Origin of the sequence: Tenacibaculum jejuense, assembly GCF_900198195.1 — a bacterium.
Classification (GTDB): Bacteria; Bacteroidota; Bacteroidia; order Flavobacteriales; family Flavobacteriaceae; genus Polaribacter; species Polaribacter jejuensis.
In genome coordinates this window covers 2,053,358-2,168,700 of record NZ_LT899436.1, presented here as the reverse complement: position 1 = coordinate 2,168,700, position 115,343 = coordinate 2,053,358, and the positions used below count along the sequence as shown (strand labels likewise).

General features: G+C 29.2%; 122 protein-coding genes and 1 other RNA gene (2 of these 123 running past the window's edge). 70 read left to right on the top strand and 53 right to left on the bottom strand.

Translation table 11 applies throughout. The features are described 5' to 3' along the window. From tatC to AQ1685_RS09685, 4 genes are all read left to right on the top strand, one after another. Positions 1-735: the 3' portion of a twin-arginine translocase subunit TatC gene (gene tatC, locus AQ1685_RS09700; RefSeq protein ID WP_095071670.1), read on the top strand. Its footprint begins 93 nt before the window's first position; 735 of the gene's 828 nt are visible here — the last part of the coding sequence; its start codon lies off the left edge, out of view; the stop codon is at positions 733-735. After that, on the top strand, positions 707-1,060 hold the full coding sequence (locus AQ1685_RS09695) for a carboxymuconolactone decarboxylase family protein (protein WP_095071668.1): 354 nt from the start codon (positions 707-709) through the stop codon (positions 1,058-1,060). The genes tatC and AQ1685_RS09695 overlap by 29 nt, the downstream gene beginning before the upstream one ends. Before the next feature lie 64 nt (positions 1,061-1,124). After that, a complete protein-coding gene (gene lptB, locus AQ1685_RS09690; protein ID WP_095071666.1) occupies positions 1,125-1,859 on the top strand; it encodes an LPS export ABC transporter ATP-binding protein in 735 nt (244 codons plus the stop codon). Then, on the top strand, positions 1,860-2,351 hold the full coding sequence (locus tag AQ1685_RS09685) for a hypothetical protein (RefSeq protein ID WP_095071665.1): 492 nt from the start codon (positions 1,860-1,862) through the stop codon (positions 2,349-2,351). Here the strand turns inward: AQ1685_RS09685 and AQ1685_RS09680 are convergent. Beyond that, positions 2,334-2,693, bottom strand: coding sequence for a winged helix-turn-helix transcriptional regulator (locus AQ1685_RS09680; protein ID WP_095071663.1), 360 nt, complete (start codon positions 2,691-2,693; stop codon positions 2,334-2,336). The two genes, AQ1685_RS09685 and AQ1685_RS09680, sit on opposite strands and share 18 nt — an antisense overlap. 105 nt (positions 2,694-2,798) lie before the next feature. Here AQ1685_RS09680 and AQ1685_RS09675 point away from each other — a divergent pair, with 105 nt between their 5' ends. Continuing rightward, positions 2,799-3,311, top strand: a complete 513-nt coding sequence (locus AQ1685_RS09675) for an NAD(P)H-dependent oxidoreductase (protein ID WP_095071661.1) — start codon at positions 2,799-2,801, stop codon at positions 3,309-3,311. A gap of 65 nt (positions 3,312-3,376) precedes the next feature. Here the strand turns inward: AQ1685_RS09675 and AQ1685_RS09670 are convergent, their stop codons facing one another. The 4 genes from AQ1685_RS09670 to AQ1685_RS09655 all read right to left on the bottom strand — a co-directional run bounded on the left by AQ1685_RS09670 (position 3,377) and on the right by AQ1685_RS09655 (position 7,882). Beyond that, on the bottom strand, positions 3,377-5,758 hold the full coding sequence (locus AQ1685_RS09670; RefSeq protein ID WP_095071659.1) for a toxin-antitoxin system YwqK family antitoxin: 2,382 nt from the start codon (positions 5,756-5,758) through the stop codon (positions 3,377-3,379). Positions 5,759-5,786: 28 nt separating this feature from the next. Then, positions 5,787-6,461 carry a hypothetical protein gene (locus AQ1685_RS09665; RefSeq protein ID WP_095071657.1) on the bottom strand — a complete coding sequence of 225 codons (675 nt, stop codon included), beginning with the start codon at positions 6,459-6,461 and terminating at the stop codon, positions 5,787-5,789. Positions 6,462-6,466: 5 nt separating this feature from the next. Continuing rightward, a complete protein-coding gene (locus AQ1685_RS09660; RefSeq protein WP_095071655.1) occupies positions 6,467-6,997 on the bottom strand; it encodes a hypothetical protein in 531 nt (176 codons plus the stop codon). Positions 6,998-7,117: 120 nt separating this feature from the next. After that, positions 7,118-7,882, bottom strand: a complete 765-nt coding sequence (locus tag AQ1685_RS09655) for a CDP-alcohol phosphatidyltransferase family protein (protein ID WP_173862353.1) — start codon at positions 7,880-7,882, stop codon at positions 7,118-7,120. A gap of 78 nt (positions 7,883-7,960) precedes the next feature. Here AQ1685_RS09655 and AQ1685_RS09650 point away from each other — a divergent pair, with 78 nt between their 5' ends. The 3 genes from AQ1685_RS09650 (at position 7,961) to AQ1685_RS09640 (ending at position 11,257) form a co-directional block, all read left to right on the top strand. Further along, a complete protein-coding gene (locus AQ1685_RS09650; protein ID WP_095071653.1) occupies positions 7,961-8,938 on the top strand; it encodes a YheT family hydrolase in 978 nt (325 codons plus the stop codon). Positions 8,939-9,010: 72 nt separating this feature from the next. Beyond that, the gene (locus tag AQ1685_RS09645; RefSeq protein ID WP_231970350.1) at positions 9,011-10,075 is read left to right on the top strand and encodes a putative type IX sorting system protein PorV2; all 1,065 of its coding nucleotides are present in this window, start codon (positions 9,011-9,013) and stop codon (positions 10,073-10,075) included. 6 nt (positions 10,076-10,081) lie between these two features. Further along, a complete protein-coding gene (locus AQ1685_RS09640; RefSeq protein WP_095075046.1) occupies positions 10,082-11,257 on the top strand; it encodes a lipoprotein N-acyltransferase Lnb domain-containing protein in 1,176 nt (391 codons plus the stop codon). A 42-nt stretch (positions 11,258-11,299) separates the two neighbouring features. Here the strand turns inward: AQ1685_RS09640 and AQ1685_RS09635 are convergent, their stop codons facing one another. From AQ1685_RS09635 to AQ1685_RS09610, 6 genes are all read right to left on the bottom strand, one after another. Further along, entirely contained in the window at positions 11,300-12,451 is a 1,152-nt protein-coding gene (locus tag AQ1685_RS09635) for an esterase-like activity of phytase family protein (RefSeq protein WP_095071649.1), read from the bottom strand. A 107-nt stretch (positions 12,452-12,558) separates the two neighbouring features. After that, the gene (gene aroQ, locus AQ1685_RS09630) at positions 12,559-12,972 is read right to left on the bottom strand and encodes a type II 3-dehydroquinate dehydratase (RefSeq protein ID WP_095071647.1); all 414 of its coding nucleotides are present in this window, start codon (positions 12,970-12,972) and stop codon (positions 12,559-12,561) included. Positions 12,973-12,981: 9 nt separating this feature from the next. Continuing rightward, the gene (locus AQ1685_RS09625; protein ID WP_095071645.1) at positions 12,982-13,497 is read right to left on the bottom strand and encodes a hypothetical protein; all 516 of its coding nucleotides are present in this window, start codon (positions 13,495-13,497) and stop codon (positions 12,982-12,984) included. Positions 13,498-13,550: 53 nt separating this feature from the next. Then, complete coding sequence (locus AQ1685_RS09620; protein WP_157730172.1) at positions 13,551-14,078, bottom strand: porin family protein; 528 nt, start codon at positions 14,076-14,078, stop codon at positions 13,551-13,553. Positions 14,079-14,155: 77 nt separating this feature from the next. Continuing rightward, complete coding sequence (locus AQ1685_RS09615; protein WP_095071641.1) at positions 14,156-14,647, bottom strand: outer membrane beta-barrel protein; 492 nt, start codon at positions 14,645-14,647, stop codon at positions 14,156-14,158. A gap of 35 nt (positions 14,648-14,682) precedes the next feature. Then, positions 14,683-15,168, bottom strand: coding sequence for an outer membrane beta-barrel protein (locus tag AQ1685_RS09610; RefSeq protein WP_095071639.1), 486 nt, complete (start codon positions 15,166-15,168; stop codon positions 14,683-14,685). A gap of 93 nt (positions 15,169-15,261) precedes the next feature. Here AQ1685_RS09610 and xerA point away from each other — a divergent pair, with 93 nt between their 5' ends. Next, the gene (xerA, locus tag AQ1685_RS09605) at positions 15,262-16,161 is read left to right on the top strand and encodes a site-specific tyrosine recombinase/integron integrase (protein ID WP_095071637.1); all 900 of its coding nucleotides are present in this window, start codon (positions 15,262-15,264) and stop codon (positions 16,159-16,161) included. 6 nt (positions 16,162-16,167) lie between these two features. On the opposite strand, the gene ffs is transcribed toward xerA, so the two are convergent. Then, an RNA gene (gene ffs / locus AQ1685_RS09600) (signal recognition particle sRNA small type) lies at positions 16,168-16,266 on the bottom strand. Positions 16,267-16,404: 138 nt separating this feature from the next. Between ffs and AQ1685_RS09595 the strand changes: the two genes are divergently transcribed. From AQ1685_RS09595 to AQ1685_RS09580, 4 genes are read left to right on the top strand one after another with little or no spacing between them, the layout of a single operon-like run. After that, complete coding sequence (locus AQ1685_RS09595) at positions 16,405-16,926, top strand: DUF4199 domain-containing protein (protein ID WP_095071636.1); 522 nt, start codon at positions 16,405-16,407, stop codon at positions 16,924-16,926. Positions 16,927-16,978: 52 nt separating this feature from the next. Further along, entirely contained in the window at positions 16,979-17,935 is a 957-nt protein-coding gene (locus AQ1685_RS09590) for a glycosyltransferase family 2 protein (protein WP_095071635.1), read from the top strand. A gap of 20 nt (positions 17,936-17,955) precedes the next feature. Next, positions 17,956-19,665 (top strand): phospho-sugar mutase, encoded by a 1,710-nt coding sequence (locus AQ1685_RS09585; RefSeq protein ID WP_095071633.1) that lies wholly within the window; start codon positions 17,956-17,958, stop codon positions 19,663-19,665. After that, positions 19,665-21,503, top strand: a complete 1,839-nt coding sequence (locus AQ1685_RS09580; RefSeq protein ID WP_095071631.1) for an ABC transporter ATP-binding protein — start codon at positions 19,665-19,667, stop codon at positions 21,501-21,503. Before AQ1685_RS09585 ends, AQ1685_RS09580 begins: the two co-directional genes overlap by 1 nt. Here the strand turns inward: AQ1685_RS09580 and AQ1685_RS09575 are convergent. The 3 genes from AQ1685_RS09575 to AQ1685_RS09565 are packed head-to-tail and all read right to left on the bottom strand — an operon-like array spanning position 21,495 to position 24,528. After that, positions 21,495-22,538, bottom strand: a complete 1,044-nt coding sequence (locus tag AQ1685_RS09575; protein WP_095071629.1) for a glycosyltransferase — start codon at positions 22,536-22,538, stop codon at positions 21,495-21,497. The genes AQ1685_RS09580 and AQ1685_RS09575 overlap by 9 nt on opposite strands. A 2-nt stretch (positions 22,539-22,540) precedes the next feature. Continuing rightward, positions 22,541-23,971: a CCA tRNA nucleotidyltransferase gene (locus AQ1685_RS09570; RefSeq protein ID WP_095071628.1), complete on the bottom strand. Its 1,431-nt coding sequence runs from the start codon at positions 23,969-23,971 to the stop codon at positions 22,541-22,543. Positions 23,972-23,976: 5 nt separating this feature from the next. Beyond that, on the bottom strand, positions 23,977-24,528 hold the full coding sequence (locus AQ1685_RS09565; protein ID WP_095071626.1) for an L-threonylcarbamoyladenylate synthase: 552 nt from the start codon (positions 24,526-24,528) through the stop codon (positions 23,977-23,979). A 129-nt stretch (positions 24,529-24,657) separates the two neighbouring features. Here AQ1685_RS09565 and AQ1685_RS09560 point away from each other — a divergent pair, with 129 nt between their 5' ends. Beyond that, positions 24,658-25,419 (top strand): glycosyltransferase family 2 protein, encoded by a 762-nt coding sequence (locus tag AQ1685_RS09560; RefSeq protein ID WP_095071624.1) that lies wholly within the window; start codon positions 24,658-24,660, stop codon positions 25,417-25,419. Between the two features lie 56 nt (positions 25,420-25,475). On the opposite strand, the gene AQ1685_RS09555 is transcribed toward AQ1685_RS09560, so the two are convergent. The 6 genes from AQ1685_RS09555 to AQ1685_RS09530 form a co-directional block, all read right to left on the bottom strand. After that, positions 25,476-26,132 carry a class I SAM-dependent methyltransferase gene (locus AQ1685_RS09555; protein WP_095071622.1) on the bottom strand — a complete coding sequence of 219 codons (657 nt, stop codon included), beginning with the start codon at positions 26,130-26,132 and terminating at the stop codon, positions 25,476-25,478. 29 nt (positions 26,133-26,161) lie between these two features. After that, positions 26,162-27,247 carry a glycosyltransferase gene (locus AQ1685_RS09550; protein ID WP_095071621.1) on the bottom strand — a complete coding sequence of 362 codons (1,086 nt, stop codon included), beginning with the start codon at positions 27,245-27,247 and terminating at the stop codon, positions 26,162-26,164. A 1-nt stretch (position 27,248) separates the two neighbouring features. Beyond that, positions 27,249-28,358: a glycosyltransferase family 4 protein gene (locus AQ1685_RS09545; RefSeq protein ID WP_095071620.1), complete on the bottom strand. Its 1,110-nt coding sequence runs from the start codon at positions 28,356-28,358 to the stop codon at positions 27,249-27,251. Next, the gene (locus tag AQ1685_RS09540; protein WP_157730171.1) at positions 28,359-29,159 is read right to left on the bottom strand and encodes a glycosyltransferase; all 801 of its coding nucleotides are present in this window, start codon (positions 29,157-29,159) and stop codon (positions 28,359-28,361) included. Continuing rightward, positions 29,159-29,908: a glycosyltransferase domain-containing protein gene (locus AQ1685_RS09535; protein WP_095071617.1), complete on the bottom strand. Its 750-nt coding sequence runs from the start codon at positions 29,906-29,908 to the stop codon at positions 29,159-29,161. Before AQ1685_RS09535 ends, AQ1685_RS09540 begins: the two co-directional genes overlap by 1 nt. 65 nt (positions 29,909-29,973) lie before the next feature. Next, positions 29,974-30,789, bottom strand: a complete 816-nt coding sequence (locus AQ1685_RS09530) for a 2,3,4,5-tetrahydropyridine-2,6-dicarboxylate N-succinyltransferase (protein WP_095071615.1) — start codon at positions 30,787-30,789, stop codon at positions 29,974-29,976. A gap of 129 nt (positions 30,790-30,918) precedes the next feature. On the opposite strand from AQ1685_RS09530, the gene ruvX reads away from it, so the two are divergent. The 8 genes from ruvX (at position 30,919) to AQ1685_RS09490 (ending at position 36,304) form a co-directional block, all read left to right on the top strand. Further along, the gene (ruvX, locus tag AQ1685_RS09525) at positions 30,919-31,329 is read left to right on the top strand and encodes a Holliday junction resolvase RuvX (protein WP_095071613.1); all 411 of its coding nucleotides are present in this window, start codon (positions 30,919-30,921) and stop codon (positions 31,327-31,329) included. 58 nt (positions 31,330-31,387) lie between these two features. Continuing rightward, positions 31,388-31,972, top strand: coding sequence for a peptide deformylase (gene def / locus AQ1685_RS09520; protein ID WP_095071611.1), 585 nt, complete (start codon positions 31,388-31,390; stop codon positions 31,970-31,972). 8 nt (positions 31,973-31,980) lie between these two features. Further along, on the top strand, positions 31,981-32,403 hold the full coding sequence (locus AQ1685_RS09515; RefSeq protein WP_095071609.1) for a DUF5606 family protein: 423 nt from the start codon (positions 31,981-31,983) through the stop codon (positions 32,401-32,403). 3 nt (positions 32,404-32,406) lie between these two features. Next, the gene (gene mazG / locus AQ1685_RS09510; RefSeq protein WP_095071607.1) at positions 32,407-33,186 is read left to right on the top strand and encodes a nucleoside triphosphate pyrophosphohydrolase; all 780 of its coding nucleotides are present in this window, start codon (positions 32,407-32,409) and stop codon (positions 33,184-33,186) included. Positions 33,187-33,210: 24 nt separating this feature from the next. Further along, positions 33,211-34,302, top strand: a complete 1,092-nt coding sequence (locus tag AQ1685_RS09505; RefSeq protein ID WP_095071605.1) for a glycosyltransferase family 4 protein — start codon at positions 33,211-33,213, stop codon at positions 34,300-34,302. Then, entirely contained in the window at positions 34,295-35,023 is a 729-nt protein-coding gene (locus AQ1685_RS09500; RefSeq protein WP_095071603.1) for an SDR family NAD(P)-dependent oxidoreductase, read from the top strand. The genes AQ1685_RS09505 and AQ1685_RS09500 overlap by 8 nt, the downstream gene beginning before the upstream one ends. Before the next feature lie 13 nt (positions 35,024-35,036). Then, entirely contained in the window at positions 35,037-35,591 is a 555-nt protein-coding gene (locus AQ1685_RS09495; RefSeq protein WP_095071601.1) for a thioredoxin family protein, read from the top strand. 182 nt (positions 35,592-35,773) lie between these two features. After that, positions 35,774-36,304: a hypothetical protein gene (locus tag AQ1685_RS09490; RefSeq protein WP_095071599.1), complete on the top strand. Its 531-nt coding sequence runs from the start codon at positions 35,774-35,776 to the stop codon at positions 36,302-36,304. Positions 36,305-36,362: 58 nt separating this feature from the next. On the opposite strand, the gene lon is transcribed toward AQ1685_RS09490, so the two are convergent. Then, positions 36,363-38,819 (bottom strand): endopeptidase La, encoded by a 2,457-nt coding sequence (gene lon / locus AQ1685_RS09485; RefSeq protein ID WP_095071597.1) that lies wholly within the window; start codon positions 38,817-38,819, stop codon positions 36,363-36,365. Between the two features lie 216 nt (positions 38,820-39,035). Here lon and AQ1685_RS09480 point away from each other — a divergent pair, with 216 nt between their 5' ends. Genes AQ1685_RS09480 through AQ1685_RS09470 form a run of 3 tightly spaced genes read left to right on the top strand, consistent with a single transcriptional unit; the run spans position 39,036 to position 40,665 of the window. Further along, positions 39,036-39,713: a tetratricopeptide repeat protein gene (locus tag AQ1685_RS09480; RefSeq protein ID WP_095071595.1), complete on the top strand. Its 678-nt coding sequence runs from the start codon at positions 39,036-39,038 to the stop codon at positions 39,711-39,713. Between the two features lie 4 nt (positions 39,714-39,717). Further along, entirely contained in the window at positions 39,718-40,248 is a 531-nt protein-coding gene (locus AQ1685_RS09475; RefSeq protein ID WP_231970348.1) for a YfiT family bacillithiol transferase, read from the top strand. Between the two features lie 6 nt (positions 40,249-40,254). Continuing rightward, positions 40,255-40,665 (top strand): SMI1/KNR4 family protein, encoded by a 411-nt coding sequence (locus tag AQ1685_RS09470; RefSeq protein WP_095071591.1) that lies wholly within the window; start codon positions 40,255-40,257, stop codon positions 40,663-40,665. A 12-nt stretch (positions 40,666-40,677) separates the two neighbouring features. On the opposite strand, the gene AQ1685_RS09465 is transcribed toward AQ1685_RS09470, so the two are convergent. Next, the gene (locus tag AQ1685_RS09465) at positions 40,678-41,295 is read right to left on the bottom strand and encodes a LysE family translocator (RefSeq protein ID WP_095071589.1); all 618 of its coding nucleotides are present in this window, start codon (positions 41,293-41,295) and stop codon (positions 40,678-40,680) included. A gap of 153 nt (positions 41,296-41,448) precedes the next feature. Here AQ1685_RS09465 and AQ1685_RS09460 point away from each other — a divergent pair, with 153 nt between their 5' ends. Further along, a complete protein-coding gene (locus AQ1685_RS09460) occupies positions 41,449-41,781 on the top strand; it encodes a hypothetical protein (protein WP_095071587.1) in 333 nt (110 codons plus the stop codon). A gap of 50 nt (positions 41,782-41,831) precedes the next feature. Here AQ1685_RS09460 and AQ1685_RS09455 read toward each other — a convergent pair whose 3' ends face one another. Genes AQ1685_RS09455 through pheT form a run of 3 tightly spaced genes read right to left on the bottom strand, consistent with a single transcriptional unit; the run spans position 41,832 to position 46,472 of the window. Continuing rightward, on the bottom strand, positions 41,832-42,866 hold the full coding sequence (locus AQ1685_RS09455; RefSeq protein ID WP_095071586.1) for a quinone-dependent dihydroorotate dehydrogenase: 1,035 nt from the start codon (positions 42,864-42,866) through the stop codon (positions 41,832-41,834). 1 nt (position 42,867) lies between these two features. After that, complete coding sequence (locus AQ1685_RS09450) at positions 42,868-44,001, bottom strand: tetratricopeptide repeat protein (protein ID WP_157730170.1); 1,134 nt, start codon at positions 43,999-44,001, stop codon at positions 42,868-42,870. A gap of 44 nt (positions 44,002-44,045) precedes the next feature. Next, complete coding sequence (pheT, locus tag AQ1685_RS09445; RefSeq protein ID WP_095071583.1) at positions 44,046-46,472, bottom strand: phenylalanine--tRNA ligase subunit beta; 2,427 nt, start codon at positions 46,470-46,472, stop codon at positions 44,046-44,048. Positions 46,473-46,643: 171 nt separating this feature from the next. On the opposite strand from pheT, the gene AQ1685_RS20500 reads away from it, so the two are divergent. Continuing rightward, positions 46,644-49,226: an endonuclease gene (locus AQ1685_RS20500; protein ID WP_231970346.1), complete on the top strand. Its 2,583-nt coding sequence runs from the start codon at positions 46,644-46,646 to the stop codon at positions 49,224-49,226. Positions 49,227-49,303: 77 nt separating this feature from the next. Here the strand turns inward: AQ1685_RS20500 and AQ1685_RS09430 are convergent, their stop codons facing one another. The 5 genes from AQ1685_RS09430 to AQ1685_RS09410 are packed head-to-tail and all read right to left on the bottom strand — an operon-like array spanning position 49,304 to position 54,358. After that, positions 49,304-50,257 (bottom strand): AAA family ATPase, encoded by a 954-nt coding sequence (locus tag AQ1685_RS09430; protein WP_095071582.1) that lies wholly within the window; start codon positions 50,255-50,257, stop codon positions 49,304-49,306. Then, a complete protein-coding gene (locus AQ1685_RS09425; protein ID WP_231970299.1) occupies positions 50,257-51,636 on the bottom strand; it encodes a peptidylprolyl isomerase in 1,380 nt (459 codons plus the stop codon). Before AQ1685_RS09425 ends, AQ1685_RS09430 begins: the two co-directional genes overlap by 1 nt. Next, a complete protein-coding gene (locus AQ1685_RS09420) occupies positions 51,599-52,471 on the bottom strand; it encodes a hypothetical protein (protein ID WP_095071579.1) in 873 nt (290 codons plus the stop codon). Before AQ1685_RS09420 ends, AQ1685_RS09425 begins: the two co-directional genes overlap by 38 nt. Further along, on the bottom strand, positions 52,471-54,069 hold the full coding sequence (locus tag AQ1685_RS09415) for a peptidylprolyl isomerase (protein ID WP_095071577.1): 1,599 nt from the start codon (positions 54,067-54,069) through the stop codon (positions 52,471-52,473). The genes AQ1685_RS09420 and AQ1685_RS09415 overlap by 1 nt, the downstream gene beginning before the upstream one ends. 7 nt (positions 54,070-54,076) lie before the next feature. Next, positions 54,077-54,358, bottom strand: a complete 282-nt coding sequence (locus AQ1685_RS09410; protein WP_095071575.1) for a DUF493 family protein — start codon at positions 54,356-54,358, stop codon at positions 54,077-54,079. Between the two features lie 115 nt (positions 54,359-54,473). Here AQ1685_RS09410 and AQ1685_RS09405 point away from each other — a divergent pair, with 115 nt between their 5' ends. The 5 genes from AQ1685_RS09405 to AQ1685_RS09385 all read left to right on the top strand — a co-directional run bounded on the left by AQ1685_RS09405 (position 54,474) and on the right by AQ1685_RS09385 (position 59,174). Then, positions 54,474-55,004, top strand: coding sequence for an AAA family ATPase (locus tag AQ1685_RS09405; RefSeq protein ID WP_095071573.1), 531 nt, complete (start codon positions 54,474-54,476; stop codon positions 55,002-55,004). 4 nt (positions 55,005-55,008) lie between these two features. Continuing rightward, the gene (locus tag AQ1685_RS09400) at positions 55,009-56,892 is read left to right on the top strand and encodes a RecQ family ATP-dependent DNA helicase (protein ID WP_231970294.1); all 1,884 of its coding nucleotides are present in this window, start codon (positions 55,009-55,011) and stop codon (positions 56,890-56,892) included. Then, positions 56,893-57,837 (top strand): methionyl-tRNA formyltransferase, encoded by a 945-nt coding sequence (fmt, locus tag AQ1685_RS09395; RefSeq protein ID WP_173862352.1) that lies wholly within the window; start codon positions 56,893-56,895, stop codon positions 57,835-57,837. It begins immediately after the preceding gene. Between the two features lie 185 nt (positions 57,838-58,022). After that, positions 58,023-58,295 carry an HU family DNA-binding protein gene (locus AQ1685_RS09390; protein ID WP_095071568.1) on the top strand — a complete coding sequence of 91 codons (273 nt, stop codon included), beginning with the start codon at positions 58,023-58,025 and terminating at the stop codon, positions 58,293-58,295. A 111-nt stretch (positions 58,296-58,406) separates the two neighbouring features. Then, a complete protein-coding gene (locus AQ1685_RS09385; RefSeq protein WP_095071565.1) occupies positions 58,407-59,174 on the top strand; it encodes a pentapeptide repeat-containing protein in 768 nt (255 codons plus the stop codon). 30 nt (positions 59,175-59,204) lie between these two features. Here AQ1685_RS09385 and AQ1685_RS09380 read toward each other — a convergent pair whose 3' ends face one another. After that, positions 59,205-60,371, bottom strand: coding sequence for a THUMP domain-containing class I SAM-dependent RNA methyltransferase (locus AQ1685_RS09380; protein ID WP_095071563.1), 1,167 nt, complete (start codon positions 60,369-60,371; stop codon positions 59,205-59,207). A gap of 106 nt (positions 60,372-60,477) precedes the next feature. On the opposite strand from AQ1685_RS09380, the gene AQ1685_RS09375 reads away from it, so the two are divergent. The 13 genes from AQ1685_RS09375 (at position 60,478) to AQ1685_RS09315 (ending at position 71,030) form a co-directional block, all read left to right on the top strand. After that, positions 60,478-61,203, top strand: coding sequence for a class I SAM-dependent methyltransferase (locus tag AQ1685_RS09375; RefSeq protein ID WP_095071561.1), 726 nt, complete (start codon positions 60,478-60,480; stop codon positions 61,201-61,203). Beyond that, entirely contained in the window at positions 61,200-61,889 is a 690-nt protein-coding gene (locus AQ1685_RS09370) for a ZIP family metal transporter (protein WP_095071559.1), read from the top strand. The genes AQ1685_RS09375 and AQ1685_RS09370 overlap by 4 nt, the downstream gene beginning before the upstream one ends. 35 nt (positions 61,890-61,924) lie before the next feature. Further along, positions 61,925-62,083, top strand: a complete 159-nt coding sequence (locus tag AQ1685_RS09365; RefSeq protein WP_157730169.1) for a hypothetical protein — start codon at positions 61,925-61,927, stop codon at positions 62,081-62,083. Between the two features lie 104 nt (positions 62,084-62,187). Next, a complete protein-coding gene (locus AQ1685_RS09360) occupies positions 62,188-63,258 on the top strand; it encodes a papain-like cysteine protease family protein (protein WP_095071557.1) in 1,071 nt (356 codons plus the stop codon). Between the two features lie 17 nt (positions 63,259-63,275). Further along, a complete protein-coding gene (locus AQ1685_RS09355) occupies positions 63,276-63,863 on the top strand; it encodes a hypothetical protein (protein ID WP_095071555.1) in 588 nt (195 codons plus the stop codon). A gap of 3 nt (positions 63,864-63,866) precedes the next feature. After that, complete coding sequence (locus tag AQ1685_RS09350) at positions 63,867-65,714, top strand: sensor histidine kinase (RefSeq protein WP_095071553.1); 1,848 nt, start codon at positions 63,867-63,869, stop codon at positions 65,712-65,714. 68 nt (positions 65,715-65,782) lie between these two features. Continuing rightward, positions 65,783-66,424, top strand: a complete 642-nt coding sequence (locus tag AQ1685_RS09345) for a response regulator (protein ID WP_173862351.1) — start codon at positions 65,783-65,785, stop codon at positions 66,422-66,424. Positions 66,425-66,527: 103 nt separating this feature from the next. After that, entirely contained in the window at positions 66,528-68,324 is a 1,797-nt protein-coding gene (locus AQ1685_RS09340) for a sensor histidine kinase (protein WP_157730168.1), read from the top strand. Further along, positions 68,317-69,057 carry a LytR/AlgR family response regulator transcription factor gene (locus AQ1685_RS09335; RefSeq protein WP_095071550.1) on the top strand — a complete coding sequence of 247 codons (741 nt, stop codon included), beginning with the start codon at positions 68,317-68,319 and terminating at the stop codon, positions 69,055-69,057. The genes AQ1685_RS09340 and AQ1685_RS09335 overlap by 8 nt, the downstream gene beginning before the upstream one ends. Positions 69,058-69,180: 123 nt before the next feature. Continuing rightward, on the top strand, positions 69,181-69,984 hold the full coding sequence (locus AQ1685_RS09330) for a hypothetical protein (RefSeq protein WP_095071548.1): 804 nt from the start codon (positions 69,181-69,183) through the stop codon (positions 69,982-69,984). Between the two features lie 159 nt (positions 69,985-70,143). Continuing rightward, positions 70,144-70,323 carry a hypothetical protein gene (locus AQ1685_RS09325; protein ID WP_095071546.1) on the top strand — a complete coding sequence of 60 codons (180 nt, stop codon included), beginning with the start codon at positions 70,144-70,146 and terminating at the stop codon, positions 70,321-70,323. Positions 70,324-70,344: 21 nt separating this feature from the next. Further along, entirely contained in the window at positions 70,345-70,542 is a 198-nt protein-coding gene (locus AQ1685_RS09320) for a hypothetical protein (RefSeq protein WP_095071544.1), read from the top strand. Between the two features lie 272 nt (positions 70,543-70,814). Further along, the gene (locus tag AQ1685_RS09315) at positions 70,815-71,030 is read left to right on the top strand and encodes a hypothetical protein (RefSeq protein ID WP_095071542.1); all 216 of its coding nucleotides are present in this window, start codon (positions 70,815-70,817) and stop codon (positions 71,028-71,030) included. A gap of 40 nt (positions 71,031-71,070) precedes the next feature. Here AQ1685_RS09315 and AQ1685_RS09310 read toward each other — a convergent pair whose 3' ends face one another. Continuing rightward, a complete protein-coding gene (locus tag AQ1685_RS09310; RefSeq protein ID WP_095071540.1) occupies positions 71,071-71,439 on the bottom strand; it encodes a cupin domain-containing protein in 369 nt (122 codons plus the stop codon). Between the two features lie 172 nt (positions 71,440-71,611). Between AQ1685_RS09310 and yidC the strand changes: the two genes are divergently transcribed. Continuing rightward, on the top strand, positions 71,612-73,510 hold the full coding sequence (yidC, locus tag AQ1685_RS09305; RefSeq protein ID WP_095071538.1) for a membrane protein insertase YidC: 1,899 nt from the start codon (positions 71,612-71,614) through the stop codon (positions 73,508-73,510). A gap of 72 nt (positions 73,511-73,582) precedes the next feature. On the opposite strand, the gene trhO is transcribed toward yidC, so the two are convergent. Further along, entirely contained in the window at positions 73,583-74,623 is a 1,041-nt protein-coding gene (gene trhO, locus AQ1685_RS09300; RefSeq protein WP_095071536.1) for an oxygen-dependent tRNA uridine(34) hydroxylase TrhO, read from the bottom strand. 194 nt (positions 74,624-74,817) lie between these two features. Between trhO and AQ1685_RS09295 the strand changes: the two genes are divergently transcribed. Both AQ1685_RS09295 and AQ1685_RS09290 read left to right on the top strand, forming a co-directional pair. Then, complete coding sequence (locus AQ1685_RS09295) at positions 74,818-75,825, top strand: aspartate-semialdehyde dehydrogenase (RefSeq protein WP_095071534.1); 1,008 nt, start codon at positions 74,818-74,820, stop codon at positions 75,823-75,825. Positions 75,826-75,890: 65 nt separating this feature from the next. Continuing rightward, positions 75,891-76,550, top strand: coding sequence for an HD domain-containing protein (locus AQ1685_RS09290; protein WP_095071532.1), 660 nt, complete (start codon positions 75,891-75,893; stop codon positions 76,548-76,550). 72 nt (positions 76,551-76,622) lie between these two features. On the opposite strand, the gene rpmA is transcribed toward AQ1685_RS09290, so the two are convergent. Both rpmA and rplU read right to left on the bottom strand, forming a co-directional pair. Continuing rightward, complete coding sequence (gene rpmA, locus AQ1685_RS09285; protein WP_095071530.1) at positions 76,623-76,883, bottom strand: 50S ribosomal protein L27; 261 nt, start codon at positions 76,881-76,883, stop codon at positions 76,623-76,625. Positions 76,884-76,917: 34 nt separating this feature from the next. Continuing rightward, positions 76,918-77,574, bottom strand: coding sequence for a 50S ribosomal protein L21 (rplU, locus tag AQ1685_RS09280; protein WP_095071528.1), 657 nt, complete (start codon positions 77,572-77,574; stop codon positions 76,918-76,920). A gap of 245 nt (positions 77,575-77,819) precedes the next feature. Between rplU and AQ1685_RS09275 the strand changes: the two genes are divergently transcribed. Then, the gene (locus AQ1685_RS09275; RefSeq protein WP_095071526.1) at positions 77,820-79,133 is read left to right on the top strand and encodes a M16 family metallopeptidase; all 1,314 of its coding nucleotides are present in this window, start codon (positions 77,820-77,822) and stop codon (positions 79,131-79,133) included. Positions 79,134-79,163: 30 nt separating this feature from the next. Next, entirely contained in the window at positions 79,164-81,221 is a 2,058-nt protein-coding gene (locus AQ1685_RS09270; protein WP_095071524.1) for an insulinase family protein, read from the top strand. Between the two features lie 68 nt (positions 81,222-81,289). Here AQ1685_RS09270 and AQ1685_RS09265 read toward each other — a convergent pair whose 3' ends face one another. Both AQ1685_RS09265 and AQ1685_RS09260 read right to left on the bottom strand, forming a co-directional pair. Then, complete coding sequence (locus AQ1685_RS09265; RefSeq protein WP_095071522.1) at positions 81,290-81,550, bottom strand: hypothetical protein; 261 nt, start codon at positions 81,548-81,550, stop codon at positions 81,290-81,292. A 30-nt stretch (positions 81,551-81,580) separates the two neighbouring features. Beyond that, positions 81,581-82,453: a DMT family transporter gene (locus AQ1685_RS09260; RefSeq protein ID WP_095071520.1), complete on the bottom strand. Its 873-nt coding sequence runs from the start codon at positions 82,451-82,453 to the stop codon at positions 81,581-81,583. Positions 82,454-82,544: 91 nt separating this feature from the next. Here AQ1685_RS09260 and AQ1685_RS09255 point away from each other — a divergent pair, with 91 nt between their 5' ends. Then, the gene (locus AQ1685_RS09255) at positions 82,545-82,895 is read left to right on the top strand and encodes a cation transporter (RefSeq protein ID WP_095071518.1); all 351 of its coding nucleotides are present in this window, start codon (positions 82,545-82,547) and stop codon (positions 82,893-82,895) included. A 199-nt stretch (positions 82,896-83,094) separates the two neighbouring features. Continuing rightward, entirely contained in the window at positions 83,095-85,530 is a 2,436-nt protein-coding gene (locus tag AQ1685_RS09250; RefSeq protein WP_095071516.1) for a TonB-dependent receptor domain-containing protein, read from the top strand. 73 nt (positions 85,531-85,603) lie between these two features. On the opposite strand, the gene AQ1685_RS09245 is transcribed toward AQ1685_RS09250, so the two are convergent. The 4 genes from AQ1685_RS09245 to AQ1685_RS20380 all read right to left on the bottom strand — a co-directional run bounded on the left by AQ1685_RS09245 (position 85,604) and on the right by AQ1685_RS20380 (position 88,329). After that, on the bottom strand, positions 85,604-86,020 hold the full coding sequence (locus AQ1685_RS09245) for a hypothetical protein (RefSeq protein ID WP_095071514.1): 417 nt from the start codon (positions 86,018-86,020) through the stop codon (positions 85,604-85,606). 199 nt (positions 86,021-86,219) lie between these two features. After that, positions 86,220-87,350 carry a serine hydrolase domain-containing protein gene (locus AQ1685_RS09240; protein WP_095071512.1) on the bottom strand — a complete coding sequence of 377 codons (1,131 nt, stop codon included), beginning with the start codon at positions 87,348-87,350 and terminating at the stop codon, positions 86,220-86,222. Positions 87,351-87,489: 139 nt separating this feature from the next. Further along, positions 87,490-88,023, bottom strand: coding sequence for a hypothetical protein (locus AQ1685_RS09235; RefSeq protein WP_095071510.1), 534 nt, complete (start codon positions 88,021-88,023; stop codon positions 87,490-87,492). A gap of 132 nt (positions 88,024-88,155) precedes the next feature. Continuing rightward, complete coding sequence (locus AQ1685_RS20380; RefSeq protein WP_173862350.1) at positions 88,156-88,329, bottom strand: hypothetical protein; 174 nt, start codon at positions 88,327-88,329, stop codon at positions 88,156-88,158. A gap of 152 nt (positions 88,330-88,481) precedes the next feature. Between AQ1685_RS20380 and fumC the strand changes: the two genes are divergently transcribed. From fumC to AQ1685_RS09205, 6 genes are all read left to right on the top strand, one after another. Continuing rightward, positions 88,482-89,879: a class II fumarate hydratase gene (fumC, locus tag AQ1685_RS09230; protein WP_095071508.1), complete on the top strand. Its 1,398-nt coding sequence runs from the start codon at positions 88,482-88,484 to the stop codon at positions 89,877-89,879. 180 nt (positions 89,880-90,059) lie between these two features. Beyond that, complete coding sequence (locus AQ1685_RS09225; RefSeq protein WP_095071507.1) at positions 90,060-91,076, top strand: DUF4476 domain-containing protein; 1,017 nt, start codon at positions 90,060-90,062, stop codon at positions 91,074-91,076. Between the two features lie 189 nt (positions 91,077-91,265). Then, positions 91,266-94,451 (top strand): LodA/GoxA family CTQ-dependent oxidase, encoded by a 3,186-nt coding sequence (locus AQ1685_RS09220; RefSeq protein ID WP_095071505.1) that lies wholly within the window; start codon positions 91,266-91,268, stop codon positions 94,449-94,451. 12 nt (positions 94,452-94,463) lie between these two features. Then, positions 94,464-95,603, top strand: coding sequence for an NAD(P)/FAD-dependent oxidoreductase (locus AQ1685_RS09215; protein ID WP_095071503.1), 1,140 nt, complete (start codon positions 94,464-94,466; stop codon positions 95,601-95,603). Between the two features lie 45 nt (positions 95,604-95,648). Then, positions 95,649-96,122, top strand: a complete 474-nt coding sequence (locus AQ1685_RS09210; protein WP_095071501.1) for a nucleoside deaminase — start codon at positions 95,649-95,651, stop codon at positions 96,120-96,122. Positions 96,123-96,171: 49 nt separating this feature from the next. Continuing rightward, positions 96,172-97,041 (top strand): aldose 1-epimerase family protein, encoded by an 870-nt coding sequence (locus AQ1685_RS09205; RefSeq protein WP_157730167.1) that lies wholly within the window; start codon positions 96,172-96,174, stop codon positions 97,039-97,041. Here the strand turns inward: AQ1685_RS09205 and AQ1685_RS09200 are convergent. From AQ1685_RS09200 to AQ1685_RS09190, 3 genes are all read right to left on the bottom strand, one after another. Continuing rightward, on the bottom strand, positions 97,033-97,485 hold the full coding sequence (locus tag AQ1685_RS09200) for an HAD domain-containing protein (RefSeq protein ID WP_095071497.1): 453 nt from the start codon (positions 97,483-97,485) through the stop codon (positions 97,033-97,035). The two genes, AQ1685_RS09205 and AQ1685_RS09200, sit on opposite strands and share 9 nt — an antisense overlap. A 7-nt stretch (positions 97,486-97,492) precedes the next feature. Continuing rightward, positions 97,493-97,999: a DinB family protein gene (locus tag AQ1685_RS09195; RefSeq protein WP_095071495.1), complete on the bottom strand. Its 507-nt coding sequence runs from the start codon at positions 97,997-97,999 to the stop codon at positions 97,493-97,495. Between the two features lie 92 nt (positions 98,000-98,091). Beyond that, positions 98,092-98,520 (bottom strand): DUF3995 domain-containing protein, encoded by a 429-nt coding sequence (locus tag AQ1685_RS09190; protein ID WP_095071493.1) that lies wholly within the window; start codon positions 98,518-98,520, stop codon positions 98,092-98,094. A 53-nt stretch (positions 98,521-98,573) separates the two neighbouring features. Between AQ1685_RS09190 and hutI the strand changes: the two genes are divergently transcribed. From hutI to AQ1685_RS09175, 3 genes are read left to right on the top strand one after another with little or no spacing between them, the layout of a single operon-like run. Next, positions 98,574-99,809, top strand: coding sequence for an imidazolonepropionase (hutI, locus tag AQ1685_RS09185; RefSeq protein WP_095071491.1), 1,236 nt, complete (start codon positions 98,574-98,576; stop codon positions 99,807-99,809). A 1-nt stretch (position 99,810) separates the two neighbouring features. Next, positions 99,811-100,818 (top strand): formimidoylglutamase, encoded by a 1,008-nt coding sequence (locus AQ1685_RS09180; protein ID WP_095071489.1) that lies wholly within the window; start codon positions 99,811-99,813, stop codon positions 100,816-100,818. Further along, positions 100,815-101,993 carry an MFS transporter gene (locus tag AQ1685_RS09175; RefSeq protein ID WP_095071485.1) on the top strand — a complete coding sequence of 393 codons (1,179 nt, stop codon included), beginning with the start codon at positions 100,815-100,817 and terminating at the stop codon, positions 101,991-101,993. Before AQ1685_RS09180 ends, AQ1685_RS09175 begins: the two co-directional genes overlap by 4 nt. 3 nt (positions 101,994-101,996) lie before the next feature. Here AQ1685_RS09175 and AQ1685_RS09170 read toward each other — a convergent pair whose 3' ends face one another. Genes AQ1685_RS09170 through AQ1685_RS09135 form a run of 8 tightly spaced genes read right to left on the bottom strand, consistent with a single transcriptional unit; the run spans position 101,997 to position 106,232 of the window. Continuing rightward, on the bottom strand, positions 101,997-102,752 hold the full coding sequence (locus AQ1685_RS09170; protein WP_095071481.1) for a LytR/AlgR family response regulator transcription factor: 756 nt from the start codon (positions 102,750-102,752) through the stop codon (positions 101,997-101,999). A 12-nt stretch (positions 102,753-102,764) separates the two neighbouring features. After that, a complete protein-coding gene (locus tag AQ1685_RS09165; protein ID WP_095071479.1) occupies positions 102,765-103,121 on the bottom strand; it encodes a 2TM domain-containing protein in 357 nt (118 codons plus the stop codon). Between the two features lie 16 nt (positions 103,122-103,137). After that, entirely contained in the window at positions 103,138-103,482 is a 345-nt protein-coding gene (locus AQ1685_RS09160) for a 2TM domain-containing protein (protein ID WP_095071477.1), read from the bottom strand. Between the two features lie 4 nt (positions 103,483-103,486). Then, a complete protein-coding gene (locus AQ1685_RS09155; protein ID WP_095071475.1) occupies positions 103,487-103,831 on the bottom strand; it encodes a 2TM domain-containing protein in 345 nt (114 codons plus the stop codon). A gap of 5 nt (positions 103,832-103,836) precedes the next feature. After that, the gene (locus AQ1685_RS09150; RefSeq protein ID WP_095071473.1) at positions 103,837-104,115 is read right to left on the bottom strand and encodes a 2TM domain-containing protein; all 279 of its coding nucleotides are present in this window, start codon (positions 104,113-104,115) and stop codon (positions 103,837-103,839) included. Beyond that, the gene (locus tag AQ1685_RS09145; RefSeq protein WP_095071471.1) at positions 104,105-104,404 is read right to left on the bottom strand and encodes a 2TM domain-containing protein; all 300 of its coding nucleotides are present in this window, start codon (positions 104,402-104,404) and stop codon (positions 104,105-104,107) included. The genes AQ1685_RS09150 and AQ1685_RS09145 overlap by 11 nt, the downstream gene beginning before the upstream one ends. A 5-nt stretch (positions 104,405-104,409) precedes the next feature. Further along, positions 104,410-105,765, bottom strand: a complete 1,356-nt coding sequence (locus AQ1685_RS09140) for a 2TM domain-containing protein (protein ID WP_095071469.1) — start codon at positions 105,763-105,765, stop codon at positions 104,410-104,412. 50 nt (positions 105,766-105,815) lie between these two features. Then, positions 105,816-106,232, bottom strand: coding sequence for a DUF2141 domain-containing protein (locus AQ1685_RS09135; RefSeq protein WP_095071467.1), 417 nt, complete (start codon positions 106,230-106,232; stop codon positions 105,816-105,818). A gap of 451 nt (positions 106,233-106,683) precedes the next feature. On the opposite strand from AQ1685_RS09135, the gene AQ1685_RS09130 reads away from it, so the two are divergent. From AQ1685_RS09130 to argH, 9 genes are all read left to right on the top strand, one after another. Beyond that, on the top strand, positions 106,684-107,301 hold the full coding sequence (locus tag AQ1685_RS09130; protein ID WP_095071465.1) for a GNAT family N-acetyltransferase: 618 nt from the start codon (positions 106,684-106,686) through the stop codon (positions 107,299-107,301). Then, positions 107,298-108,485 carry an argininosuccinate synthase gene (gene argG / locus AQ1685_RS09125; RefSeq protein ID WP_095071463.1) on the top strand — a complete coding sequence of 396 codons (1,188 nt, stop codon included), beginning with the start codon at positions 107,298-107,300 and terminating at the stop codon, positions 108,483-108,485. The genes AQ1685_RS09130 and argG overlap by 4 nt, the downstream gene beginning before the upstream one ends. Continuing rightward, the gene (gene argC / locus AQ1685_RS09120; RefSeq protein ID WP_095075042.1) at positions 108,478-109,455 is read left to right on the top strand and encodes an N-acetyl-gamma-glutamyl-phosphate reductase; all 978 of its coding nucleotides are present in this window, start codon (positions 108,478-108,480) and stop codon (positions 109,453-109,455) included. The genes argG and argC overlap by 8 nt, the downstream gene beginning before the upstream one ends. Before the next feature lie 164 nt (positions 109,456-109,619). Next, positions 109,620-110,420 carry a pyrroline-5-carboxylate reductase gene (gene proC, locus AQ1685_RS09115; RefSeq protein ID WP_095071461.1) on the top strand — a complete coding sequence of 267 codons (801 nt, stop codon included), beginning with the start codon at positions 109,620-109,622 and terminating at the stop codon, positions 110,418-110,420. After that, positions 110,417-111,556 carry an aspartate aminotransferase family protein gene (locus tag AQ1685_RS09110; protein WP_095071459.1) on the top strand — a complete coding sequence of 380 codons (1,140 nt, stop codon included), beginning with the start codon at positions 110,417-110,419 and terminating at the stop codon, positions 111,554-111,556. The genes proC and AQ1685_RS09110 overlap by 4 nt, the downstream gene beginning before the upstream one ends. 112 nt (positions 111,557-111,668) lie before the next feature. Next, complete coding sequence (locus tag AQ1685_RS09105; RefSeq protein ID WP_095071458.1) at positions 111,669-112,604, top strand: Rossmann-fold NAD(P)-binding domain-containing protein; 936 nt, start codon at positions 111,669-111,671, stop codon at positions 112,602-112,604. A gap of 1 nt (position 112,605) precedes the next feature. After that, entirely contained in the window at positions 112,606-113,382 is a 777-nt protein-coding gene (gene argB / locus AQ1685_RS09100) for an acetylglutamate kinase (RefSeq protein ID WP_095071456.1), read from the top strand. Beyond that, entirely contained in the window at positions 113,361-114,452 is a 1,092-nt protein-coding gene (locus tag AQ1685_RS09095) for a M20 family metallo-hydrolase (RefSeq protein WP_394341874.1), read from the top strand. The genes argB and AQ1685_RS09095 overlap by 22 nt, the downstream gene beginning before the upstream one ends. 148 nt (positions 114,453-114,600) lie before the next feature. After that, a protein-coding gene (argH, locus tag AQ1685_RS09090) for an argininosuccinate lyase (protein WP_095071452.1) crosses the window boundary here: on the top strand, positions 114,601-115,343 show its 5' portion. 529 nt of this gene lie beyond the right edge of the window; only the first 743 of its 1,272 coding nucleotides appear in the window; its start codon is at positions 114,601-114,603; its stop codon lies off the right edge, out of view.

Genomic DNA, 115,343 nt, shown 5'->3' with positions numbered 1-115,343 from the left:
ATTTTAGCTTTTGCATTTATAAAAGTAATTTTTGATGAGGTTTTATTAGCGCATTTAAAACCTGATTTTGTAACCTATCAATTTTTCTGCAAAGCATTTACTTTAATAGGAATAGATAGTAGCTTTTGTAATATTGAATTTTCTAAAGAATTACAGGTTTTAAATCCTACTGAAGAGTTAATGACAGCAATTTGGTCTTCTTTAATTTTAGGAATTATTATAGCTTTTCCTTACGTTTTATGGGAAATATGGCGATTTATAGCGCCAGGTTTACTAGAAAGTGAACGTAAAAGATCAAAAGGATTTATTTTTTCTGCTTCTTCCCTATTCTTTTCAGGAATTCTTTTTAGTTATTATGTCATCTTACCAATGTCTGTGTATTTCTTTTACAATTTTTCTATTGGTGATGCGATTGTAAAAAGCTTTAAATTAGGCGCGTATATTAGTTTAATTACGAATACGTTAATTGGAGTTGCCATATTTTTTGAGCTTCCAATTATTATTTACTTCCTAACAAAAATAGGTCTAGTTACTCCAGAATTTTTAAGAAAATACAGAAAACATGCATTGGTTGTTGTACTAATATTATCAGCAATAATAACACCTCCAGATGTTGCAAGTCAGATTATTGTAGCTGTGCCCATCATGTTTTTATATCAAGTCGGAATTTACATTTCTAAATATGTAATTAAAAAACAACAAAAAAATGTCGAAAAAAGTCCAAGAGTTCAATGAGTATCGCTCAAAAATGAACGAAAAGATACTATCAAGTGATAATAAAGTAATCAAAAGAATCTTTAATTTAGATACTAACGCTTATGCTGAAGGTCATTTATCTGTAAAAACCAAAGAGTTATTAGGATTAGTAGCTTCTGCTGTTTTACGTTGTGATGATTGCATAGCTTATCATTTAGATACTGCATACAAAAGCGGAGTTACTAAAGAAGAAATGATGGAAACTATGTCTATTGCTACTTTAGTTGGTGGAACCATTGTAATTCCTCATTTAAGAAGAGCTGTAGAATTTTGGGAAGCTCTAGAAGAGGAAACTCCAAATTAATTCAATTTAACAATCAATTAATACAATGTGCTTTCATTAAATAGTAACATTGTACTTTTATTATATGATTTTAAGAGCAGATAACATACAGAAAATCTACGGTAGTCGTAAAGTTGTAAAAGGAATTTCTTTAGAAGTACAACAAGGAGAAATTATAGGTTTATTGGGACCAAATGGAGCTGGTAAAACTACTTCTTTCTACATGATTGTTGGTATGATTAAGCCGAATGGCGGAAATATTTACCTTGATGATGAAAGAATTACTGAAGATGCTATGTACAAACGTGCTCAAAAAGGGATAGGATATTTAGCACAAGAAGCTTCTGTTTTTAGAAAGCTATCTGTTGAAGACAATATTCTATCCGTTTTAGAATTTACAGATCGTACCAAAGAAGAACGCAAACAAAGATTAGAAGAATTAATCGATGAGTTTAGTTTAGGTCATGTTCGTAAAAACAGAGGTGATTTATTGTCTGGTGGAGAAAGAAGACGTACCGAAATTGCACGTTGTTTAGCTTCTGATCCCAAGTTTATTTTGTTAGATGAACCTTTTGCTGGTGTAGACCCTATTGCTGTAGAAGATATTCAAGGAATTGTAGCCAAACTTAAAAACAAAAATATAGGTATTTTAATTACAGATCACGATGTTCAGGCTACTTTAGCAATTACAGATCGATCTTATTTAATGTATCAAGGTGGTATTTTGAAAGAAGGTATTCCTGAAGAGTTAGCTGCTGATGAAATGGTTAGAAAAGTATATTTAGGTAAAGATTTTGAGCTTAAAAAGAAGAAATTTTAAATGTTTCGTTCAAAACCATATTATTTTTTTATTCTTCTAGGAGTAATCTCTTTAATAATTTCATTAATTTTTAGTGGTTATTTTGATCTTGAGAATGGTAAAAATCTAAGAGATCTGGTAATGGATATTAACATTCATGATACTTATTTAGTGATTACCTACAACCATATCTTTTTCTTATTTTTTGTATTATATTTATTTAACTTTTTAATCTATTATCTGATTGATTTGTTCAAAGGAAAACTATTTAAAAAAGGATTAATCTTAAAAATAATATCAAGTATAATCCTATTGATTTTTATATCTTATGTATTATACCAAGATCATAATTCTAATCTAACTAAAGATGATCTTTGGAATGGAAATTACAAGGATTATAATGTTACTTTAATCCTAACTTTTTTACTTCTTTTAACACTATTAGTTGTAATTCCTTTTATTAATATTATAATTTCTTTAATATATAAATTAAAATTACGAGCCAATAGTTAGTTCTCTGTGTTTTAATCCCCACTCTACCATACTATCTAACACTTTTGTTATGGTTTTTCCTGATTCTGTTAACTCATATTCTATTAAAACAGGACGACTATCTTGAACAATTCTTAACACAATTCCATTCATTTCAAGATCTTTTAACTCTTTTGACAACATTCTTGGAGTAATCTTGTCAATATTTGCTTGTATATCTTTAAAACGCTTTCTACCATATAACAACGAAGCTATAATAGGTAGTTTCCATTTACCATTGAGTACATTTAATGTATCATTTACGGCTAAAACATAACTAGCCTGGCACTTTTTAACTTTGGGATATGTTGTTACAAATTTCATTTTAATTAACTATACTTTTGTATAGTAATATTTAACAATTACTTACTATACTTTATATACCAAAAATAGTAATTTTAATTCATAATACATTTAATTACAGACAAAATGAAAAAATTAGTTATTGTTACACATCCTAATATTGAAGATTCGAAAGTCAACAAAAAATGGATCAATGAATTAAAAAATGATCCAAGCACATACACCATTCATTCCATATATGAAGTTTATCCATCACTTAACTTTAATGTAGCTAATGAACAGTCATTGATAGAAAAATTTGATGAAATTATATTTCAATTTCCTTTACATTGGTTTAGTACACCATATGCATTAAAGAAATACATTGATGAAGTATTTACTTACGGTTGGGCCTTTGGTGAAGGTGGAGATAAAATTAAAGGTAAAAAAATCGGATTAGCTATTTCAACTGGCGGTAGTGAAGAACATTATAAAGCTCCTAATGGTATTCCTTTAGAAGATCTTTTAAATGATGTTATTCTTACTTTTAGATTTTGCGGTGCTGAATTTACTAATTTACACAGGTTATACGGTGCTATGTTTAATCCTGATGAAGCTGTTTTAGAGGAAAATACTAAAGCTTATTTAGCCACTTTTTAAATAAAATTAGGTCTAAAATAGTATCTAAATTTACTATTTTAGACCTTTTCAATTTACTCTTTGTTTTACAAATTAGGGAACTCTTGTAATGTTCTTACATCAATCCATCCTTTCTCACCATTCAACTTTTCATAGGACATAAAGTTATTATATACTTTTCCTAAGATTTTATATTGTAAAGACATTTCGGAAGAAAAAATACCATAAGAATTATCTTTTTCAACGATAATTAAAGGTTCTCGTAACGTTATGCTATCATACATGACTGGTAGTAACTCTTTTGCTTGTGTTTTTCCATATTCAGGAGCATTTATATCAATAATTTCTGGAAGTTCAATTCCATTTTCATCTACAGTTTTCTTTTTATTTTTATTTTTTCTTCTTTTAAACTTTACGTTTTCAGTAGTAAAAGTATACAATCCAAATTTTTTGTTTTTTGATACAACTAGCATATTTGTTCGATTCACGTAACCATCTACAAAACCACTATTTCCATCATATCCGTCTTGTTTTGTATTATTTAAAAATTTCAAATCATATGAAGTATCTAAATTATCAATTTCTAATATTTCATTATAACTATATCCTCTTCCCATTCCTCCATAATGAATCTTAATTGCATTTACAGAAGCTTTGGAATCATGTTTCATAATTGAAAAATCTGTTGAACTAACAGTACCACAAAAAGAATACGATATTGAATTTCTATTTGTTTTATTTCCTAAAACATCAACATAGTATACTTCATTACTTGTTAATACTTGTAAATTCCCTCTATCATTATAAACCTGTCTAATGTTTTTTAATGGTAATTTTTTTAATTGTAAGTTATAAACATCAATTTTATTATTGTCTTTAGCTATAATGTATTGTTGTGCTAATTGAATACTATCATATCCTTTTTCTAAAATTATTTCATTAAAAGTATTTGTTAAAAACTGTTTTTGTTTGTTCTTTTTTACATTATAAAACTCTTTTGCATTTTGATAACGCATGAGCATTTCTAGAGTATAATTATTAAAATCAACGTAGTTCATTTTTTTTATTACACTATCATTATTGTCTTTAAAATTCACTACGAACTTATCATTGTTTGTTGGTATGATACAGTAAACGACATCATCTTCTTTCGTTAATACTAATATGGGCTTATTTTCATTTAAAAGAAAAACATATGTCGAGAAAAATTCTTGATCATCTACACGCCACTTTTTTTTATCATCATCTTTTTCTGTGTAAAAGGAACCAAAACCACCATGTTTATTCGTATCGAAAGCTTCATCTACATAGGCAAAAATTTGATTTGTAAAGTATTTAAAACTCGTCTTATGTTTAATACTGTCATTAGCATATCGCTTTTTTTCTATGTAATTACTTCCCCAAGCTACATTTCTTAACGATTGAAACAATTCTTCAACAGATTGTTCCTTAACTTGATTGATAGTAATAACAGTATCATCTTTATCAAAAATTTTATCATACACATATTTCCTAGTACTAAAACCATCTGTTGTAAAAGCTGTAACAGTCTTATTATTATAATCGTCATACAAAATATCATAATAAAAACTCTGATAAACATTTGAGCCTGCTTTCTTGTAAAAGTCTACATTCTGATCTTCAATATGAATTAAATTGATATCGTTAATTTTTACGATTTGATTTCTATAGCTGTATGTTTCACTGCTATCTATAGCAACAACAAATCCATTATTTGTTTTTGCTTCATAATAATTTCCATTAATAAAATCATTCTTCAAAAAATCGTCTTCGGTATAGGTTTTTAGCAAATCACCATTCTCTTCGTAAATTTTCTCTTCAGATATGTGGTTATGTTTATCATAATTAGTAATGGTTGCTAGCTTTCCTGTATTCATCCAATACATAGCTTTTACCGATTTAAAGACACGTTTCACATTTGCATTGAATGCTATTTTTTTATTTCCATTTGTAGAATAATATATTCTAGAGAATCTATGAATAGTATCATTTAATTTCAAACCATTTTTGTAATGATCATTTCCAATTTCAACCCCGCTATTATTATATAATTTTATTTTACCGTGCTTAACAGCATTTTTATACGTATTAATTTTCCAAACTTTTCCATTATTGTGGTAATAAGTAAGTGGCTGATTTGTGGAGTTTATGTATTGTGAATTAGAGGCATCGTAGCCTTCTTTTGTATACCAAAATATATCTCCAACGTATTTATTTTGTTGATTAGTGTATACATAACCTTGCATTTGTAGATTACCATTTCTGTAAAAATCTTGAATAAAAGAAAGACTATCAACTTTCTTTAACGGTAAGGGTCTGTAAAACTTATGATCTTTTTTGGTCGTTTTTTCCCATTTAGCATTAAAATATAATGTGTCTTTTTCTTGAGAAAAAACATTATAAATCAACACAATAAATGATAAAAAAAATAATTTTATGTTTTTCATTTTCGTCAATTTTATACTTTAAATGTATTTAATTCTTATGTTGTTTTTCTAACAACTTTTGTTTCTGTTCCATTTCTTTGATTAACTTATTGTAATCTTTAAATTGGCATTCAAAAATTGAAATAATTTCATTCTGAACAGCACTATAGCCTTTTTGACTGCTGTCTTGCTCATAAAATAAAACAGTCTTCCCTTTCAATTTTCCTTTTACGATACCTAAATGTTCAAATTTTGAATCTGTTGTAAATTCTAATTCTGAAGTTTGTAATGGTACCGTAATGTTCTTAATAAACTCATCACTAGGATTAAATTTATGCATTTCGATTCCGTCTGTTCTATAATTTAAATTCGATTCAAAAGTTTTTTCAGAAAGGTTTACTTTGATAGAACTCACTATAGCTGTTTTAAAACCTACAGCATTAATAACCTCTAGTTTTCCATCAATAAAGTAACATTCACATAATCCTAGCAATTTTGCGCTTTTTTGTTTGTAATCACTTCTCAATACGTTATTTATACTTAAAATAGCTGGACTTGTTAATGACATTTTTTTAAGTTGTTCCATCTTGTTTTTTCCAAACTCCTTCTGTAGTAATGTATCAATATCAAAAGAGTTCTTTGTAAGCTTGAACAAAGCTGTATTTTGCTGTGTAAAAACAAATAATGGGAAAAGAAATAAAATTAGGATTTGAGATCTTTTCATGGCTATTAATTTTTGTTTTTAAAATTACTTTTTCTGATATTTCTGTAGTCAATTTGCTTAGTACCTAATCTTACATTTACAATCCATTTACCATGCTTACTTAACTCAAAATAAACTTTATTACGGATAGATATATTTTGATATGAAGTATTTGAAACCTCAATACTTCTGAAATATGGATTCTTTTGAAATTTTATGCTTGGATTACTACTTGGTCCATCAAAAGTATCATATCCATCTTGCTTGTTTGAAACAGTAAGTGCAACTATTATCTTTTTCTTTTGCTCTAAGTCTTTATAGAATCCGTCAAAAAATAAGAGATTTGTAATTTTACGCAACTGCATTAAAAACATCAGAAACACAGGTATATTAAAAATTAACTTATATAATGATTTACCTGGATTTTGAGCATTAAAAAATAGTAACGCTGCAATAAAAACAATACTCCAAAACACAGCACTGTTCAACTCTTTACTATAAGCCTTAGAAACTTTTTCAACTTCACTATCAGACATATCTCTTTCAAATACTCTCATTAATCGTTAAGCTTTTCAACATTAATAAAATGCCAAGTGAAAATAATTAAAAAGAGGAAAAGAAGTTATCTCAATTTTATTTGTGTCAGTAATGAGTTTATATTCGTTAGCTCTTACAAATTATTTTTGTTTCATTACTACAGTATTGAATACAGATAATAAAATATAGAGTATAATGATGAGTGGAATAGCTAAAAACTTCAATAAAATTAACAGAACAACAGAAGTTAGTATAAAGCTATATTTTAAAAGATTATCTTTAAGTTTAGCCGATTTAAATTTTAATGAAAATAACGGAAGTTCAGAAATCATTAAAAAACTTAAAATTAGAGTTACCGCGATTAAAAAGAACTGATTATGGATAATATTCAATACAAACTCTGATTTTGTATAACCAGCTATCATTGGTAAAGAAACCACAAATAAATTCATTGCTGGTGTAGGTAAACCTATAAAACTATCTGTTTGTCTTGTATCAATATTAAATTTAGCTAATCGATAACCCGCAAAAAGTGTTAGTAATAACCCTAATAATTCTACAGAAAGTAAATTATCTAACCCTAGTCCGATATCTAAAGCAGAGTCCCAAGAAGAAAATCCAAATTCTCTGTAATAAGCACTATGAACCATAAACTGTAACATCACTATTCCTGGTACTACTCCACTTGTTACCATATCTGCCAAACTATCTAATTGTTTCCCTAATTCTCCCTGAACCTGTAACAATCTAGCAGCAAAACCGTCTAAGAAATCGAGAACAATTCCAATTCCAACAAAAATTGCTGTTTCATAAAAAAAACCTCGGACAGCTAAAATTGCGGCTACCGTACCACAAAATAAATTGCCGAGTGTGATAATATTTGGAATGTGTTTTTTAATATTCATATTTTTTCATGATTTTTACGAAAATATGAAATTGATTGTTTTTTTACTGTTTAATCAAAAAAATAAATTGTTTTAAAGATGCCTTTACTTAAAAATCAGCTTACTACTAGTTTTCCTTTTAAGAATCCTCATGTAAACACCATTTACAAATTTTTTACTGCTAAAGATAAACCTGATTACAAAAGAGTTAGAGTAAATACCTGGGATAATGATTTTATAGATTTAGATTTTCTCCCAAATAATTCTTTTTCTTTAATTGTTTTAATTCATGGATTAGAAGGTAGTTCTCAATCAAGTTATATGATATCTACAGCAAATTACCTGCATAATTTAGGTTACGACGTTATGTGTATAAATTTGAGAAGCTGCAGCGGTGAAGACAATAATATTTTAAAAACTTATCATGCTGGTAAAACAGATGATGTACATTTTATTTTAAAATATGTAGAGGAAAATTATGATTATCAAAATATCATTTTAAGTGGTTTTAGTCTTGGAGGAAACTTAACTTTAAAATACTTAGGTGAATATGAAAATCAAATCCCTTCTGTTGTAAAAGGAGGTATTGCTGTTTCTGTCCCAATCGATTTAACGAGTTCTCAGGCTGAATTAAGTAAGTTAAAAAACAAATTATACATGCAAGAGTTTTTAAGAACTTTAAAAGCAAAAGTTAATTTAAAAGCTCAAAAGTTTGATGAATTTAATCCTGATAAAAGATTAATTGCTAGAGCTTCTTCTTTTAGAGATTTTGAAGAAATTTATACAGCTCCGGTTTTTGGTTTTGATAGCCCTGAAGATTATTGGGAAAAAGCAAGTAGCAAGCCTTACTTGAAAAACATTGAGCATAAAACTTTATTAATTAACGCTAAAGACGATTCTTTTTTATCTATAGAGTGTTATCCTTATGAGTTGGCAGAAAATTCTTCAAACTTCTTCTTATTAACTCCTAAATATGGTGGTCATGTAGGTTTTGTTTCATCTTTTAACGATCAATCGTATTGGATAGAAAAACAATTTGTTAATTTTATTCAAAATGAGCTAAATATCTACGCTTAACAAACAATAACTCTAAAAAACTACTGTTATTTACTAAGGAATTTGGATATTTGTTCTTATTAAATTGATCATTTGAAAACAAAATTAGTTTACATTTTTCTTTTAATTTCTACATTGGCACAAGCTCAATTTAGAAATTTCTCTAATGAATTTTTAAATATTGGTGTAGATGCAGCTGCATTGGGAATGAGTAAAGCTGTTGTTGCCACTACTAATGATGTAAATGCTACATATTGGAATCCTGCAGGTTTAGTTAACGTTGAAGATTATCAGGGAACTTTAATGCATGCTTCATATTTTGCTGGAATTGCAACATATAATTATGCTGGTTTTGCTATGCCAATCGACAAACAAAGTGCAGTTGGTTTATCTTTAATTCGATTTGGAGTTGATGATATTTTAAACACAACAGAGTTAATTGATAGCGATGGTAACATCGATTTTAATAGAGTCAGCCTCTTCTCTGCTGCCGATTATGCTTTGAATATTAGTTATGGTAGAAAAATGTTATTAGATGGTTTTTCTATTGGAGGAAATGCAAAAATTGTAAGAAGAATTATTGGTGATTTTGCTACTTCTTGGGGATTTGGTTTCGATTTAGGAATTCAATTTGAAAAAAATGGTTGGAGATTTGGAGCTATGGCACGCGATATTACAACTACATTTAATACTTGGGCTATTGATGAAGATGAATTTGCAAAAATTAGAAACGCAGTACCTGGTCAAAATCAAGAATTACCAGAATCTACTGAAATTACCAAGCCAAAACTTCAAGTTGGTGTAGCCAGAGATTTTAAAATTGGTCGCTATTTTAATTTACTGGCAGAAGTAGATTTAAATATGAGGTTTGCAGAAACAAATGATATTATTTCAACTTCATTTTTAAGTATCGACCCTGCTTTTGGTTTTCAGCTCGATTATGATCAACTTGTATATCTACGTTTAGGTGCTGGTAATTTTCAAAATACCACAGAATTTAATGGAGATAAATCACTTGCAGTACAACCAAATTTTGGTTTAGGATTTAAATATAAAGGGATTCAAGTAGATTATGCCCTAACGAATATTGGAAGTGTTGGAAATGCATTGTTTTCTAATATTTTTTCTATTAAATTCGACTACAGTTTTTACCGATAAATCATGATGAAAAAACTACTTGCTTTAAGTTTTTTATTTTCTATTTTTTTCAGTTATTCTCAAATAGCACAACTTTCTGCTTATGCTGAAATTAGTATTATTACTTCTGGACCAGGTGATCATTTGTATGAGAAATTTGGTCATACGGCTGTAAGAGTTAAAGATCCTATGTTAAATATAGATCTTTTGTATAATTACGGAATTTTTGATTTTAATGGACCAGATTTTTATGTGAATTTTGTTCGAGGGTATATGAAGTATAAATTACAAAGATATCCTTTTCATTATTCTTTAAAATCTGCTAATAAAGACAAACGTTGGGTAAAACAACAGGTTTTGAATTTAACGCAAGAACAGAAAAATGCATACTTCAAATTTTTAGAAACAAACGCTAAACCAGAAAATGCAAGTTATTTTTATGATCCTTTTTTTGATAACTGTGCAACAAGACCAAAAGATATTCTGAAAGACATTTTAAAAGATAACCTTACTTTTGACACCTCTATTTTAGAGCAAAAAAGATCTTTAAGAGATTTAATGAATGAAAAAATAAATCCAAATACTTGGGGAAGTTTTGGGATTAATATAGCTTTAGGAAGTAAATTAGATAAAATTGCTGATGTAGAAGGTTATATGTATCTTCCTGAATATCTATTTTCAATTTTTGAAAAATCAACTATTGTAAAAAAAGGCGAAAACACCACTTTAATTAGAGATACTAAAACGCTTTTAGATTTTAAAACAAAAAAATCAAAGGCTGATAGTATAAGTCCTTTCCTTGTTTTTACAGTATTATTTTTTATCATTCTTTTCATCAGTTATAATGATATAAAAAGAGGAAAGAGATCCAAAATATTAGATTTTTTAGTTTTATTCATTACTGGACTTGTAGGTGTTTTAATTGTGTTTTTATGGTTTTTTACAAATCATTCAACAGCTCCAAATAATTTTAATTTTCTTTGGGCGTTTGCTCCAAATTTAATCATAGCTTTTTTTATAACTAAAGATGAAATTAAACCATGGATAAATAAGTATTTGACTATTTTATTAGTTTTTTTAGCTTTAATTCCATTATCTCATCTTTTTGGTGTTCAAAAATTTACTTATCCATTGTATCCGTTAATTTTATTATTAGTCGCACGTTATATATTCTTAATAAAATTTCAAAAAAATAAGGCTTAACTGATAATAGCAAGCCTTATTGAATTCTATTTTAATCTAATGTTAAGGTAAAACTTCAAAAACAACAAACTGATTTAATTGTTTTCCGAATGCACTAAAGTTGTTATCTGCGACAAGTACTAAAGATAAATTTCCGTTAGCTAAACGTGGTCCGAAAGTAATTCCCTCAATATTATCAACTACTTTTGCACTATTCCCTCCTGGAATACTAGATAATTGATTTCTTATAGACTCAAAATCAAACAATAATGTTTTTGTAGCTTTTACATAATTTGCTCCATTTAAGCCTTTAAAATTAGCAACATCTGTTGCATTAGAAGCATCTACCTTATAAATTTTAACATTATTTCCTCCATCATCTGCTCCCGTAGTAAATGATCTTTCTAATGCTAAAAACTTGTTCGTATCGTATTCTAAAAGTTCAACTAATCCATTTACGGTAAAGTTAAAACCAGAACCTATTATTTCTCTTGAAACTTTATCAAGCTCATAAGCAAATTGTTTTTCAAATTTCCCTGTACTTTTATTGATATAAGATATTCGAACTGGAGAATCTGTATCCATAGCAAAAATTGGTTCAACACCATCTTCTTTTAAAGGTAACTCCATTCCAACCCAATACCCTTTTTTATCTACACTTAAAGAAATACTTTCAAAAACACCGTTATGCCTAGGTCCTTCTGTATCTGTTGATTTCGCTTCAAAAATACTAGGAATTGTAAAGTCTCTTTTAAAATCTCCATTTAAAGTAGCTTCTCTAATGAAAGGATTTTCACCGTTATTAATATTTCCTTCACTACACCAGATCATACTGCTAGATTCGGTATCTATCCTCAAAGCTTCCGGATCTATTGGATTTATAAAAGATGTATTATTAGTGTCTAATAATTCTACTTCAGAAGTAATATTTATTGAAGTAAATTCAGTTTCAGTATAATTTAAATCTGCTGAATATACTCGTATTGGCGCATTTGGAGCATCACTTATTAGATAAAATTTGTTGTTAGCATAATCGATACTTGAAAGTCCACCAACTATATTTCCATTAAATTCGAAATTATCTGGGATTATTTGTTCTCCAATAAATCGAATAGAACTAATTGTTGTAGATGTATCTACTACTGAATTATTATCATCACTACAGCTATAAAAGGATGAAAATATGATTAATAAGCCTAAAAAAGTTTTTTTCATTTTTTAAAATTTAGATTTACTAAATGAAAAAAACTAGTTTACGTTACTGTTAGACTTATCTTTTATTTATTTTAAACTTAATGTAGAAATATTAAATTTAAGTAAAATTATATGAAGCTTTGTATGGCTAACTTATAGCTATCTAATCCAAAACCTAAAATTACACCTTTGGCATTTTTGGCTATAAAACTCTTATGACGAAACTCTTCACGAGCGTGTGTATTAGAAATATGAACTTCTACTACAGGAGTCTCTATTGCTTTGATTGCATCTCCTATAGCTACAGAAGTATGAGTGTAAGCTGCCGCATTTAAAATTATCCCATCATATTCAAAACCTACTTCATGAAGTTTATTTATGATTTCTCCTTCTACATTAGATTGAAAATAAGAAAGAGTAACTTCAGAAAAACTAGATTTCAAATTTTCGAAATAAGATTCAAAAGAACTATCTCCATAAATGGTTGGTTCTCTTTTTCCTAAAAGATTTAAATTAGGACCATTTATAATAATTAATTTCATTTCTTAAAATTAAAAAGAATATTGATTAGAACTTCCGAAGACATCAAATATAAGCCCAATTCCAGCATAACCATAAGTAGGTTGTCTTTTCTTTATCCCAGAATAGAATAAATTTATTTTAATGCTTTCTGTTATATCATAACCAACCATTGGTTTAAAAAATATTCCTCCATTATCACCTTCTGGAGAAATCCCGATGGCGAATCCAAAATCTGCTCCTACAAAAAATCTATCGGTAAGAGATTGAAATCTAACAGCAGCACCAATTGGTAAATACATAAAAGCGTCTGGTTTAAAACCATTTACTTCATCTGTCAAGAAATAGACAAAATTTAATGATGGACCAGCACTGAATCCGTTAAAAAGTTCAAATAAATAGTTAGCATCAACTCCAAATGCTCCAGAAGAAACAGACTCTAAATTTCCTACAGTAATTCCTCCATTTACTCCCACATTTAACTCATTACTCTGTGAAAAAGACTTAAATGAAAATGCTATAATTATTATCAATACTATTTTTTTCATGATTTCTTGTATTTAATGCGAATATAAAATAAAAAGTTAAAACCTATAAACTATTAAAATCTATAACCAAGACCGACTTGAAAAAAATCTATTTGAGTTGAAAATCCACTTGTAGCAAAATCTGTATTTAATCTGTTGGTTAATCCTAAAGAATATCTAGATGTAATGAACAAATCGTCAGTAATATCATATCCAGCACCTATAGCTATACCTAGACCAAATTCGTTAAGAGGTGTACCATCTAAAATTATATCTAAAACAGGTCCAACATGAATAGAGAATTTATCGGAAAAATGGTATTTTCCTACAATTGGTATTACTATTGAATTGCTTGTATTGTTTTCTATAAAAGTTGCTACATATTGAATTTCTGGTTGAATACTTATCGCTTCCGATATTTTCATGTCTATAAATAAACCTATAAACACTCCTCCTTCTCCTGCTGAAGCACTTATACCGTTAGCAACTACACGTTCATTTCTATTATTAAAACCTCCTAATATTCCATACTCATAATCATTTTGTGCATATCCATTCAAATAACTAACTAACGTTAAAACTATTATTAAAACTTTTTTCATCATTACTAAATTTATAAAAAACAAAAAGAGGATAGAAACTTCTATCCTCTTTTTTTATATTGTAATTAGTTATAATCTTATAAACCGAACATTACTCCTAAACCGATGTTAGCAAAAGTAACTCCGTTAGTACTAACTCCTGAGTAAGTAGCTTGAATCATAATGTTTTCACTTACGTTATAACCTACTAAAGGTCTGTAGTAAAAACCACCGTCGTTACCTTCAGGACTAACTCCGATACCATAACCTAAGTCAGCACCTAATACGAACTGCTCAGAAACGCTATATCTTGCAGCAGCAGCGATAGGAATAAAAGAGAAGTCTGAAACTTCAAATCCTCCTCCTAAATCTTTTCCAAAGTAGTGAGAAAATCCAATAGATGGACCTACTTGAAATTCATCAGATAAAGAAAATAAATAGTTAACTTCAGCACCTATAGCAAATGAAGTTGCATCACTAGCGTCACCAATTGGTAAACCTAAGTTAACTCCAGCGTTAAACTGACCATCTTGTGCTTTAGCTACAAATCCGAAAGCAATTACAGCAATTGTTAAAAGTAATTTTTTCATAAGTATTTTATATAAAGTTATTTAATTTAATTTGATTAGAATGAGTATACAGCTCCTAAACCGATGTTAGAAACAGTTGCTCCTTCTACGCTAATTCCTGAGTAAGAAAGTTGTAAAGTAACTTTATCAAATACTTGATAACCTACCATTGGTCTGTAGTAAAAACCTCCGTCATTACCTTCGTCTATACCAAGAGCAAAACCTAAATCAGCACCTACAGAAAACTTTTCTGAAATACTATATCTTGCAGCAGCAGCGATAGGTAAAAAAGCAACACTAGGAATTTCAAAACCAGCAACAGTATCACCTAAATATTGTTGATAAGATAATGAAGGACCTAATTGAAACTCCTCAGATAATTCAAATAAATAGTTTACTTCAGCTCCGTAAGAAAAAGAATAAGCATCTCCAGCATCACCTATTGGTAAACCGATGTAACCACCTACGTTGAACTGTCCATCTTGTGCTTTAGCTACAAATCCGAAAGCAATCACAGCAATTGTTAAAAGTAATTTTTTCATAATTTTAAATTTTTAGATATAATTATATGTTTGCAGAGACAAATGTATGACTATTTTCTAAATAAAAAAGTTTTTTCTAAAAAGTATATTTAAGTGGATTGGTTAAAAAAGATTAAAGATTACAAGACATTTCTTCAAATTGAAAGAGGACTTTCAAAAAATTCAATTGAAAATTATGTGAGAGATATTCATAAGTTATATAACTATAATATTGAATTTAAAATAACTAGAACTCCTATTACTATTGAAAAAAACGATATTCAACAATTTATATACGAAATTGCTAAAGTTGTAAATCCGAAAACTCAGGCTAGAATTATTTCTGGACTTCGTAGTTTTTTTGATTATTTAATTTTTGAAGGATATAGAGAAGATAATCCTTTAGATTTAATTGAATCTCCAAAATTATCTAGAACATTACCTGATGTGCTAACAGATGATGAAGTTACCAAGTTAATTTCTCACATAGATTTAAGCCATCCTCAGGGTGAACGAAACAGAGCTATTATCGAAACTATATATGGTTGCGGTTTGCGTGTTAGTGAAGTAATAAACTTAAAATTATCAGATTTATTTTTTGAAGAAGGATATATACAAGTTCTAGGTAAAGGAAATAAATATCGTTTTGTTCCTATTCATTCGATTACAATCAAATTCATTAATTTTTACATAGAGCATACAAGAAATCACATTACACCTACAAAAGATGATGAAGATACACTCTTTTTAAATAGAAGAGGAAAAAAATTAACAAGGCAAATGATTTTTATTGTCTTAAAAGATTTAGCTGCGAAAAGTAACCTAAATAAAAATATAGGTCCACATACACTTCGCCATTCGTTTGCAACATATTTGTTGAAAGAAGGTGTTGATTTGAGAGCAATACAACAATTATTAGGACACGAAAGTATAACTACAACAGAAATTTACGTGCATTTAGATAGAAGTCATTTACAAAAAGTAGTGGAAAAATATCATCCTAGAAATAGATGAAATAAAAAAAGGCAAGCTACCTACATCACACCGCTACGACCTATTACCCTTGCTGCGTTCCCGCCCTGGGGGATTCAAAGGGAGCTGGTTGTGTAGAACTTGCCGGCTGCAAATTTACAATGTTTTTTTGAATCACAAACAAAAAAATTACATCTTTTTTTGTAACATTTTTAAAACATTGAATACTAATAAAATGTTTTAAGTATTTTTATAAATTAATAACTAATCAAATCATTCACAAACATGGAAAATCAAGCAAGTAGTAAAAATATAATTCTTAATTATGGTGGAATATTAGGTATAATCAGTGTATTCCAAGGATTAATAATGTATGCTACAGGTAATCATTTAAAACCACATTGGTCTTTATCTGTTATAGCAATAGTACTTTTAATAGTGATTATTGTACTTGGAATAAAAAAGTTTAAAACTAGTAATAATGGCTTTTTATCTTTTGGTCAAGCAGTTAAAGTAGGTGTTGGTATTGCTATTTTTTCAGCTCTAATAAGTGTTATTTATCAATATATATTTGTAAGCTTTATAGAACCTACTTACATGGAGCAAATGGCTGAAATTCAAATGCAAAGTTTAGTAGATCAAGGATATTCTGAAGAACAAATTGAAGCTAGTCAAGAAATGGCAAAAAAATTCTCTTCACCTGGAATTACAGCTGCTTTTAGTTTAATTGGTTCTGCAATTATTGGTTTTATTATCTCTGCTATAGCTGGAGCTGTTATGCAAAAAAGAGAGGAAGACACTTTTTAAGCAATAATAATATTGTAACTTTACCCTTGAAAACTGGTAATAAAATATATTCATGGATATATCGGTAGTAATACCACTTTTAAACGAAGAAGAATCTTTACAAGAACTATATGATTGGATTGCAAAAGTTATGCAATCCAATCACTTTTTATATGAAGTAATTTTTATTGACGACGGTAGCACAGATACTTCATGGAAAGTAATTCAAGATTTAGTTGAAAAAAGCAAAGAAGTTAAAGCGATACGTTTTCAACGCAATTATGGAAAGTCTCAAGCTTTAGATGCTGGTTTTAGTGAAGCTAAAGGAGATGTTGTCATTACAATGGATGCAGATTTACAAGATAATCCAGATGAAATTCCTGAATTATATAATCTAATCATTAAAGAAAATTTCGACTTAATTTCTGGATGGAAAAAGAAACGCTATGATAATGTTTTAACTAAGAATATTCCTTCGAAACTATACAATTGGGCAGCTCGAAAAACTTCAGGCTTACAATTAAATGATTTTAATTGTGGATTAAAAGCTTACAAAAATGAAGTAGTGAAAGCTATTAAAGTTAGTGGTGAAATGCACCGTTACATTCCTATATTGGCAAAAAATGAAGGATATTCAAAAATTGGAGAAAAAGTAGTAAAACATCAGGCAAGAAAATATGGTGTGACTAAATTTGGAGTAGATCGTTTTATTAACGGTCTTCTAGATTTGATTACCATTTCTTTTTTATCTAAATTTGGTAAGAGACCCATGCATTTTTTTGGTTTATGGGGTTCTTTAATGTTCTTATTTGGATTTACAACTGCTTTTTATATAGGTCTCATTAAGCTTTATCGTGTATACGCTAAAATCAAAACAATATTAGTTACTGATAATCCTTGGTTCTACATTGCGTTAACATCTATGGTATTAGGAACTCTATTATTTTTATCTGGTTTTTTAGGAGAATTGATAATTAAAAGCAATCCACTTCAGAAGCATTATAAAATCAAAGAAAAAATAAATTTATAACACCTCTTTTTTAATTAACTATGAATGATATTTTAAGTAAAGCCAAACTTTGGTTAACTGATACTTTCGACGAAGAAACAAGAAATGAAATTTCTGAATTAATAAATAACAATACAGAAGATCTTACAGATAGATTTTATAAAAACACAGAATTTGGTACCGGAGGAATGCGAGGTGTTATGGGTGCTGGTACAAATCGAATTAACAAATATACTTTAGGAAAAGCTACGCAAGGTTTAAGTAATTACTTAAACAAAGTGTATACAAGTGAAGAAATTAAAGTAGCAATTGCATACGATTGTAGACATAACAGTAAAAAGTTTGCGCAGTTAGTTGCAGATGTACTTTCTGCGAATAATATTAGAACGTTTGTTTTTGAAGACTTACGTCCTACTCCAGAATTATCTTTTGCTGTAAATCATTTAAACTGCCATGCAGGTATTGTCTTAACAGCTTCACATAATCCACCTGAATATAATGGTTACAAAGTGTATTGGACTGATGGTGGGCAAATAGTTCCTCCTCAAGACGCAGAAATTATAGCAGGAGTAAATAATTTAGAATTTAACGATATCAACTTCAATAAAAAAGAAGAACTAATATCCTTTATTGGAACTGAAGTTGATGAAGCTTTTTGGAATGCTTCATTAAAAAGTGGAACATTTGATGTAAAAGGAAGAGAAAACTTAAAAATTGTTTTCACATCATTACATGGAACATCAATAAAACTGGTTCCTGAAATCTTAAAAAGAGCTGGATACACTCAACTTCATGTTATTGAAGAACAAGCCGAACCTAATGGAGACTTCCCTACTGTTGAATCTCCGAATCCAGAAGAACCTGAAGCTTTAGCAATGGCTATTGATTATGCTAATCAAACAAATGCAGATATTGTAATTGGTACAGATCCAGATTGTGATCGTTTAGGAATTGCTGTTCGTGATACTGATGGTAACATGAAATTATTAAATGGTAACCAAACCATGAGTGTCATGACCGACTTTTTAATAAACCAATGGAAAGAAAAAGGTTTATTAAATGGAAAACAATTTATCGGTTCTACCATTGTATCTACCAATTTAGTTAATGTTATTGCTGAAAGTTACGGCGTAGAAACTAAAGTTGGTTTAACAGGATTTAAATGGATTGCTAAAATGATTAAAGATCATCCTGAATTAGACTTTATTGGTGGTGGAGAAGAAAGTTTCGGATTTATGGTTGGTGATTTTGTTCGAGACAAAGATGCTGTAACTTCTACCCTATTAGCTTGTGAAATTGCTGCTCAAGCAAAATCTGAAAATAGTTCTTTCTACAATGAATTACTGAAAATATATGTAAAACACGGTTTCTTTAAAGAAAAACTAGTTTCGCTAGTTAAAAAAGGAATGCAAGGAGCTGAAGAAATTAAGCAAATGTTAATCGATTTACGTAACAATCCACTTTCTGAAATAGATGGTGAAAAAGTAACATTTGTAAATGATTATAAAACTTCAATCCGAAAAAATATCATCACAGGAGAAGAAACTACGATTGATATTCCGAAATCTAACGTATTAATTTACGAAACAGAAAATGGAACTAAAGTAGCTTGTAGACCTAGTGGTACAGAACCAAAAATTAAATTTTACATCGGCACAAAAGGTTCTTTAGATACAGTTGAAAATGCAGATGTAGTTGGAAAACAGTTGGATGAAAAACTCCAACGAATTATAAAACAGTTAGGAGTTTAATGAACTACTTTAAACGTATTTTATCTTTTGTAAAGCCATATAAATACAGATTTATATACGCAACCACATTTAATGTATTGTATGCTTTATTTAATATTTTAACCGTAATATCTTTTTTACCGGTATTATCAATATTATTTAGTCCTGATAAAAAAGTAGAAAAACCTGTTTACGAAGGGTTAACAAAAATTTTTCAATACATTAAAAACAATTTCTACTATGAAATTGCCCAGTATATAGAACGAGAAGGAACTGTAAATACTCTATTTGTAATAGCTATAGGTGTATTAATATTATTCTTCTTTAAAAATCTTTTTTATTTCTTGGGATCATATCAAATGGCATATCTATCAAACGGTACTGTAAAAGATATGCGAGATACTTTATATAAAAAGATTACCTCATTGCCTATTGGATATTTTACAGAACAAAAAAAAGGTGACTTAATGTCACGAATGACTTCTGATATTCAAGTTGTAGAAGGCTCTTTTATTTCTTCTTTTGGGGGAATTGTAAGGGAACCATTGACTATAGTCATTATACTTATTGTGATGTTTTCAATGAGTTATAAATTGACTTTATTTGTATTTATTACCCTACCATTATCTGGCTTAATAATTTCTTGGACCACAAAAAAATTAAAATCTAAAGCTTTACAATCACAGCAAGAAAGTGGAAATTATCTTTCTTTATTGGAAGAAACCATAGCTGGTTTGAAAGTAGTTAAAGGTTTTACTGCTGAAAATCGTTTTTTTAGAAAATTTTCAAGTTCAACAAAAAAGCAAGAAAACTTAAATGTACAGGTTACTCATCGCCAAAAATTAGCTTCTCCATTAAGTGAATTTTTAGGTGTGTTAACAGTATTAGCTATTCTACTCTATGGAGGTAAAATTGTATTAACAAACACTGAAGTGTCACCAAATGGATTTGATTCAGAGTCATTTATCACTTATATTGTAATGTTCTACTCTATTTTACAACCTACTAAAGCAATTGCCGGAATCTTTACCAATATTAGAAAAGGTGATGCTTCTGCAAAGCGTATTTATGATGTTTTAGATGAAGTAAATCCGATTTTAGATATAGAAACTCCTATCAAAAAAGAATCATTTACGACTGGAATTAGTTTTAAAAATATTTCTTTTAAATATCAAGATAATTATGTTTTAAAAGATTTTAGTTTAGAAATTCCTAAAGGAAAAATGGTGGCTTTAGTTGGTCAGTCTGGTAGTGGAAAGTCTACAATTGCTAATCTTTTAATGCGTTTTTATGACGTAAATAAAGGTGAAGTATTTGTTGATAATGATAATATAAAAGACATTTCTAAAGAATCGTTACGTTCTTTAATAGGAATCGTTACTCAAGACGCCTTATTATTTAATGATTCTATTGAAAACAATTTAAAAGTTGGTAATCCGAATGCAACTGAAGAAGAAATTATTGCTGCTACAAAAGTTGCTAATGCTCTAGAATTTATTGAAAATTCTTCGAAAGGATTTGAAACTAACATTGCAGATAGTGCTAGTAACTTCTCTGGTGGACAAAAACAGCGTTTATCTATAGCTAGAGCTGTGCTTAAAAATCCACCAATTATGATTTTAGATGAAGCTACTTCTGCTTTAGATACCGAATCTGAAAAAATAGTTCAATCTGCATTAGAAAATATGATGCAAAATAGAACTTCTGTAGTAATCGCACATAGATTATCTACTATTCAAAAAGCAGATTTAATTGTTGTAATGCGAGAAGGTAGAATCGTAGAGCAAGGTAAACACGAAGAGCTTTTAGCAGCTAAAGGTGAATATGCAAAACTTGTAGAATTACAATCTTTAGACTGATGCTAAAAACTTCTTATAAATAGATAAATATTTTTCAAGATATAAATCAGAAGAAAAATGTTCGTTATAAAGAGATTCAATTTGTTCAGATTGGATCTCTTTTACTTTATGGTAATTTGAGACCCAATTATTGACATCAAAATCTCCCTGAACCATTTCTGGATAGTGTTTTTTCACAACCTTAACAGCTTCTCCCATATCTGAGCATAAAAATGGTAATCCTTGTGCCATATATTCTACAAGAGCCAAAGGATCTCCTTCAGAAGTAGAAGTTAATAAAGCCATTTCATATTGTTTTAATTCTGTTTGAACATTATTACAACCTGTAACAAAATGAATACGATCTTTATAATTTATTTTCTCCATATGAGCTACTAAAGATTCGTAATAATCTTTTTCTCCTCCTTCTAAACTCGGACAATATATTGTTAGGTCTTTATCTAAAGTTTTTGCTATATCCATAGCTAGGCTATGGTTTTTAACCTTTTTTAAACTTCCAACTAATACCAATCCTTTAGGTGTATGATTTTTATAATTTGTCTCATAATGAAGCACAAAATTATTTACTAAAAAAACACGATCTTTTTTTAGTTTTACTTTATTAACAGCCCATTCTGTAAGTAATTCTGAACAACCTATAAAAAAATGAGGTTTAAAAAGTGATTTATACAACTTTGGTACTGTCTGATTCACAACAATTTTACCAAAGTGGTCATGTAAAATAACAGGTTGATTCCCTCCTAAAAATAAAAAAGCTTTTCTTACAAAACGATATGGATTTCGCATATGAATATGAATAATATCATCTTTCTTAATATGCTTTTTAAATTGTCTGTAAGCTTTAAATTTTCCTTTGTTTTTATTTAAACGAACCATATCTACACCTTCATCAATTAAATCAAATAAAGCTCCTTTATCGTTTAATACGATAAGCTTCACTTCATTTCCATTTCTAAATAGTAAGTTGGTTAAATTTACACAAACTCTTTCAGCTCCTCCTAACCCTAACTGGTCGATTACTTGTACTATTCTCATTACTAAATTTCTGTTTGTGCTGTTAAACCTATGGCTTTCGCTTTTTTCAACATAAAGTTATACGAAGCTTCATATTCATTTGGTATTTCTCCTTCTAAAATCGCTTCTTTTATTGCTTCTTTTATTTGTCCTATTTCTCTACAAGGTTTTAAATTGAAAGTTTTCATTATTTCTTCTCCTGTAATTGGAGGTTGAAAATTACGAACTCTATCTCGTTCTTCAACTTCTTTTATTTTAAGACGAACAATTTCAAAGTTTTTATGATAACGTCTGAATTTTTTAGGATTTTTAGTCGTGATATCAGCTTCACATAATGTCATTAAACTATCGATATCATCACCTGCATCAAAAATTAATCTACGAACAGCAGAATCTGTTACTTCAGAAGCCAATACAATTGGTCTAGAACTCAGTAACACCATTTTTTGTACAAACTTCATTTTATTATTCAATGGCATTTTTAAACGCTTGAATAATTTATAAACCATTTTAGACCCCACAAACTCATGAGAATGGAATGTCCAGCCGTTTCTTTTATCAAACTTCTTTGTTGGAGCTTTACCTATATCATGTAATAAAGCAGCCCAACGCAACCATACATCGTTTGTATTTTCAGAAATATTATCAACTACTTCTAAAGTGTGATAAAAATTATCTTTATGAGTCTGACCTTCAACTTCCTCAACTCCTTTTAAAGCAATTAATTCAGGTAAAATTTTATTTAATAAACCTGTTTTTTCTAAAAGTAAAAAGCCTATTGAAGGCTTAGGCGAAGCCATTATTTTATTAATCTCATCTACAATTCTTTCTTTAGTAATGATTTTAATTCGTTCTACATTACTTTTAATTGCATCTAAAGAAGCCTTTTCTATAGTAAAGTTTAATTGTGTTGCAAAACGAATAGCTCGCATCATACGTAAAGGATCATCTGAATACGTAATATCTGGATCTAGAGGAGTTTTAATAATTTTTCGTTCTAAATCACCGATACCATCGAAAGGATCAAGCAATTTTCCAAAAGATTTTGCATTTAGGCTTAACGCTAAAGCATTAATTGTAAAATCTCGCCTGTCTTGGTCGTCTTGGAGTGTTCCCACAGAAACTTCTGGATTTCTACTCTCCTCTGTGTAAGACTCTTTTCTTGCTCCTACAAATTCAACTTCTATGTCATTATAACGTAACATAGCCGTTCCGTAGGTTTTAAAGACTTGAACCTTAGGTTTGTTTGGCAATAAACTAGCAACTTTTTGTGCTAACTCTATACCACTACCTATAGTTACAACATCTATATCTTTAGCATTTCCGCGTTTTAAAATAAAATCACGGACAAAACCTCCAATGACATAACTATCTAAGCCAAGTTGATCTGTAGCCTCGGTTATATATTCAAATACTTTATGTGTAAGTGCTTCTTTAAAAAATTGATCCTGCATAAACTCTATTCTCGTATCACTATTACTTTTTCTCCTTCTAATTTTAGTATCGTTGACGATTTTTCTGATACTTTATTTTGATGCAAATTTACTATATAATCAACATCATCCAAAATAGACTGTTCTATTTCAGAAAAAGATTTAGGAGTAGGATTTCCACTAACATTTGCTGATGTAGATACTATTGGCTTAGCAAATGTATCTATCAACTCTTTACAAAATTCATCTTGAGCTATACGAATAGCAAGTGTGTTATCTTCTTTATTAATGATATTCTTAGCTATACCTTTTGGGTTTTGGTAAATTATTGTTGTTGGTTTTACTGCTTTTTCAAGTATTTCTTTGGCAACATGAGGTACTGTAACATATTGTTCTAACATTTCAAAAGAACTTACCAAAACAATTAAACTTTTACTTTCTTCTCTATTTTTAATTTTATAAATCTCTTGTACTGCTTCAACATTTGTAGCATCACATCCTAGTCCCCATACTGTATCTGTTGGATATAATATGGTTTTACCTTTAATTAACTCGTTTACAACTTCTTTTATTATCATAATCTCATTCAAAAAAATGAAGGTTTATTTCTTAAAAAAATCCTTTCGTAAATTATATCTGACGATACAGAAATTATATTACTTAAAACCGCTAATTTACATTATGTTTGTTATAGTAAAACTATATGAATGCATAAACATAAAATTAGTGCTGCACTTATTACTTTTAATGAAGAGGAAAATATAGCTCGTACATTAGAAAAATTAGTCTGGTGTGATGAAATTGTAGTTATTGATTCATACAGTAGTGATGCAACATTAGAAATATGTGAATCTTTTGGAGCAAAAGTATTTCAAAAAAAGTTTAATGGTTATGGTGAACAAAAACGATACTTGGTAAGTAAGTGTACTTACGATTGGGTATTATCTATTGATGCTGATGAAGTATTGACAAATGATTTAATTGATGAGATAAAGTTAGAATTTAATCAGGATACTGTTCCTCATAAAGCTTACTTTTTAAATAGAAAACATGTGTATTTAGGAAAAGTATTTGAATATGGATACTTGAAAAATACTCCTGTACTAAGACTATTTAATAAAAATCATGCTGAATTTTCTAATAAAAAAGTACATGAAACAGTTGAGTATAATGGTTCAAAAGGTCGATTTAAAAATTTCTTCTATCATTATACTGCTACTTCAGTTGAGCAAATAAACTTAAAAAAAAATAGGTATGCATCTTTAGTTTCAGAAGAGTACTTCAAAAAAAATAAACGAGTAAACTTACTTTTCTTAGTTTTTAAATATCCCTTTACTTTCTTTAAAGAATATGTAATAAGAGGCAATATGTTTAACGGTTATGAAGGCTATGTTTGGAGTACTTATATCGCAGAATATAGTGTTCTTAAATATTTAAAATTAATGGAAAGAAAAAAAATGAAAAAGTGAATTAATAAATTAATTATCAATCCACTTTTATATTATTTTTAATAAATATTAAAGTACTAATTAGACTTTACTAATAACACTTGATATTTATCCATTAATATTTTCCAATTGTTTTTAAGCATATAGTCGATAACCAATCTTCCTTTTCCTCCTCCTTTAAGTTTGCAATCATCTATAAGAACTACAGTTTTGTCATGTAATTTATTTTCTATTGCTTTAAATTCATTTAAATGATGTTCTTGACTTTTCTTTTGTATATCTTCATCTTTTTCAGAATAATCGTAACTATCTAAATATAAAAAATCAATATTTTGTTCAAAATCCTTTAAGTAAGTAACAGAATCACTTAAAACTACATTTACATATTCACTTAAATTTTGATTTTTAACTTCTTTTTCAGATTCTTGAACTGAAATAGGGTCGATATCTACTGAATATAATTTAGCTGAATTTTTCTTTGCCCATAAACCAAAAACGATAGTAGCGGCACCATCTCCTTTTGTGTTTTTCAAACCATTTCTAGAAGTTCCTGTTTCTAAAAGAACTTTTGCATTATTCTCGTGTAATAATTCTAATACTTTTGCAAAAGTATCTCTTCTTTTACCAAAATTATATTTAAATGGAATATGTGGATGTAAAGTTTTTCGTTTTAATAATTTTACTAATACATATGTAACGACTATAGCGCCTAGTACAATAAAAATTTTATCCATTGGTTTATAAGGTTGAAAATTTTGATGATCTATTCTAAAAGATACTGTTCAAATTCAGTAATTCTTTCTTCTAAATTAAATCGATTAATAATGCTCTGCTTAGCAGATTCTCCCATGTTTCTCCTAAGTAAATCATCTTCTGATAAGAGTTTTACTTTTTCTGCAAAAGTAGATATATTAGGATAGTCAACCAAATAACCTGTTTGATTTTGACTTATTATTTCTGGATTGCTCGTCATATTGAACGCAACTACTGGTTTAGATTTTATCATTGCTTCAACAATTACATATCCAAAACCTTCCCATAGTGAAGTTAATAAAAAGACATCTATACTATTCATAAATGCTTCCATATCATTAACAAAACCTAACATAATAACCTCTTTTTCTAATCCATATTGAGTTATGAGAGTTCTGATTTCATCTTCCATCTCTCCTACTCCTGCAAGATATAATGTAAAGTCTAGTTTATTTTCTTTTAAGATTTTTGCAATCTCAATTAATTTATCATGACCTTTTTGCTCTGTTATTCTACCTGCGTTTCCTAAAATTATCTTTCCTTGTTCTGGAACAATTTCTTTGAGTTTTCTATCATAATTTACATCATTCACATCAATTCCATGGTAAATAACTCTAACCTTATTTTCATTCAAAAACTCATGTAAATTCTTTAAAATAGTTTTTTTAGTTTCTTCTGAGTTAGCAACAATGTGCGTTAAAACTTTGGAAAAAAGAAAACGGTTTGAAAAACTATTCTTTATATTTTTTGCTAAACCTCTTAAATAAACAACATTTTTAACTTTAGCTATTTTTGCTGATATCCCTGCCAATTTAACATCTTCTGAATTAGAAAATATTACAGTATCAATAGCATTCTTTTTATAAAAATTAACAAACTTATTAAGTTTCATAGGATTTAAAAAAGCTCTATTTCCACCAGAAATATAGAACACATCTAAATCGTGCTTCTTAGCTTCTTCTATTATTAATCCGTCTTTATCTCCTGCTAAAAAGACATTATATCCTTTTTTCTTGAATTCTAAAGCGTACTCTAAATGTAATTTAGTTCCTCCACCCCAAAATTTCACACTTATAAAAAAACATACATTCTTCATATTAAACGATTTGTTTGTAAAGATTCATTATAGAATTAGCAATAGCTTCATCATTAAACTTTTGAACAAAAGTATAGCCTTTTTCTGCTATTTCTTTTCGTTTTTCATCATTATTTAACAAAGTATTAATTTCTTGTTGCAATTCATTAATATTATAGGGCTCAACATAAATTGAATTTGGTCCACCTGCTTCAGGAAAAACTCCACCTTTACTTGTAATTACTGGTGTTTTAGAATATAAAGCTTCTATAATTGGAATACCAAATCCTTCAAAAATACTTGGATAAATAAAGATTTTTGCTATTTGATATATTGTAGCTAATTCTTGAAGATCTACACCACCTAAAAATAAAATTTTGTTTTCTAACTTGTGCTCAACAATGTACTCTTGAACCGTATCAAAATAATTGGTTTTTCTTCCTGCAACAACCAAAACAATATCTATGTCTTTAATGGCTTTTACTATACTTAGTAAGTTTTTACGTTCTTCAATAGTTCCTACATTAAAAATAAATTGATCTGGTAAATTGTATTTTTCCTTTACCTGTTTTATTTGTTCTTGTGATACTTGCTGTTTAAAAACTGCGTGGCAGCCTTGATAAATAACATCTATTTTAGATGAATCTACTTTTAAAAAAGAAACTATATCTTTTTTTGTTTGTTCGCTTATAGCTATAACTCTATCTGCATTATGAGCTGCATATTTAAATTTATTGAAATGAATTTTTCTATCAAAAAAAGAATATAATTTAGGATAACGAACAAAAATTAAATCATGAATAGTAACAACAGATTTTATGCCTTTACTCTTTAAGTTTCTTGGGATTTCTCCAGATAAACCATGATATAAATCTATGTTATCTTTTTTGATCTGATTTACTATTGCTCCTTGCCTCCATATGGATGAAAATTTTTTCCAAAATTTACCTTCAGGAAGTCGTTCAGTAAACTTAGTCATATCTAACCGATCAACTTTTTTGGGCTTTGTATTGTACAAGTAATACTCTTCCCCTGAAAAATATTCTGACAGAATACGAATTAAGTCTCTACTATAATTCCCTAAACCTGTAGTATTATGAAATGCTCTCTTGGCATCAAAACCTATTCTCATTTACGATCGCTTTTCAAGTCCGTTTAGACAGATATAAAGATCTTTATCCATTTTATCCTTCATTAACGCCATATTTTTCTCTACACCTTCTTCAGAATATCCTCTTTCGTGATGTATATGATAAACTATAGCTTTATTTTTCATGGACTTACTACCTATACCTATACGTTTCAATCGCCATTCTATATCACTATCTTCACCAACTGCAGCACGAATATAATCTTCATCAAAACCATTTATTTCTATTAAATGTTTTTTCTGAATTCCCCAGTTACAACCTAACAAACCTTTATCTTTCATTGAAAGAGTTAAACTTTTATTTTTAAGGTATAATCCTTCTTTTTTATTATCAGAATCAGATAGTAAAATAGATAATGTGTTTAAAGGTTTTATAGTTTTATTAGTGGTTATTTTTTCAGATATTTTTTCACCTAACATTACTCTTCTTCCCTTCAACATTACTCCTTCTTGAATATTATTAATATAGGATTTCACGAAGTGTTTATGAGGTATACAGTCTCCATCAATAAAAACTAATGTTTCAGAATTTGAAATCTTTATTGATTTATTTAACATTACATTTTTTCGAAAACCGTCATCTTTTTGCTGATTAACATGAAGAATTTGAAAGTTATATGTGTTTCGTTCTTTATTTAAAAAGTTAATAGTAGCTTCATTGTTATCATCTTCAGAAATGATAGCTTCAAACTCGTTTGAACTTTGATAATTTAAAGCTTCTAAAATCAACTTTAGATTTTCAATCGCTTTGTAATATGATATTATTATTGATAATTTGATCACTATGGATGTTTTTTAATTCCGAAAAAACGTTTGATTTTATATTTAATTAATTTTGGAATATAATTTTTTCTTGCCATGCAAAGGAAATAAAAATAAGGATTTCCTCTTCTTAAGTCTCCATTGATAATTGTTGGCACGAAATTATTCTTCCAAGCTACATAATTAAAACTTAATTGATCTCTTTTGCTCTTTGTAGATACAAACCCCCACCAGTCTTCCATTACTTTTATTACCTGTGGATCATTGTGTTTTCGAATTAATACTGCAGCAAAGATTAATCCGTTATTTTCAGGATAAGACTCACTTCTAAAAAAATCAATTTGTTTCTTCATCACCTCTGGTTGATCTTTGTAAACACCAGTCTCTTTTCCTAATTCTAGAATAGCTTCATATTCATCATAAACACAATCTCTCTTGTCTTCACATTGATTATGATCAAATATTCCCATTTTAAAATCTTCTCCCAGACTATTTAGTAACTCCTTAATATCACCTATTATTAGGTAGTTACTATCTATATAAATACTGATATCGTAATCTTGAAAATATAAGTGAGGTAATAACTTCGGATGTCTATTTCGTAATACTCCATTTTTTTGATCCGAAATCAACTCGATAGGTTTCCATGGAAATTTTACTTTTTCTACATTATCAGTAAAGCAAAAAAAATCAACTCCTTCTATTTCTTTCTGAGGTATAAAGCCAAAGTCGTCTCCAAAAGCTCCAGTATATACTACTATCTTATTCATTAAATAAAAAAAGATCAAATATAGGATTATATTTGATCTTAAAATTAAAAAAAGTTTTTTAGTTATTAAACAGCTACATCATACTCTCTTAATGCGTCATTTAATGATGTTTTCTTATTGGTACTTTCTTTACGCTTTCCAATAATTAAAGCGCAAGGTACATTATATTCTCCTGCTGCAAATTTCTTTGTATAACTACCAGGAATAACTACTGAACGAGCAGGAACTCTTCCTTTCATTTCAATTGGTTCATCTCCAGTTACATCAATAATTTTTGTTGAAGCAGTTAAAACTACATTAGCTCCTAAAACAGCTTCTCTTTCAACTCTTACACCTTCTACAACGATACAACGAGATCCAATAAATGCGTTATCTTCTATAATAACAGGTGCAGCTTGTAATGGTTCTAAAACTCCACCAATACCAACACCACCCGATAAGTGTACATTTTTACCAATTTGTGCACAAGAACCAACAGTTGCCCAAGTATCGACCATTGTTCCTTCATCTACATAAGCTCCAATATTCACGTAACTTGGCATTAAAATAGTACCAGAAGAGATGTAAGCTCCATGACGAGCAACAGCATTTGGTACTACACGAATTCCTTTCTCTTGATAGTTTCTTTTTAATGGAATTTTGTCATGATATTCAAAAATACCTGCTTCTAAAGTTTCCATTTTTTGAATTGGGAAATATAAAACTACTGCCTTTTTCACCCATTCGTTTACTTGCCAACCATCTTCAGTTGGTTCTGCAACACGAAGTTCACCTGCATCTAATAAATCTACAACTTTTCTAATAGCTGCTGTAGTTTCTTCATTTTTCAACAATTCTCTATTATCCCATGCGTTTTCTATAATCGAACGAATTTCTGTCATCTTTATTGGTTATATATATTTTGTACAAATATAAGTGTACCAAGAAAGATTTTATAGTAAAACACATTTTTTAAACAGAAAATAAATCATTGTTAAAAATGACTATTTTTGCTAAAAATTAAAGTTAACTTGGCAAGAATACTAGCAATCGATTATGGATTAAAAAGAACAGGTATAGCTATAACAGATGAACTTCAAATTATAGCTTCTGGTTTAACAACTGTTCCAACAGAATCTTTAATAGATTTTTTAAAAGACTACACAACAAAAGAACATGTTTCTCAGTTTGTAATAGGGAAACCTAAACAAATGAATAATACAGATAGTGAAAGTGAACATCTTATCATTTCTTTCTTAAATAAACTTAAAAAGGAAATCCCATCAATACCAGTAGAAAGGGTTGATGAACGTTTTACATCTAAAATGGCTTTTCAAACAATGATTGATAGTGGACTAAAAAAGAAACAACGAAGAAATAAAGGTTTAGTAGATGAAATAAGCGCTACAATTATTCTTCAATCATATTTATACAACAAATAATTTTAAGTAAACAAGCTTATTTGTACTTTTGCTTGCATTAAAAAAATTACCATAGTATATGATACTACCGATAGTTGCTTACGGAGACCCTGTATTAAGAAAAGTTGGGAAAGACATTGATAAAGACTATCCTAATCTTTCTGAATTGATTAGCAATATGAAAGAAACTATGTATAATGCTTCTGGAGTTGGTTTAGCTGCCCCACAAATTGGGAAAGATATACGTCTATTTCTTATAGATGCTTCTCCTTTTGCTGAAGACGATGGTTTACCTGATGAAGAGAAAAAAGTTTTAGAATCATTCAATAAAGTATTTATTAATGCTAAAATTATTGAAGAAGAAGGAGAAGAATGGGTTTTCAATGAAGGTTGTTTAAGTATTCCTGACGTTAGAGAGGACGTTTGGAGAAAACCAACTATTACTGTTGAATATTTCGATGAAAACTTTGACAAACACACAGAAACATATTCTGGTTTAGCTGCTAGAGTTTTTCAGCACGAATATGATCATATAGAAGGGGTTTTATTTACAGACAAACTATCTTCTTTAAAGAAAAGATTAATTAAAAAGAAATTAGATAATATATCAAAAGGAAAAATTAATTCTGGATACAGAATGCGTTTTCCTAATCTAAAAAGATAATTTATTACATGGAATTTAGTAAAATAATAGCAGTATCAGGAAAACCTGGTCTTTATGAAATTTTATCACAAACTAAGGCAGGAGTAATTGTAAAATCACTTTTAGATGGTAAAAGAATGCCAATTACTGCAACCCATAATGTGAGTTTATTAGAAAACATAGCCATCTTTACATACGAAGAAGATATTCCTTTAGGTGAAGTTTTTAAGAACATCGCAAATAAAGAAGATAACAAAGAAGCTATTTCTCACAAAGAAAGCGCAAACAAATTAACTTCTTACTTTGCTGAAGTATTACCTGGTTACGATGAAGAAAGAGTGTATACTTCGAACATAAAGAAAGTTATTCAATGGTATAATATTTTGGTTAAAGCTGGATTTGATTTCACTTCTTTAAATGAAGAAGTAGCAAGTTCTGAGGAAGAAGAATAAAATATGAATACTCGTAAACAACAATTAGAAGCTTTTAATCATCTATTAGATATTATGGATGAGCTTCGCGAAAAATGTCCTTGGGATAAAAAACAAACATTAGAAAGTTTACGACATTTAACTATTGAAGAAGTTTACGAATTAGGTGACGCTATTTTAGATAATGATTTAGAAGAACTAAAAAAAGAATTAGGCGATGTGCTTTTGCACATCGTTTTTTATGCGAAAATAGGAAGTGAAAAAAAGGCTTTCGATATCGCAGATATTGCTAATGCAATTTCGGACAAACTTATAGATCGTCATCCTCATATATATGGAGATATAGACGTTAAAAACGAAGAGGAAGTCAAACAAAACTGGGAAAAACTTAAACTAAAAGAGGGAAAAAAATCTGTTTTAGAAGGTGTTCCTAGAAGTTTACCTGCTTTAGTGAAGGCAAATCGAATACAAGACAAAGTTGCTGGTGTTGGTTTTGACTGGGAAGAACCCCATCAGGTTTGGGAAAAAGTTCAAGAAGAACTTCAAGAGTTGAATGAAGAAATAAAGGACGGAAATCAAGAAAATATTGAAAAAGAGTTTGGAGATGTTCTATTTTCTATGATCAATTATGCTCGATTCATTAAGGTAAATCCTGAAAACGCTCTTGAAAAAACAAATAAAAAGTTTATCAATAGATTTCAGTATCTAGAAGAAAAATCTAAAGCTTCTGGCAAAGAATTATCAGATATGTCATTAGCTGAGATGGATGTATTTTGGAATGAAGCTAAAAAAATTTTTAAGTAGAAAATAATTTATCTTAGTAAGAGTATGAATGTGTTTTTTGTTGTTGGTGGTGGAAATTTAAGTGCTCAAATCGCTCAAATAGCACTATTTATTGGTTTACAACGTGAAGGTGTTAAAATTCATTTAATTGGTAGAATTAGTGAAGAAGTTGCTGATTATATCAAAAGTGAAGATAAAGACATTGTTTTTTACAACATGTATCCCAAAGGAAAAATAGATGAGGATTATATTGAAAAATTTTCAGAATTAATTATCAAACATAACATAGAGCTAGTTCATTTTGCTTGTGGAAAAACGAGTAGAACTGGTATTAGAGCGTTAAAAAAATTCCCTGAAATAAAAACAGTTATTTATTACGGTTCTGCTAGTCTTCATTGGCACGACCCAAGTGCATATTTAACTTACCTTCATCCTAGAGTAGATAAGATTATTGGAAACAGTAATTTTGTATATAATCATGTTAGAAAACAGTTATTTGGTAAAAGAAAACAAAAAGCTGTTCGCATATTTAAAGGATATAGCGTAGAATGGTTTAAAGACACCAAACCTTTTGATTATACATCTTTAGGAATTCCTAAAGAGGCTATTGTTGTTTGTTCTATAGGAAATCATAGAAAAGTAAAAGGAACAAAATATTTTTTAGAAGCATCTAATTATTTGAATTCTGAAAAAGAAATCCATTTTGTTTTAATAGGTGATAATACCGACGCTCCTCACCTTTCTAAAATCAAAGAAAAGAGTAAAATTAAAGACAGAGTTCACATATTAGGAAGACGTAATGATGTTCCTTCATTATTATTAAGTTGTGATATGTATGTTCAATCTTCTTTGAGTGAAGGTTTTGGAAGAGCAATTAGTGAAGCCATGTGTTTAGGGAAACCTACAATAATGACTAATGCTGGTGGTTGTACAGAATTAATTGATGAAAAATCTGGTATTGTTGTTCCTTTAAAAGATTACAAAGCTATAGGACGAGAAATTTCTAACTTAGCTAATAATGATGACAAAAGAATTCAAATGGGGAAAGCTGCCAAAGAAAGAATACAAAATGTATACAGTATAGAAAGAACTGTAAACGAAACTTTAGCTTTATATAAAGAATTATTTAATGAATAATGTTTTAATTATTACTGGTGGTAGTAAAGGTATAGGTAATGCAATTGTAAAAAAGTACTCACAAGAGAATTACAAAGTATATTCTTTGTCTAGAACCATTATTGATGTTCAAAATGTTACTCAAACTCCTGTTGATTTATTAAACATTAAAGAAGCTAAGAATGCTTTAGAAATGCTTATAGATGAGATAAAAAAATCAACAATTACTTCTATCACTTTAATCAATAATGCAGGAAGACTTGGTGAAATTGCTAATTTAGAGCATATTAATTATCAAGACATTCATCAATCTGTATTTTTAAATACAACAATTCCTCTTATTTTTTCTAGCTTATTTATTAATCAACTGTCTGAACTTAATTGTAAAAAACAGATTATTAATATTTCTTCTGGTGCTGCTAAGAAACCTTACGAAGGTTGGAGTGTTTATTGTAGCTCTAAAGCTGCTTTAGATATGATCACCGCAACAATAGCTAAAGAACAAGAAAATATAGAATATGGTGTTAAATCCTTCGGAATTCGTCCTGGTGTAGTAGATACAAATATGCAATCTCAAATTAGAACTACAGAAGTGTCTAACTTTAAAAATGTACAACGTTTTATAGATTTAAAAAATAATAACGAACTTTATTCTCCAGACTATGTTGCTGAACGTATCTATAATTTAGATATTAGTAATAAACTTGTTAATGGACAAACAATTGACTTAAGAGAAGTCTAAAATTAATCTCACTATGGCTTTAACAGAATCTAATGAATTTGAAATTGGTGCTTTTGCTCCAGATTTTACTTTAATAAACACAATAGATAATACAACTATTCAACTATCTCATAATAAAGGAGAAAATGGAACTGCTATATTCTTCATTTGTAATCACTGTCCTTTTGTAATTCATGTTAATGAAGAATTAGTACGAATTGCTAACGATTATAAAACTAAAGGAATTAATTGTATTGCTATTAGTAGTAATGATGTAGTAAATTATCCACAAGACGGACCCGTTTTAATGAAAGAAAATGCGGAAAAACTTCAATATCCTTTTCCTTATTTATACGATGAAACTCAAGAAGTGGCAAAAGCTTATAATGCAGCTTGTACGCCAGATTTATATCTTTTTGATGCAGAGCTTAAATGCGTTTATCACGGACAATTAGATAATTCTAGACCTGGCAATAACATTCCTGTTTCTGGTGAAGATTTTAGAAATGCTATAGACGTATTATTACAAGACAATACAATTCTTGAAAATCAAAAACCAAGTATAGGTTGTAATATTAAATGGAAGTAATTATGTAGTTAACTATGAATCAACAACAAAGGTTGTAAATTCATAATTTTATCTATAAAAAATTACATTTTTATTAAATGCTCTAAAGTTTCGTTGAATACACAATAAGTGTAGATAAATATAAAGGGATTACACTGTTATTTTTTCTAAATTGAAAGTATAACTTTTTAATCCCCAACGTTATGCATAAAAATTTACTATTATTTGTTACATTTTTTATTTTCATTTTTTCTTCTAAATCACAAATTATATCTTCTGAGTTGATAGATAACGCTTTAATGAAAGCAAAAGAAGAAAATAAATATGTTTTTGTGAACTACAGAGTCGAATCATGTGAATTAAGTAAAAAACTTGAACATCAGATGACCAATGAAACTTGTAAACCTCTATATAATACAAGTTATGTTGTAGTAGATATCGTATTGCCAGAAAACAAGGCAAAAACTTATTTTGGTTCGATAGATAATAGAGTAAAAACTAATACAAAAGTTAAAGGTTTTCCGTTTTGGTATATATTAGATAATGATGGAAACTTTATTGAAATGTCTTATGATGCGAATGGAAATAACATTGGATATCCAACTACCAAGAAAAAAGTAAATGAGTTTATTAAAATAGTTAGTAAAACTTCTAAATTGACAGAACGTAAACTGAATATAATAGCTAACTCTTTACACATTCAAAATAATGAACAATTACTTTCAGGTAAGTAATTAATTCAAAGGAAATAGAAATAAAAAAACTCCCTAATTAGGGAGTTTTTTTTTCATTTTAATTTAATTTTTTTGCGTTTTTAACTTTCTGCTTTGTCAACGCTATGTCGATTACTTCACTCATTTCTGTCACATAATGAAACTTTAATCCTTTAAGATAACTCTGATTAATTTCATTAATATCTTTCTTATTATCAGCACAAAGAATAATCTCTTTAATATTAGCTCTTTTAGCAGCTAATATTTTCTCTTTAATTCCACCAACAGGAAGTACTTTACCTCTCAAAGTAATTTCACCAGTCATAGCTACTTTATTTTTTACTTTGCGTTGTGTAAATACAGAAACTAAAGAAGTTAACATGGTAATACCAGCACTTGGTCCATCTTTAGGAGTTGCTCCTTCAGGAACATGAATATGTACATCGTATTTATCTAAAACTTCAGGTTTAATTCCAAAGTCTTCAGCATTAGATTTAATATATTTCATTGCAATAGTAGAAGACTCTTTCATTACAGTTCCTAAATTTCCTGTTATTGATAAAGCTCCTTTTCCTTTAGATAAAATAGATTCGATAAATAAAATATCTCCTCCAACGCTAGTCCACGCTAATCCTGTTACAACACCCGCTGTATCGTTATTTTCATATTTGTCTCTTTCTAATCGAGCCGGGCCTAAAATAGTTTCAATATCTTCAGATGTAAGAGCAATGTTATACTCTTCTTCCATTGCAATAGATTTAGCTGCATAACGTACAACTTTTGCTACTTGCTTTTCTAAACCACGAACACCAGATTCTCTTGTATATCCTTCAACAATTTTTTCAATTTGAGCTTTTCCTAGTTTTAAATGTTCATCATTTAATCCATGTTCTTTTAATTGCTTAGGTAATAGATATTTTTTAGCAATTTCTGTCTTTTCTTCAATTGTATAGCCCGTAACATTAATAATTTCCATACGATCTCTTAAAGCCCATGGAATTTGATTAATATTATTTGCAGTCGCTATAAAAAGTACTTTTGATAAGTCGTAACCTACTTCTAAATAATTGTCATAGAACTCTGTATTCTGTTCAGGATCTAAAACTTCTAACATTGCTGAAGAAGGATCACCTTGATGACTCTGACCTAATTTATCAATTTCATCTAGTACAAACACAGGATTAGAAGTACCAGCCTTTTTTAAGTTTTGAATTAAACGTCCTGGCATCGCTCCAATATAAGTTTTACGATGTCCTCTTATTTCTGCTTCATCTCGTAAACCTCCTAAAGACATACGAATATATTTACGTCCTAGAGCTTCTGCAACAGATTTACCTAAAGACGTTTTACCAACACCTGGAGGTCCGTATAAACAAATAATTGGAGATTTCATATCTCCTCTTAATTTTAAAACTGCTAAATGCTCAATAATACGCTCTTTAACCTTTTCTAGCCCGAAATGATCACGATCTAAAATCTTTTGTGCCTTTTTAAGATCAAATTTATCTTCAGAATATATTCCCCAAGGTAACTCCAGCAACAACTCTAAATAGTTACGCTGTACACCATATTCTGCCATTTGAGGATTCATTCTACGAAGTCTGTTCAATTCTTTATCAAACGTCTCTCCTACTTCTTTAGACCATTTTTTATCTTTCGCCTTAGCTTTCATTTCCTCTAACTCTTGGTCATGAGAAACGCCACCTAATTCTTCTTGAATTGTTTTTAACTGCTGATGTAAATAATACTCACGTTGCTGCTTATCTAAATCAGATCTTGTTTTAGATTGAATATCGTTACGTAATTGTAACTTTTGCAATTCTTTATCTAAATTCTTTAGTGTTAAAAGCGCTCTTTCTTTTAAATTATCCTTCTCTAAAAGAACTTGTTTCTGTCCAACACTTAAATCCATATTAGATGAGATAAAATTCACCAAAAACGAATTTGACTGAATATTTTTAATGGCAAAAGAAGCCTCAGAAGGTAACATCGGATTTTCTTTAATTACCTCTAAAGACAATTCTTTAATAGAATCTATTATTGCATCAAACTCTTTTTTATCGTCGATATCTCTTTCTTCAATTGCTTCAGTAACCTTAGCTTTCATGTAAGGTTCTTGTTGAATCATTTCTGTGATTTCAAATCGCTTTTTACCTTGAATAATAACTGTTGTATTACCATCTGGCATTTTTAGAACTCTTAGAATTTGAGCAACTACGCCGGTATGATAAATATCGTTATAAGTAGGGTCTTCAACTTCACTATTGCGCTGTGCTACAACTCCTATCGTTTTATTACCTTTATTTGCATCTTTTATGAGCTGAATTGATTTATCTCTTCCGGCAGTAATTGGAATTACAACTCCTGGGAATAAAACTGTATTTCTTAACGGTAAAATTGGTAATTCACTTGGAATTTCCTCGTTATTTATTATTTCTTCATCTTCTGGAGTTAATAAAGGAATTAACTCAGAATCTTCATTCAACATATCTTGTAAAGACAAATTGTCTAAATGTATTATTTTTGATTTACTCATAGTATGAATATCTGTCAAAGTGACATTGATTTCGTTATTTAATTATTCTAAAGAAATGCTCAAATCGTTCAAAGCCTTGTTTTTCAAAAGAATAAAATTAAAATATAAAATATTTTTACTTATATATGTCAATAGTTATGCCATTCATTTGTAAAAAAAATGTAACAAAAAAATTAAACTACCGTCTAAATTATTAAGGCGATTAAACCGTAAACTATGAAAACTAAACTTTTATTACTATCTCTTTTATTATTTTTAAGTTGTACTTCTAAAAAAAACAGTGAAACTTTTATTGAAAAAGCTGAAGGGCGATACTTTTTTAATGCTGATGAAGTTATAGAAGTATATTTTAAAAATAGTGAGTTATTTTTAAAATGGCGAAATTCTGATTTAAAACCTCTTAAATTGAATGATAGTTCATTTTATGCTAGAGAATTGAATGAAAAGTTAATATTTAACTTGGCTGAGTCAAAAATTTCTTTGGCAGAAAAAAGAGAGCATAAAAAGGAAAAAATAGTATTTACAAAGATCAAAAAAGGTGAAAAGACACCAAGTGAATACTTAAATGAAAATAACTTTGAAATGGCTTTAAAAGGTTTTTTAGCTATTAAAAATAAAGACAGTTTAAATCCTTTAATACAACGCAGAACGATCAATAGAAAAGGATATGATTTTTTAAGGAACAATGAAATAGATAAAGCTATTACTACTTTTAAAATTAATGTAGAATTGTATCCTAATCATTCTAATCCTTATGATAGTTTAGGAGATGCTTTTGCAAAAAAACAAGATACTGTTGAGGCTCTAAAACAGTACAAGAAAGCCTTAAGTATCAATCCAGAAAATAGAAGCTCGAAAAGAAATATAAAAAGACTAACCAAAAAAGACGAATAATATTTTGAAAGATCTAAGATATCCTATCGGAAAACCTAACTTACCTAAAAGGATTACTCAAAATGAAATTAATAATTGGATTATAACTCTTGAGATTTTTCCTAAAAAATTAGAAGATTTAGTTATTAATTTATCCCAAAAACAATTAGATACGCCTTATAGAGAACATGGTTGGACGATAAGACAAGTTATTCATCATTGTGCTGATAGTCATCATAATTCATATACTCGATTTAAATGGACTTTAACTGAAAACGCTCCAGTTATTAAAGCATATTATGAAGATCGTTGGGCTGATCTTGATGACACAAAACACGGACCAATAGAGTTATCTATTGATAGTTTAAAAGCTTTACATGCTAAATGGGTTTATTTTTTAAAAACATTATCTAACGATGATTTAGATCAATATTTTATTCATCCTGAGGGGAATGAAAACGTTTCTTTACGTGAAAATATAGGTATTTATGCTTGGCATTGTAATCATCATTATGCGCACATAGAAAACCTGATGATTAAAGAAGGCTGGAAATAAGTTTTTATGAATCTAGATGAAATTATAACTCACTGGAAAAAATCTGGTATAAAACTAAATGATGCTTCTTCTGTTAATGAAATCCTTGAGTTAGAAGAGATCTTAAAATTTAAATTCCCTTCTAGTTTCAAGTATTTATATTCTAGAATTAATGGATTTAAAGATTATGATTCTAATGAACATATGTTTACGATTTACCCTTTAGAAAGAATAAAGATTGAATATTTTGATAATCAAAACATAAATTTTATCCCTTTTTGTGATTATTTAGTTAACAGCCATCAAATAGGTTTTTCTAAATTAGACTCAAAGATTTATATAAACTACATCACCGAAAAGAACTTTAATGATATAGTAGCGAATACTTTTGAAGAAAGTTTAATTGAAATAATTAATAACTCTGATAAAATCTATTAAATAATTTATTTTCTATGGAATCAAAATAAAAATGGCAATACCAACAAACACTACTATTTGAAGCCATTTTAAATATACACCTACTTTAGTATTCTTTTTAATTATCTCTGAAATAGCTCCGGCTAAAATGGCTATGGTAGAAAAGATTACAAAAGAAACTAAAATAAAAATCCCTCCTAAAACATAAAATTGATACACAGTAGAAATCGTATCAGAAAATAAAAATTGAGGAAAAAATGCTAGAAAAAAGATAGTTACTTTTGGATTAAGAACGTTCATCCAAAATCCAGTTTTAAATAACGATAAAGTAGATTTCTTTTGAACATTATCTGTAGAAAAAGTAATATTCGCATCACTTTTAAATACTTTATAAGCTAAAAATAAAAGATATAAAGCTCCGAATAACTTAATTATAAAAAATAAATTATCGTTGGCTTTTATCACCTCTGAAACTCCAAATGCAACTAAAGTTGTATGAATAATACAACCTGTCATCAAACCTAAAACAGTAGCAAGTCCATATTTTTTTCCATTCACTATACTTTGTGTCAATACAAAAATATTATCAGGTCCTGGGGATATCGCTAAAGCCATTGTGGATAAAGCAAAAGAGAATAAAATTTCTATCATTAGTTTTTAATTTCAAAACAAATATACACAGTAAAATCACCTTTATAAAAACCACTAATAAAACGTTAATTAACAGTGGTTAACAATAGTTAACTATACAAAATATACAATTACTATAGGTTTGTATCATAATTAATTTTAAAATAAAAGAATATGAAAAATTTAATCATTTTAATCGCCTTATTAACTAGTTCTTTAACTTTTGCTAACGACATTACTATTCCTTCTAAAGAAGTAAAAAAAGAACTAAGAACTGAAATCGTTAAACTATTAAACAACGAAAAACCTGATATTAATCTGGATTTTACTATTAAAGTAGATTTTATGATTAATGAAAAAAATGAAATTGTAATTATTGATATCAATACTAGTGATACAATAATCGAATCATTCGTTAAGAGAAAATTAAATTACAAAGCGATACAAGCTTCAACTATAAGTAAAGGAAAAATTTATCGATTGCCTATTAAATTTGTTAAGCAATAATTGTTAATCAAAAAACTCATAACCTGTTTGGTTATGAGTTTTATTAAGTTTTAATATTTCTTCAAAATTGCTTTATTAATTCGTTTAATAAGCGATGGTCCTTCATAAATAAAACCTGTATAAATTTGAACTAAATCTGCTCCTGCTTCAATCTTTTCTAGGGCATCTTTTTCAGAATGAATTCCTCCTACTCCTACAATTGGAAATGCTTTATTTGAATTATCGGCTAAATATTTAATTACACGAGTACTTTTAGATTTAATCGGCTGTCCACTCAAACCTCCATTACCAATCTCTTTTAATCGTTCATCTGAAGCTTTCAAACCAGTTCTGTCTACAGAAGTATTAGAAGCTATAACTCCATCTATTTTTGTTTCAGCAACCAAATCAATAATTTCATCTAACTGATTATTATTTAAATCTGGTGCTATTTTTAATAAAATTGGCTTCTGCTTTTCTTTAGAATTATTAATTTTTTGAACTTCTGTAATTAATTCTTTTAAATATGCTGCATCTTCTAATTTTGCATGACTTGATACATTCGGACAACTTACATTCAATACAAAATAATCTACATAAGGATGTAATTCTTTAAAACAAACGGTATAATCCTCAGTATAGTTTTCTGGTTTTGTAGCAGTATTCTTTCCTATATTTCCTCCAATAATTACTTTTCCTTTATTCTTTTTTAACTGTGCTATAGCAGCAGATAATCCTTCATTATTAAACCCCATTCGGTTAATAATACCTTTATCATCTTTTAAGCGAAACAATCTTTGTTTAGGATTACCAACCTGACCTTTTGGAGTAACTGTACCTATTTCAATAAAACCAAAACCGAAATTAGCAAGCTCGTTATACAATACTGCATTTTTATCGAAACCAGCAGCTAAACCTACGGGATTTTTAAATGTTAATCCGAATAAGTTTCTTTCTAATCGTTTATCATTTACTTGGTAAAGTCCTCTGAAAATAGATGAGACAAAAGGTATTTTAGATACTCCTTTTACCAAAGAGAAAGTAAAATGATGAATCTTTTCTGGATCGAAAAGAAAGAAAATAGGGCGAATTATTGATTTATACATATTATTGATTTGACCAGTTTTTATATTCTTTGCTTTTTGTAAAATCTGTAAAATTTTCTTTAACTAGCTTTTTTAAACTTTCTTTTTCTATTTCAAAACGTTCTACAAATAAATCTAAGATAGTTATGGCTTTTTCGTTTTTACTATTTTCAATATAAACTGTTAGTAAACTATCTATACCATCAAAAAAGTTAGGATAATTAACTATTAACCTTTCAAATTTCTCTATCGCTTTATTGTAATCTTTTTTTAGGTAATATGCATTTCCCCTAAAATAATCCAAGAAATCATCGTTACCAATTGCTTTATCTAACTTATCTAATACTTCTAATGCTTTATCATACTCTTGTTTTAAAATAAAACCATCCATCGAAATTAAATATAAGCTAGGATCATTAGGATATTCTTTTTCATAATCTCGTATATAATTCATATACGTTTTATTATCTAGATTTTTAGCAGCCATCAAAACATATATCATAAAAATTTTTCTCTTTTTAGATGTCTCACTTAAAGATTCATATGTTTTAATAGTTTCTTTATATTTATTTTGATCTTTGTAGACTTTCATTTTTGCTAATTTTTCTAAATCTGAAATATTAGATTTATTTAAAATTCTACTCAAAAGATTTCTGTTCTTCATACCTCCTTCGTAAATAGATTTTACTGTTTCAGAAAGATATTCTCCAGATATGTATACGTAGGTATCAGAAATTTTAGGTTGATCTTTTACATATTCAATAAGATGTTTATGGTAATTAAGACCACTTTCTCCAAATAATCTAAATAATAAATAGTAATTATCATTTTCTTTAAAAGCTCTTAAATATGTGTACTCTGAACCTAAATTTATTTGACTAGAAAGTTCTTTTCCAAAACTAAATGATTCTGAAAATCCTTTAAAAAAACCAGAGTTAAACTTTTTGATATCATTATCATCAGTTTTAATAAAAAATCGATTTGCTAATAATTTTTCATCAAAAACCGTATCAAAAAACTCATAATTATTATTGAATAAAGTGCTATCGATTGCCTGACCTAGTATATTTAATTCGGCTAATTTTTCAGGATCAGCATTCTGGGAAAAAGCTTGAAGTATAATCAAACTAAAAATTAGCATAAAAAATCTTTTCATAACGGGTAATATTTAAAAAAAGCTCCCAATGGGAGCTTGTGTATTTATCTTAATTCTGCACCAACATTCTTTTCGAATGTTTGCTGTAATTTTTGCATTATTTTATCGATCTGCTTATCATTTAACGTTTTATTTTCATCTTGTAAAATAAAACTAACAGCATACGATTTTTTTCCTTCAGGTAAGTTCTCACCTTCGTAAACATCAAATAAATCTACTTCTTTTAAAAGCTTTCTTTCTGATTGAAAAGCCAAGTTGTAAATTTCTTTAAATTCAACTTTACTATCTAATAATAAAGCTAAATCTCTTTTTACTGCAGGGAATTTAGGTAAATCGGTAACTTTTATTTTCTTCTTACCTACTAGTCCTAAAATAACGTCCCATTTAAAATCTGCAAAAAGAACTTCTTGTTTAATAGAGAACTCTTTTAATATAGAACGCTTCACAACTCCGAACTCTACTAATTTTGTTTTACCTAAACTTAATGTTAATCCTTCAGAGAATACTGATGATTTTACTGGTGAATTCTTTAAGTTTGATAAACCTAATCGATCAAAAATACTAGTAATTACTCCTTTTAAATAGAAGAAACTAGATATTTCTGAAGCTATTTTCCAATTATCTTTTAATTTATTTCCAGTAACAAATAATGTTAAGTGTTTATCTTCTTGGTAGCCTGATTCATATTTATGATAGGTTTTTCCTAATTCAAAGAATTTTAACGCATTATTCTTACGGTTAATATTATAAGAAATACTTTCTAACCCACTAAATAATAATGATTGACGTAATACTTTTAAGTCATTACTTAATGGATTTAACATTTCTACATTAAAGTTCTCATTTAAATCTTCAGATAAGATAATATAATCAGCCTTAGTTAATGAATTCGCCATAGTTTCATTGAAACCTAAAGCTACCAAATGATCAGAAACTATATTTTCAACTTTAACTTGAGTATCGTTATCAAAAGATATCGAAGTATTTAATTTATGAGAAAACTCAATATTATTATATCCGTAAACTCTTAAAATTTCTTCAATAATATCTGCTTCTCTTTGAACATCAACTCTATAAGAAGGAATAACTAAACCTAAACCAGCTTCTGTAATACTATTAATTTTGATTTCTAGTGAAGCTAGGATATTTTTAATTGTCTCTTTTGGAATATCTTGACCTATTAATTTGTAAACATTTTCATACGATAAGAATACTTCAAAATCATTGACTTTCTCAGGATAGAAATCCATAATATCTGAAGACATTTTTCCTCCTGCATACTCTTCAATTAATAAAGCAGCTCTTTTAATCGCATATTTCGTTTGATTAATATCAATTCCTCTTTCAAATCTAAAAGAAGCATCTGTATTTAATCCGTGTCTTTTAGCTGTTTTACGAACAGAAACAGGATTAAAATATGCACTTTCTAAGAAAACAGTAGTTGTATTTTCTGTAACTCCAGATTTTAAACCTCCGAAAACACCAGCGATACATAAAGGATTCGACTCTGCATCACATATCATAATATCTTCAGCTGACAATTCTCTTTCAACTTCATCTAAAGTGGTGAATTTAGTACCTTCTTCTAAAGTCTTTACAACAACTTTATTTCCTTTAATTTTTGAAGCGTCAAAAGCATGTAAAGGCTGACCTAATTCATGTAAAACATAATTTGTGATGTCTACAATATTATTTTTAGGAGCAATTCCTATTGCTTTCAATCTATTTTTTATCCATTCTGGAGAATCTTTTACTTCTACATCAGTAATCGTGATTCCACAATATCTTGGCGTTAATTCTTTGTTTTCAACTTCAACATCAATCTTTAATCTTCTTTCATCAACATGAAAATCAGAAACTGAAGGTGAAATTAATTCTAATTTCACGTCGTTTTGTAACAAACCAGCTCTTAAATCTCTTGCCACTCCATAATGGCTCATTGCATCAGCTCTGTTAGGAGTTAATCCAATTTCAAAAACATGATCAGTTTCTATTTTAAATACATCAGCACAAGGAGTTCCTGGAACTAAAGATTCATCTAGAATCATAATTCCATCATGACTAGATCCTAAACCTAATTCATCTTCGGCACAGATCATACCATGACTCTCTTCACCTCTGATTTTTCCTTTTTTAATTTTAAAGCCTTCTCCTTTTTCGTCGTATAACATTGTTCCAATAGTAGCTACAGGAACTTTTTGTCCAGCATCTACATTTGGTGCTCCACAAACTATTTGTACTGGTTCACCTTCTCCTAAATTAACAGTAGTAACTTTAAGTTTATCTGCATTTGGATGTTTTTTGCAGGTTAGAACTTCACCAACAACAACACCTTTTAAACTTCCTTTAATACTTTCTTTAAGTTCAATTCCCTCAACTTCCAGTCCTAAATCCGTCAATAATTCCCCTATCTTTTCTGGATTCCAGTCAAATTGTAAAAATTGTTGTAGCCAGTTATATGATATTTTCATTTTTTAGTCTAGTATTTAGCCTGCAAATTTACATTTTTTCTGAAGATTATCTTGGAATAAAACACCATTTTCAAAAGTGTTAATAACTTCTTAAAAATTAACACTTTATTAATGTTTTGTTAACATAACGATATGTTATTTGTAATCGATTAAACCCAACACAACTACATAATGAAAAAACATTTGGCTGTTTTAATGCTGATGACTTCTCTGTCAGTATTAGGACAAGTACCATCGTACTACAACGATGTAAACTTAAATCTAACAGGTTCTAACCTTAAAGATGAACTTGCTACTAAAGTTATCAGTACTCATAATAATTTTTTAAGTTATACACCTGGCGTTTGGAACGCTTTGAAACAAACTGATTTAGACCCAACAGATCCAACTAAAGTAATTTTAATTTATGGTTGGAATGATACTGACTCCAATATTACTAATGATAGAACTCGTGGTAGAGATGAAAATGGTGGAGGAAGTGGCGTTTGGAATAGAGAACATGTATATTCTAGATCGCTTGCAAATCCAAATCTAGGAACTTCTGGCCCTGGTGCAGATGCTCATAATTTAAGACCCTGTGATGCACAAAGAAATTCTTCAAGAAGTAATCGAAAATTTGCTGCAGGATCTGGTACACCTTCATATATAACTCCACAAGGAAACTGGTATCCTGGAGATGAATGGAAAGGAGATGTAGCTCGAATGATGATGTATATGTACATTCGCTACGGAAATCAATCACTGCCAATAAACGTAGGCGTTGGAAGCATTACAGCTACTGATCCAAATATGATTAGTTTGTTTTTACAATGGAACGCAGAAGATCCTGTATCTGATTTAGAAAAACAACGAAATCCTATTTTAGAGCAAGAACAAGGAAATAGAAATCCTTTTATCGATAACCCTGCTTTTGCTACTCAAATTTGGGGAGGACCACAAGCAGAAGATTTATTTGGTAATTCTGGAGGAAGCGACACACAAGCTCCTACAAATCCTTCCGGGTTAATTGCATCTAACACAACACAAACTACTACTGACTTAGCTTGGACAGCTTCTTCTGATAATATTGCAGTTACAGGATATAACATTTTTAGTGGATCTACTCAAATAGGAACAACAACTTCGACTTCATTTAATGTTACTGGATTAACTCCAGGAACAGCTTATACTTTTTCTGTAAGAGCTTTTGATGCTGCAGGTAATATTTCTGCTAACAGTAATGGAGTAAATGTTACAACTACTCCTAATGGTTCTGGAGGATCTGGAACTACTACAGAATTGATAATTTCTGAATACGTAGAAGGTTCTTCTTTTAATAAAGCTATAGAGATTGCGAACTTTACTGGAAGTACTGTAAACTTGTCTGGATATTCTTTAAGAAAAACTACAAATGGTAATAATTCTTGGGGTAGTACTTTAAATTTATCTGGACAATTAGCTAATGGCGAAGTTTATGTTGTTGCACATGTAAATGCTTCTACTGCTATTAAAAATGAAGCTGATCGAACTATTAGTGCTGGAGCAATGAACTTTAATGGTAATGATGCTATAGCTTTATTTAAAAATAATTCTTTAATTGATCTTGTTGGTACACCTGCTAGTAGTGCTAATTTTGGTAAAGATGTTACTTTACAGCGTAAATCATCTGTAATTTCACCTAATACATCATATACAACTTCTGAATGGAATTCTTTAAGCTCAAATACTATTTCTGATCTTGGAACTCATACAATAGATGGTGGATCTTTACCTGATACACAAGCTCCAACAATACCAACTGGTCTTACAGCTTCTAATATTTCAGAAACTTCGTTAAACTTATCTTGGAATGCATCTACAGATAATGAAGCCGTAACGGGTTATGAAATTTATCGAGGTACTACGAAGATCACTACAGTTACAGCATTAAGTTATAATGTGACAAATTTAAATCCTGATACAGCCTATGGATTTTCTATTAGAGCTTTAGATGCTGCTGGAAACATTTCTTCTGCTAGCAATATAGTTAATGTTACAACTTTACCTACAACACCAGTATTTACGTATTGTAACTCAAAAGGAAGTAATGTAAACTATGAATATATTGACAATATAGCTATTGGAGGTATTGTAAACTCAACAGCTGCAAATGCAGGATATGGTGATTTTACGAACTTAGTAGGGAATTTAAGTTATGGTAGCAATACCATTGTAGTAAGTGCTGGTTTTGTTAGTTCTTCTTACACTGAATATTGGAGTGTTTGGATTGATTTAAATCAAAATGGTACGTTTGAATCAAATGAACAATTAGTGAGTGGTTCTTCTTCAAGTTCTGGAAACTTATCATACACATTCACTATACCTACTTCAGCTAAATCTGGAAATACAAGAATGCGTGTATCTATGAAATGGAATGAAGTTCCTACTGCTTGTGAAACATTTGGATATGGTGAAGTAGAAGATTATACGGTTAATATTGGTACTTCAGCTAGAACGGCTGAAATATTGACTAATTTAGAAATTGATGGTGAATTAGGTAATGAAAAACCAGTTTTTGATGCTAAAGTTTATCCTAATCCTGCTATTGACTTCTTAAAAATCACATTAAGAGATCAAAGAAACGCTACTTTCAGAATAATTAATACTATTGGACAAACTGTTCTAAATGGTACAATAGATGAAAATATTGATGTTAGTAACTTATCGAAAGGGTTACATATATTAGAAGTAAATGACGGACAAAGATTACTTACAAAAAAGTTTATTAAGAAGTAAATCGTTTATACAAATATTACCAAATAAAAAAACTCGGATGATTTCATCCGAGTTTTTTTATTTATGTTATTTTTGTTTTAAAACAAAGAAGTAATTATTTCATTTATGGTAATTCCTTCAGCTTCTGCCTTGTAATTTTTAACAACTCTGTGTGATAAAATTGGAACAGCAACAGCTTGAACATCTTCTATATCTGGAGAATATTTACCATGAACTGCGGCATTTGCTTTAGCAGCTAAAATTAAATTTTGCGAAGCACGAGGTCCTGCACCCCAATCGATATACTTTTTAACTAAGTCAGTAGCTTTATCTGATTTAGGTCTGGTTTTACCAACTAAACCTACTGCATATTCTACAACATTATCTGCTACAGGTATTTTACGAATCAATTTTTGTATTTCTACAATCTCTTTTGCATTAAATAGCGAATTAACCTTTTGTTCGTTAGAAGTTGTGGTGTTTTTTACTACTTCTACTTCTTCTTCAAATGATGGATAATCAAGATTTATAGAGAACATAAAACGATCTAATTGTGCTTCTGGTAATGGATATGTTCCTTCTTGCTCAATTGGATTTTGAGTTGCTAATACAAAGAAAGGTAAATCTAATTTATAATGATGACCAGCAATAGTTACAGAACGCTCTTGCATTGCTTCTAGTAAAGCCGCCTGAGTTTTTGGAGGTGTTCTATTAATCTCATCTGCTAAGATAATATTCGAAAATATTGGTCCTTTAATGAATTTAAACTTTCTAGTTTCATCTAAAATTTCACTTCCTAAAATATCTGATGGCATTAAATCTGGAGTAAATTGTATCCTATTAAAATTTAAGCCTAAAGCATCAGAAATTGTATTTACTAGTAAAGTTTTAGCTAAACCCGGAACTCCTATTAACAAAGAGTGTCCTCCACAAAAAATAGAAAGTAGAGAAAAGTTAACAGCCTCTTTCTGACCTATAATTACTTTTCCTATTTCTTTTTGTAACTTTTCATATTTAGTTACCAAATTATTAACTGCTGCAACGTCTGACATTATTGATTATCTTTTTTCCAATTAGATTTAAATGAACATTTTTTATGATCACTTCCAATCTTCACGTAAGTTTCTGATATTTTATCTTTTGTCCACTTAGCAATTGTTTCTTCTTTTTTCTTTAACAGCGCTAATTTTTGAATTTTCACATAATCATTAACCAGTTCTGCAGTATGCGTATTGGTTCTGTTTCTCATGTAAAGTAATTTGTACATTTTCTCTCCTCCTCTAGTTTCATCATAAAATACTTCAGAAAAACCTCCTTTTTGTAATTCATTAATTCTACCATAAAGAGCAGGATCCATTCTAGTTAAATCAAAAGTTGATTCACCAGTGTAAGGATTCAAAATTAACCCACCACTATTTTTAGTATCAGCATCTTGTGAAAATTCGTTTACTGCCTTTTCAAATGTAATATCACCAGCTATAATATCTTTTCTAATTTTTTCTAGTTTCTCTTTAGCATCTGATAACTTTTGATCAGATATTTCAGGAGCCATTACAATATGCGAAACCTCTCTACCTTTACCTTTGATTTTGTGTAGTAAAATAATATGATATCCAAAGATTGTCTTGAAAGGTTCAGAAATTTGTCCCTCATCTAATGAAAAAGCTACCTCTTTAAACTCTTTAATGAATTGAGTATCTTTATTTATGGTACCTAAATTACCTCCATTTCTAGCTACAGAAGGATCATTAGAATTTACAATAGCTTTTAATTTAAAACTAGCATCGTTTTCTTCAACGTCTTTCTTAATTTCATTTAATTTAGCTATAATTCTTTTATTTTCTTCTTCCGTCGGTTCTGCTTTTAAAACAATTTGAGCAAGCTCAACTTCCGCAGGAAACTCAGGTAATTCATTTTTTTCTTTTAAACCATTGAAATATAATCGAACTTCTTCTGGAGTTAAATCAATATCTCCTGTTATTTTTTCTTGCTCTTTTTCTATAAGCAATTCTTCTTTTTGAACACGTTCTAGTTCTTTTTTTAAATCTTCAATATCATTAAAACCATAAGCTTCAACAGCTTTTTGTTGATCTCCATATTCTCTAGTAAAAAAAGCTATAGTTCTAGTAACTCTATCATCAACTTCTGCTTTAGAAACCGTTACACTATCAACTACTGCATGATGAGCTAATAACTTACGTTCCATTAACTGTTCTAACATTTCACAATCAGAAACTTTGATTTTTCCTTCACTTTGAGTTTCAAGTTCTTTTTTGAACTTTTCAATATCTGAATCTAAAACAACATTTTTACCTACAACTACCGCTACTCCATCTATTTTATTCTTTTGGGCACTTGAAAAAATTGGCCCTAATCCTAAGATTAAAAAAATACTAATACTCTTTAAATTCATTGTTTTTAATTGCATCATTAATCAACGTTTTTTCTATCTCTCTTACTAATTCTATCTTACGCTTGTGTAAAATAAGTTGTTTTATGTTACTTCTAATGTAGCTTATAGGAGCAATTTCATTTCTCTTTAGTACATTATTCACAGCGACCAAATATACTCCTAAACTATCTTCTTTTTGAATGAATTTTGATTTTTTTAACAGTTTTTCCTTAGATATGTATCTAAAAGGAGGGATTTTTAACAAAACATCATCATAGCTTACCCAAGAAGAGTCTCTTAACATATAATCTTTAAAGTTTATAGTTAGATTTTCTAAACCTTCTAGATCTTCTATTGAGTTAGATTTAAACTTTTTTATAGCTTCTTTCTTATCTAAAAAATCTTTTCCAAAATAGATATATTTTAGTTGTAAAAGTTCTTCATTTAATCTGAAGTTGTCTTTATTGTTTGTATAGTATTTTTGAATAGATTGTTCTGAAATTACTGTGTCTAATTGTTGGTTAATTAATGATTCCTTATATCCATTGATATATAAACTTTCCTCATAATTTTTAACCAACTCATTTATTTGCTTGTTGTTTACATCAGAAATACTTTCGGCTGCTTTCTTTAACATCAATTGTCGTTTCGCCCAACTATTTATAAAACTTTTTATTAAAACTAAACTATCATTTTTCGATGTACCTCTAGGGACGACATTAACAACATCAGACAAATACAAATTTGTATCACCTATAGAAGCAATAATAGGTTCATTAGTGGTTTCATTTTCACTTGATAAAAAATTATTTATTTCATCACAAGATAAAAACGTCACCAAAAATAATATGAAAACAACTTTCTTCAAATTCACTATTTATTGTAAAACTTTTTTACTCTTTTTAATACCTTTTTATTTATTTTAACTTTATTTGAAGATTTCAAATCATTAATCCACTGGTCCTCAAGATGCTTTTGAAAATCGTTGATTACCTCTCCTCTCACCTTCTCTAAATCTTCACTCTTATAATCTTTTTTATTTTTATTGAAAAAAGCTAACAGTTCTTCACTGTCATTCTGAGACTTGTTCCAAACTTTCATTTTCATTAAATCAAATAACAGTAAACCATCCTTATATTCTTGTAAAGTATACTTATATTCTGGATAAATGTGCTCTAAATTATTCTTGTAATAATTTAAAATTTCTTGGTCTTTAAATTTCTCCCACAATTCACCAGTTGTAATGTATCTTTTGTTTTGAGAAAAATCAAGAAACTCATTTAAAGTTATTTTTTTATCTTTTATAGTATACACTACAGTTAAAGAATCTTGTTTAGTTAGAGGCTCTTTGTGAGACATTTTATGTATTAAAGTTCCATTTTCTTGAGGTTGATAATCTTTTTTCAACTTCTTTATTAAACGCTGCGTAGATAAATTACCTCTGTTACTAGTTCTGATCTTTCTTTGTAAATCTTCTTTCATTTCCTCGAAAGTCTTAACTGGATACTTCTTTAACAACTTCACTATATGCCATCCAAAACGAGTTTTAAAAGGCTTACTTACATCGTTGATTTTTTGTAAGTCCATTACAGCATTTTCAAAAGGCAAAACCATTCTACCTGAACCAAATCTTGGTAACTTACCTCCATTTACTGCAGAACCTTTGTCTTCTGAATATTCTTTAGCTGCATCCCCAAAAGCTAAACCAGAAAGAATTTGTTTGTAAATAGAATCTATTTTAGATTTTCCTTTAGCTTCTGTATTTCGAATTAAAATATGCGCTGCTTCAACTTCTCCTCTAGATTTTCTTTTATCAGTTACTTTCAGAATATGATATCCAAATCTTGTCCCGAAAGGTTTAGAAATATCTCCTACTTTTGTTTTGTATGCGGCATCTTCAAATTGATAAACCATTCTAAAAGCTGAAAAATATCCTAAATCTCCTCCATTAATTTTTGCAGAAGGATCACTTGAAACCTCTTTTGCTACTTTTTCAAAAGCTTCACCATTTAAAATCCTAGTTCTTACTTCTTCTAATTTCTTCTTTAATGTTAAAGAGTCTTTCTTATCACTATTTTTTGGATATGCTAATAAAATGTGACTTGCTCTAACTTCTTCCAAAGTTCTATCGTAAGCTTCTTTTACCATTTTCTGCTTAAATTCATCATCATGAAGATAAGGTGTCATTAATTGATTCTTGTATGAATTTAATTCACTTTTGTAAGTCTTAGAAGTATCTAACTTTAATTGATACGCATCAATCAATTTCAATTTATAATTGATAAAAAGATTTAAATTTTTATCGATATCTTTTTCTTCTTCTTTAATTTGATCCAAATTCTTTTCATACACTCTTTTAAACTCAGAAACGTATATTGGGGTTTTGTTTATAGTTAATAAAACTTCATCTTTCTGTGAAAAAAGAGTAATTGAAATAAATAAGGAGATTGTAAAAATAAATTTGGTTTTCATAAGAGTTTTATAATGATATAATGCCTTCTATTGTTTCAGCTTGCTGATAATATGAGATTACTTCGTCGGGGTTAGATACATTTAAATGTATAGAAACACTTGTATATTTTCCTGATCTTGACTTCCTAGTACTAATAACAGCACCGCCTTTATCAAATAAATCTTGTACTTGTTTTATTTTACTTTCTTCACTAGGGACTATAAATTTATATAAATATTTTGTTGGAAAATTAGTAGTTTCTTTTAATTTTTCTTTCAAATTTGCATAAAATGCTTCTCTATCAGACATAGTTTAATATGTAAATTATTTTAAGCTCGTAATTTAATTACGTAATCATAATAAAATTGAACACAAAATTACACTATTTATTATATATAAGTAGCGAATCTACTATTTTTGCTGCATGCAACAAAAGATTGTTTTTATAGGCGGACCAGGAACTGGAAAGTCTTCTGTTTTAAGATACTTAAATAGAAGAGGTTATAAATGTATGCCTGAGGTTTCTAGAGAGGTAACTAGAAAAGCACAAGAAGAAGGTATTGAACAACTTTTTCTAACAGATCCCTTGTTATTTAGTTATAAATTATTGGAAGGTAGAGTTCAGCAATACTTAGACGCTGAAAAATCTAATAAAAAAACTGTTTTTTTTGATCGTGGTATCCCTAGTGTTCATGCTTACTTAGAATATTTCAATACAGAAATTCCAGAAGAATTTATTGAAAAAAGTAAACAATACAAATACACTAAAATTTTTCAGTTTTTACCTTGGAAAAAAATCTATAAATCAGATAACGAACGTTATGAAACCTTTGAACAAGCTGAAAAAATAAGTACTTTTTTAAATAAAGCTTATACAGAGTTAGGATATGAAATTATTAATGTTCCTTTTGATAGTGTTAGAAATCGATGCTTCTTTATTTTAGATAACTTATAAGGTATTGAATACACCTACAGAAATATTAAAAAAATATTGGGGATTTGATTCTTTTAGACCACAACAACTAGAAATAATTGAAGCCGTTTTAAATAACAAAGATACTACTGCACTGCTGCCAACAGGAGGTGGGAAATCTATTTGTTATCAAATTCCTGCGCTTATTAAGGAAGGTGTCTGTATTGTTATTTCTCCACTTATTGCGCTTATTCAAGATCAGATAAATAGTCTAGATAAAAGAGGAATAAAGGCTTTTTACATTCCTTCTGGAAGTCATCAAGATGAAATTGTACGTATTTTTGACAACCTCAAATTTGGGAATTACAAATTTTTGTATCTATCACCAGAACGTATTCAATCAAAATTTATCCAAGAAAAAATAAAACAATTATCCGTTTCTTTTTTTGCTGTAGATGAAGCACACTGTATTTCAGAATGGGGACATGATTTTAGACCGTCGTATACACAATTATCAATATTAAAAGAGTTAAAAGAAAATACTCCTGTAATAGCTTTAACCGCCACTGCTACAAATAAAGTATTGGAAGATATTTACAGTACTTTAAGCTTAAATGAACCCTTAACGTTTAAAAAATCTTTTTACAAACCTAATTTAGGTTATCGCATCTTAAAAAGTGAGGATAAATTATATAGACTGAAAGAAATTTTTACAAAAATAAAAGCACCTGCTATTGTTTATGTTTCCTCACGAAAAAAAACAATAGAGCTTTCTAACTTTTTAAATAGTAAGGGTTTCAAAGCCACATCATATCACGGAGGATTATCACTGTCAGAAAAAGAAATCGCTTACAAAAATTGGATGAACAATACATGCCGTATTATTGTTGCTACCAATGCTTTTGGTATGGGAATCGATAGAGCTGATGTAAAAATTGTAGTTCATTATGATATTCCTAATTCCATTGAAAATTATGTTCAGGAAGCAGGAAGAGCCGGACGTAATAATGAAAGTTGTTATGCTATTATGCTTACTAACGAAAGCGATATTAAATTAACTCTAAACTTATTTAAAGATTCACAACCTTCACTTGAAGAAATAAAACATGTTCACACAAAATTGCATCAATATTTTAAAATAGCAAATGGTGAATTCATTGATACAGGTTTCGATTTCAATATATTAGATTTTTGTAATATTTATAATTTACCAGTAAGAAAAGTATATAACATACTTCAAATACTAAATAATTTTGGAATTATTGAATTAAATCATTTTAATCAGAAAAAATCAACCTTACAGTTTTTAATTCCATATGGTCAATTAAGTAAATATAAATTAGCTAACCCCAAAAAAAACAAGTTCATTGATACCTTATTAAGAATGTATGGTGGATTGTTCGAACAAGATGTTTCTATTAACGAATTTGCAATAGCTAAAATTTTAGGAATCACATCTAAACATTTAATTCACTTACTGGATGAATTGCATAATGATCAAATAGTGAATTACAAAAAGTCGTCTAAAGACAGTATGCTATATTTTTTACATCCTAGGGAAGACAATAGAACAATAAATCGTTTTTCAAAAAAAATAAAAAATCTTTTAACGTATAAAGCCCAAAAACTTGGTAACATTATTCAATTTATTCAAAATGATGCAGTTTGTAGAAATATACAATTACTAAATTATTTTAATGAGCCAAATGCCAAAGAATGTGGAATATGCGATGTTTGCTTGAAAAAAGAAAAAATTATTGATGTTTCTAAAGAAATATTAGCCATAATAAAAGATAATAGAGAAATTTCATCTAGAGAGATCTGTGAAAAATTAAATTATAAAGAAAGAGACATCTTAATACATTTGAGAAAATTATTAGGAGAAGAAAAAATAAAAGTAACAAACTATAACACCTATTTACTAGCATAAATGAGAGATTTAAGAATTGTTTTTATGGGAACTCCAGATTTCGCAGTGACCATTTTAAAGAAACTTGTAGAAAATAATTACAATATCGTTGGTGTAATCACAGCACCAGACAAACCAGCAGGTAGAGGACGAAAACTAAATGAATCTGCTGTAAAAAAATATGCGGTTAATCAAGGATTAAAAGTTTTACAACCTAAAAATTTAAAAGCTGAATCTTTTACAGATGAATTAAAAGATTTAAAAGCAAATTTACAAATAGTAGTTGCTTTTAGAATGTTACCTACAGTGGTTTGGAAAATGCCTGAATATGGAACATTTAATTTACATGCTTCATTACTGCCTGAATATAGAGGTGCAGCTCCAATTAATTGGGCTATTATTAATGGAGAAACCAAAACAGGTGTAACTACTTTCTTCATTGATGATAAAATTGATACTGGAGAAATTATTTTACAAAAAGAAATAGATATTGCTCCTCATGAAATCGTTGGTGAACTTCACGATAAATTAATGGTTTTAGGTGCTGATTTAGTAGTGGAGACTGTCGATTTAATAGCTTCTGACAAGGTAAAGACAAAAAAGCAACCTGAGTTAGAAGAAAAATCTGCTCCAAAATTATTTCCTCACAATTGTAAAATAGATTGGTTTAAACCATTAGATGATATTTATAATCATATCCGTGGATTAAACCCTTACCCTGCCGCATGGACAACTATTCTGAATGGTGAAGATGAGATTTCTGCAAAAATTTATGGTGTTTCTAAGCAAAAAGAAAATCATAACATAGAAATAGGAACAATCCTAACGACTAAAAAAGAAATAAAAGTAGCTGCAAAAGATGGTTTCTTAATTATCGATGAAATTAAAATTTCTGGTAAGAAAAAACTAGATGCTGTTAGTTTATTAAACGGATTTACATTTGAAGAGAAAGCTAGAGCGCTGTAGCCCTTTATTTATAAGGGATTAACGCTTTTCATGCTCTTTTAAGTCGTGGTTATTAACAAATCAGGGGTTTTTATTAACAAATTCTTAGTTTTTTAGAGCTTCAACTTGCACAATACCCCATTAAATCTATATTTGTTAAGCGTTAAAGCAAAAAATTTATTAATTAATTTTAAAATCTACAAATTATGAACAAGTCTGAGTTAATCGACGCAATGGCTGCTGATGCAGGAATTTCTAAAGCTGCTGCTAAAGCTGCATTAGATTCTTTAACTAACAATGTAACTAGCGCTTTAAAGAAAGGTGACAAAGTAGCTTTAGTTGGTTGGGGAACTTGGTCAGTTTCTCAAAGAGCTGCAAGAAGCGGAAGAAATCCTCAAACTGGAAAAGAAATTCAAATCGCTGCTAAGAATGTTGTAAAATTTAAAGCAGGTGCTGGTTTAAGTGATTCTGTAAACTAATAATCAAGCACTAAACAGTATACAAGGCGTCCAATTTTATATTGGACGTTTTTTTTGTAACATATTAAAAATGTTGTTGTCTTTAAAATAAATAAGTAAACTATTTAAATCATGAGAACAATTACAACGTTAGTTTTGCTTTTTGTAAGCTCTATCATCGTAGCACAGAAAACTATAAATGCTACAGAAATATTAAAGAAAATTAGTAAAGAGGAAAATATCACCATTAGTAATGCTACAGTGGTTGGAATTTTAGACTTAACTTTTATGGATAAAGCTTTACCGAATTTACCAAAAAGAAAAAAATGGTGGAGCAATGGAGGTTCAAACACAGTTCCTAAGCAAATTTTAAGTTCAATCTCTTTTGTAAATTGTGTTTTTGAAGACGATGTACTAGCATACATTCCACATGAGGATTCTGGATACACTTTTATTGCAAATTTTGAAGATGATGTAACATTTAGAGATTGTACTTTCGAAGGAAAAGCAATGTTTAAATATTCAGATTTTGAAGGTAATACAGATTTTAGTGGGACTAAATTCCTTGAAGATACTACTTTTAAATACGCTGAATTTGAAAAAGCAATATCTTTTAAAAATACCAACTTTGATGAACCAGCTACATTTAAACGTGCTAAGTTTAGAGAATTTGTGAGTTTCGCTAATTCTATTTTTCAAGAAGAAGCAACTTTTAAGTATACCGAATTCAAAGGTGGAGTTTCTTTTAACAATGTAAAATTTGAAGAAGATTTAAATATTAAGTATATGGAAGTTTCAGGAGATTTTGATGTAAAAAATATGATCGTAAATTATGATATCGATTCTAAATACACCAAAATAAATGGAAGAAGCTTTAATAGCTATTTATTTAAAAAATAAAGTAAACCATTTTACTACAAACAAAGAAGTTTAGCTTTCGCTAAACTTCTTTGTTTTTTTACTTCCTTCATAAAGTTCATACTTTACAAAACGGCAATCTAAATCACCATTCTTTATTGGTAATCTTTTTGAGGTTCTTAACCCTACAAACTTCAACGCATTGAAATCGGAAGTGATTAACCAAGCAGTAGAGTTTGAATAACCATGTTTTAAAGTATCTCCAATATTTTTATAAAACTCTTCAATATTTATATTTAAACGTTCTCCGTAAGGTGGATTAAATAATATTGTTGTTTTACCAAATACTTCTTTTTTTGAGTTAAAGAAATTGACATGATGAACTCCGATAAACTCTTCTAAATTTGCATTGATAATATTTTGCTTTGCTTTTTTAACAGCAGATGGAGCTTTATCAAAGCCCATTATTTTAAAATGTGCATTTCGAATCTTCTTCAGTAAAGAATCTTGAATCACAAAATACAAATCTTCATCATAATCCTTCCAATTCTCAAAAGCAAAATGTTTTCTATTGATATTAGCAGGAATATTATTTGCTATCATAGCTGCTTCAATCAATATAGTTCCAGAACCGCACATAGGATCTATAAAGTTTTCTTCTCCTTTGTATCCTGAAAGTAAAATTAAACCAGCTGCTAAAACTTCATTAATTGGTGCAATATTCGTAGCGCTTCTATACCCTCTTTTGTGTAGTGAATCTCCAGAACTATCTAAAGAAATTGTTAACCATTCCTTATGAATATGAATATGAATTTTTACATCTGGATATTTTAAATCTACATTTGGTCTTTTCTTATACTTATGCACAAAATAATCTGCGATAGCATCTTTGGACTTTAATGCAATGTAATGAGAATTCGAAGTAAAGTTTCTAGAATATACTACAGCATCTATAGCAAAAGTTCCATCCACGTCTAATAATCTCTCCCATTTAACACGTTGAATCGCCTCATATAAATCTTCTTCATCGAAAATTTTACTTCGCTTAATTGGCTTTAAAATTCTAATTGCTGTCCTTAATGCAATATTTGCTTTATATAAGAAACCTTTATCTCCTCTAAAATGTACACTTCTAATTGCTTCTTTTACTTCCCTTGCTCCTAGTTTTCTTAGCTCATCAGCCAAAACACCTTCTAATCCAGAAATGGTAGTAGCAACCATTTTAAAATCTTTATCCATCTATGCTATCTTAGTTTGCAAAAATACATTTTAATTATTGTGTTTTTAGATAATAATTCAGGAAAGAAAAATGTAAGTTTTCATTACTTTTGCGTCCATATTACTTATGAAGACAAAAGATTGGTTCAGTTCATGGTTTGACACACCATATTATCATACATTATATAAGCATAGAAATGATGAAGATGCGCAGTTATTCATGAAAAATATTACTGCATATTTACAACTTCCTAAATCTGCTCATATTGCTGATTTACCTTGTGGAAAAGGAAGACATTCTATTTTTTTAAACTCTTTAGGTTACAAAGTAACTGGTGGAGATTTGAGTAAAAACAGTATCGATTACGCTAAAAATTTCGAAAATGAAACCCTAAACTTTGAAGTTTGGGATATGCGTAAAACTCTGGAGAATAAATACGACGCTATTTTCAACTTATTTACGAGTTTTGGTTATTTTGATGATGACAATGAAGATCTTCAAGTATTAAAAGCCATGAAAAGTGGTTTAAAAGAAGATGCTGTTTTAGTGTTAGATTTTTTAAATGTTATTAAAACTGAACAACAACTTGTTAAACAAGAAGTAAAAACCATTGATAATATTGAGTTTCACATAAAACGTGAAATTAAAGATGGTTTTATTTTAAAGCACATTAATTTTGTTGCTGACAATGAAGAACATTCATACACAGAAAAAGTTAAATTCTTGAGTTTTGATAAAATGAAGAAATACTTTAATACTGTTGGATTAAAAATTATTGATACTTTTGGCGATTATAATTTGAATTCTTTTGAGGAGGAGCGTTCAAACAGATTAATTTTAGTAGCTAAATGAATTACCTAATTTTAATAGGTTCTGTTTTATTAGGAGGAGCTTTTGTTCTTTTTAAAAAACCCAACAAATTATACACGAGACTTTTACTAGCCTTTAGTGGCTCATATTTATTATCTGTAACTGTTTTACATTTACTTCCAGAAGTATATGCACATTCTCATGATCATACACAATTCCATAAAATTGGTATTATCATATTAATTGGTATTTTATTTCAGTCTATTTTAGAATCTTTTTCAAAAGGTGCTGAACATGGTCATGTACATTTACAATCTAATTCTAATACTTTTCCTTGGTTATTATTTGTTAGTTTATCTTTGCATGCTTTCTCAGAAGGTTTACCTATTCATAATGCTAACGATAACTTATTATGGGCCATTGTGGTTCATAAAATTCCAGTTGCTATAATCATTACCACATTTTTTTTACACTCGGAATTCTCTAAACCAAAGACTTTCATTTTTCTTTTTATTTTTAGTTTGATGAGCCCTATCGGATATTTTTTAGGAGAAAATGTGGATTGGTTGCAACAATACACCCAAGAGATTACAGCATTAATTATTGGAGTTTTTTTACATATTTCTACAATTATTTTATTTGAAAGTTCTGAGAATCATAAATTCAATCTTCAAAAGTTTATAGCTATTTCATTAGGTATTTTACTGACTATTTTTACATTACACTAAGTTTTTTTGATATTTTAGTTGTATAAAATTAAAATATGAAAAAAATACTACTACTAATTTTAACCATATCTTCTTTATTTTTTATCAGTTGTACTGATTCTTCAACAGAAATTATAGAAACCAATAATCAACAACTCCCCTTTGATCCAATGGCTCCTGAAACTAAAGACGGAAGTATTATTATTGGTGGCTAAATTCAATTTTACTTACTATTAAGTAGAAAAATATACCTATTTGTAGGTATAAAAATATTTATAGCAACAAAATATATTTGTAATGTTCTTAATATTTATATGTCATGGGAAAATTTTATTGTTTTAATAACTTAACGCACATTAAACAACCAACTAGATCTTCTTGGTGTTGGGCTTCTTCTTTAGAAAAAATGATAAAAGGCTTTAAATCTAACTCTACTATTGGTGTTGAAGATTACGAAATCGTAAGCCATTATAATTCTTATTTGAATGTAAATTCATCTAAATTAGATTGTAGAATAGAAAGTTCAGAATGTCACTGCGATAATTTAGAATTAAAAGACGATCATTTAGTTAAAATATTTAATGAAGCTGGTTTCAAAGCAGAAGAAATTGATAAAGCCATAATTAATAACTATGACAAAATTGTTGAGACTCTAAACACTAATCAATCACCAATAATTTTAAAAACTATAGATAATAATGCTCACATGGAATTAATAATAGGGTATGGAGAGTTAGATAACTTTAAATATTTACTCATAAGTGATCCTAACAATTTATCAGATACAAATTACATATGTATTAAAGAGTATATATCTACTACCAAAATAGATAAGGTTTGGACTACAAAAGTTAAAGGTTATGATAATAACTTAAATCAAAAAAATATAGAGAAAGATTTTCTACTTTATAAAAACATAAAATATCTTAATGAATTTATAACTAAAAATGAATTACAACTAGATAAGTTAGAATTAAATAATCTAAAAAATCCATGGAATTATTTAAAAATTAAAGATACATCGTTGATTAATAAAATTAATAATAAAGATGATGTTTTATCATTTTTATCACATCAACTTTATAAGGAAGAAAGAACAAGTCAATTTAATTGCCCAGATATAAATAGATGCCTGAGAAATATCAGTGTTATAGGAAAACCCAATATTGCTCACGACAGATATGGATGTAATTACCTCAAAAAAAATCAATGCATATTTCGTGAATATGGCACCATAGTTAAAACAAAAAAAGTTAATGGAAATCTATTGGTAAAACCTATATCTTATCCTGCTAATTACAAAATTTCAAATAATTGGGTTAACTACCATATTTTTAAGGAAAACTTAGAAAATAATAATCCAAAACTTAGCTCTTTTAAACTACAATAATCAAACAATTTATAAATATGGCACACGAAAACTTAAAGTTCAAATTAAATTTAAAGGATAAAACTAATTTTCAACCTATTTTAGGTTCTCAAGATTATGGAACTTTTTATATGGTTTATATTAAAATTAAAAAGTTTGAAGAATTTGATAACTCAGATAATTTCAGACAATATAACTATCATTGTGATTTTAAACTACAAAATTTTATAGGAGATATAACTATAGGATTCGGTAATTCTTCACCAAAAATTGAATTTTCAACTCAAAGCAATTCTGATGATCACATTGATGCTTACATTAATTTTAGCATTACTCCTTTTGACACAAATACTGAAATTAGTAAGGTAATTGAATTACATAAAAAATTAGAATCAGGAATGATTTTAGATTCTAATTACTCTAGAACTCCCCCAAATCAAAATATTTATGATCCTAAAAAACCAGAGAAATCAAAATATTTAAACCCTTATAGATTTATTCGTGACGGAGAAGATTATGTAGAAATTTCTGGAAGAAAATTTGGTACTGATGAACCATTTCCTATTCCTGACAGTATGGGTGAACCTGTAGGTTTTTGTGTACCCAAAAGAATTTTAATTGAATAACTATTGTATAAAAAAATACTAATCATATTAATAATTATTAGCTCGTGTTCATCAAAAAAAGAACATGGGCTAGATTATTTTTTTTATAATGTATACATAAACAATGTAGAGAAAGTCCAAAATAACATTAGAAACATTAACGATTTAGACTTAAAAAAACAACTAAAAATCTATTCAAATATAATTATACATGGGAAATTTGACACTCTGAAAGTTAACAAAAACTATTTTAAGCGTAATTCTCTCAACTTTAATTTTAATGAATTTAATAAGGGGTTATATTATTTTTATGCGGAAGGAGATGAACTAAAAGCTTATGCAAATTTAGAAAAGTCTTTAAATATAGCAGTAAAAAGAAAAGATAAAGTTTTAATCTGCGAAATTTCAAAAGCTATTCTGGATATCTATGATCAAATAGCCACTAGTGTTGAAGATAAAACTTATAGTTACTTCCTAAAGATATATAATGATAATATTCATAGCATAAGTGAAAAAAAAATAAATGCCTTGTATAACTATAGAATTTCATTACGATTAGATTTCAATAATAAAGATAAAATCATTCCTCTTAAAAAAAAAGCTAATGAAAGTTTAAGGTTAACCAAAGATAAAAGCACTTCTGTAAAGCTATTACAAACTAATGCTTCTTATAATTTCAAAATAATGAAAAACTATGATTTAGCTTTAAAACAAGTGGACTCTGCATTAATTTTTTTAGATAAAAAAAAATTAAAATACAAAGAAAAAGAAAAGAAAATCGCATGTCAATTATTAAAATTAGCCATTTTATATAAAAAAAATAATTTTAATGAAGCATTAGATTTCAGTGATAAAATAAAAATACAAGATACATCATATGTATTTAAATCTTTATATCTACCATTATATTATTGGAAATATAAAGCTTATACTAAAATTGGAAATGAATTAGATAGTCTTAGATTTAAAAGTCAGTTTTTTAGTGAAGAATTAAATTATGAGCGTTCAAAAAGTGCACAAAAAAGAACTTATCATCGTACAAAATTTAATTATGATAAAGAAAAATTACAAAAAGAACGAAACTTATACTTTTTTATTATTACTTTATTTTTATTAATCTTTGGGATAATTATAGCATACTTAAACCTTAAAAACTCAAAGAAAAAACGTTTATTAGCTGAGCAACAAAAAGAGTTAGAAAAACAAAAAAATCTTACACTACTCAAAGAACAAGAAATTAACACCATTAATGCAATGGTAACCGGACAAGAAAAGGAACGTGTTAGAATCGCTGAGGATTTACATGATAATATTGGTAGTGTTCTAGCTACTTTAAAACTTCATTTTGAAAATTTAAAACTCAATAGAGAGAAAAAACATTTTAACCAAGATGATTTATATGAAAAAACTGAGAAATTAATTGATGAAACTTATCTAAAAGTCAGAAGTATTGCTCACGCTAAAAATGCAGGAGTAATTGCTAATCAGGGATTATTAGTCGCTGTAAAAATTATGGCAGAAAAAATTTCTGCTGCAAATCAGTTAAAAATTGAAATTATAGATTTTGGTTTAGAGCAACGATTAGATACCAATACAGAACTCACTTTATTTAGAATTATACAAGAGTTAACCACCAATATTATTAAACATGCTGAAGCCAGCGAAGCAACAATAAGCATTTCTCAGTTTAAAGACACGTTAAACATTATTATTGAAGATAATGGAAAAGGATTTGATCCTAAAAAAATTAAAGCTAAAACAGGCATGGGATTACACTCTATTCAAAAAAGAATAGAACATTTAGAAGGAACTTTTCAGATAGACTCTTCTTCGAAAAGCGGGACTTCAATTATAATGAATATCCCTATTTAAATACCTAGCTGTAAGTAACTCAATACTATTTTGGTTTATTATATTTGAGTAAAACAAATTGAAAAAATATGACTACAATCGTTATTGCAGAAGATCATCAAATGTTGATTGATGGAGTTAAATCTTTTTTTGAATATGATGAAGAAATCAAAATAATTGGTAGTGTAAACAATGGTGAAGAGCTTATTAAATTAGTAGAGTTAAAACAACCCAAATTAGTTATTACTGACATTAGAATGCCTAAAATGGATGGTATTGCTGCTACCAAGATTATAAAATCTAAATTCAAACATATTAAAGTTTTAGCCTTAACCATGTTTGATCAACCAGATGCAATAAAACAAATGTTAGATGCTGGTGCTTCTGGATATTTATTGAAAAATTCTGGAATAAAAATGCTTTCTAAAGCTATAAAAGTGATAGCTGAGGGTAACACTTTTTTTGATCCTAACGTAGCTTTTAACTTTATGAATGACTACATTGATAAAAACGTAACTATAGGAAAATCAGATCAGATTGTTTTATCTAATAGAGAAAAAGAAATTTTACAACATATTGCCAATGGAAAAACATCAAAACAAATTGCTGAAGATCTTTTTATCGCTAAAACTACAGTGGATACACATAGAAAAAATATGATTAGAAAATTAAATTTAAATAGTGGAAATGAACTTGTAAAGTATGCTATTGATAAGAAATATCAATTTTAACAACTCCTCTACTCCTATTTTACTATACCCAATAAATTTTTAATTTCATAACTTAGTCAGATCAATCAAGTATCTTACTATGTTTAAAAGGTTGTGTTTTTTCTTGACACTAACATGCTTTGTTTATGCCTGTACTTCTAAAAAAAATGAAACAGAAGTGCTTACCGAAATTAAAGTTCTACATAAAAAAGCATTTAAAAACAGAGACTCTACATTAATAAAACTAAATAAAGTTAGAAACTTTATAAAACATTATTCCTTTGTTAGTGATTCTATTGAAGCTAAAAACAACTATATGTTAGCTAATTATTATCGCTTTAAAAAACTAAATGATTCTGCTACTATATATTTTCATAAAGCTAAAGACTTTGTAAAAGATAGTATTAGCAATAAACTCGAATTAAAATACTTTTTTAACTGTTGGAAATTTCATAATCAACAAGGAAATTATGGTGACTGTTTCACCGTTATTAATGATTATAAGGACTTAGTAAAAACTGAAGATTCTTACTACCAGTATATGCTTGAAAACACCTATAAAGCCAAAGGTGATATAAAGAAAGCTTTAACTCATAATAAACTTCAAATAAAAGCGAAATTACAAGAAGGTAAAAATGTAAATGATATTAGTGAGAACTTAATTATTCAAGCTCAGTATGAGTTAAAACTAAAGAATAAACAAAGAGCATTTTTCTTGCTGGATAGTATTTCTAAATATGAACACAAACTCAATACCAGCACAAAACATAATTTATTTAGAGAGCTTGGTATTCATAAGTTTTACAAGAAAGAATATGCTAACTCCTTAAGGTATTACTTAAAAGCTTTATATTTTTTAACTAAGGGAAAGAAGAATGTAAATTCAAAAAATGAAATTGCAGGACTACATAAAAATATTTCCGAAAGCTATATTCATTTAAAAGCATTTCAAAAAGCACAACTTCACCTTGATTCTGCAAAAGCTTTAGTTGGAGGTAACGTAAAGTCTACAACAAAACGTAGTATTTTACAAACACAACTCCATCTTTCTTTTTTAACGGATAAAAAAATAGATCTGATAAACAACAGTTTCGATAGCTTATATAATTATCAAGAAAACGAATACACTAAAAAGTTTCAAAATGAACTTGTAGAGTTAAAAAAGGCTTCAGAGAGAGAAAAGAAAATAATTGCTGAAAAAAACGACTTAGAAATTAAAAGTTTAAAACGTTTATTCGGATTAATAGTTTTAGTAGTGATTTTTATAACTATAGGATACCTTTTTTACAAACAACGTAAATATAACTTTGAAAAGCAAAATCTACAAATGCAGCAACGTTTATTACGCTTACAAATGAATCCTCATTTTACATTTAATACGTTGTATGCCATCCAAAATAAAATAGAAGATACTCCTAAGTTGGCCATTAAATATCTTTTAAAATTTTCACGCTTATTACGATTAATTCTAGAAAACTCAACACAAAACTATATTCAACTAAATGAAGAGATTGATGCCTTGCAAAAGTTTATAGAACTTCAACAACTTCGTTTTCCTGATACTTTTCAATTTCAACTGAATTTAAAGAATCTTAATCAAGATGATTTAATTTTTATACCTCCAATGTTAATTCAACCTTTTATAGAAAATAGTATTGAACATGGTTTATCTGGAATAAATTACCCTGGTCAAATTACGTTAAGTTTAACCCAACAAAACGTAACTTTACTTTGCGTAATTGAAGATAACGGAATTGGATTATCAAGCGATAATAAATCTTCAAAAGCATCTTCTACCAAACTAATTGACACTTACCTAAAAAAGGTCACAAACAAAGGAATTAACCTCAAAAATAAATCTAACGGAACTGGTGTTATAGTAACATTTGAAATACCATATAAACTCTCAGATAATGATTAAAGCAATTATAATTGATGATGAAGCACACGTAAGAGTCGACATTAAAAAAAAGATAGAACAAAACTTTAACCATAAAATTGATATTACTGGAGAAGCATCTGATGTAGACTCTGCTATTTTAATTATAGAAAAAGAGCAACCTGATTTACTTTTTCTTGATATAAATTTAGGGCAACAAACTGCTTTTGATATTTTAAATCAGTTAACTTTTAAGAAGTTTGAAATCATTTTTATTACTGGTTTTGATAAACATGCAATTAAAGCTATAAAAGTTGGAGCTTTAGATTACATTTTAAAACCTATTGATGATGATGAATTTATAGCTGCTGTTGAGCTCGCTATTGAACAAAATACCCAAACAACTACACTAGAAAAATCTATTGAGGTAACTAATGAATACTTTAATGATAATAATACGAATAAACGTATTGTATTAAAAACTGCAGATACTGTTTTTGCTATTCATGAGGATGATATTTTATATTGTAAATCCGAAGGGAATTATACTACTTTTTACACTTCAATCACAGATAAAATTATAATTACTAAATCTGCCAAAAAGGTAGAAGAATTATTATCTGAACAAAAGTTTGTTCGCTGTCATCAGTCGTATTTAGTCAATAAAAAACATGTGATAAAATACAGTAAGAAAGGTTTTTTAGTTCTAAATAATGAGATAAAAATTCCGGTTTCATCTAGAAGAAAAGAATATACGCTTGAAAAAATATTCTAATCAGATTTTAAAAATTCAATAATAAATTTGAAAATTCATATAACTAATTTGAAATTCCTATTTTATTTTAAAATCATAAAATATAATTTGTAAGATCAATCAAAATATAAAATCAAGTTGAAAATGAAAATCACAAATTTACTTTTTATTTGCGCCTTACTTCTCTCTATTGCTTGTGAAGATAATACCAATGATTTAGAAATGGTAGAGGATACAAATAGTACAAACAACTTAAAAAACCGAACACAAACAGTAATAAATACCAGAGAATCTATTGATCAATTTCAAAAAAAATTACAATGGGTTTCTTATATCTCTGCTCGAGTGATTATGAATAAATCATCAAATAGAGTAGAACTTTTTAATTATTTAAATGGAAGAGAAACAGTAACGCTTAATGAATTAATCGGAGAAAATTCAAATCTCAATTTTAAGAATGAGTTTTTAAATGTTTTAAGAAGTTTTATAAATGAAACACCACCTGGAAGAGATCCAATACATGGTACACAATCTCCACCTGAACCGTTAGTAACATGTGAAGACGATTTGGGTGATTGCCTATCTCCTATCCATAATATCGTACAAATAGCTGAACAGTTTTTTTTAAGATCAGTTCTACAACAAAATTGTATCGAATTATATTTTCCAGAAGGTTTACATCCATTAGTCAATCCAAATTTACCTTACTCTGTCACTTCTACTGCGCATCCGCTTAATTATGATAGTTTTAATCACGGATATCATCATTCTTCTGTAACTTCTGATCAAAGTGATCGCAATGGAGTTACTAAAGTTAATACCGTAAATACTCTATATTTAAATACAATGACCGACAATGTTATAGTCGCAAGACCGTATGTAAATCAAACAAATTGTACTTATCCTGAATATTTACTGATAAATTTAGCAGCATTTTTACAACAATAATCACAAAATATTTATTTGTCTTTTTAAGAGAGTTCTTTTTCAAGAACTCTCTTTTTTATGAAAACGATTTTGAAAAAAAGTAATACACTTCTGAAATCATTATTGATTTTACTATCTAAAAGTTGAAATTTTACTTCAAATAAATATAAATCAACATTTATGAAAAAATCAATTTTAAATTTAGGTAAAACCTTAAATAAACAAGAACAGCAAACTATTAATGGAGGTAGTATAGCTCAAGATGCATGTATAAACGGAGGAGGAAAATGGGTGTGTGTTGGTGCTGGAAATTGTGGATGCGTAGTTGGTATAAAACCAACTGGTCCTCACGAAAAATAATAATCAATTAAAATATACAATATGAAAAATTCAATTTTAAACTTAGGAAAAGCGTTAAATAAAAAAGAACAACAACTAATAAGTGGTGGATCTGGTAGAGCTACTTGCCCTCAGTATTCTGCTCAACAATGTAATTCTTGCGGTGGTTTTTCTCTTTTTAACGGATGTTGTTTAGGAACTGCAGAAACTCACTGTTGCTTAACAGGTGCTTGTGAGTAACAAAGTATCATGAAAAGAAAATTTTATTTAAGGTATATTTCGTTCGAAGTATACCTTCTTTATTAATTATAAAGTTTTTAATTAACTCCCTTTATTTCAACACATAAACACACGAACTGTTGAAATATTTTAAATAAAAATTAACTGTTCGTTACTTAATAATTCAATTTTAAAAGTTTAGATTTAAGAGTTCTTATCGCGAAGAAATAGACATAAAACTGTGAATGTCTTTAAACCATCACAGAATATTAATTTCAAATACATCTTAAATCATGAAAAAAATATTCGAAATTGGAAAAAAATTAAGCAAACAAAAACAATTAGAAATTCTTGGAGGATTTGACTCTGTACCAATTGCTACTACGTGCGATTTTCGCTCACTTAGAGCGTGTCAAAATTCATGTACAGCACCATTTACAGAATGCGGACCTTGTTTAGATAACAACCCTATTCGAGGAACTTATGAATGTAGATATATTGGTTTCTAAACAAAAAATAATAAGATGGTGATTTTAATCACCATCTTATTTATTCTTCTTCTCTATGAACTAAGTCAATAGAAAATGCTGGTAAACAAACTGCTAAATATTCACATTCTTCATTAAAAGGATTTGAATATTGAACGCTAACATTCTTTTCTATTTTAATAGATTGTCCTGCTTCTAATATTATAGTTTCTCCATCAATAATAAATTGCTTCTTTCCTTTTATAATATATGTAAACTCATCAAATTCTGGAGTTTGAAAAGGTTCTGCCCAGCCTGAAGGAGCAACCATGTGTGCAATACTAACTTTCGAGTTTCCATCTGTAGCATTACCAAAATGTTCTTCAATTAATTTTCCATCAGTAGTTGGAACTACAAAAGGAGATTTTTGAATAGTATACTTTTTTGTCATTTCAATAATTTAGTTTAAACAAAGTTAAAAAACGGAACATAGTTTGCGCTATATATGTAGTATAAATTAATTATAACTAAACAACTGAAATAAGATGTAGTTTTGCTACATTTGTCGCGTTTTATTACTCAGTTTTTTGAGTAAATGACAAGTTGACATTTAACGTATATCGATGGAAGAAAAAAAATTTGATTTCAACTCATTCATAGGAATGTTATTATTAGGTGGAATTTTACTATGGTATTTAAATTCTAATAAGCCTGAAGTTGATGCTGAAAAACCAAACACTACACCAACAGAACAAGTTACTACTACAACAAATACTGTTTTAGATACAACAAAAACTAAAAACATTGTAGTAAATGATTCATTACAACAAATTGCTTTAAAAAATCAGTTAGGAGCTTTTGCTCACAGTGCAATTAATGGAAAAGATGGTGAAACTGTAATTGAAAATGATGTAATTCAGTTAACTATTAGTAACAAAGGTGGACAAATTACAAAAGCATTAGTAAAGAACTTTAAAACTTACGACTCTTTACCATTACATATTATAAATAATAAAAATGCAAATTTTAATATCAATTTTGGTACTACAGACAATCGTACTTTAAATACTCAGGATTTATTATTCGAGCCAAAAGAAACTAAAAATGGCGACAATACTGTACTTTCAATGAAACTTAAGGTTTCTGATAGTCAGTTTTTAGAGTATCGCTACGAAATTAAATCAAAAAATGACTACAGAATTGATTTTGCTGTTCGTTCACAAGGGTTAAGTAACGTTATTAATAGTTCTCAGAATATTAACTTAGACTGGAAATTAAAATCTTTACGTAAAGAAAAAAGTATGCGTACAGAAAATATGTATACATACTATTATTTTAAAGAAGATGGTGATGTAGATTATTTACAAATGAAAGATGATGAAGTTGTAAATGATGTAGAATGGGTTGCCTACAAACAACACTTCTTCTCTACTGCTTTGTTAACAGATACTCCTTTTAATGATGCAAAATTAAAGTCTGTTGATTATTTAGGTGAAGATCAAGATAGTATTTATACAAAAACATTTAGCTTAAATACTCCATTAGCTTTAAAAAATGGTGAATTAAATTATAATATGGAATGGTATTACGGACCAACAGATTATAATTTGTTAAGTACATACAAAGGAACAGATTTAAGTGAAATTTCTGATTTAGGTTGGGGTATTTTCGGATTTTTAAATAGAACTATTTTTTATCCTGTTTTTAATGTTTTAAAAGGATTCATTGGAAACTTTGGTTTAATCATTATTTTAATGACTATTGTTGTTAGAATTATCTTATCACCTGTATTATACAAATCGTATTTATCTAGTGCTAAAATGAAAGTGATTCGTCCTGAAATGGAAGAAATCAATAAAAAGTATCCTGGTACAGAAAACGCAATGAAACGTCAGCAAGAAATTATGGCTGTACAACGTAAAGCTGGAGTAAGTATGATGTCTGGTTGTATTCCTGCATTATTGCAAATGCCTGTATTCTTTGCCTTGTTTAAATTTTTCCCTACAAACATAGATTTCCGTCAAAAAGCCTTTTTATGGGCTGAAGATTTATCTTCTTTTGATACTATTTTTAGCTGGGACACAAATATTCCTTTAATTTCTGCTACATATGGTAATCATATTAGTTTATTTCCAATTTTAGCTTCTGTTGCAATTTTCTTTTATATGAAAATGAACCAAAGTCAACAATCTGCAATGCAGGCTCCGCCACAAGAAGGAATGCCAGATATGAGTAAGATGATGAAATATATGATCTACTTCTCTCCTATTATGATGTTATTTTTCTTTAACAATTATGCTAGTGGATTAAGTTTATATTATTTCGTTTCTAACTTGTTAACGATTACAATTATGTTCGTTATTAAGAATTACGTAATCGATGAAAAGAAAATTCATGCTCAAATTGAAGAAAACAAGAAAAAGCCTGTTAAGAAAAGTAAATTCAGAGAGCGTTTAGATGCTGCAATGAAACAAGCTCAAGAACAACAAGAAGCACAACGCAGAGCTCAAAAGAAAAAATAATACAGTTAGTTTATTTATATAGAAAAAGCCACATCAATGATGTGGCTTTTTTTATAGAATAAATAGTTTATGTTAACTATTACTTTTTTGAAATTTAAGCTTTTCAGATCTTCCCTTTTTGAAAATCTTATTACTAGCATGTTTCCCTTTACGTAAAGCTTTTTGCTCTTCAAATGGTAAATGAATAATCTCTTGACATTCTGGAGAACAGGTATTTTCCATTTTCTCAGCACATTCATCACATTGAATAAATAATAAATGACAACCTTCATTTGCACAATTTGTATGCGTATCACAAGGTTTTCCACATTGATGACAATTAGAAATTACATCATCAGATATACGTTCTGCTCTTCTATGATCAAAAACAAAATTCTTTCCTAAAAACTTATTCTCTAAACCTTCCGACTTTACTTGTCTTGTATATTCAATAATCCCCCCTTCTAGTTGAAAAACATTTTTAAATCCTTTGTGTTTGTAATATGCCGAAGCTTTTTCGCAACGAATTCCACCTGTACAATACATTAAAAGATTTTTATCTTCTTTATGTTCTTTTAAATCCTCCTCAATAATATCTAAAGAATCTCTAAAAGTATCTACATCTGGTGTAACAGCACCTTTAAAATGTCCTATTTCACTTTCATAATGATTACGCATATCTACGCAAACAGTATTTGGATCTTCTAACATTTTATTAAACTCTTCAGCAGATAAATGTACTCCCTTATTAGTTACATCAAACGTATCATCATTTAAACCATCTGCTACAATCTTCTTTCTAACTTTTACTTTAAGTTTTAAGAAAGATTTATTGTCTTGCTCAACAGCAACATTTAATCTAATATCCTTTAAAAAAGAAATACTATCTAATTGTTCTTTTAATGCTAGAAAGTTCTCAGCTGGCACAGAAATTTGAGCATTAATTCCTTCATATGAAACATAGGTTCTACCTAGAACATCTAAAGCGTTCCATTCAATAAACAATTTATCTCTAAAAATCTGTGGGTTTTCTATCTTGAAATACTGATAGAAAGAAATAGTAAGACGGTCTTTGCCCGCTTCATCAATTAATTTAGCGCGTTCTTCTGCGCTTAACTTGTTGTACAGTTGCATGCTATACCTTTTTAAGTTAAACAATATTTTAGGCTGCAAATGTACAGAATTTTAGTTTTTATTTCCAATAGATCATTTTGTTTAAATTTCAACAAAATGTGAATTTTATATACTTTTACTATGGTTTTAAAACTTTTTTTACTGAAATTTGTAGTAAGAAATTAAAAATCAAAGTATAAAAAATATATTTCATCATGAGAGTAGCTGTAGTTGGTGCAACAGGAATGGTAGGTAATGTAATGTTACAAATTTTAGAAGAAAGAAACTTTAATATTAGCGAGTTATATTTAGTTGCTTCAGAACGTTCTGTAGGTAAAGAAATGACCTTCAAAGGAAATACATATAATGTAATCGGATTACAAGATGCAGTGAACTTAAAACCAGACATCGCTTTATTTTCTGCTGGCGGAAGTACTTCTTTAGAATGGGCTCCTAAATTCGCTGAAGTAGGTACAACAGTAATTGATAATTCTTCTGCTTGGAGAATGGATCCTACAAAAAAACTAGTAGTACCAGAAATTAACGCAAGCGAACTAACTGAAAGTGATAAAATTATTGCTAACCCAAACTGTTCTACTATTCAAATGGTAATGGCTTTAGCTCCTTTACATGCTAAGTATGATATGAAAAGATTAGTAATTTCTACATATCAATCTATTACAGGAACTGGTGTAAAAGCTGTACAACAATTAGAAAACGAAGTTAATGGTGTTGAAGGAGAAAATGCTTATCCTCACCCTATCCATAAAAATGCATTACCACATTGTGATGTTTTTGAAGAAGCTGGTTATACTAAAGAAGAATTAAAGTTAACTAGAGAAACGCATAAAATATTAAACGATGCTAGTATAGGAATTACAGCTACAGCAGTAAGAATACCTGTAGTTGGAGGACATTCTGAGTCTGTGAATATTGAATTTGAAAATGATTTTGAATTAAATGAAGTTAGACAAATTTTAGCTGAAACTCCGGGAGTAATTGTTCAAGATGATATTGAAAATAATGATTATCCTATGCCTTTAAATGCTCATGGCAAAGACGAAGTATTTGTTGGTAGAATTCGTAGAGATTTATCACAAGCAAATACATTAAACTTATGGATAGTTTCAGATAATCTAAGAAAAGGTGCAGCAACAAATGCTGTTCAAATTGCTGAGTATTTGGTAGAAAAAAATTTAATTAAAAGTGCTTTAACAGTATAACTTTTATTAGTTATAAATTTTATTAAAATCCTACTATCACTAGTAGGATTTTTTATTTTTGAACTATGAATAGAACTACAGAAGTTATTAATAACACCATAAATCATGTAAAATCAGTATTACAAGATGCTGAAGGCGGACATGATTTTTTTCATATTGAACGTGTGTATAAAAATGCTATGAAAATAGCTAAACAAGAGCAACAAGGAGATAACTTAATTATAGCTTTAGGTGCTTTACTGCATGATATAGCAGATAGTAAATTTCATAATGGAGATGAAACAATCGGACCTAAAAAAGCTAAAGCATTTTTAGAAACACAAGAAATTGAAGAAAATACCATAATACACGTCATAAAAATTATTGAAAATATCTCTTTTAAAGGTGGAAACTTTACACAAGAGTTTAAGTCAATAGAATTAGATATTGTACAAGATGCAGACCGTTTAGATGCAATTGGAGCTATAGGAATTGCAAGATGTTTTAATTATGGTGGATTTAAAAATAGAGTTTTATATGATCCTAAAATTAAACCTAACTTAAATATGTCTAAAGAAGAATATAAGAAGTCTACTGCCCCAACAATTAATCATTTCTATGAAAAACTATTATTATTAAAAAATAAAATGAATACATCGGCTGGTAAAAAGATGGCAGAGCAAAGACATTCTTATATGGAAAACTTCTTACAACAATTTTATAATGAATGGAATGCTGAAATTTAAATGCAAGTATTATAAAAATAAAAAACGCTCAATCAATGATTGAGCGTTTTTTATATCGAAAATATAAGTTTCTTAAGCTTCAAATGGAAGTATAGAAACATAAGATCTATTATCTCTCTTCTTTTGGAATTGTACAACACCATCAACTTTAGCATGTAAAGTATGATCTTTCCCCATGTAAACATTTTCACCTGGGTAATGTTGAGTTCCTCTTTGACGAACAATAATGTTACCTGCAATAGCAGCTTGTCCTCCAAAAATCTTTACTCCTAATCGTTTCGATTCCGATTCACGACCGTTCTTCGAACTACCGACACCTTTCTTGTGAGCCATTTCTTATTGAGTTTTATAGGTTAAACTTACGGATTTATTTTTCAACGCCTCCGTCTAACTTGTCTTGCCATTCTTTTAATTCATCCCATTTGCCTTCAGCAGCTAATTCAGCTTGCTTTGGCCAAGTATCAGTAACATGGTTACCTCTAACATTTGCGATGATTTCTGAAATCTTTGTTGGTTCAATTTTAGCTAATTCAGCAAAAGTTGAAATTCCTGCTGAAACTAATGTCTCAGCAATTTTAGGACCAATTCCTTCTATTTTCTTTAAATCATCTCCTTTTTTTGAAGTTGATTTTTTTGGAGCAGCTTTTTTAGCTTCAGTTTTAGCAACTTCTACTTTAGGCTCTACTTTTGCTTTTGGAGCAGCTTTTACGCCTGAAGCAGCAATACTTTCGATTTGAATTTCACTTAAGTATTGACGGTGACCATTTTTCTTTTTGTAACCTTTTCTTCTTTTCTTCTTGAAAACGATTACTTTGTCTCCTTTTAAGTGTCCTAAAATCTTTGCAGTTACACCTGCACCTTCTATAGCTGGGGCGCCAATAGTTACACTACCATTGTCATCAATTAACATTACCTTGTCAAAAGTCACTTTAGATCCTTCTGCCTCTGGTAAACGGTGAACGTAAACTTTTTGGTCTTTTGCTACTTTAAACTGTTGCCCTGCTATCTCTACGATTGCGTACATACGAATTTGTTTTGCGTTTATTTTTAATTACTTATCACATTTCCACGCGAAATGCGGCTGCAAATATACACTTTTTATTCTGTATAACAAGTCCTTAAAACAATAAAAATACAGCTAAAATTCCTATTTATCAATAGTCCGTATCTTTACAAAACTAAAATTAAATTAAATTATTAAAAAAACAGTGTAACAAATAGATTGATGTTGCGTCAAACTCCCAAATCACTGAAAAACAAATTTAACTAATGAAAAAAATAATAGTAACTCTAGCTACTGTAGCTGCTGTAATTTCAGCTAAAGCACAGAAAGTAGAATTCGAAGAGTATGATTTAAGTAATGGTATGCACGTAATATTGCATCAAGATAAATCTGCTCCTGTTGTTGTAACTTCAGTTATGTATCATGTTGGTGCTAAAGATGAACAACCAGACAGAACTGGAATGGCTCACTTTTTTGAACACCTTTTGTTTGAAGGAACAAAAAATATAAAAAAAGGAGATTGGTTTAAAATAGTTTCTTCAAATGGAGGTAGAAACAATGCCAATACTACTGATGACAGAACTTATTACTACGAAATTTTTCCATCTAACAATTTAGAATTGGGTCTTTGGATGGAATCTGAGCGTTTATTACACCCTATTATCAAACAAGATGGTGTTGATACTCAAAATGAAGTAGTAAAGGAAGAAAAAAGACTACGTGTTGATAATCAACCATATTCTAGAATATTAGAAAATGTAAAAAAACACATGTTTAAAAAGCATCCTTACAAAGGAACTACAATTGGTAAAATGAAACATTTAGATGCTGCTACTTTAGATGAGTTTTTAGCTTTCAATAAAAAGTTTTATGTTCCTAACAATGCTACTTTAGTTGTTGCTGGAGATATTAAAATTAAAGAAGCTAAGAAATTAATTAAAGAATACTTTGGTAGAATTCCAAGAGGTAAAGATGTTGTAAAAGATTTTCCTAAAGAAGAGCCAATTACTCAACAAATTAATGCTAAAGCCTACGATCCTAACATTCAAATTCCTGCTATGATCGCTGCATATAGAACTCCTTCTATGAAAACAAGAGATTCTAGAGTTTTAGATATGATTTCTTCATATTTAAGTACAGGAAAAAGTTCTGTTTTATACAAGAAATTAGTAGATAAAAAGAAAATGGCATTAGCTGTTCAAGCGGTTAATTTAAGTCAAGAAGATTATGGAACTTATGCTTTATTCGGAATTCCTTTAGGAAAAGTTGAATTAAATAATTTGTTAAAAGAAATTGATGAAGAAATCGTAAAGATTCAAAACGAGTTAATTTCTGAAAAAGATTTCCAAAAATTACAAAATCAATTCGAAAATAGATTTGTAAGTTCTAACTCTAGTGTTGAAGGTATTGCTAGCTCACTAGCAACTTACAATATGTTATATGGAGATACTAACTTAATTAATACTGAAATCGATATTTTCAGATCTATTACTAGAGAAGATATTAGAAATGTAGCTAAGAAATATTTAAATCCTAATCAGAGATTAGTGATGGAATATTTACCAGAGCAAAAGAAATAATTTCAATATCAAAAAGAACGAAACAAAATCATGAAAACAAAAATATTATCATTCGTAGCTATTATAGCAATGACTTTTGCTACTAATGCACAAAGAGATTTAAATTCACAACCAAAACCAGGGCCTGCTCCTAAAGTTAAGTTAGGAAAGCCAGAAAAGTTTAAACTTTCTAATGGTTTACAAGTAATAATGGTTGAAAACCACAAATTACCAAGAGTTTCTGCTAGTTTATCTATAGATAACAAACCTTATTTTGAAGGTAATAAAGCTGGTGTATCTGGACTTTTAGGTGGTTTATTAGGAAATGGAACAACGTCTATCTCTAAAGATGACTTTAATGAAAAAGTAGATTATTTAGGAGCTAACCTTGGTTTTTCTAGTAGTGGAGCTTTTGCTTCTTCATTAAAAAAGTATTTTCCTGAAATTTTAGGCTTAATGGCTGACGGAGTAAAAAACCCTCTTTTTTCTAAAGATGAATTTGATAAAGAAGTTGAAAGAACTCTTGAAAATCTTAAGAATAACGAGAAAAATGTTACTGCAATTGCAAGACGTGTTGAAAGTTATTTAACTTATGGAAAAGATCATCCTTTTGGTGAATATACTACTCCAGAATCAATTAAAAACATTACTCTAGAAGATGTAAAAAATAATTACAATACATATTACAGACCTAATAATGCTTATTTAGTAGTTGTAGGAGATATTAATCCTAGAGAAACTAAAAAATTAATTAAGAAGTTGTTTAGCGATTGGAAAAAAGGAACTATTCCTGCTTATACTATGCCAAAAGCAACAAATCCTAATAAAACAGAAATCAACTTTATTAATATGCCAAATGCGGTCCAATCTGAAATTGCAGTGGTAAATAATGTTGATTTAACTTTAGGTGATAAAGATTACTACGCAGGTTTATTAGCTAATAATATTCTTGGTGGTGGCGGAACAGCACGTTTATTTATGAATTTACGTGAAGATAAAGGATATACTTACGGTTCTTACTCTCGCTTAAGTCAAAGTAGATATGCTGGTACATTTAGAGCTACAGCTAGTGTTCGTAACACAGTAACGGATAGTGCTGTAGTTGAGTTACAAAAAGAAATTAAGAAAATTCGTTTTGAAAAAGTTTCAGTAGAAGAACTAAAAAATGCAAAAGCTAAATATGTTGGCGATTTTGTAATGGATGTACAGAAGCCAAGAACAGTAGCTAATTTTGCTTTAAATATTGCTCGTTATAACTTACCTGACGATTTTTATGAAAATTATTTAGAGAATATTAATTCTGTAACTTTAGAAGATCTTCAAAATGCAGCTCAGAAGTATTTTAAGGGAGATAAAGCTAGAATTTTTATTACTGGTAAAGGAATCGATGTGTTAACAAACCTTGAAAAAACGATTGATTACGAAATCAAATATTTTGATAAGAAAGGTAACCCTACTTCTAAGCCAGAAATGGGTAAAAAAATTCCTACTGGAGTTACTAAGGAAACAGTATTAAATAAATATTTTGATGCAATTGGCGGAAAGGACAAAGTTAAAGGTCTTAATACTACTTTATTAGAATATGAAGCTGATTTAGGAGGAAGAAAAATAGCTACTACTGAAAAAAGAAATGCTACTTATTTTGGAACTAAAACAACTATGAATGGTACACCAGTAGCTAATGTAGTAGTTAGTAAAGAAGCTCTTAGAATGAATGGACAAACTTTACCGGTTCCTGGTATGAGTGAAGAAATGAGCGTTGTTTTAGGTGCTTTGCCTGAAATAGGATTACTAAACAATTCTGAAGTAGAGTTAACTGGAATAGAAAATGTAGACGGAAAAGAAGCTTATGTATTATCTAAAAAGGGAAAAATAGTTTCTTTTACATTCTATTTTGATACTAAAACAGGTTTAAAGATTAAAGAATTACAAAATGTAGCTTTTGGCGGAAGAAACCAAAAACAAGAAGCTACTTTTAGTGATTATAAGGATTTTAATGGAGTGAAGTTTGCTACTAAAAAAATAGGATCATTTGGACCTCAAAAAGCTACTTTTATGTTAAAGAATGCTAAAGTAAATAAAGGTGTTTCTGACGCTGATTTCAAATAACCATAAATAATTATTTAAACCATAGTTATTCTAAAGCTAAAAAAGAGGATTTTAAAAATCCTCTTTTTTTATAATGAAGAGAACTCTTTTTTTCCAAATTTCTTTTGTTCCCAAGGTATTCTACCAGCACAAATATTTGCTGCATATATAATATCAGCTTCTTCGCAACCAGCTGGACACCTGTAGAAACCACTATCTAAAATATTATTAGCTAAAGTCATCATTAGACCGCAGTTTACAGCAAATAAGCTTTGCTCGTTACCTCCTAAAATTTTTTTCTGTTCTTGCTTACCAATTGTAAACTTCTTTAGGTTTTCTATTTTTTTCATTTTTTAAAATTTTTATACATTAAATTAAACTTATTTCTTTCTATTTACCAAATACACTCCAAATAAAATGATAATACCTGCTAATAGTTGAATTAAACTCAACTTTTCTCCGTCTATAATTCCCCATAAAACTGCTACAATAGGAATTAAATACGTTACGGAAGTAGAAAATACTGGTGAAGAAATATGTATTAATTTATTAAACATAACCTTAGCAATTCCCGTTCCTACTATTGCTAAAATTCCAATATAAAACAAACCTTGATTTACATCTTCAGTAAATTCTAATGTAGTAAAGAAACCTGTAAAAAATAAAACAATCAAAGCAGGAATAACAATTAAAATAAAGTTTCCTGTAGTTATTGCCAATGGCTCTAATTCTTGTAAATATTTTTTAATAATATTTACATTACATGCATATCCTATCGAAGATAAAATCGGTAATAAAGCAAACCAATAGTTCTGATTCGGATTTAAATCTGCTCCTTTTAAAATGAGAATACATGTTCCTAACAGTCCAATTAAAATACCTAACAAATGATTAGTTTTAAAAGTTATTCCAAAAAACAAAGAACCAATCAATAAAGTATTAAATGGTGTTAATGAATTTAAAATTGAAGCTATGGAACTATCAATACCTGAAATAGCATACGCATACATGAAAGAAGGAAAAAAAGTAGCTAAAAGAGCACTTAAAAAAACATACTTCCACTGTTCTCTCTTTATTTTTTTTAGACTCTTATAACCTATTATAAGTAAAAAAATAGTGGCTATAATGATACGTAAAGCACCAATTTGAATTGGAGATAATCCAATTAATGCCTTTTTCATTAAAATAAAAGAGCTTCCCCACACCAAAGCAAGAAAGATTAGATAAAACCATTTTGTCTGAAACTTATTCATCATTATTGTTTTGTTGTACAAAAATCGCTTATTTAAAGTATTTCATAATCTTTTTTAATAAATTTGTACGATAATTTAATAGATGTTTAATATGAAAATTTCAAATATAGTATTTGCTTTATTTCTTGTAAGCTTTATAACTATTAGTTGTAAATCAGAAGTAAAAAAAGAAGAAACTAAAGAAGTACAAACGATAGCTGTAGCTAACTCACAAACTTTAGCTTTAAATGTATCTGGAATGTCATGCGAGATTGGTTGTGCTAAAACTATCGAATCTAAATTAGCAAAAAAAGCAGGTGTTTTAGAAGCTAAAGTAGTTTTTAATGATAGCATCGCCACAATTAAGTATGATGGTGATAAATTACAGAAAGCTGATTTAATTTCTTTTGTTGAAAGTATTGGAGATGGAGAAACATATAAAGCTTCTGAATCTTCAAAATAAAAAATACATCAGTTTGAAAAAGTGTTGAATCATATTTATGTAGAAAACACAATTATTTTCTGTCAGAAAACTGAGTCAAGAGGTCTAAAAGTTTGTTTAACTTTTAGACCTCTTTTCTTTAACAGAGTTTTAACAAAGAGTATTTAAACCATTATAGAACTTCGTTGTCTAAATAGAATTATCTATTAACCGATATTAAATGAAAAAAATTACAATATTCTTTTTCCTGATAGGAATATCAGTGTATGCTCAAAAACCACAAAAAATTACAATTAGTGGTAAAATTATTGAAGCAAGTTCAAATCAACCATTAGAATATGCCACCTTAATATTAACTAGTTTAAAGACAAAAAAAGTTACTGGTGGAGTTACAGACATAAATGGTAAATTTTCAATAGACGTACCTAAAGGTCCATACAATATGAAAGTGGAGTTTATTGGTTTCAAAACCAAACAACTTCCTCAAAAAACGCTATCAGAAAATACGAATTTAGGTACTATTGCACTAAAAGAAGATACTGAAACCTTAGATGAAGTAGAAATCATTGCGGAAAAATCTACAGTTGAAATTCGTTTGGATAAAAAAATCTACAATGTAGGTAAAGATATGACCATTAAAGGTGGAAATGCCTCTGATGTTCTAGACAATGTTCCTTCTGTTAATGTTGATGCTGAAGGTGCAGTAAGCTTACGTGGAAATGAAAATGTTAGAATTTTAATTGATGGTAAACCTTCTGCTCTAGTTGGTTTAAATGGAACAGATGCCTTAAGAAACTTACCCGCAGATGCTATTGAAAAAGTCGAAGTAATTACTTCTCCTTCTGCACGATATGATGCTGAAGGAACTGCTGGTATTTTGAATATTATTCTTAGAAAAGGAAAAGTAACCGGATTCAATGGATCTTTAAATTTATCTGCTGGAAATCCTGACTTATTTCAACTCTCTGGAAACTTAAATTATAGAACTAAAAAGTTTAATATTTTCACAAACCTAGGATATTCATTTAGAAATGGTCCAGGAAATTCTTTTAGTGATTTTACCAATCTTGAAAATGGTATTATTACAGACTTTAGAACAGAAGATAGAACGTTTCAAAGAAAAAATAATAATTACAATGGTTCTTTAGGTTTAGAGTATTATCTAAATGATAACAGCTCTATAACCGGTACTTTTTTCTACAGAGATAATAACGGAGATGATACTGCTACTAACATTACAAACTTTTTAGACGCTAATAGAATAAGTTTAAACGAAATTACTAGGATAGAAAATGAAAGTGAAGATGGTGTGAACAAACAATTTTCATTGAACTATGCAAATAACTTAGATGATGATGGGCAAAAATTAACCATAGATTTTCAGATAAGTGACAATAACGAAAATGAATTTTCTGATATTACTGACAACAATACTTTATCGGAATTAAATAGTCAATTTACTAAATCTACAAACACGTTATTTCAAGTTGACTATGTTTTACCTATAGGAGAAAAACATCAATTAGAATTAGGACATAAATCTGAATTTCAAGATTTGAACTCTGACTTTAGGGTTAGAGATGCTAATGGAAATCCACTTACACCTGATCCGTCAAATAATATAGATTTCAAACAAAATATTTATGCACATTACGCTCAATTCGGAAGTAAGTATGATAAATTTTCTTATTTACTGGGACTGAGAGTAGAAACTACTGAAATTGACTTGTTATTAATTAATACAGGTGAAGAATCGGATAAAAATTTCACTCAAGTTTTTCCAACAGTAAATTTAGGGTATGAATTAAATGATACAGATAATATTACTTTAGGATATAGCAGACGTTTACGTAGACCTCGTTTTTGGTTTTTGAATCCTTTTGAAACTCGAAGTTCTGCAACAGCTGTATTTAAAGGAAATCCAGATTTAACACCTACATTTACAAATTCTTATGATTTAGGTTACATTACAAGATTAGGAAAACTGACGTTGAACTCTTCAGTTTATTATCAACGTTCAACTGATTTAATTCGTCCTGTATCTATTATAGAAGAGCGAATAGTAAATGGTCAACCTACTAATGTATTTGTCCGCCAACCTTTAAACCTTAATAGCGAAGATCGATATGGTTTTGAATTAACTACAAATTATAATCCTCTAAAATGGATGCGTTTGTCTACAACTTTTAATTATTTCAAGTTTATGACAGACGAATTTTCTTTTACATCAACAGCAACAGATGGAACAGAAATTACAACTCTTTTACCCGAGGTGAATAACGATAGCTGGTTTGTTCGTTTTAATTCTCGAATTACTTTACCAGCTAAAATTCAATGGCAAACCAGAGTTCGTTACAGAGGACCACAAGAAAATGCTCAAGGAAAAAGAGATGGAATTTTCGTTACCAATTTAGCATTTAGTAAAGATCTATTTAAAGAGAAAGCCACCTTAGTACTGAATGTAAATGATTTATTTAATGGTAGAATTCGTAGGAGCCAAACATTTAATCCAAGTCAAGAAAACCCTTCAACAATTGCTGATCAAGAGTTTCAATGGAGAGAACGTCAAATTACATTAAGCTTTACCTACAGATTCAATCAAAAGAAAAAAAGAGAACGCCCACAAAGAGAATATGATGGTGGTGAAGCATTTTAAAAATTATAAAATATATTAAAATAAAAAACAGCATACTCAGGTTACAGTATGCTGTTTTTCGTTGTTTTAATTACTAGTCGTTGTATTCGAAAGTCAACGATCTAAAGGTATAATTACCGCTTGTGTCTTTAGCAGTAAATTCGGCAGTATAGACTCCAACTTTAGTAGTTTGAAATCCTTCTGTTAATCTTAAAATATTTTTATTATTACTATTACTTTTCACAAGCTTTTCTACTATAACATTATCATCTTCATCCTTAATTTTTAAACTTAAAGATTCAATCTCCACAATATCTGCTGCTTCAGCTTGTAAATTTACCCTGTAGGGTACTGCACTATTTCCAATATCAGTTGAATAATTAAACAAAAAAGTAGGACTTTGAATAAATAATTTAGGAGAAGTATTGTCGATAATTTCTTCATTGTTATCTGTACAAGAAATAAAAAGAAATATAGTACAAATAGAAATGTACTGAACAAGATTTTTCATTGCAATTAGTGTTTATTATTTTTATTTAAGTTGACAAAAAATAAGCATCAAATTACATTCCAAAATATAGTATCAAAAGTTAAATTTTAAATTTTCTATATTTTTCATCATATTTTTTCAAACTCAAAAAGACAATAACTTAGTATTTTACATCACTTTTAAGATATAGTTTTTTTATTCTTTTAAAATCTAGACTTATCTAATATGCTTTGATTAAATCAGATTCAATTCTTTCATATAAAGTAGCCCAATCAATAAAAGCTTTTTCTGAAGTATTATTCATAATTAAAATTAATCCGTATTTTGTGTCTGGACAAATTAAAATTACACTCTGAACTCCATTAGAAGTTCCTGTTTTCTTATAATAGAAACCTTCTCTTTCTCCATAATCTACATCCCATAAATAAGCTATTTTATCTCCTTCTCTATCGGTATATAATTCTTTAACAGATTCTTTAACTAGAGGATTTTTACTTTCTAACTGAAATTTCATGAACTTGGTTAAATCTGGAAGAGTTGTAACCATTCCTCCGCCTCCACCTAACAAAATATTTCTAGCTTTGGGCGCTAAATTTCCATGTTCATCATATCCATCAATTAAATCTACTTTTTTATCTCTAGTTCCTTCTAAATATGAATTTTTCATATCTAAATCTTCTAAAAAAGCATTTAATATGTTATTATAAGTATCTTGATAAATCTGTTCTAATATATATGCTAAAATTTCTGAACCCACAGAATTATAAGTGTAAAACGTTCCAGGTTTTTTGTCTAGTTCAACACTTTTCAATTCTTCTAGAAACTCATCTGTAGAATATTCTATTGGTTTTGATTCATAATATCCATTTGAAATATCAGTCCATATTTTATTAAACTTCGGTGGTCTTCTCTCTTTAAAACCTAAAGTATGGGTTAATAAATTTCTAATCGTTATAGGTGTACCTTTAAATTCTAAATTAGAATAGTTTCCTTTAAGATATAAGCGAATGTCGTCTTCTGACTTAATTTTACCTTCTAATACCGCTTTAGCTATTAAAGAACCAGTAAAAACTTTTGTAATAGAAGCTATTTCAAAATAAGTATTATCATTAGGTTTACCTCCATTTTTATTTATATTACCATAATAATTATGGTATATTTCACCATTCTTATATACTGAAAGAGCTAAAGCATTTATATTACCTTCTGCTAGTGTTTCTTTCGCATAAATATCTATAGCATTTTTTAATTCACTAAAATTCTTGTTTATTTTTACTTCTTTTTTCTTTTCTTTTTGCTGGCAGCTTATTAGAAAAGTAAAGACGAGAATAATTGTACTTATTTTTTTCATTTTATAGTTATTTATTTGATTTACAATATAAGTATATTAAATATTTAGTTATGAGATTAAAATCATTTTTATAACCATAAAAAAACAGCTTTAAAATATAAAGCTGTTTTTTAGTTGTTCTTTCAATTCGTATGTAAAGTTATTCGTATTTGTATCTAAATTTACCTTCCGTTACAGTAAAGTCAATTGGAGATGAAGGATCATCTGGATTTTCAGAAGTTGTGAACTCAAAAGTTCCTTCAACTATTTTATCTGTCGTATTTACTGATTTAATTTCTATTTTTCCTCCTCTAGTTAACTCTGAAATATCATTCGTTAATTCAAACATTCTAATAAAATGAGAAGGTGGTGTTGTAAAAGTATCTGGACCAAAATTATAAACACCAGGAGTAATATCAGTTCTTTTTAACCAAATATTAATTTCACGAGTTCCTACTATTCCTCCATCTCTTGCCTGTAACATTACAAAATCTTCTATCGGGTAATAGTTCCAAATATTCGTTGATGAAAATTCATTTGTACCAAAAGGATTGTTAGCCTCAAAAACTTCTCCATTAATAACAGCTGTCATCGCAAATTCACTATCATTATTGTTACTGTCGTCTTCTGAAGAACAAGAAGAAAAACTTACTGTGATAATAAGTAATAAAAATAAAGTATAATATTTTTTCATATAATTAGTTAGCGGGTAAATTTAATATTTTGGTATCAGAAACTATTAAAAAGTAAATTATTCTCTAAATATGGATAAAAAAAAGAGTTTACAAAATTGTAAACTCTTTTATTGTATGTTTTGATAAAAAGACTACTTTCCTTCAGCAGCTTTTTTAGCTTCTCTCTTTAATTTTAAATTTTCCCAGATAGTCCCACCGATCCAGTAAGGAACTACAAATGTTAGTAAGAAAATTAACAACCAAAAACCAGTTGTGAAAATAAACATGAATAATACTAATCCTGAGAATTGTGAAAAATCTAACATCTGTTTGTTTTTGTAAATTATCTGAATGCAAAAATAACACTTATTTTCATTATTCTACCACTATTTTCAAAAATATTTCATTACGGTTTTTGAACTAACTTTTATTTGAGTTTTATTAACTTTGAATTCTTTTAAATACTAAATAAATAACAATGGAATATAGAATTGAAAAGGACACCATGGGTGAAGTTAAAGTGCCTGCAGATAAATACTGGGGAGCTCAAACTGAACGTTCTAGAAACAATTTTAAAATTGGTCCGGCTGCAACAATGCCACTAGAAGTAGTTTACGGTTTTGCTTACTTAAAAAAAGCAGCTGCTTATACAAACTGTGAATTAGGTGTTTTGGCTGAAGAAAAGCGTGATTTAATTGCACAAGTTTGTGATGAAATTTTAGCTGGTAAGCACGATGATCAATTTCCATTAGTAATATGGCAAACAGGTTCTGGTACACAAAGTAACATGAATGTAAATGAAGTAGTTGCGAACAGAGCTCATGAGATTGCTGGAAAAAAAATTGGTGAAGGTGAAAAAACGATTCAACCAAATGATGATGTAAACAAATCTCAATCTTCAAACGATACATTCCCTACAGGAATGCATATTGCAGCTTACAAGAAAATCGTAGAAGTTACTATCCCTGGAGTTGAACAATTACGTGATACTTTACAAGCAAAATCAGAAGCTTTTGCTAATGTTGTAAAAATTGGACGTACACATTTAATGGATGCCACTCCACTTACTTTAGGTCAAGAATTTTCTGGATATGTTGCTCAATTAAATTTTGGTATAAAAGCATTAAAGAATTCTTTAGCACATTTAAGTCAATTAGCTTTAGGAGGAACCGCTGTAGGTACAGGTTTAAATACTCCTGCAGGTTACGATGTTTTAGTAGCAAAATATATTGCAGATTTTACAGGTTTACCTTTTGTAACTGCTGAAAATAAATTTGAAGCCTTAGCTGCTCACGATGCTTTAGTGGAAACTCATGGAGCGTTAAAGCAATTAGCTGTCTCATTAAATAAAATCGCTAATGATATTCGTTTAATGGCTTCAGGCCCACGTTCAGGTATTGGTGAATTAATCATCCCTGCAAACGAACCAGGATCTTCAATTATGCCAGGAAAAGTAAATCCTACACAAGCAGAAGCAATGACTATGGTTTGTGCGCAAGTTATGGGTAATGATGTTGCTGTTACTGTTGGGGGAACTCAAGGTCATTACGAACTAAACGTATTTAAACCAATGATGGCGGCTAACGTATTACAATCTGCTCAATTAATTGGAGATGCTTGTGTATCTTTTGATGTTAATTGTGCTGCTGGAATTGAGCCTAACCACGGTAGAATTACCGAATTAGTAAACAACTCTTTAATGTTAGTTACCGCTTTAAATACTAAAATTGGATATTATAAAGCTGCTGAAATAGCAAATACTGCTCATGCTAACGGAACTACTTTAAAAGAAGAAGCGATTAACTTAGGTTATGTTACTGCTGAAGAATATGATGAGTGGGTAAAACCAGAAGATATGACTGGAAGTTTAAAATAAATAAAACTTCGAATTTTATAAATCATAAGAAACCACAACTAAATGTTGTGGTTTTTATTTTACCTTATAACCACTGATTAACTAATACTTAGATACAGAAAACTATTTTCTTCTCCTAAATTTTAAAATAGTTGGCACGTTGTTTGAAAAAAGCTTTGTAATTACTTTAAAACAGAACTTATGAAATTAAGAACACTACTATTTTTAGCCTTAAGCATTTCTTTTTCTTCATTTGCACAAAAGAAAACAGATTATGCTACTTTCAAAAAAGAATTAAAACAAAAAAAATATACGCCAGAAGTAATTTTAGACAAGGCATTAAACTATTCTTCTAGCCATGATATTTATGTCTCAGAACTTATCGACGCTTGTCGTTTTTTCTCTAGTGATAGAAGAAAATATAGAATATGTGTTAACGCATATCCTAGAATAATTGATAAACGAAATTTCTTTCAAGTTTACGATCTTTTCCAAAACTTTTCTTTCGCTATACAATTGTATCACAATACACAAGCAAATCAAAGTGAAGTTTCTGAAATAGATTATCCAAATGCTGAATATTATAGAGGTCCAACAACTAATAGCTGTAATAAACCGATGCCTGAATACCAATTCAGAAGTATTTATAGTCAAATTAGAAATAGAAGAAATAATGGAAATCGTTATTTAAAAGATATTATTTCTAATAATTGTTTAAGTACAAGACAAATTATGAAGCTTACTGAAAAGTTACAAAGCAATAGGAATCGTTATGATTTATTAAAATTTGCTTTTCAATTTTCATATGATCTTGAAAACTTTTATTACACTGAACAATTAATTAATGATAATTATTTAAAACAACAGCTGAACAGATTTATCGATAGAGAAATAAATCAATTAAATAATCATGTTGGATTTGATGATTGTAGACCTTTATCTCAAAATGAATATGATTATGTTTTAAAATCAATAAAAGACGAAAGATTTACAAAAGAGCGTTTAAAACTAGCAAAACAACATATAGAACGTAACTGTTTTTCTATTGATAGAATCAGGCCTATTATTAAAGAGTTTAGCTTTGACAAGGATAAATTAAATCTCTTAAAACTTAGCTATCAATTCTGCCCAAACAAAGACCAGTTTTACAAATTAAAAGAAACATTAAGTTTCTCTAGGTATAAAAGAGAATTTGACCAGTTTTTACTAGATCACTAATATCTTAAAGAACCAAACCACAAAAATTTTTGTGGTTTGGTTTTTTAATTCTTTTACTCTTCTACTCCCAACTTCACAAAAACATCACTCATTACCTAATAGAATACGTTTAAGGATTATTACCCGGTCATACAGCTTTTTAAAGTTTAATTTTAATCAACTTAATCTCTAAACTTTAAGAAACAAACAATGGAAAAATCTCAAAACGAAAAATCAACATCATGCTGGAATTGTAATGGTGATATAGAAACAATAACAAAACGTCTTGAAGAGATGTTTGTAGAAATGGGACAAAAAACAAGAATTGAAAGAGGACAAAAACCAGCTGAAAGAGCAGTTTTTAGAAAACAACATGGAATCGCTTACGGTAATTTTGTTATAAATAAAGATATTGAAGATCGTTTTAAACTAGGTTTATTTTCCGAAGATTCTTATGAATGTGCTGTACGCTTTTCTAGTGACACCTCTCCTACTTCACCTGATTTACACTCAACTCTAGGAATTGGACTTAAGCTTTTTGGTGTAAATGGTGAAAATATTTTAGATGGTGGCACAAATGCCGATTTCATCATGCAAAATATCGATCGTTTTTTTGCTAGAGATGCACAACAGATGTGTAGTTTTACTACTGCTGGTGTTATCGATAAAGATTACGATTCTTACATAGCGAAACATCCTGAATTAGCTGCTATCTTAAAAGCTATGACTAAAGAGGAAGCTAGTGTATTAAGTGCTAGTTATTGGGCTATTTTACCTTTCAAATTAGGAGAAAATCAAATTGTAAAATATCGTTTAGTTCCAGAAAACACTTATGAAGGAACTCCATTTAATGAAAATGATTATTTAAAGATTGATCTTGAAAAACGTCTATTACAAGGTGATGCTACTTTCAGATTTGAAATTCAATTACGTACAAATCCTCAAACCATGCCCATTGACGATGCTCAAGTTGTATGGAGTACAGAAGAGAGTCCGTATATCTGTATCGCAAAATTACATTTACCTCAACAAAACGTAGCTGCAATAGGTCAAGCAGAATTTGGAAGTAATTTAGCTTTTAATATTTGGAGAACACTACCAGAACACGAACCATTAGGTTCAATTGCTCAAGTTAGAAAAGTTGTGTACGCTGCCAGTGCAGAAACCAGACATCAAGCAAACGGAGAATTACTAGAAGAACCTAAAAAGAGGAATCCGCATTTCGAAGGAAATATCGATGAAAATGATGATTGTATTGTTACTGCAGGAATTTATCCTCCAATAGGAATTATGCGTGTTGGTAACAGTCAGAATGAATATTTCTTAGGTCCGCTTGTTGATGAACCAATTGCTCAAGAAGATCCGTATGCTTATAGAGACGAGATCGGAGCTTTAAAAAGACAAGCTGCACAGTTTAGAATATATGGATTTAATGCCGCAGGAAAAGCTGTTAAAGAATTAACTGCTGAAAATGCAAACATCACTTGGCATTGTCATTTAGCAAATCAAAAAGCTTCTTGGTATCAGTTTCAATTGGCTCTTGATATTCCTGAAGCTGCAGACGCTCCACCTTCATTTTTAAGAAATATTAATGTTCCAAATCGTGAATCATTATTAATTGATGGTAATGCTCAATCTATTTCTGGAGTAGGCATTGAAGACGGACCAACTTTTGAAGGTGAGTTTTTAGATAAAAAAGTGTATTTGGGTGAAATGCGCACCGATGAAAAGGGAAGATTAATTATGTTAGGCGGACATGGAAAATCAGAAAATATAGATGGTGATATTGCCATTACTTTCGCCAATAATGAGGGTTGGTATGATGATACTTCAGACGGACCAGTAACTGCTGAAGTTGAATACAACGGTACAAAATTAAAAGTAGATCCAGCTTGGGTTGTATGTGCTCCGCCAGATTATGCACCAATGCAAAAATCTGTAAGAACAATGTGGGATTTAATGCGAAGTGTTGCTGTAAAATCTGGAATGTTAACTAGACCTCAACGTCCGTCATTCACAAAAGATATTTTACCAATTTTTCAACGTATGACAGATTTACAATGGGTAAATGCTGGATTCGCTGGAGCTTTTGGTTGGGGAGGTCAGTTCAATTATACTTCAAAAGAATGGATTAAAAAATTAGGAAACCCTTCTTCTGCTTTTCTTGAAATGAGAAGAACAATCTCTAATAACTTCAGAAGAATTGATGTAAAAGGTGCTGAGGCTCCACAATTATGGCCTTGGTTATATGGAGATGCTATTAGTATTCCTTCTACAGGATCAGTTCGTCAACACGCAACTTTATCAGAATTACAATTAGAATTTTTAGATCAATGGGTTACTGGAGATTTTGATGCTGATTATATGGATACAGAAGGTTGTCCGTTTCATGCAGAACCAAAGAAAATTGACGATTTACCAGTAGACGAACAACCAGATATGCTAACAAAAGCTGCAATGGATTTCTGTTTAGCTGATGCTTTCCATCCTGGTTGTGAAATGACTTGGCCAATGCGTTCTTCTGGAATGTATATGAGTGCTTTTAGAGTTAAACATGCAAAAGCAACTCCTCCTGTAAATAATATTTATTACGGGCCAACAATGAATAGCGATACGTTAACTTTAGCAAAAGGACCTATTTTAGGTGGACAAGTAGCTGGTGGAATTACACGTTGGATGGCTATTCCTTGGCAAACAGATACTGCAAGTTGTAGAGATGGATACACAACCAGCTATGATCCTTATTTACCTACTTTCTGGCCAGCGAGAGTTCCGAACAATATTTTAAATGAAAAACGCTATGATCAAACTTTAGATTCGAATTTAGCAGAAGAAACAAGAATGGAAGCTTTTGCTGATAGAGCAGATTGGTTGAGTGATCTTCCTTTAGATGGTGCTTCACCAAACTACACGAACCAAATTAACAGTATGGTTAAGTATTTTGATAAATTAGCTGTAGTTCAAAAACGACCTGGAGTATTAAACGATCCAAATTTCCCTAAAGAAATGCAAGTTGGTATCACTCCTACTCCAGCGCAAGAACAAGCTTTACTACAAGCCACACTTGATAATTTGGCTGTAAACTTGGATGTTGATACTTTAAATGCAGAAACCAAGGAATTATTATTATCTGCTGTAGATAAATTATCTCATAAAAATTTATTGAACGAAGAATTTTTACTTGAAAATGCTAAAAGCGAATTATTAATGTTGGTAGAGAATGAATTAATTCAAGATTTTGAATCTACTGAAAGTGTTACCAATACGATAAACTTATTAAACTCTAAATTACACGGTATAAATAAAACTAATTCTCATCAATCGGAACCTCATCAAAAGATAGAAGTTGGTATTCCAGAGAAAATGACACGATTCTCAAGGTTTATTCCGAAATAAAGAGAAAGATACATGATATCAAAGCATAATACAGAAATATTAATTTTAGGTGGCGGCATTGCTGGTTGTATTGCCGCCATTTCTCTAGCAGATACTTATAAGGTTACTCTGGTAGATAAATTAATTCAACCTACCGAAAAAGTTGGTGAATCTTTAGCGCCAGCAACACATCGAATTTTAAATGCACTCGGACTTACACTTAGCGATAGTGAGCATAAAAATATTTTTATCAATAATCTCGGAATGCAATCGTACTGGGGAAGTGATCAAGTACAAATAATAGATCATTTAAGAAATCCTGATGGAGCGTCAAAAAGTGTCGATCGAAAAAAATTGGCTTTGTACTTAAGAGAAAAAGCTATTGAAAAAGGCGTTGATTGTTTCTGGGGATTACGCTTTTTTAATAGTTCTTATAAATATAACACATGGAATATAACTTGTAAGTCTGATGATATAAAAAATCGCACTACGAAAGTTTTCTCTTCAAAGTTTGTTATTGATGCTACAGGAAGAGGAGCACATTTTGCGAAATCTCAAAATATTAAAAGAACAAAATACGATTCGTTAATTTCTTGTTGGCTAACAGTGCCTAACACCACACAAAATACGATGAGTACTATTTTACCAGATGAGTTTGGTTGGTGGTACACTGCTGTAATTCCTAACAAAAAAAGAATTTTATCATACCAAACTGACGCAGATATTATAGATAAAAGTGTTTTTAAAACTTTCAATTCGTTTTCAAAACTCATTCACCAAAATAAAATTGTAAATCAGTTTATCAAAGATCAAACTAATACTGTAGAATTTCATGGTGTTGTAAGCGCAAATTCTACGAAGTTAAATCAAGTTGTTGGTCAACAATGGTTAGCTTTAGGAGATGCTGCAATTAGTTTCGATCCTTTATCTTCTCAAGGAATGTTTAATGCCATGGCAACCGCTATGCAAATAAGCGATTTACTTAAAAAAGTAAATATTTCATCGAATATAAATGAAGAAAAAATAGCTTACCTATCTAATAATTATACCTCGCAAATAGATTCAATATGGAATCATTACTTAAAACATAAAGAACTATTCTATAGTGCAGAAACTCGTTGGAAAAATGCACTTTTTTGGAAAAGAAGACATGAAAATGTATTCGTATTGTAAAATCTACTATTTTTGCTGCCCTTTTTTTACCTTTAAAATAAAAACATGAATACACACGAAGAATATATGAGTGAGGCAGTAAAAGCTGCTTTAAGAGGAATGCAAAACAATGAAGGAGGTCCGTTTGGATGTATTATTGTAAAAGATGGTGAAATTGTTGGACGCGGTAATAACAAAGTTACATCAACAAATGATCCAACAGCACATGCAGAAGTTACAGCAATTAGAGATGCTTGTAAAAACTTAGGAACTTTTCAATTAGATGGCTGTATTGTTTACACTTCTTGCGAGCCTTGTCCGATGTGTTTAGGAGCAATTTATTGGGCACGTCCGGATAAAGTATTTTATGGTAGTAATCAAGTTGATGCTGCCAATATAGGTTTTGATGATGAGTTTATTTATAAAGAAATTCCGTTACCTTACGAGAAAAGAAGTATTCCTTTTGAACAAGTAGGTAGAGATATTGCCTTAGAACCTTTTCAAAAGTGGACAGAAAAAGACGATAAAATTGAATATTAATTTTGAAAATCCTTATCTTGTTGATAAGGATTTTTTATTTCAGAAAAAGATGATTACGCTAGAAAACGACCAACTACAAGTGCAAATAAAAACTGCTGGTGCAGAGCTTACTAAAATCTATTCAAAACAAACTCAATTAGATTATTTATGGAATGGTGATGAAAAATTTTGGAAACGCCACGCTCCTATTTTATTTCCTATTGTTGGTAAACTAAAAGAGCATACATATTTCGTAAATCATCAGAAATATCATTTACCTCAGCATGGTTTTGCTAGAGATAATGAATTCAATGTGGTATCTAACAATGGTAATAAAATTACATTTGAACTAAATTATTCTGACAAAACATTAGAAATTTATCCTTATAAATTTAAGCTACACGTTTCTTACACTCTAATAGAAAACTCTATCAAAATTAAGTATCAAGTAAAAAATGAGGACGATAAAGCAATTTATTTCTCAATTGGTGCGCATCCAGCTTTTTCTTGTCCAATTACTTCTGAAACATCTTTTTCTGATTATTATATTGAATTTGAGACTCCTGAAACCCCTCTACAATATTCTTTAAATAAAACTAACGGGTTACGTACTATAAATCCAACAGAACAATCGCTTGATAAAATCTTTAAATTAAATTATGAATTATTTGAAGATGACGCTCTAATTTATAAAAACATTTCCTCTAAAAAGATTGCTCTAAAATCTAACAAACATGAACACGGACTTAATTTTTTAAGTTCAGATTGGGAATATTTTGCTTTTTGGACCAAAAAAGACGCTCCTTTCATTTGTTTTGAACCATGGATGGGAGCTGCTGATCTTGAAACTACCAACCAAGATTTCACTCAAAAAGATAGTATTATCAAATTAGACGTAGATAAGGAACTTGAAAAAGAATATATGATCGAATTATTTTAGTTTAGCTAAAGCTTCTTTCAATTTTTCTGAATTAAACCCAATAGTTAACTCTGTTAATATTAACTTTTGCTTTACTTCATCTTTTAAACTATTAAGAGATTTGTCATCATCTAATATTATAAAATCGTTTATATGATAATCTAATAGAAATCTCAGAACTTCTTCTCTCCTATTTTTACAATTTTCATAGACTGGTAGAAAACCTGATATTTCTTTTTGAATTTTTCTATTCCTAAAAATTTGATTGAATTCAGATAATGTTTTTCTCAATCTTCTAGTAGAACTCAACCAAATTTCAAAATCAGCATATTCAAAAAGTTTATTCAAGTTTGATACACAATTTTGATTAAAATCAGAATAACCATCTATGTGAATAGTATCAGATTTCCATGGTGGAGTTGTAATTAGAACTCCGTCTAAATCTAATATTAAAACTTTCTTCAATATATTTTTATAAATAACGTTCTTTAATAACTTGTAAATGGTGTTTCTGGTGACCAGCCATAACCATTCCTAAAGCACGAACAGATATTTTACTTCCAGAACCAGAACCTATTTTCAGTAAATCTTCTTGTCTAAAGCTTTTAAATAACTGTATTGTTCCTTTTCTAAGTAAATTCATTTCATCAAGTAAATCTTTATAATCTCTATCCTGAGCTATAGAATTAATAACGAATAAATCTTGATCGAAACCAGGTAAATCGGTTTTATCATTTCTTGCAAAACACAAAGCTCGGTAACAAAAAATACGTTCTGTATCTATTAAATGCTGAATTAATTCTTTTATCGTCCATTTACCATCTGCATAAGCATGATTCTCTTTATTTGACGGTATATTTCTTAAAATAGCTTCAAAATCTTCTTGAACAGCCTCTAAATTCTCTACTATCGATTTTTCAGTTTCTAAGTTTGTAATAAACGAAGTATAATAAGGATTGTATTCTGTAGTTGGTATCATAAAATTTTTAGTCTATATCTATTAAACCAAAGATTAATTTTTACGCTTTTAGTTTAATATCTTTTAAAATTTAATGCTAAAAATACCATTTCCTAGTTTAAAAATAAAAGAAGATATCCTGACAAAGCCAAAAATAAACACAATGGTGAAAAGAATTTGGTGTCATTTACAGCAAACTTTGTTTGTTTAATCCTTTTAAAAAAGCCTACATATTTAAAATCTCCTATAGCTCTCAATAAAAAAATAGAAGAAAAAATTAGTAATCCATTTGTCTTAATCCATTGAGGCAGAAAGTAAAAATCATAGATTTTTGCTACTTGTATATAACTACTAAAAATTAGCAATACAAAAAACGCAACTAATAACGTTAAAATTGGTGGGGCTTTTAAAACTTTTACTTGTTTTGTATTCGTTGGAATGACACGATCGAGACCGAAAGTGCCTCCAAAAGCCCAATAGAAATGAAATAAAGAAATAATAAGTAATATAATACTACATATAATTGCGATAAAAAATGTCATATTGATTCGTCTTTTTATGTATGTTTGTTATTACCCAAAGTTAACGATCCCTTATGACAACCTTATTGATAAATATCAAGGAATTAATTCAAGTTAGAGAAGAAAGCGTTAAAAAGGTTTCTGGTAATGAAATGAAAAAATTACCAACCTTAAAAAATGCTTTTTTAGCTATTAAGGATGAAAAAATAATAGATTTCGGTTTAATGAAGGATATTCCGTCTTATTCTGCTGCTATCTTAATAGATTGTAAAGGTAAAATGGTATTTCCTACATGGTGTGATAGTCACACACATATCGTTTATGCTGGAACAAGAGAGCAAGAATTTGTAGACCGAATTAATGGCTTAACTTATGAAGAAATTGCTAAAAAAGGCGGTGGAATATTAAATTCAGCAAAAAGATTACGAGAAAGTTCTGAAGAGGAATTATATGAGTTAACTAAAGTTAGACTCGATGAAGTGATGCGTTTAGGAACTGGAGCTATAGAAATAAAATCTGGTTACGGTTTAACTACCGATGCTGAACTAAAAATGCTTAGAGTTGTAAAACGACTTAGAGATGAATTTGATTTACCTATTAAAGCAACATTTCTAGGTGCTCATGCTTTTCCAGAAGAATTTAAAGAAAATCAAGAAGCATATATTGATGTAATTATTAATGAAATGTTACCTAAAGTAGCTTCTGAAAACTTAGCTGAATTTGTAGATGTTTTTTGTGAAACAGGATATTTTACTGTTGCTCAAACTGAAAAAATCATTCAGGCAGCTAAAAAAGTAGGATTGCAACCTAAAGTTCATGTAAATCAATTTACAACTATTGGTGGTGTAGAAAAATGTGTTTCTAACGATGCACTTTCTGTTGATCATTTAGAAGTTTTAAGCGATGACGATATTAAAGCATTACAAGGCTCAGGAACTATGCCTGTTGCACTTCCTTCGTGTTCTTATTTCTTAAGTATTCCTTACACACCAGCTCGACAGATTATTGATAACAATTTACCTTTAGCATTAGCTTCAGATTATAATCCGGGTTCTACTCCTTCTGGAAATATGAACTTTGTTGTTGCTACAGCATGTATTAAAATGAAAATGACTCCAGAAGAAGCTATTAATGCAGCAACAATAAATGGTGCGTATGCAATGAACTTATCTGATGAAGTTGGATCGATCACTAAAGGTAAAAAAGCAAACTTTTTTATAACAAAAGAAATCTCATCATATAATTTCTTGCCTTATAATTTCGGATCTAGCGTTATTGAATCTGTATACATAAACGGAAAACTTGTATAACATGTTGCAAACATTTTCTAGTAATACCATTTTAGAATTTGTATCACTTAGAGATGGAGAATCTAAACTTGGCGAACATGTTCAAACGATACATAATAATAAAAATGTAGTAGAAGAATTAAAAGCAACTTCTGCTACATTTATCATTTTGGGTGTTCCTGAAGATATTGGTGTACAAATGAACTATGGAAATGCAGGAGCTCACACGGCTTTCATTCCTGCACTACAAGCATTATTAAACACACAACAAAATCAATTTATTAATGGTAATGATATATTGATTCTTGGTTATTTAGACTTTTTAGATGAAGTAATTGATTTTAATCCTGAAGATCGTAATAAAGGAAATGAACTATTAAAAAAGTTAGATACTGAATTATCTAAATGGATTTCTATTATTGTTCAAGCTAACAAAATTCCAATTGTAATTGGTGGAGGACACAATAATTCTTATGGAAATATTAAAGGTTTTTCCGAAGCTTTAAATCAATCGGTAAATGTGATTAACCTTGATGCTCACACCGATCTTAGAAAATTAGAAGAACGCCATAGTGGAAATGGTTTTTCTTACGCTTTACAACATGGTTTTTTAGATAAATATTTCATGTTTGGTTTACATGAAAATTATACACCTCAATATATATTCGATCTTATTCACAATAATATCAATCTTGAATATAATATGTTTGAAGAAATCGCTGTTTACAAAAGCACAACGTTTGAAAGCGAATTACAGCGAGCTTTAAATTTTATTGCTGAGAAACCTTTCGGAATTGAAATTGATCTCGATTGTATTCAATCTTTTCCTAGTAGTGCAATGACTCCTAGCGGATTTTCTCCTGAAGAAGCAAGACGTGTTGTTTATTTCTTTGGTAAGCATAAATCAGCAAACTATTTACATGTTTGTGAAGGTGCTCCTTCATTATCCAATGAAAAATTAGCTACAAAACAAGTAGGAAAATATATCAGTTATTTAATTACTGATTTTATTAAATCGAAAACCAATTGAAAAAAGCTTCAACTATATTATTAATAATTGTTTTAGCTCAGTTTTTCTGTACTTCTTTGTGGTTTGCTGGTAATGGAGTTTTAAATGATTTAATTACTGTTTTTAATTTAGAAAACGGATCATTAGCTAGTCTTACATCATCGGTACAATTCGGATTTATTATTGGAACTTTATCTTTTGCTTTATTAAATATTGCTGATCGGTTTTCTCCTTCAAAAGTATTTTTCGTTAGTGGATTATTAGGAGCCGTTTTTAACTTAGGAATTATTTATCCTGATAATAACATAAATAGCTTAGTAATCTTTCGATTCTTAACCGGATTCTTCTTAGCTGGTATTTATCCTGTAGGAATGAAAATTGCCGCAGATCATTTTGATAAGAACTTAGGAAAATCTTTAGGATATTTAGTTGGTGCACTTGTTTTAGGTACAGCTTTTCCTCATTTTTTATCCTTTTTTACAACAGCTTTACCTTGGAAAATTGTGATTTATAGTACTTCAGGTTTAGCTTTATTAGGGAGTTTACTAATTTTAATATGCATTCCTGATGGTCCTTTCAGAAAAAAAAGTAGTTCTTTAAAACTGAATGCCATTTTTCAAGTTTTTAAAAAGAAAGATTTTCGATCTGCTGCATTAGGATATTTCGGTCATATGTGGGAGTTGTATACTTTTTGGGCTTTTATTCCCGTTATTCTAGGTATTTATTTAGATAAAAATCCAACAGTAAATTTTAATATATCACTGTTATCATTTAGTATTATAGCAATTGGTAGTTTAGGGTGTATTTTAGGTGGTTATTTATCATTAAAATGGAAAACTAAGAAGATTGCCATGATCGCATTAGCAATATCTGGATTATGCTGTCTTACTTCTTCTCTATTCTTTTCTTCTCCTTCACTTATATTTATTCTTTTTGTTTTAATCTGGGGTTTTACAGTAATTATGGATTCTCCTCTTTTTTCAACCTTAGTAGCTAAAAATGCTCCTACAGAAATTAAGGGAACTGCACTTACTATTGTAAACTGTTTGGGATATAGTTTAACAATTATGAGTATTCAAACGATAAACTATTTACGAGAATTTATTCCTCAAGAATATTTATTTGTTGTGTTGGCTATAGGTCCAGTATTTGGATTATTGGCATTAAAACAAAACAGTAAAACTATGGCTCATTAGTTTTTAATCAATCCAATTTTTAAAATCTTTTACACGTTCTCTACTCACAATAATTTCTTGATCAGTAAAAGAATATAAGACTAACTTTAATCGTGAATTTGTATACGATATAATGTCTTTTATTGCATTAATATGAACTATAAACGTTCTATTTACTCTGAAGAATTGTTCTGGATCTAAATGATCGTACCAATGCTCTAAAGAATGGTCTATCAAATAATTTCTATTCTCGTTTGTATGTATATAAGTAGCTTTATTCTCTGAATACAAACACTCGATATTGTCTGTATGTATAATCTTTATGTGTTGACCAATTTTTATCGTAAAACGTTTCTTGTATTTTCGATCTATTGGATTAATTAACAGCTTCCTAATTTCGTTAATATCAACCTGAATATTATTACTTTTTGGTTGTTGCTCTTTGTACTTATCTACAGCAACTTTTAACTCCTCATCATCAATCGGTTTTAATAAATAATCGATAGAGTTTAATTTAAATGCTTTAAGTGCATATTCATCATAAGCAGTAGTAAAAATGATGGCAGACTTTACTGGTATTTCTTCAAAAATTTCAAACGACAAACCATCTGAAAGTTGAATATCTAAGAAAATTAAATCAGGATGCTCATTCGTTTGAAACCAATTTAACGCTTCTTCTACAGAATGCAACATTGTATTTACTTCTATATTCAGTTCAGCTAACATTCTATTTAAACGTCTTGCTGCTGGTTTTTCATCTTCAATTATTAAAACATTCATATTTAATACTAATTAGTCTATATATTTATTTGCTTGTTTTTTGTCTTTTTCTATCAGCTCTTTAATTTTTTGCTCTTCCCAATTCTTTCCTAATAGTGCTGATATTGCATAAACGTCTATCGCTTGAAAAACGACAATAATTCCCCAAACAGCCCATAAAGGGTAGACTTTAAAATTTTCAAAATTATACCAAAGATTACTAATTTTAAAACCACCGAATATATGAAAGTTTATTTCTGATAGATAAGATGATAAAGCAACTACTATATTAATAACCAGATACACTGTCACATGATCGTAAAACGATTTTATTTTAGCAGCTTCTTTCTTGGCTAAGAGATACTTATTTTTCTTTACATCTAATATCATAACTTTTTTATTTAAATTAACTTCTTAACATTCTATTTCTTTTATCTTTTTCTTCACCCATAAATTTTTCTATTTTTCTTCTTTCCCATTCTTTTCCAAAGAAATAATCTGTTCCAAACAATCGTAAAGCTTGAAATACAATTGCAATTCCCCAAAAAATCCAAACAGCAAAAGTTCCAAAATCAAAAAAAGCTTCTTCAAAAGACTCTCCATTTAATAGATTTCTTCTGATTTTCATAGTAGAAATAAAAGTATTTATAATCACATAAACTGCTAATTGTTTGTAAAAAGTCTTAATTTCATCTACTCTCTTTTTAGCTTTTATATATTCATTTTCTTGATTGTAATCTCTAATAAACATCTTCTTACTTATTTAACATTTTTTGACTTCTATTTTTATCTTTCTCCATAAACTCTTTTATCTTACGGTCTTCCCATTCTTTTGACAGTAAATTTCCAAATCCGAAAACACCTAACCAATGAAAGAAAACTCCAATTCCCCAAAACAACCATGTAGAGTAAACTCCAAAGTTACTAATGGCTTCTTCAAAAGAATCACCTTCATCACTCATTAAACCTACTATTATAATACAACTTAAAAATAAATTCACTAGAATGTAAACTACAAAGTGAGCATAAAAACCTTTAATATCTTTAACTTTCTTTTTCGCTTTTAAATAGCGTTGTTCTTGTAAAAAATCTTGTTCCATGAGTATTAATTTTTATTCATGATTTCTTTAATCTTACGTTCTTCCCAATCTTTACCAAATAAATTATCACTAAAAGTTACAAACGCATGAATTCCTATAGCTATTCCCCAACCTAACACAGAAAACCAAAACCAATGAAACTGTGGAGAAAAAGTTAAATTAGTATATATAATGATTGGTGTGTTTAATAGATATAATGCTAAATGCACATAAAAACCTTTAATTTCCTTAACTTTTTTCTTTGCTTTTAAATAGCGTTGTTCTTCAATGTAATTATTTTCCATTTCTGTTGTATTCTTTTATGTACTCATTAATCTTACGTTCTTCCCAATCTTTTCCCATTATCAATTTAAATCCTTCAAATACCTGAAAGGCGTGAGATAACAATCCTACTCCCCAACCAACAATAGAAAACCAAAACCAATGAAATTGTGGCGTAAATTTCAAATTGATAAAAATTAGTATTGGAATTACAATGACATATACTAGTATATGACCATAAAACTCTTTGATTTCTTGCACTTTTTTAAGTGCTTTCATATATCTAATTTCCTCTTCTCTAGAATACTCCATAACGGTTAGTATTTATCTTTATCCATTAATTCTTTAATCTTACGTTCTTCCCAATCTTTACCTAAAAAGATATTGTAATTGTACACTTCTAAACCATGAAATAATACACCTATTCCCCAACCAATAATTGGAAAATAAAACCAGTGAAATTGTGGTGAAAATCTTAAGTTTATAAAAATAAAGAAGGGAATACAAATTAAATATGAAGCCAAGTTTCTATAAAACTCTTTCATTTTTTCAACGCGCTCCACCGCTTTTATATAACTATTGTTCTCAAAATTATCTGAAATTTTCATAATGTCTTTTGTATTAATTAACAGTGGTAAACTCACTGTAAATGTTTTATTATCATTTGCTATATGAACTCTTTCGTTAGATATAAGTCCATATCGATCTGCTATATTTTGAAGCCCCACCTTCGTACTCTTTTTTCCTATGGCTTCTTTAGGATTTACGTTATTTTCTATTTTTAAATATCCGTTATCTTCATATATAGAAATTCGTAATGGCTTGGAACTCGAAACTACATTATGTTTTACAGCATTTTCTAGTAATAACTGTAAGGATAATGGCACTATTTTTAAGTCTCCATTACTTACCGAAGTTGGTACTTCAAATTCTAAAGCATCTTCAAAACGCATCTGTAGTAATTCCATATAGGTTTTAGCAAATTTTAATTCTTCTGTTAACGGAATTAATTCTTTATTTCTTTGCTCTAAAACATATCGATATACCTTAGATAATTTGGTGGTAAACTTTTCAGCCTGATTCGGATTTTCACCAATTAAAGAAGTCAATACATTCAAACTATTGAATAAAAAATGTGGATCTATCTGACTTTTTAAAGTTTCAAATTTTGCCGTTTCTGTTTTAGCTACAATTTGTTGTTGTTTTGTTTCTTGACTTGCAGCTCTTTTCCAATTGAACATAAAATCACGTGCATGTAAAAAAGCAGAAACTCCAAAAGAAAACTGAATCCAAAATAAATGTGTCCAAATCATTCCTTTTTTAAAGAAATCTTCAGAAGGCATTCCTTGTATCTTCACAAAAAGAACATAATTTATTGCTAATATTACAGGAACTGTGTACAAGACCGTAAATAGAATACCTGACCAAACCCTTTGATTGGTTTGTGTAATCCAATCCCATTTACTACTCAAATAATCATTTACAACGCCTTGGGTAAGTGCAAGAACAAATGAATACATGGCAGAAATCCCTATAGAAACCCATAATAATCGAACTGTATATGTACCACCAACTAGCCAAAAGAAAAATCCAAATCCAAAAGTTAATTTTAACGTATGTGTTATTTCTTTTTGAAAATATTTAATTGAAAATAGTTTTTCTTTTGATCTCATTTCGAATGAATTAATGGTTTTTAGTTCTTGTGTTTACAGAAACTAAAGATTTAAAATTTAATATCTAAAGATACATCTTTGTTGGTAATGATAAACTTTGCATCTTCATACCTTGGAGGTCCAAAATTCATTACATTATTTGATGCTCCATAATCTTCCATTGGCATACCACCAGGCTGAAAATCCATTCTGTTATTACTATTTTTATCATGATAACAAGCAATTGCATATTCTCCTGCCGGAACATTTTCAAATACAACTACAGATTTTCCATTTTCTATTTTACCTTCTTTAGCTTGAATTGGTTCTCCTGTTAAAAAGTTTTTTTTATCTGAAAGCGCAAACTTTACTGTTCCTTGGTTAGAATTTACATTAACCACGGTAACTGTTATTTTTTGCTTAGATTCTTGAGCTGTAGTATTAGTTAATGTTAGTAATACTAATAAAAAGGTACTTAAAAATTTCATCATTTCTTTGTTTTAAGGTTAATAACACTTCAAAGATGCAGTGACATGGTGTATTTTAAAACTTATTATTACCGAATTGTAAATTTTACATGATGAATTGTAATTTTTTAAAAAATAAGTTTGGAGTATTCTTTTTTTTTATACATTAGCAGCATGCATACAAGCAATAAGACAAACCAAATTTCATTACGCCGACGACGCCCCATGCGACGCCGTTAGTTTATTCTTACTTGAGAATTAATTGAAATTTGAATTATATCTTATTAAAATCATTATGCAATCTTACAATACTTCTTTATCGTTAATAAACACAATTATCAAAACTGATAATAGGATTTCTGTACGACGCTTTTTCCCGCGCCCGTAAGGGCTTTTATGACTAATAGAACTTAGGTGAGTCCGGTTCTGCTTCAGAAAAAAAGAAACAACAAACAATTTTAAAATTAAGGTAATGGAAATCATTATTGCCGATATATCACATAAAATTTACGCAGAAGAAATTTGTACTACCATAGAAAATGCAGCTAAAATTAGAGGTACAGGTATTGCAAAGAGAAAACCAGAATATATTATTTCTAAAATGGAAAAAGGTAACGCAGTTATCGCTCTAGATGGAAATACATTTGCTGGTTTTTGTTATATAGAATCTTGGGGACATGGAAAATTTGTTGCCAATTCTGGATTAATCGTTCATCCAAAATTTAGAGGTTTAGGCTTGTCAAAGAAAATAAAGCAAAAGATTTTTGACCATTCAAGAACTAAATTTCCACATTCTAAAATATTCAGTATTACTACTGGATTAGCGGTTATGAAATTGAACAGTAATTTAGGGTATAAACCTGTTACTTTTTCGGAACTAACTACAGATCAAACGTTTTGGGATGGATGTAAAACCTGCGTCAATTATGATGTTCTGACTAGAACAGAACAAAAGATGTGTTTATGTACGGGAATGTTATATGACCCTGCGACCGAAAATAAAAATCAACCTAAGAAAATCAAAGAAAAAACATTCACTAGGTTGAAAAGTATCAAACAACATTTATTCTTAAAAAAAGAGAAAAAATGAAAAAATTAGTTTTAGCATATAGCGGCGGTTTAGACACTTCTTATTGTGCAGTACACTTAACAAAGGATGAAAATTTTGAAGTTCATGCTGTTAGTGTAAATACAGGTGGATTTACCAAAGAAGAAATACATGATATTGAAAGTAAAGCATATCAATTAGGTGTAAAAACCTATAAAAATATAGATGCAGTCCACAATTACTACGAAAAAGTAATTAAACACTTAATCTACGGAAATGTATTAAAAAACAATACATATCCATTGTCTGTAAGTGCAGAAAGAATTGTACAAGCCATAGAAATTATTAATTATGCAAAATCCATTGGAGCAGAATATATTGCACACGGTAGTACAGGAGCGGGAAACGATCAAGTACGTTTCGATTTAATCTTTAACACACTGGCTCCTAATATTAAAATTATTACTCCAATTAGAGATAAAAAGTTAAGCAGACAAGAAGAAATTGCTTATCTACAAAGTCACGGTGTAGATCTATCCTGGAGTAAAGCTAAATATTCTGTAAACAAAGGTTTATGGGGAACTAGTGTTGGTGGTGATGAAACATTAACCTCTCACCTAGCCTTACCCGAAGAAGCATATCCTTCTCAGCTACAAGAAACAAAAGCTACAGATATTAAAATTTCCTTTGTAAAAGGAGAACCTGTAGCAATTAACGGCGAGAAAGATACTTCCGGAGTTATCATTGAAAAACTAAACAATATCGCATCTAAATATGCTATTGGTAGAGATATTCATGTTGGTGACACTATTCTTGGTATTAAAGGAAGAGTTGGATTTGAAGCTGCTGCTGCTTTATTAATTATTAAAGCACATCACTTATTAGAAAAACATACATTAACCAAATGGCAATTACAGCATAAAGATTATGTAGCTAATTGGTACGGAAATCACTTACATGAAGGTTTATATCTCGATCCTGTGATGAGAGATTTAGAAGCTATGTTAAGTAGTAGTCAACAACAAGTAACTGGCGATGTGTTTTTAACTTTAAAACCTTACCATTTTACTGTAAACGGAATTTCTTCGGATAACGATTTGTTACAATCAAAATTTGGTAGTTATGGTGAAATGAATAACGCTTGGACTGCAGAAGATGCTAAAGGTTTCATCAACATTTACGGAAATCAAACTAAAATCTATCAAAATACCAACAATGATGATTAAAGCTGGAATTATAGGTGGAGCTGGTTATACAGCAGGAGAATTAATTAGATTATTAATACATCATAAAGAAGTAAAAATTGATTTTGTCTTTAGTACTTCAAATTCTGGTAATCCAATTAGCGCGATTCATCAAGATTTAGTTGGATCTATAGATCAAAAATTTACAGACACAATTAATACTAATATTGATGTTTTATTCTTGTGCTTAGGACACGGGAATTCAGGAAAATTTCTTGCGGAGCATCAATTTTCTGATACTACAAAAATTATTGATTTAAGTAATGAATTCAGACTTGTAAACGATAAAGTATTTCAAGGAAATGAATACGTATATGGCTTACCTGAAATCAATAAAGAGGAAATAAAAGGCGCAAATTATATTGCAAATCCAGGTTGTTTTGCTACCGCAATTCAATTAGCTATTGCTCCTTTAGCCTCAAAAAAACTAATCACAAATAACATTCATGTAAATGCTGTTACTGGTGCAACTGGAGCAGGAACTAGTTTATCGAAAACAACACATTTTACCTGGAGAGATAATAATTTCTCCTATTACAAGCCTTTTACGCATCAACATTTAGGAGAGATTTATCAAACTATAGAAAAATTTCAATCAGAGAGTAAACACCAAGTTTTGTTCTTACCGAATAGAGGAAACTTTTCTAGAGGAATATTTGCTACTGTGTACACTGAGTTTTCAGGTTCAGCAAAAGAAGCTATTAAAATTTATAAAGAATTTTACAAAGACGCTGCTTTCACTTTTGTTGCTGACCAAACTTTACATCTGAAGCAAGTAGTAAATACCAATAAATGTTTAGTGCATGTTCATAAACATGAGAATCAATTATTAATCACAAGTTGTATTGATAATTTATTAAAAGGAGCTTCTGGACAAGCAGTACAAAACATGAATTTAATGTTTGGTTTTGAAGAAACAGAAGGATTACAATTAAAAGCTAACTTTTTCTAAACATCAAACTATAAGAGAATATATAATTCGTATTTCAAACGTCATTCTGAATTTATTTCAGAATCTCACCGAGTAGATCATTAATTATGATGAGAAACTGAAACAAGTTCAGTTTGACGAATTACAATTTTTAGATAATCTCTTTATCAACTATAAATAAAATCATGAAAATAGCCATCATAGGAACAGGAAACTTAGGAAAATCAATAGCTAAAGGATTGATAAAAAGTCAGAACTTTAATTCACTGTATTTAACTAAAAGAAACGTAAGTGAATTAAACGATTTACCGAAACATGAGAACATTATTATTACAAGTAATAATAGTGAAGCAATTCAAAATTCTGATGTTTTAATTTTTGCAGTTCAACCAAAGCAATTGGAAGAAATCTTGTTTCAATCTAAAAAATATATCAATAAAGAACAACTTGTAATCTCAACAATTACTGGTTTTTCCATAGAAAAAATTGAACATATTTTAGGTCAGGGTTTTTCAATTATAAGAGCAATGCCTAATACAGCTATTGCTGTAGAAAAATCAATGACTTGCATTTCCGCTAATACTAATGATTCTAGTAAAATTACTATTGCTGAATCTATTTTTAATCAACTTGGAAATAGCATGATTATTCCTGAAAACTTAATGCAAGCTGCAACTGTGGTATGTGCAAGTGGAATTGCTTTTTGGATGCGTTTAATTCGTGCTACAACACAAGCTGCTATTCAATTAGGTTTTGATGCGAAAGAAGCACAGGAATTAGCGATGTTTACAAGTGAAGGAGCTGCTAACTTATTAATTCAATCTGGAAATCATCCGGAACAAGAGATAGATAAAGTAACTACACCGAAAGGATGTACAATTGAAGGTTTAAATGAAATGGAACACAAAGGTTTAAGTTCTTCTTTAATTCAGGGAATGGTTGCTTCTTTCAATAAAATTAACACTATTAAAAAAGAACAAATATGAGTTTATTTAACGTTTATCCATTATTCGATATTACTCCTGTAAAAGCTAAAGATGTATATGTGTATGATGAAAATGGCACACAATACTTAGACTTATACGGAGGACATGCAGTGATTTCCATTGGTCATTCTCATCCTACTTATGTAGAAAAATTACAACAACAACTAGCAAATATTGGATTTTATAGTAATTCTATTCAAAATCCGTTACAACAACAACTAGCTGAAAAATTAACAGCAATATCTGGGTGCAAATTTTATGAGTTATTTCTATGTAATTCTGGAGCAGAAGCTAATGAAAATGCAATAAAACTAGCTTCTTTCCATACGCAAAGGCACAAAGTTGTAGCTTTTAAAAATGCATTTCATGGTAGAACTTCAGCAGCTGTAGCTGCAACAGATAATCCTAAGATTGTTGCTCCAATTAACGCACAACAAGCCGTAGAGTTTGTCGATTTTGGAGATATCGAAGCTTTAACTAATATTTTAGCTAAAGGAGATGTTTGTGCAGTAATTACAGAAATTATTCAAGGAGTTGGTGGTTTAGATGAAGCATCAACAGAGTTTTACAAAACTGTAGAAAAACTTTGTAAACAATTCGGAACCTTATTTATTGCTGATGAAGTTCAATCCGGTTTTGGAAGGACTGGTGATTTCTTTGCTTTTCAAAAACATGAAATAGAACCAGATATTATTTCAATTGCTAAAGGAATGGGAAATGGCTTTCCTGTTGGAGGAATTTTAATTCATCCGAAAATTAAAGCATCATTTGGTCTATTAGGAACCACATTTGGCGGAAATCATTTGGCCTGTACTGCTGCATTAGCAGTTATAGAAACGATTCAACAAGAAAAATTATTAGATAATGTTGAAGAAATTTCGACCTATTTTATCGATAAAGTATCACAAATTTCAGGAATAAAAACAATTAAGGGACGGGGATTAATGCTTGGTTTAGAATTTGACTTCCCAATTGCAGAATTACGTAAAGAATTGATTTATAATCATCAGATTTTTACAGGAAGTTCTAAAAACCCGAACTTACTACGTATTCTTCCTTCATTAACGGTTAAGAAAGAACATGTAGATGTTTTTATCAATGCATTAACAAAAGCATTAGAGTTAAAAAAAGTATAAAAATTAATTACCCGTCATACTGTATCTACTTTAAGTATTTCATTAGATAAAATTTAAAATCTTTTGAGATTCTTGAACAGATTCATGTTGACCTTATACAAAACTCAAACCCATGAAAAAATATACTGAAATCAATGATATTAAAAATATACCCCAAACAATAACAGAAGCAATAGCATTAAAAAAAGCACCTTTTGAACATAAAAGTTTAGGTAAAAACAAAACCTTAGTAATGTTGTTTTTTAATGCTAGTTTAAGAACTAGATTAAGCACCGAAAAAGCTGCTAAAAACCTAGGAATGGATGTTATTTGTTTACAAATTAGTAACTCTTGGAATTTAGAATTTGAAGACGGAACTGTGATGAATTTATCAACATCTGAACATATTAAAGAAGCTGCAAAAGTAATTGCCCAATATGCAGATATAATTGCGGTAAGAGCATTTCCTACATTAAAAGACAAAGAGTTGGATTATGCAGAAGTAATTATGAATAGTTTCTCAAAATACGCAGATGTTCCTGTAGTTAATTTAGAGAGCTCTACAGCACATCCATTACAAGCATTAGCGGATGCCATTACTATAAATGAATTTAATTCAGATGCAATACCAAATGTTGTTTTGTCTTGGGCACCACATCCTAAAGCCTTACCGCAATCTGTTGCAAATTCTTTTGTAAACATGATGCAAAAATTACCTGTAAACCTAACAATTACACATCCGGAAGGTTATGAATTAAGTACTGAAATCACTAAAGACACTCAAGTAAGTTACGATCAGGAAGAGGCTTTAAAAAATGCAGATTTTGTTTATGTAAAAAACTGGAGTTCATATACGGATTACGGACAAATATTGAGTCAAGATAGCGATTGGATGATCACACAACATAAGCTTAATAATGCTAAATTTATGCATTGCTTACCTGTTAGAAGAAATGTTGTTGTTGAAGATGCAGTCTTAGATTCTGATAATTCTTTAGTAATAAATCAGGCAAACAATAGAACATATGCAGCTCAGGTTGTTTTAAAAAACATCCTCGAAAACTTATAATATGCAAGAATTAAAGATTATAAAAATTGGAGGAAACGTAATTAATAATGAAAAATTATTGAGTGATTTCCTTGATGATTTTGCCAAACTTGAATCGCCAAAAATTTTAGTTCATGGAGGTGGAAGAGCTGCTTCAGAATTATCTGTAAAAATGGGAATCAACCCTAAAATGATTAATGGACGTAGAATTACTGATACTGATACTTTAGAAATTATAACCATGGTTTACGGTGGAAAAATCAACAAAAATATTGTTGCACAATTACAAGCTAGAAAATGTAATAGTATTGGTTTTTCTGGTGCAGATGGCAATACTATTGTTTCTGTAAAAAGACCTGTAACTACTATAGATTATGGTTTTGTTGGTGATGTTGTTGAAATAAATACTGAAACTTCACGGATTTTACTAGACCATAAAATTAGTCCGATTTTCTGTGCCATTACACACGATGAAAACGGACAGTTACTAAACACAAATGCAGATACTATTGCTGCTGAACTAGCAATAGCATTATCTAAATCATATAAAGTTGCGCTTTATTACTGTTTTGAAAAAAATGGTGTATTAACAGATATTACAGATGATGATTCCGTAGTTGAAAAGATTAATGAAAAGATATTTGAAGATTTAAAGCGTGAAGAAATAATTAATGAAGGTATGCTTCCTAAAATACATAACTGTTTACAAGCAATTAAAAGAGGTGTAAACAGTGTTCATATAGGAAATAACGCAATGCCTTTTAACACGAATGTAAAATGTACAACGTTTCAACAATAATGACACAAAAAGAACTTACCTATAGCGCTATCGATCTCTTAAAAAAACTTATAGAGATTCCATCGTTTTCTTCAAAAGAAGATAAAACTGCGGAAGCTTTAGCCTATTGGTGTACGATTCATAGTATTGATTATAAGAGAACAAATAACAATATCTGGGCGGTCAATAAATATTTTGATGAAAGTAAACCAACTATTTTACTAAACTCTCATCATGATACTGTTTATCCAAATAACGGATACACAAAAGATCCACATAAAGCCATTGTAGAAGATGGAAAACTATATGGTTTAGGAAGTAACGATGCCGGAGGATGTTTGGTTTCTTTATTAGCAACATTTACTCATTTTTATCATCAAGAAAATTTAAACTATAATTTGGTTTTTGTTGGTTCTGCCGAAGAAGAAAGTAGTGGTCCGAACGGATTAAATAGTATGTTATCTATAATTCCTAAAATTGACGTAGCTATTGTTGGAGAACCAACATTAATGCAATTAGCTATTGCTGAAAAAGGATTGATTGTTTTTGATGCTAAAGTCAACGGAACACCGAGTCACGCCGCTCATCCAAATAATGATAATCCGATTTACAATACCATAGAAGTTTTAGAATGGTTTAAAAACTACACATTTGATAAAACTTCGGAAGTTTTAGGTGATGTAAAAATGACAGTCACACAAATTAATGCAGGAAAACAACATAATGCAGTTCCATCTGCAGTAGATTTAGTAGTAGATGTTCGTGTAAATGACAAGTATACAAATCAAGAAATTGCCGATATTTTAAATGAAGAAGCTCCATGTGAAATTGTGCCGAGAAGTTTACGATTGAATTCTTCTTCTATTGATAAAAATCATGAATTAATTCAAGCTGGTATAGCTTTAGGTAGAGAAACTTATGGTTCTCCTACCCTATCAGATCAATCAGTTTTAAGTTGTCAATCTGTAAAATTAGGCCCTGGTGATAGTAGACGTTCTCATACCGCAGATGAATTCATTTACATTGATGAAATTAAAGAAGGAATTGATATTTATATTAAAATACTTTCTTCAATTATCAGTGAACAGTGAACAGTGAACAGTGAACAGTGAACAGTGAACAGTGAACAGTGAACAAAATTATTTTTTCTTATTTAACAACTAAAATTCTAATATAAAGTTTCCTTTAAACTTTATATGAAAACTCAATACTAAATATTCTGTACTCAATACTAAACATATGAAACTCTGGAAAAAACAATTCAATTTAGATAAAGCCATAGAAAATTTCACTGTTGGTAACGATAGAGAAATTGATATACATATAGCAAAATACGACGTGATTGCTTCAAAAGCACACGCAAAAATGTTAGCTTCTGTAGATATTATTTCAAATGAAGAAGCTGAAAATTTAATTAAAGAATTAGATCATTTACTTCTACAAATAGAAAACAATCAATTTAATATTGAAAATGATTTTGAAGATGTACATTCAAAAATAGAATATGAACTCACCAAAAAACTAGGCGATACTGGAAAAAAAATTCATACTGCAAGATCAAGAAACGATCAGGTTTTAGTGGCTTTACAACTCTATTATAAAAATGAATTACAAGTAATTATTAACAAGGTAAAAACGTTGTTTAATACTCTAATTCAGTTAGCAGAAATACACCAAGAAAAATTATTACCAGGATACACACACTTACAAGTAGCAATGCCTTCTTCATTCGGATTATGGTTTTCTGCCTATGCTGAAACTTTAATTGATGATGTAGATTTATTAAAGGCTACATTAAAAATTGTGGATCAAAATCCGTTAGGTTCAGCAGCTGGTTACGGTAGTTCCTTTCCTATTGATAGAAGCTTTACAACAAAAGAACTTGAATTTTCAACTCTAAAATATAATGTAGTGGCTGCACAAATGGCTAGAGGAAAGAATGAAAGAATATTATCTAGTTCATTAGGGAATTTAGCCAATAC

What these genes read in the sequence shown, in the direction of transcription:
- AQ1685_RS09695 (WP_095071668.1), top strand. Translation starts at nt 707, where the DNA reads ATGTCGAAAAAAGTCCAAGAGTTCAATGAGTATCGCTCAAAAATGAAC.
- lptB (WP_095071666.1), top strand. Translation starts at nt 1,125, where the DNA reads ATGATTTTAAGAGCAGATAACATACAGAAAATCTACGGTAGTCGTAAA.
- AQ1685_RS09685 (WP_095071665.1), top strand. Translation starts at nt 1,860, where the DNA reads ATGTTTCGTTCAAAACCATATTATTTTTTTATTCTTCTAGGAGTAATC.
- AQ1685_RS09680 (WP_095071663.1), bottom strand. Translation starts at nt 2,693, where the DNA reads ATGAAATTTGTAACAACATATCCCAAAGTTAAAAAGTGCCAGGCTAGT.
- AQ1685_RS09675 (WP_095071661.1), top strand. Translation starts at nt 2,799, where the DNA reads ATGAAAAAATTAGTTATTGTTACACATCCTAATATTGAAGATTCGAAA.
- AQ1685_RS09670 (WP_095071659.1), bottom strand. Translation starts at nt 5,758, where the DNA reads ATGAAAAACATAAAATTATTTTTTTTATCATTTATTGTGTTGATTTAT.
- AQ1685_RS09665 (WP_095071657.1), bottom strand. Translation starts at nt 6,461, where the DNA reads ATGAAAAGATCTCAAATCCTAATTTTATTTCTTTTCCCATTATTTGTT.
- AQ1685_RS09660 (WP_095071655.1), bottom strand. Translation starts at nt 6,997, where the DNA reads ATGAGAGTATTTGAAAGAGATATGTCTGATAGTGAAGTTGAAAAAGTT.
- AQ1685_RS09655 (WP_173862353.1), bottom strand. Translation starts at nt 7,882, where the DNA reads ATGAATATTAAAAAACACATTCCAAATATTATCACACTCGGCAATTTA.
- AQ1685_RS09650 (WP_095071653.1), top strand. Translation starts at nt 7,961, where the DNA reads ATGCCTTTACTTAAAAATCAGCTTACTACTAGTTTTCCTTTTAAGAAT.
- AQ1685_RS09640 (WP_095075046.1), top strand. Translation starts at nt 10,082, where the DNA reads ATGAAAAAACTACTTGCTTTAAGTTTTTTATTTTCTATTTTTTTCAGT.
- AQ1685_RS09635 (WP_095071649.1), bottom strand. Translation starts at nt 12,451, where the DNA reads ATGAAAAAAACTTTTTTAGGCTTATTAATCATATTTTCATCCTTTTAT.
- aroQ (WP_095071647.1), bottom strand. Translation starts at nt 12,972, where the DNA reads ATGAAATTAATTATTATAAATGGTCCTAATTTAAATCTTTTAGGAAAA.
- AQ1685_RS09625 (WP_095071645.1), bottom strand. Translation starts at nt 13,497, where the DNA reads ATGAAAAAAATAGTATTGATAATAATTATAGCATTTTCATTTAAGTCT.
- AQ1685_RS09620 (WP_157730172.1), bottom strand. Translation starts at nt 14,078, where the DNA reads ATGAAAAAAGTTTTAATAATAGTTTTAACGTTAGTTAGTTATTTGAAT.
- AQ1685_RS09615 (WP_095071641.1), bottom strand. Translation starts at nt 14,647, where the DNA reads ATGAAAAAATTACTTTTAACAATTGCTGTAATTGCTTTCGGATTTGTA.
- AQ1685_RS09610 (WP_095071639.1), bottom strand. Translation starts at nt 15,168, where the DNA reads ATGAAAAAATTACTTTTAACAATTGCTGTGATTGCTTTCGGATTTGTA.
- AQ1685_RS09595 (WP_095071636.1), top strand. Translation starts at nt 16,405, where the DNA reads ATGGAAAATCAAGCAAGTAGTAAAAATATAATTCTTAATTATGGTGGA.
- AQ1685_RS09590 (WP_095071635.1), top strand. Translation starts at nt 16,979, where the DNA reads ATGGATATATCGGTAGTAATACCACTTTTAAACGAAGAAGAATCTTTA.
- AQ1685_RS09585 (WP_095071633.1), top strand. Translation starts at nt 17,956, where the DNA reads ATGAATGATATTTTAAGTAAAGCCAAACTTTGGTTAACTGATACTTTC.
- AQ1685_RS09580 (WP_095071631.1), top strand. Translation starts at nt 19,665, where the DNA reads ATGAACTACTTTAAACGTATTTTATCTTTTGTAAAGCCATATAAATAC.
- AQ1685_RS09575 (WP_095071629.1), bottom strand. Translation starts at nt 22,538, where the DNA reads ATGAGAATAGTACAAGTAATCGACCAGTTAGGGTTAGGAGGAGCTGAA.
- AQ1685_RS09570 (WP_095071628.1), bottom strand. Translation starts at nt 23,971, where the DNA reads ATGCAGGATCAATTTTTTAAAGAAGCACTTACACATAAAGTATTTGAA.
- AQ1685_RS09565 (WP_095071626.1), bottom strand. Translation starts at nt 24,528, where the DNA reads ATGATAATAAAAGAAGTTGTAAACGAGTTAATTAAAGGTAAAACCATA.
- AQ1685_RS09560 (WP_095071624.1), top strand. Translation starts at nt 24,658, where the DNA reads ATGCATAAACATAAAATTAGTGCTGCACTTATTACTTTTAATGAAGAG.
- AQ1685_RS09555 (WP_095071622.1), bottom strand. Translation starts at nt 26,132, where the DNA reads ATGGATAAAATTTTTATTGTACTAGGCGCTATAGTCGTTACATATGTA.
- AQ1685_RS09550 (WP_095071621.1), bottom strand. Translation starts at nt 27,247, where the DNA reads ATGAAGAATGTATGTTTTTTTATAAGTGTGAAATTTTGGGGTGGAGGA.
- AQ1685_RS09545 (WP_095071620.1), bottom strand. Translation starts at nt 28,358, where the DNA reads ATGAGAATAGGTTTTGATGCCAAGAGAGCATTTCATAATACTACAGGT.
- AQ1685_RS09535 (WP_095071617.1), bottom strand. Translation starts at nt 29,908, where the DNA reads ATGAATAAGATAGTAGTATATACTGGAGCTTTTGGAGACGACTTTGGC.
- AQ1685_RS09530 (WP_095071615.1), bottom strand. Translation starts at nt 30,789, where the DNA reads ATGACAGAAATTCGTTCGATTATAGAAAACGCATGGGATAATAGAGAA.
- def (WP_095071611.1), top strand. Translation starts at nt 31,388, where the DNA reads ATGATACTACCGATAGTTGCTTACGGAGACCCTGTATTAAGAAAAGTT.
- AQ1685_RS09515 (WP_095071609.1), top strand. Translation starts at nt 31,981, where the DNA reads ATGGAATTTAGTAAAATAATAGCAGTATCAGGAAAACCTGGTCTTTAT.
- mazG (WP_095071607.1), top strand. Translation starts at nt 32,407, where the DNA reads ATGAATACTCGTAAACAACAATTAGAAGCTTTTAATCATCTATTAGAT.
- AQ1685_RS09505 (WP_095071605.1), top strand. Translation starts at nt 33,211, where the DNA reads ATGAATGTGTTTTTTGTTGTTGGTGGTGGAAATTTAAGTGCTCAAATC.
- AQ1685_RS09500 (WP_095071603.1), top strand. Translation starts at nt 34,295, where the DNA reads ATGAATAATGTTTTAATTATTACTGGTGGTAGTAAAGGTATAGGTAAT.
- AQ1685_RS09495 (WP_095071601.1), top strand. Translation starts at nt 35,037, where the DNA reads ATGGCTTTAACAGAATCTAATGAATTTGAAATTGGTGCTTTTGCTCCA.
- AQ1685_RS09490 (WP_095071599.1), top strand. Translation starts at nt 35,774, where the DNA reads ATGCATAAAAATTTACTATTATTTGTTACATTTTTTATTTTCATTTTT.
- lon (WP_095071597.1), bottom strand. Translation starts at nt 38,819, where the DNA reads ATGAGTAAATCAAAAATAATACATTTAGACAATTTGTCTTTACAAGAT.
- AQ1685_RS09480 (WP_095071595.1), top strand. Translation starts at nt 39,036, where the DNA reads ATGAAAACTAAACTTTTATTACTATCTCTTTTATTATTTTTAAGTTGT.
- AQ1685_RS09470 (WP_095071591.1), top strand. Translation starts at nt 40,255, where the DNA reads ATGAATCTAGATGAAATTATAACTCACTGGAAAAAATCTGGTATAAAA.
- AQ1685_RS09465 (WP_095071589.1), bottom strand. Translation starts at nt 41,295, where the DNA reads ATGATAGAAATTTTATTCTCTTTTGCTTTATCCACAATGGCTTTAGCG.
- AQ1685_RS09460 (WP_095071587.1), top strand. Translation starts at nt 41,449, where the DNA reads ATGAAAAATTTAATCATTTTAATCGCCTTATTAACTAGTTCTTTAACT.
- AQ1685_RS09455 (WP_095071586.1), bottom strand. Translation starts at nt 42,866, where the DNA reads ATGTATAAATCAATAATTCGCCCTATTTTCTTTCTTTTCGATCCAGAA.
- AQ1685_RS09450 (WP_157730170.1), bottom strand. Translation starts at nt 44,001, where the DNA reads ATGAAAAGATTTTTTATGCTAATTTTTAGTTTGATTATACTTCAAGCT.
- pheT (WP_095071583.1), bottom strand. Translation starts at nt 46,472, where the DNA reads ATGAAAATATCATATAACTGGCTACAACAATTTTTACAATTTGACTGG.
- AQ1685_RS20500 (WP_231970346.1), top strand. Translation starts at nt 46,644, where the DNA reads ATGAAAAAACATTTGGCTGTTTTAATGCTGATGACTTCTCTGTCAGTA.
- AQ1685_RS09430 (WP_095071582.1), bottom strand. Translation starts at nt 50,257, where the DNA reads ATGTCAGACGTTGCAGCAGTTAATAATTTGGTAACTAAATATGAAAAG.
- AQ1685_RS09425 (WP_231970299.1), bottom strand. Translation starts at nt 51,636, where the DNA reads ATGATGCAATTAAAAACAATGAATTTAAAGAGTATTAGTATTTTTTTA.
- AQ1685_RS09415 (WP_095071577.1), bottom strand. Translation starts at nt 54,069, where the DNA reads ATGAAAACCAAATTTATTTTTACAATCTCCTTATTTATTTCAATTACT.
- AQ1685_RS09410 (WP_095071575.1), bottom strand. Translation starts at nt 54,358, where the DNA reads ATGTCTGATAGAGAAGCATTTTATGCAAATTTGAAAGAAAAATTAAAA.
- AQ1685_RS09405 (WP_095071573.1), top strand. Translation starts at nt 54,474, where the DNA reads ATGCAACAAAAGATTGTTTTTATAGGCGGACCAGGAACTGGAAAGTCT.
- fmt (WP_173862352.1), top strand. Translation starts at nt 56,893, where the DNA reads ATGAGAGATTTAAGAATTGTTTTTATGGGAACTCCAGATTTCGCAGTG.
- AQ1685_RS09390 (WP_095071568.1), top strand. Translation starts at nt 58,023, where the DNA reads ATGAACAAGTCTGAGTTAATCGACGCAATGGCTGCTGATGCAGGAATT.
- AQ1685_RS09385 (WP_095071565.1), top strand. Translation starts at nt 58,407, where the DNA reads ATGAGAACAATTACAACGTTAGTTTTGCTTTTTGTAAGCTCTATCATC.
- AQ1685_RS09380 (WP_095071563.1), bottom strand. Translation starts at nt 60,371, where the DNA reads ATGGATAAAGATTTTAAAATGGTTGCTACTACCATTTCTGGATTAGAA.
- AQ1685_RS09375 (WP_095071561.1), top strand. Translation starts at nt 60,478, where the DNA reads ATGAAGACAAAAGATTGGTTCAGTTCATGGTTTGACACACCATATTAT.
- AQ1685_RS09370 (WP_095071559.1), top strand. Translation starts at nt 61,200, where the DNA reads ATGAATTACCTAATTTTAATAGGTTCTGTTTTATTAGGAGGAGCTTTT.
- AQ1685_RS09365 (WP_157730169.1), top strand. Translation starts at nt 61,925, where the DNA reads ATGAAAAAAATACTACTACTAATTTTAACCATATCTTCTTTATTTTTT.
- AQ1685_RS09360 (WP_095071557.1), top strand. Translation starts at nt 62,188, where the DNA reads ATGGGAAAATTTTATTGTTTTAATAACTTAACGCACATTAAACAACCA.
- AQ1685_RS09355 (WP_095071555.1), top strand. Translation starts at nt 63,276, where the DNA reads ATGGCACACGAAAACTTAAAGTTCAAATTAAATTTAAAGGATAAAACT.
- AQ1685_RS09345 (WP_173862351.1), top strand. Translation starts at nt 65,783, where the DNA reads ATGACTACAATCGTTATTGCAGAAGATCATCAAATGTTGATTGATGGA.
- AQ1685_RS09335 (WP_095071550.1), top strand. Translation starts at nt 68,317, where the DNA reads ATGATTAAAGCAATTATAATTGATGATGAAGCACACGTAAGAGTCGAC.
- AQ1685_RS09330 (WP_095071548.1), top strand. Translation starts at nt 69,181, where the DNA reads ATGAAAATCACAAATTTACTTTTTATTTGCGCCTTACTTCTCTCTATT.
- AQ1685_RS09325 (WP_095071546.1), top strand. Translation starts at nt 70,144, where the DNA reads ATGAAAAAATCAATTTTAAATTTAGGTAAAACCTTAAATAAACAAGAA.
- AQ1685_RS09320 (WP_095071544.1), top strand. Translation starts at nt 70,345, where the DNA reads ATGAAAAATTCAATTTTAAACTTAGGAAAAGCGTTAAATAAAAAAGAA.
- AQ1685_RS09315 (WP_095071542.1), top strand. Translation starts at nt 70,815, where the DNA reads ATGAAAAAAATATTCGAAATTGGAAAAAAATTAAGCAAACAAAAACAA.
- AQ1685_RS09310 (WP_095071540.1), bottom strand. Translation starts at nt 71,439, where the DNA reads ATGACAAAAAAGTATACTATTCAAAAATCTCCTTTTGTAGTTCCAACT.
- yidC (WP_095071538.1), top strand. Translation starts at nt 71,612, where the DNA reads ATGGAAGAAAAAAAATTTGATTTCAACTCATTCATAGGAATGTTATTA.
- trhO (WP_095071536.1), bottom strand. Translation starts at nt 74,623, where the DNA reads ATGCAACTGTACAACAAGTTAAGCGCAGAAGAACGCGCTAAATTAATT.
- AQ1685_RS09295 (WP_095071534.1), top strand. Translation starts at nt 74,818, where the DNA reads ATGAGAGTAGCTGTAGTTGGTGCAACAGGAATGGTAGGTAATGTAATG.
- AQ1685_RS09290 (WP_095071532.1), top strand. Translation starts at nt 75,891, where the DNA reads ATGAATAGAACTACAGAAGTTATTAATAACACCATAAATCATGTAAAA.
- rpmA (WP_095071530.1), bottom strand. Translation starts at nt 76,883, where the DNA reads ATGGCTCACAAGAAAGGTGTCGGTAGTTCGAAGAACGGTCGTGAATCG.
- rplU (WP_095071528.1), bottom strand. Translation starts at nt 77,574, where the DNA reads ATGTACGCAATCGTAGAGATAGCAGGGCAACAGTTTAAAGTAGCAAAA.
- AQ1685_RS09275 (WP_095071526.1), top strand. Translation starts at nt 77,820, where the DNA reads ATGAAAAAAATAATAGTAACTCTAGCTACTGTAGCTGCTGTAATTTCA.
- AQ1685_RS09270 (WP_095071524.1), top strand. Translation starts at nt 79,164, where the DNA reads ATGAAAACAAAAATATTATCATTCGTAGCTATTATAGCAATGACTTTT.
- AQ1685_RS09265 (WP_095071522.1), bottom strand. Translation starts at nt 81,550, where the DNA reads ATGAAAAAAATAGAAAACCTAAAGAAGTTTACAATTGGTAAGCAAGAA.
- AQ1685_RS09260 (WP_095071520.1), bottom strand. Translation starts at nt 82,453, where the DNA reads ATGAATAAGTTTCAGACAAAATGGTTTTATCTAATCTTTCTTGCTTTG.
- AQ1685_RS09255 (WP_095071518.1), top strand. Translation starts at nt 82,545, where the DNA reads ATGAAAATTTCAAATATAGTATTTGCTTTATTTCTTGTAAGCTTTATA.
- AQ1685_RS09250 (WP_095071516.1), top strand. Translation starts at nt 83,095, where the DNA reads ATGAAAAAAATTACAATATTCTTTTTCCTGATAGGAATATCAGTGTAT.
- AQ1685_RS09245 (WP_095071514.1), bottom strand. Translation starts at nt 86,020, where the DNA reads ATGAAAAATCTTGTTCAGTACATTTCTATTTGTACTATATTTCTTTTT.
- AQ1685_RS09240 (WP_095071512.1), bottom strand. Translation starts at nt 87,350, where the DNA reads ATGAAAAAAATAAGTACAATTATTCTCGTCTTTACTTTTCTAATAAGC.
- AQ1685_RS09235 (WP_095071510.1), bottom strand. Translation starts at nt 88,023, where the DNA reads ATGAAAAAATATTATACTTTATTTTTATTACTTATTATCACAGTAAGT.
- AQ1685_RS20380 (WP_173862350.1), bottom strand. Translation starts at nt 88,329, where the DNA reads ATGTTAGATTTTTCACAATTCTCAGGATTAGTATTATTCATGTTTATT.
- fumC (WP_095071508.1), top strand. Translation starts at nt 88,482, where the DNA reads ATGGAATATAGAATTGAAAAGGACACCATGGGTGAAGTTAAAGTGCCT.
- AQ1685_RS09225 (WP_095071507.1), top strand. Translation starts at nt 90,060, where the DNA reads ATGAAATTAAGAACACTACTATTTTTAGCCTTAAGCATTTCTTTTTCT.
- AQ1685_RS09220 (WP_095071505.1), top strand. Translation starts at nt 91,266, where the DNA reads ATGGAAAAATCTCAAAACGAAAAATCAACATCATGCTGGAATTGTAAT.
- AQ1685_RS09215 (WP_095071503.1), top strand. Translation starts at nt 94,464, where the DNA reads ATGATATCAAAGCATAATACAGAAATATTAATTTTAGGTGGCGGCATT.
- AQ1685_RS09210 (WP_095071501.1), top strand. Translation starts at nt 95,649, where the DNA reads ATGAATACACACGAAGAATATATGAGTGAGGCAGTAAAAGCTGCTTTA.
- AQ1685_RS09205 (WP_157730167.1), top strand. Translation starts at nt 96,172, where the DNA reads ATGATTACGCTAGAAAACGACCAACTACAAGTGCAAATAAAAACTGCT.
- AQ1685_RS09195 (WP_095071495.1), bottom strand. Translation starts at nt 97,999, where the DNA reads ATGATACCAACTACAGAATACAATCCTTATTATACTTCGTTTATTACA.
- AQ1685_RS09190 (WP_095071493.1), bottom strand. Translation starts at nt 98,520, where the DNA reads ATGACATTTTTTATCGCAATTATATGTAGTATTATATTACTTATTATT.
- hutI (WP_095071491.1), top strand. Translation starts at nt 98,574, where the DNA reads ATGACAACCTTATTGATAAATATCAAGGAATTAATTCAAGTTAGAGAA.
- AQ1685_RS09180 (WP_095071489.1), top strand. Translation starts at nt 99,811, where the DNA reads ATGTTGCAAACATTTTCTAGTAATACCATTTTAGAATTTGTATCACTT.
- AQ1685_RS09170 (WP_095071481.1), bottom strand. Translation starts at nt 102,752, where the DNA reads ATGAATGTTTTAATAATTGAAGATGAAAAACCAGCAGCAAGACGTTTA.
- AQ1685_RS09165 (WP_095071479.1), bottom strand. Translation starts at nt 103,121, where the DNA reads ATGATATTAGATGTAAAGAAAAATAAGTATCTCTTAGCCAAGAAAGAA.
- AQ1685_RS09160 (WP_095071477.1), bottom strand. Translation starts at nt 103,482, where the DNA reads ATGTTTATTAGAGATTACAATCAAGAAAATGAATATATAAAAGCTAAA.
- AQ1685_RS09155 (WP_095071475.1), bottom strand. Translation starts at nt 103,831, where the DNA reads ATGGAACAAGATTTTTTACAAGAACAACGCTATTTAAAAGCGAAAAAG.
- AQ1685_RS09150 (WP_095071473.1), bottom strand. Translation starts at nt 104,115, where the DNA reads ATGGAAAATAATTACATTGAAGAACAACGCTATTTAAAAGCAAAGAAA.
- AQ1685_RS09145 (WP_095071471.1), bottom strand. Translation starts at nt 104,404, where the DNA reads ATGGAGTATTCTAGAGAAGAGGAAATTAGATATATGAAAGCACTTAAA.
- AQ1685_RS09140 (WP_095071469.1), bottom strand. Translation starts at nt 105,765, where the DNA reads ATGAGATCAAAAGAAAAACTATTTTCAATTAAATATTTTCAAAAAGAA.
- AQ1685_RS09135 (WP_095071467.1), bottom strand. Translation starts at nt 106,232, where the DNA reads ATGAAATTTTTAAGTACCTTTTTATTAGTATTACTAACATTAACTAAT.
- AQ1685_RS09130 (WP_095071465.1), top strand. Translation starts at nt 106,684, where the DNA reads ATGGAAATCATTATTGCCGATATATCACATAAAATTTACGCAGAAGAA.
- argG (WP_095071463.1), top strand. Translation starts at nt 107,298, where the DNA reads ATGAAAAAATTAGTTTTAGCATATAGCGGCGGTTTAGACACTTCTTAT.
- argC (WP_095075042.1), top strand. Translation starts at nt 108,478, where the DNA reads ATGATTAAAGCTGGAATTATAGGTGGAGCTGGTTATACAGCAGGAGAA.
- proC (WP_095071461.1), top strand. Translation starts at nt 109,620, where the DNA reads ATGAAAATAGCCATCATAGGAACAGGAAACTTAGGAAAATCAATAGCT.
- AQ1685_RS09110 (WP_095071459.1), top strand. Translation starts at nt 110,417, where the DNA reads ATGAGTTTATTTAACGTTTATCCATTATTCGATATTACTCCTGTAAAA.
- AQ1685_RS09105 (WP_095071458.1), top strand. Translation starts at nt 111,669, where the DNA reads ATGAAAAAATATACTGAAATCAATGATATTAAAAATATACCCCAAACA.
- argB (WP_095071456.1), top strand. Translation starts at nt 112,606, where the DNA reads ATGCAAGAATTAAAGATTATAAAAATTGGAGGAAACGTAATTAATAAT.
- AQ1685_RS09095 (WP_394341874.1), top strand. Translation starts at nt 113,361, where the DNA reads ATGTACAACGTTTCAACAATAATGACACAAAAAGAACTTACCTATAGC.